This is a genomic window from Novosphingobium sp., from assembly GCF_027531025.1.
GTDB lineage: Bacteria > Pseudomonadota > Alphaproteobacteria > Sphingomonadales > Sphingomonadaceae > Novosphingobium.
Map to the genome: position 1 here is coordinate 222,555 of NZ_JAPZQX010000004.1, position 114,792 is coordinate 337,346.

Genomic DNA, 114,792 nt, shown 5'->3' on the forward strand with positions numbered 1-114,792 from the left:
GAGCGCCGAGAAGCCATAGTGGCCCAGCCAGCGCGCATCGCCATCGAAGAAGGCGCGCAGATCGTCCATTCCGTATTTCAGCATGGCGAGGCGATCGACGCCGACGCCGAAGGCAAAGCCCTGCCACTCGTCGGGATCGAGCCCCCCGGCGGCGATCACCTTGCGATTGACCATGCCGCTGCCCAGCAGCTCCATCCAGCCGTGGCCGGGTTCGTCACCCGAACCGCCGAGGACGCGCTTGCCGTTTACCAGCGCGAAGCCGACGTCGACTTCCACCGAAGGCTCGGTGAAGGGGAAGTAGCTGGGGCGCAGGCGCAGCACGATGTCCTCGCGCTCGAAGAAGGCCTTGAGGAATGTTTCCAGCGTCCACTTGAGGTGGCCGAGCGTAATCCCCTTGTCGATCACCAGCCCTTCGACCTGGTGGAACATCGGGGTGTGGGTGGCGTCGCTGTCAGAGCGATAGACCCGGCCCGGGGCGATGATCCGGATCGGGGCGCCGTGCTGCAGCATCGAGCGGATCTGCACGGGGCTGGTGTGCGTGCGGAGTAACATCTTGCGCCCCGCTGTGTCACAGTCAGGGAAGTAGAAGGTGTCATGCATCGCCCGCGCCGGGTGGCTTTCGGGGATGTTGAGCGCGGTGAAATTGTGCCAGTCGTCCTCGATCTCGGGACCGGTGGCGACAGCGAAGCCAAGGTCGGCGAAGATCTCCGCCAGCTCGTCCAGCACCTGGCTGACCGGGTGGATCGACCCGCGCGGCGCGGCGGGGGCGGGAAGGGTCAGGTCAACCGTTTCGGCGGCGAGGCGGGCATCGAGAACGGCGGATTCCAGCGCTTCCTTGCGTTCGGCCAGGGCGGCGGTCACGCTTTCGCGCAGGGCATGGATCTGCGGGCCGACCGTCTGACGTTCCTCCGGCGACATGCCGCCCAGCGTCTTCAGCAGGCCCGAGATCGAACCCTGCTTGCCCAGGAACTCGACCCGCAGGGCTTCCAGCGCGTCAAGTTCCTGCGCCGCGCCAATCCGCGCCAGCGCCGCTTCCCCGGTTGCTGCATAGTCCACGATTTTCCGCGCCTTTTCCTGTCTTCATGGCAGTCGAACCCGCGCCTTTAGCGGCCTTGCGGGCCGGGTCAAAACCCATTTTGCGCCAGGCGGGTCAGGCCGCGCGCGGTGCTGTGCCGGCGGGGACGTCCAGAGTCTGGGCTGCTGCCCCGTGAACCCGCGCCCGCTCTTGCATGAACAGCTCCAGCACGGGATGCGGCAGGGCCGCGTACTGGCGCGGTGACATGCCCATGAACTCACGGAAATCACGGATAAATTGGGCCTGGTCGTGGTAATGCCCATCGATCGCGCCGATCCATTTCAGCGACCGGTCGAGCATGAACTGGGCCAGGCTGCGCATGAACCGCTGGCGCCGCAGCAGCAGCTTGGGCGGAAAGCCGAAGTCCCGCATGCAGAGCCGCTCAACCGTGCGCTGGCCGATGCCGACGCGTTCGACCAGTTCGCCCACCGATGCCACCAGCGGATCGACCAGGGCGGAATGGATCGCCAGGATCCGCGCCTCCTCCGCCGGGTCGAGTTCGGGCAGGGCGGAGAAGAAGGCCATGATCCGCTCCAGCTCGGCCTGCTCATCGCCATCGGTGGAGAACAGGCTGTCAGCGAGGGCGGTGAAGCGGGCGAAAGCGGGGTGATCGTGGCCATCGGCGATCAGGTTGGCATGCTGATCGGCCGGTAGCCCGACAAATCGCGCCCAGCCCAGCGGGAGCAGGCCGATCCCCCAGAACCGCGACTTGCCCAGCTCGAAATTGGCCGAGCGGTTCGATGGCCCGGTCGCCACGAACCGCGCCCCTTCGATCCGGCAGCCACCCTCGATCCAGGCCTTCGGGCGACTGCCGGTGAAAAAGCGCAGGTTGGCCCATTCCGGCTGCAGCGCATCGCACACCCGCCCCGCTTCGGGCAGGTCGATCTCGGTGATGTAGAACGTGGTGAAATAGCGCTGCAAAGCCGCTGGCGGCGCGTGAAAACGCACTGCAATCTGCAAGTCTCGCGACACCGAAGGATACCCCGCCTTCCCCTGTTGCAACGAGGCTAGGCCGGACCGGTGCCGCTTGGCAAGGCCGGAGGTGTGGCATTTTGTCGCAGGTTCAAGGCTGGTGCCGGGCAGGGGGGTGTCAGTGCAGGCGGCTGTCCCGGGATGATGGCAGCGCGAACCGCGCCCGCTCAAACGGAAAGGGGCGCGGATGGCCAGGCCACCCGCGCCCCTTGCGCTATGCCATGTGGCAACGGGTTCAGGCCGGCAGCGCGGCCTTGGCCTGGGCGATCACGGCGGTGAACACGCCGCCTTCGTTCATCGCCAGGTCGGCCATCGCCTTGCGGTCCAGCTCGATGCCGGCCAGCTTGGCGCCATGGATGAACTGCGAATAGGTCAGGCCTTCGGCGCGGACGGCAGCGTTGATGCGCTGGATCCACAGGGCGCGGAAGGTCCGCTTCTTAACCTTGCGGTCGCGATAGGCGTACTGGCCGGCCTTTTCGACCGCCTGACGGGCAACGCGGATCGTGTTCTTGCGGCGGCCGCGGTAACCCTTGGCCTGATCCAGAATCCGCTTGTGCTTGGCACGGGTGGTAACACCCCGCTTGATACGGCTCATCTTTCAGTACTCCTCAGTTGAGCCCGTAGGGCGCCCACTTCTTGATCGTCTTGGCATCGGCGTCGGAAATGACGTCGGTGCCGCGATTCTGGCGGATGTACTTGCCGTTATGGCTGATCAGGCGGTGGCGCTTGCCGGCAACACCATGCTTCACCTTGCCAGTGGCGGTGAGCTTGAAGCGCTTCTTCACGCCGCTCTTCGTCTTGAGCTTGGGCATTTTCGTCTCCTTGTTCGAGACACGTCCAACCCGCCATGGCAGCCCTTGATAGCCAGGCCGGTCATCGAATCCGTGTCAATGAAGGGCGCGCCCGTAAGCGGGAATCGGCGCGAATGCAAGCCTCAATGCCCGCGCCCGCCGCCGAATTCGGGCAGATTGGCGGCAGCCAGCCAGCGGCGAAAGTCGCCATCCGGGATCGGCCGGGCACCCGGCGGCAGCGGCTGGTTGAAGCAATAGACCTGAACCACTCCGCCCGAAACCAGCGGCAGGCTGCGCCGCAGGTACAGCGAGCGCGTCGGATCGGCCGGATCAAAGTCCTCGTAAGCGTCCATCGTGGCAAGGTCCGCGGGCGCGAAATCCGGCCCGGCGCCATAGACCTCACCATGCACGATCCCCGGCCCACCCAGCAGGGCTGGAAACCAGCCGTCCCGGTCGGGCACGGCGTGTAGTGCCCCGCGCACCTGACCAGGCCCTTCCGCCACCAGCCGGGCGTGGATCCGGCGCGCCACCGGGTTCGGGCTGCCGGCCTGAAGTGTACCGTAAAAGAAGAACCGCATGGCACAGTGTTGGCAAATGCCTGCACATTCGCCAAGAGCGGGGCGCACCTGCAAAGGACCGAGCATGCCCGACCGCCTGATCCTGACCCTGTCCTGCTGCGACCGGCCCGGCATTACCGCGCGGGTTACCGGGCTGCTGTTCGGCCTGGGCGGCAACATCCTCGAGGCGCAGCAATTCAACGACCTGGAAGACGGCCAGTTCTTCATGCGCGTGGCCTTTGCGCCGGGTGCGGCGGAATTGGCGCAGTATCAGGCGGCGCTGGCCGGCTTGGCTGGCGAGCTGGGCATGGCCTGGTCGCTGCGCCGGGCCGATGCCCTCCGCAAGGTGCTGATCCTGGTCAGCAAGTTCGATCACTGCCTGGCCGACCTGATCTATCGCCAGCGGATCGGCGAACTGCCGATGGAGGTGGTGGCGATCGCTGGCAATCATCCGCGCGAGGCATTGAGCGCGGTCCTGCCGGTCGACGCGCCCTATCATCACCTGCCGATCACGGCGGAAACCAAGCCACAGCAGGAAGCGGCACTGCGCGCGCTGATTGCCCAAAGCGGCGCGGAACTGGTGGTCCTGGCGCGCTACATGCAGGTGCTGTCCGATGCCCTGGCGGCGGACCTGGCCGGGCGCTGCATCAATATCCACCATTCGTTCCTGCCGGGCTTCAAGGGGGCCAAGCCCTATCACCAGGCCCATGCCCGCGGGGTGAAGATGATCGGGGCCACCGCGCATTATGTTACCGCCGACCTCGACGAAGGGCCGATCATCCACCAGGATGTCGAACCGATCAGCCATGCCGACAGCCCCGATGACCTGGTCCGCAAGGGCCGCGATATCGAGCGCCGCGTGCTGGCCGAGGCGGTGCGGCTCCACCTTGAAGACCGGGTGCTGCTGAATGGCGGGCGTACGGTCGTGTTCCGCAGCTAGGGAGATTGCACCATGCCGGGAGTCTGGTTTGACGAGTTGACCGTGGGCCAGCGGTTCGAGCACGCGATCCGCCGCACCGTTACCGAAACGGACAATGTCCTGTTCACCACGCTGTCGCACAATCCGGCGCAGCTGCACCTCGATGCCGAATACATGAAGGGCAGCGAATATGGCCAGGTGCTGGTCAATTCGTGCTTCACGCTCAGCCTGATGGTGGGCGTCAGCGTGGGGGACACCACGCTGGGCACGGCCGTGGCGAACCTGGGCTGGGACGAGGTGCGGTTTCCGAGGCCCGTGTTTGTTGGCGATACGCTCAACATCGTCACCGAAGTGCTGGAACTGCGCGAATCGAAGTCGCGGCCCGATGCCGGGATCGTCACCTTCCTGCACCAGGCTTTCAACCAGCGCGGCGAACTGGTTGCCTCGTGCAAGCGTTCGGGGCTGCAGCGCAAGCAGCCGCGCGACTAAAAGCGCCCCGCCGTGGGTGGTGGGCGGCGCAGCAGCAGGGTCAGCGGCACGGCTATCAGCGACAGCCACATCATCAGGTGGAAATCGTTGACATAGGCGATCATCGCCGCCTGCCGGTTGACCTCGGCATCGATCATCCGCAGTGCGGCCTCGCCCGCCTGCTGGAACCGGTCGGCGGTCGATACGTCGATCATGGAGCTGGCCGATGCGGTGACATGGCTGGCCAGGTCGTTGTGGCTGACCTGGATCGACCGGGCAGTCAGCGCCGTCATCACCGCAATCCCGATCGACGAGCCGATCGAACGCGACAGGTTGAGCAGGCTGGCACCATCGGTCCGCAGCGGCGGCGGCAGGGTGGAAAATGCGCTGGCGTTGAGCGGGATGAAGACAAAGCCCAGCCCGATCCCCTGGATCAGGCCGGCCAGCATGATCTGCTGCTGGTCAACTGCCAGCGACCAGGTGGCCATGTCCCACAGCGAAATGGCGGCAATGGTGAAGCCCAGCGCAACCAGGATGCGCGGATCCACTCCGCGCCGCACCAGCACGCCGGACAACTGCATCGAGATCAGCGTGCCGACCCCGCGCGGGACCAGCGCAACGCCCGTATCGATCACGCCATAGCCGAACAGGTGCTGCAGCATTGGCGGCAGCAGGGCCATGGTGGCGAACATCACGACGCCGATCAGGACCATGAAGACGATCGCCACGATGAAGTTGGGATTGGCGAAGAGGCCGCGATCGAACAGCGGCTGCGGCGTTGTGGCGAAATGCACCCCCGCCATCCACCCGGCCGAAAGGGCGAGGCCCAGGTAGATCCAGCTTTCGGCCGCATCGAACCAGTCGACATGGTTGCCCCGATCCAGCAGCATCTGGATCGCGCCCAGGCACAGCGCGAGCAGGGCAAAGCCAATCAGGTCGAACCGTCGGCTGGTGCGCGGGCGGGATGGCAACTCGGCCAGCAGGATCGCCAGCGAGATCGCCCCCAGCGGCACGTTGACATAGAATACCCAGCGCCAGTTCCAGTTCTCGGTTAGCCAGCCACCCAGGAACGGGCCCAGGATCGGCCCGACCATGATCCCCATGCCCCACAGCGCCATCATCTGGGGCTGGCGCGATGGTTTGTTGGTATCGATCATCGCCGCCTGGCTGAGCGGGCCGATGAAGGCCCCGGTTGCCCCTTGCAGCGCCCGGAACAGTACCATCTGTTCCAGATTCTGGGCCATGCCGCACAGCATCGAGGACAGGATGAAGCCCGCGACGGACCAGATGAACAGGTTGCGCGATCCCACCCGGTCGGCCAGCCAGCCGGTCAGCGGCATGGTCACGGCCATGGCCACGATATAGCTGGTCAGCACCCAGCTGATCGTGTCCGGCGTGGCCCCCAGCGCCGCTTGCATGTCCGGGACCGCGACGTTGGCGATGGTCGTGTCGAGGATCTGCAGCAGCGAGGCCAGCATGATCCCCGTGGTCAGCAGCAGCGGGCTGTCGACCGGGAGCATGGCCTTGTCTTCGGCGTCTTCCGTCCCTGCCATTCTGGCCGGGGAATGCGGGGCGGCCCGGCTGGCCATGATCAGCGTTGCTCTGCGGTGTAAACCGTGACCTTGCTGGACAGGCCGGCAATCAGTTCGCGCGGGCTGGGTTCGTCGAGCACGATCCGCACCGGCACCCGCTGGGTGACCTTGACCCAGTTGCCGGTCGCGTTCTGGGCCGGCAGGACCGAGAACTCGCTGCCCGTGCCAGCGCCGATTGCGGCAACATGGCCTTTCAGCCTGACCCCGGGATAGGCATCGAAGCGGACTTCGGCCCGCTGGCCGACCCGCATGTCAGCGAGGTCGGTTTCCTTGAAATTGGCTTCGACATAGCTGCCCTGGCGGGCAACGATGGTCAGCACTGGCAGGCCGGCGATCGCTTCCTGCCCCACCAGCAGGCGGTCGGCCTGGGCGATTGTCCCGCCGATCGGCGCACGCACCTCGGTGCGGCGCAACTGCAGCTCGGCCAGGGCGCGCTGGGCCGTGGCCGCGGCGATCTGCGGGTTGATGCCGGGGACCTGGGCCCCGGTCGCCAGCTTGGCTCCGGCCTCGCGCTGCTTGGCGACTGCCTGGTCAAGCTGGGCCTCGGCGCTGGCGACCTGGTGCTTCGCCGCATCGAGCGCGGCCTTGGTGGTGAAGCCGCGTTCCCACAGCGCCTGCTGCCGGCTCAGGTTGGTGCGGGCGAAGGCAATGTTCTCGCGCGCGGCGGTCAGATCGGCACCGGACAGCGCGCTGGCATTGGCCAGGGCGGAGACATTGGCCTGCGCGGCGGCGATGCTGGCATCGGCCTGGCGCAATTGCAGCGCATAGGGTTCGGGATCGATCCGGAACAGCAGGTCGCCGGGCTTGACCTGCTGGTCCTCGCGCACGGCCACGGCCACGATCTTGCCGCCGATCTCGGAACTGACCGAGACCTTGTCGAGCTTGACATAGGCGTTGTCGGTGCTGGCCTTGCCCTGCAGGCTGTACCAGTAGACCAGCCCGCCCAGCAGCACCAGCAGCGGCACTGCGCCCATCAGGATCAGGCGCTGCCAGTTGCGCTTGTGCGGTTCGCTGGCCACCTGCGCCGCGGTGGGCATCGTCGGATCGGCTTCAGCCATGGGTGGCTACCTCGGGGGTCAGGTCGCGGGTCAGGTTGCTGCGCACCTGTTCGAGCAGGTGTCCGAAGCGTTCGCGCTCGGCCGGGTCCAGCCCGGCCAGCATGGCCTCGACCATCGGGGCGACCCCATCGCGCAATTGCGGCAACAGGGCCTGGCCGGCCTCGGTCAGGTGCACCCGCCAGGCGCGGCGATCGGCCGGATCGCGGCGGCGTTCGATCAGGGCGGCTTCCTCCATGCGATCGAGCATGCGGCACAGGGTGATCGCCTCGACATCCAGCTGCTCGGCATAGAAGCCCTGGTTCTGCCCCTCGTGCAGGCCAAGCACCAGCAGCAGGCGGGCCTGCGGGCCAGTGACGCCCAGGGTGCGCATCCGCGCATCGAAGGCCCGCCGCAGCAGTCGCGCGGAATCGCTCAGCAGATAGGCAACCGAGGGGGTCATGGGCAGCCATATAATAAGCAGGCTTATAACATGCAAGACAATTGCCACACGCGTGAGGTTTGCGACTTTCCCGGTTTGCGATAAGGCCGGTGGCGCAACAGGGAGCTTGGCGCGCAATGGCCGGAACGATCCTCGTCCTCAACGGACCCAACCTCAACCTGCTCGGCACCCGCGAGCCAGACGTCTATGGCAGCGCCACCCTTGCCGATGTCGAGGCCCTGTGCCGCGCCGAAGCCGAGGCCGCCGGGCTGGCGATCGACTTTCGCCAGACGAACGCCGAACACGAGATGGTCGAGTGGATCCAGCAGGGCCGCAGCGGCCTCGCTGGCATCGTGATCAATCCCGCCGCCTTCTCCTATGCGGGCTATCCCGTGCTTGACGCCCTGAAGATGGTCGACTGCCCGGTGGTGGAAGTGCACATCTCCAATATCCACCGCCGCGAGGAAGAGTGGCGCAAGAATTCGCTGATGACCCCAGCGGTGACCGGGGTAATCTCCGGACTGGGGATCGTCGGCTACGGCTTGGCCGTCCGTTATCTGGCCGGTTTCAAATTAGGTTGACTAATTGTTCACGCAGAGCCGTAAATCTTGGCCTCGCAAGTTGGCTGCCACGCGCTGGCCGCGACCAAATTGACATGCATAAACATGTCGATGCGCGCGAGATCTTTCCCTCTCTTAGTCAGCCCTTTGCTAATTTAGAATTGGCAGAAATGGTCAGGAAGCAGGCATGGATCACCCGGAAGTATAAGCCCGAGAAGGTGATCGGCAAGCTGCAGTACTCTAGGCTCTTGCGGGGCAGTACCTGCTGAGGTAGTCGCCGTGCATCGGCATGCGCTCGACGACATAACGGATAGACTTTTCCATTTCGTCGAATTCGCGGCGCGTGGTTGAAGAGTCGAATGTGTCGGCCACAGCGCTGTGGCCGCCCATGACCACACCTTGACCCATCATGACCGCGGCCCAGCTGGTCTCGGTGAACAACTCGTCCTCTTCACGGAAGATCTGGCCGTTCATCCGAAAAAGTTCGGTCTTCTCGGCGAGCGTGTCAGGCACTGTCATCGTCCGGCAGTGATCCCAGAATTCTGAATCCGTTCGGCTGGTGGCATTGTAGTGCAGAATCAGGAAATCCCTAATCCGCGCATATTCCTTGCCCGTAAGCCGGTTGAAGGCGTCTTCTTGTGTTTGGGTGATGCCATCGAGCGAGAGAAGCGCGACTAGCTTGTTGATCCCGGTGTTGATGAGGTGGATCGACGTCGATTCAAGCGGCTCCATGAATCCAGCGGCAAGACCGAGTGCGACTACGTTCTTGTTCCAAAATTTCTTTCGGCGACCGGTGGTGAAGCGCAAAAAGTTGGGATCGGCGCCAGGCTTGCCGGCGATATTGTTGACTAAGATGTCGAGCGCCTCGTCATCATTCATGAAGCTGCTGCAATAGACATGGCCGTTGCCGTTGCGGTGCTGCAGGGGAACTTGCCATTGCCAGCCGGCGGAATGGGCGGTGGCGCGAGTGTAAGGCGGGGCCTGGCTGCCGTCTTCGCGCAGGCAGGGTAAGGCAACCGCGCGGTCGCAGGGCAGGAATTTTGACCAGTCCTCATACCCGGTCTTCAGTGCCTTTTCTATCAGCAGCCCGCGAAAACCCGAGCAGTCGACAAATAGCTCACCTTCCAACTCCTCGCCGCTCTGAAGCTGGACAGATGTGATGAAGCCGCTTTCGGGATCTAGCCGAACATCAGCTATCTGGCCTTCCATTCGCACGACGCCGCGCTTTTCGGCGTATTTACGCAGGAACCGGGCATAGCGCCCAGCATCGAGGTGATAAGCGTAGTTGACCGGGGGAAGGTCATCCCGCGCGTAGTCTTGGGTCCTTGCGAATCGACCAAAGTGGGCGGCCATGGTCTCGACATTGAAAACCTGGATTGGCCGCCGATCGCCCTCATTTCGCAAACGGTGCCAGATCTGGTGGAACGAGATGCCCCCGATTTGATAGCCGTAAGCGCCGAAGGGGTGAATGTAGCTGTCACCCAACTTGCCCCAATTGACGAATTGAATGCCAAGCTTGAAGCTGCCCTGGACAGCGGCGAGCAGCTCACGCTCGTCAATCTCGAGCAGTTGGTTGAACTCTACGAAGGGTGGTATGGTCGCTTCGCCCACCCCAACGGTGCCGATGGCTTCGGACTCGACTAGTGTAATTTCGAGACGGTTATTGACGCGTAAGCGAGACAGCACTGCGGCAGCCATCCAGCCCGCTGTGCCACCACCGACGATCACAATGCGCTTAATCGGTGTTCCGTGCTTCATGTCTTGCCTAATCTCCGTAGGGCGCTCTTACTCGCTTCGATCGGCTAAATGCCATTTTTTGTCAGCTATCGAAAGCCCAAATGTGAACGTTCATTTTTCGCTTGTGAACGCTCACATTTCGAAATATACACCAACGGCAAGAAATCGCGTTCGCGCGAAAAATGTTAGTGGTTGGGGAGGTTGGCTTGTCTCGCTTTGATCATTCCGATTCGCGTCGGTCGCGCCTGCTTACGACGTTGGGTACTGCATCGACTCTGGTGCTCGCGGCGATGATCGCCACGCCAGCACTTGCGCAGGAGATGAAGGGCGCGGAAGCCGACGATCAAAAGTCCGAAGATGCAGTCGACGGCGAGGAAATCATCGTCACTGGCTACCGCGCATCGCTGAAAAGTGCGCAGGATGTGAAGCGCAAGTCTGACACATTCGTCGACGCGATCACTGCTGAAGATATTGGTGCGCTTCCTGATCGCTCAGTTGCTGAATCGTTGCAGCGCGTGCCCGGCGTAAACATTGGTCGGTTCGAGAAGAGTTCGGACCCCGACCGCTTCTCGGTCGAGGGGACCGGAGTGATCATACGCGGCCTTCCTTTTGTCCGTTCCGAGCTCAACGGTCGTGACATTTTCTCTGCTACGGGTGGCCGCGAACTGAGCTTCAACGACGTTTCGCCAGAGCAGCTCGCTCGGGTCGAAGTGTTCAAAAATGTGACCGCCGACATGGTAGATGGCGGCATCGCCGGGACGGTCAATCTAGTCACTCGCAAGCCTCTCGATAATCGAGGTTTGCATCTCTCGGGCACGCTTGAGGGCAATGTAGGCGACCTTGCCAAAGATTGGTCCCCTGGTTTTTCGTTGCTTGGCTCAGCTACCTTCGAAACTGGGATCGGCACCTTCGGTTTCCAGGCGGGCTATGCTCAGTCTGAGCTGGTGAGCCGCACCGATGCTTCGCAGGTCACCGATCCGTGCTTTCGAGACCGCTCACTTACTGGTGGCTGCTTCCGCGTCGTTCCCGTTGGCTCAGGCGGGTTTGGATCGACCCAGAACTTCACGTCGGCGAACTTCCCGCCGCCCAATACGGTGATCGTGCCGAAGGGTGCGGGTGTTCGTACTACCGACCTCGAGCGCGACCGCCGCGCTTACTCAGGAGTGTTTCAGTTCGAAAGTAATGACCGCCGCCTGTTACTCACCGCCGAATATCTCCGTTCGGAGACCGAGTTCTTCACGGACGAATTTGCGATCCTGGCCCTGGTCAATGATGACAACCTGTTCCCGGTCCAGGCGCCTGGCAGCACTTGGCAGTTCGATGGCAACGGGGTCTTTACAGCTGGTCGCCTTACCCAGAGCAATGCAGGCGGGTATGCTAGCCCGTTTGGTGGAATTCCAATGGAGTCGTTGCGTTTTCAGCGGCGTGCTAAGGCCGACACCGAGGACTACTCGATTGATATCGATTTCGAGGCGACTGATCGGTTGCGCTTCAACTTCGAAGGCCAGCACATCAGTTCGAACTTGCGTCGCGATTCGATCATCGGTGTTATGAACACTTGGGCCGATATCGATCTCGACCTTCGTGGAAATACTCCGCAGGTGCAGTTCCTCGCTCCTGCTGGAGCGCCGGCAAACTATTTTTCGAGCGGGTTCTATACCTACTATTGGTTCCTGCTGGACAGTGTCGAGCGTAACGATGGTGAGCTTGATAGCTTACGGTTCGATGCCGAATACGACCTTAGTGATGATGGCTTCTTCAAGGCGGCTCGTTTTGGCGCCCGCTGGTCAGATCGCGATCGAACAACCCGTGACACTGCGTTTAGCACTTGGGGTAACCTATCGGCGCCGTGGGCAGGACGCGCAGGTTGTGCACCTTGGGGCGGCGGGCCGGGCTGTTTTCAGGGTTCGGGCCCGTTCACCCCATCATGGGCTGGATTTACCCCGGGCCGTCTCTATACTGGTCTGCCGGGCCAGGAATTCGCCACTGGCGGTGGCGCGTTCACCGACGAGTTCCCAGGGTTCTCACAGGTTCGCAATCCTTTCGCCTCAGGTTTTCAGCGTGGCAGCGCGCCAATCCCGATCGCTAATGGCGCCGCTTGGTTTTATGGCGGCGACGACTTCATTGGCGAGTATCTTGCGGGCACCACGCTGAGCCAGGCGCAGAAGATCAATACCTTCTCGCAGACGCCTAATCCGTTCTTCGGAGTGAACAACCGAACGGCCAGCGTGCTTGGTCAGTCGACACCGGTACAGTGCGATCCTTTCTGTCCATCTGAAATATCCGTCGTGGGTGAGGTAACCAAGGCAGCCTATGCGCGGATCGATTTCGGCAAGCAGTTCGATGGCGGAGCCAACGTGAAAGGCAATTTCGGCCTGCGCTATGTCAGTACCAAAGTGAAGACCGCCGGACTGCTGGCCTTCCCTAATCCCTTCTTCTTTGACAATTCCCCAGGTGCGAACGGTGACGGCCGGGTACAGGTAGCAGAGATCCAGCAGGCCTGTCTGCTCGCGCCGCCGACGCAACCATTACCTGGCTACTGTTCACTCTCGGCGACTCGCCTTGCAGAGTTCGCTGCGGCGCACACTGGTGAGATTCTGGTCGATGATCGTGACATCATTTTCGATCATTGGCTTCCGAGTTTCAACGTGCGGTTCGACCTTGGCGGTGGCTTGCTCATCCGCGGCGCGGTTTCGAAGAATATTGCACGTCCGGAACTGCAGCTGTTCCGGGCGGGGGGGCAGATTGGTGATAATACCAATGACCTGCGCTCGGAAGGCACCTTGGCAACAGGGCCATTGTTCCAATTGTTTACAGGCAACCGTAATGTGCGTCCTGTGACCTCGTGGAATTATGACCTCTCGGCTGAATGGTACTTCGATGATGTCGGGTCGCTTACGGCTTCGTTCTTCCTCAAAGAAATTAGCGGAATTGTTAGTGGCGGCCAAAATCTAGTCGATTATACGAGTGGGGGTGGAACTACACTCAATGTCGAGGTCAACGGGCCGAGTAACGAACTTGGTGGTACGCTCAAGGGCTTTGAGCTGAGCTACCAGCAAACCTATGATATGTTGCCTGGCTTGTTAAGTGGCTTTGGCTCACAGTTGACCTATACGTATGTTGATGGTGGTCAGTTCACGAATCCCGACCTCGCGAACAACCGGAGCTTGTTTGCCTCACAGCAGCCACTCGCCGGGATTTCAAAGCATACGCTCAACGCGGTGATTTTCTATGAAAAGGGGCCGCTATCGATGCGTGCCGCTTATAATTGGCGGTCGGACTTTCTGATCACTCCGCGTGATGACATCTTCCCGTTCTCGCCGATTTGGCAGGAAAGCGGTGGTCAGCTCGATGCCTCTATCTTCGTGACCGTCAACAAGCAGCTCAAGCTCGGTATCCAGGGAGTGAACCTGCTCGATTCGGTAACCCGCACATCGCAGGTGGTAGACTTCTCTGGCACACGGATCACTCGCTCGGCATTCCGCAACGACCGGCGATTCACGTTCCTCGCGCGCTTCGACTTCTGATCTGGGAGGATTGGGGGCAGGAATGGGCCTCTGCAATTGCAGAGGCCCATTTTTTGTTGTCCGATTGGGAAGATATCATGACTATTCAGAAGTTTTCGACTATTGGTACTGTTCTGGTGGGTTCCTTAGCGGTTGCCGCATCGCCGGCCCAGCAGTCTTCGGAGGATGGCTGGACGATGGTCTGGTCAGACGAGTTCGACGGGTCCAAGATCGACAAGAAGAAGTGGGGCTTCGATGTTGATTGCTGGGGCGGCGGCAATGATGAGCAACAGTGCTATCGCGACGGCAATCGTAATGCCACGATTGAAAACGGTGCACTTGTTATTAGCGCCCGGCGCGAACAGGCAACCGGGGCCGCTTGGCCTATGCACATGTGGGGATCGGTGCAGTGGCCAAACGCTTTGGTAACAAAGCCGTATACTTCGGCTCGCCTATCCACCAAGGGCAAGGCAGCTTGGCGTTATGGCAAGTTCGAGATCCGGGCGAAGTTACCGCAGGGTCAGGGTACCTGGCCGGCGATCTGGATGCTGCCGGAAAAGGACCGCTACGGCTCCTGGGCCGCCTCGGGCGAGATCGATATCTTGGAAGCGGTCAACCTGGGGGTGCCCTGCGCCAAGTGCCCCGGCGGGCGCGAAAACACGATCCTGGGCACGCTGCACTTTGGCGGCAAGTGGCCGAACAACAAGCACAAGGGTGAGGAAGTGCCGTTCCCCGAAGTGCTGGACGGCGGCTTTCACACCTATGCGATCGAGTGGTATCCAGACCGCATGGTCTGGCAGGTCGATGGCCGCACCTTTGCCGAACGCAAGGCCAATGAATGGTCGACCACCGGATCGACCAATCCGGGCGCGCCGTTCGACCAGCCGTTTCACCTGATCCTGAACCTTGCCATCGGCGGCAAGCTGGCCGAAACGCGCGGGGTTGGCGGCGTGCGGCTGGACGGCTATCCCAAGCGGATGGAAGTCGATTGGGTCCGCATCTGGCAAAAGCCTGAGGTCGGTGGGACGGCTTCCGGCAAGTGACGGGGTAAAGGGGGAAAACTACGCATGGCGAGACGCCGCCAGGCGGTGACAATCAAGCACGTGGCGGCCGATGCCGGCGTCTCGTTGCAAACCGTCAGCCGCGTCATCAACAACGAGCCGAACGTCCGCCCGGAAATGAAGGAGCGGGTCCAGGCCTCGATCGACAAGCTGGGCTATGTCCCCTCGATCGCGGCCCAGCGGATGAGCGGATCGCGATCCTACCTGATCCTGGCGATCAACGACCGCGATCGCACGATCGAGGACTGGCGTGCGCGGCAGGGGACCGACTGGGTCGACCAGATGCTGCTGGGCGGCATGCTGAAGTGCGCCGAACATGGCTATCGCCTGATCTTCGAACTGGTCGACACCCATTCCGACCATGTCGAGCGCGAGCTTTCGGGCGCGATTGCCGCGCTCCAGCCCGACGGGATCATCCTGACCCCGCCGCATTCCGACAATCCGCAGATCGTCAGCTTCCTGGCCGACCAGAAGATCCCCTTCGTGCGGATTGGCTCGATCCAGAACGGGGAAGGCATCCCGGTATCGATGGATGACGAGGGTTCGGCGCGCCAGGCTACCGAATACCTGATTGAGCGCGGCCACCGGGCGATCGGCTTCATCGCCGGATCGCGCGAATATGCGCTGAGCGGCTGGCGTGTCGATGGCTGGCGCCAGGCCATGGCTGCCGCAGGCCTCAGCACCGATGGTCTGCTGGCCGAGGGCGATTTCAGCTTTGCCTCTGGGGTAACCGCCGCCGGGGAACTGCTGAACGGCACGGTCCGGCCCACCGCGATCATCGCAAGCAATGACCAGATGGCGCTGGCCACGCTGGAAGTGGCGCGGCTGCTCGATCTCGCAGTGCCGCAGGACCTTTCGCTGATCAGCTTCGACAACACCCCGCTGGTGCATTTCACCCAGCCGCCGCTGACCGCCGTGGACCAGCCCATCGCCGCGACCACTTCGAAAGCGGTCGAACTGCTGATCGCCGCGCAGAAAGGCGAGGCCCCGCCCAAGGCGCTGACCGTGGTCAAGGCGAGCATTTTCGTGCGCGAATCGGTTGCCCCGCCGTCGGGCGCAGTCGGTGGCTGACCGGGCGGCTGACCGCTTCGTCCTGCTCTATGCGCTTGCCTGGGCGGGTGGGACGATTGGCTATGTCCCACTGCTGACGATCCTGTTGCCGGCCCGTGTCGCGACGCTGGCCGGGCAAGCGGCGGGGGTCGACTGGCTGGCCTATATTGCCCTGGCCGGAGCGATCGCCGCGAGCACGGCCGGGATCCTGTTCGGCTATCTCTGCGACATCACCCGCAACCGGCGCGGCTGGATCGGTGCGGGCCTGGTCTTGTCCTGCGTGCTGCTGGTGCTGACCGGCCGGGCGGCAACCCTGCCCGAGCTGATCTTCGCGATTGTCGGCTGGCAACTGGCGCTCAACATGATGCTGGGCCCGCTGGCGGCCTGGGCGGGCGATGTGGTGCCTGATTCGCGCAAGGGGCTGCTCGGCGGGCTGATGGCCTTTGCACCGGGGCTGGGCGCATTGTCCGGTGCGATCGTGACCCAGCCCGGCCTTGCCAACGACGACCAGCGATTGTGGCTGGTGGCGGCAATGGTGGCGCTCTGCGTGTTGCCGGTACTGCTGACCAGGCCCCCGGTGGGCGAAGGCGGGACGGCCGCCTTACCGGCGGAACCATCTTCGCCCGAAGCGACCACTCCCGCGGCCCAGACAGCGCGACTGCCCGGCGGGGTGCTCCGGATGTGGCTGGCGCGGCTGGCAGTCCAGATCGCCGAGGCGACGCTGTTCGCCTATCTGCTGTTCTGGCTGGTCAGCCTCGATCCCACGGTGACGGATAACCAGACCGCGCGGCTGTTCAGCGCGATCATGCTGGTTTCGGCCCCGCTGGCGCTGTTCGTGGGGCGCTGGTCGGACCGGAACGATCGCCCGATCGCGCCCTTGCAGGTCTGCGCGCTGATCTCGGCGCTGGGCCTGCTGGCCATGGCGCTCACCACCGGCCTTGCCGGGGCCATGCTGGCCTATGGCCTGTTTGGCCTGGCCAGCGCCGTATTCCTGGCGCTGCATTCGGCGCAGACGCTGCGGATCCTGCCCCGCCCCGACCGGCGCGGGCGCGACCTGGGCCTATTCAACCTGGCCAATACCGTGCCATCGCTGGTCATGCCCTGGCTGGCCATGGCCCTGGTCCCGATGTTCGGCTTTCCGGCGCTGTTCCTGCTGCTGGCCGTGCTGGCGGCGACGGCGGGCGGGCTGCTGCGCCGGGTGGCGCCGGGCCCCTGACTGCCCGCGCTGATCGCAAACCTGAGCGCACAGGATTACCCCCGGTGGCTTGACTTTCCCCGTCCTCGCTGCGATTAAATGAGAACGTTCACATAAGAAATATGGTTGGGGAAGTAATGCCTTTCAGGAAATCCATTCCGCTGCTGGCGCTGGTCATGGCCGGGTTGGCAGCGCCTGCGGTGCAGGCCGATCCGGCGCCCGGTGCCACAGCCCAGGCCAACCCCGCCAACTGGCCCGCCGCGCGCAGCCCGGCCGCGATCACCGACCTTGCCACCGAAAACGCGATTTCCGCGCTGCTGGCCAGGATGACCGTGGAGCAGAAGGTAGGCCAGGTAATCCAGGGCGATATCAGTTCGGTCACTCCGGCGGACCTCGCCAAGTACCCGCTCGGCTCGATCCTGGCCGGGGGCAATTCCGGCCCCTATGGCAATGAGCGCGCCGATGCCGCGACCTGGGCCAAGATGGTGGGTGAATACCGCGCCGCCTCGAAGCAGGCCGGGGCAGGAATTCCGATCCTGTTCGGGGTCGATGCGGTGCATGGTCATTCGAACCTGCCGGGCGCCACGATCTTTCCGCACAACATCGGCCTTGGCGCGGCGCGCGATGTGGGCCTGATCCGCCGGATCGGGGTGGCCACCGCCGCCGAGATTGCCGGCAGCGGGATCGAATGGACCTTTGCCCCCACGCTGGCCGTCCCGCACGATGTGCGCTGGGGCCGCAGCTATGAAGGCTATGCCGCCGATCCGGCGCTGGTTGCGGCCTATGGCCGGGCCATGACGCTGGGCCTGCAGGGCGAGCTGGCGCCGGGCAAGGTGCTCGGCCCGGTCCAGGTGGCGGCCACGGCAAAGCACTTCCTGGCCGATGGCGGCACGGTGGACGGCCGCGACCAGGGCGATGCCCGCCTGTCCGAGCGTGATCTGGTGGCCGGCCATGCCGCTGGCTATCCGGCGGCGATCGATGCCGGCGCGCTGACCGTGATGGCCAGCTTCTCGAGCTGGAACGGGGTGAAGCACCACGGCAATGTCAGCCTGCTGACCGACGTGCTGAAGCACCGGATGGGCTTTGGCGGCCTCGTGGTGGGGGACTGGAACGGGCATGGCCAGGTGGCTGGCTGTTCTGCCACCGACTGTCCGGCCTCGCTTAACGCCGGGCTGGATCTCTACATGGCGCCGGACAGCTGGAAGGGCCTGTTCGATACGACCGTGGCCGATGTCCGCGCCGGGCGGATTACCCAGGCCCGGCTCGACGATGCTGTGCGCCGGGTGCTGCGGGTCAAGTTCAAGCTCGGCCTGATGGGGCCGACCGAGGTGATGCGCGGCGATCCCGCACTGGTTGGCGCTCCGGCGCACCTGGCTCTGGCACGCGAGGCGGTGGCCAAGTCGCTGGTCCTGCTCAAGAACGATGGCCATGTCCTGCCGATCCGCCCGGGCGCCAAGGTGCTGGTGGCCGGGCCGGGTGCCGATAGCATGGCGATGCAATCCGGCGGCTGGACCATCTCGTGGCAGGGCACCGATACCACCGCCGCCGATTTCCCCAACGGGCAGACCATCGGCGCGGCGATTGCCGCTGCGGTCAAGGATGCCGGCGGGCAGGCGATTGTTTCGCCCAAGGGCGACAGTGTTCAGCGCGCCGACGTAGCCATCGTGGTGACGGGCGAGCCGCCCTATGCCGAATTCCAGGGCGATGTGCCGCACCTGGCCTTTACCCCCCAGCATGGCGAGGAAGCGCTGATCGCGCGGCTGCGTGCCCAGGGGACCAAGGTGGTGCTGGTGTTCCTCTCGGGCCGACCGATGTTCACCGGCAAGCTGATGAACCAGGCCGATGCCTTTGTCGCGGCCTGGCTGCCCGGCACCCAGGGCAATGGCGTGGCCGATGTGCTGGTGGCGCGCCGCGATGGTAAACCGCTGCGCGATTTCACCGGCCGCCTGCCCTTCGCATGGCCGGCCGATGCCCGCGCGCCGATCGCTTCGCCGTTGTTCCGCACCGGCTATGGCCTGACCTATCGCCATCGTGCGCGGCTGGGCCCGGTCAATGCCGATCCCCGGATCGATCTGGCCGCGTTCGACAATTCCGCCACCTTCTTCCGCCGCGGGGTAGTGCCCGCGCCGTGGTACCTGGCCAGCGATGGTGTGGTGGGCGTGCGTGCGGTGGACCTCTCCGCACAGGAAGACGCCCGACAGTTCACCTGGACCGGGCCGGGCAAGTTTTCGGTCGAAGGGCCGCCCGTCGACCTCGCCAAGCGGGCCGAGGCGGGGGCCGTGCTGCTGCTCGACTGGCGGATCGATGCCCGCACCGGGGCACCGGTCCGCCTGGCGCTGGGCGGCGGCACGCTGGACATCGCCGGATCGGTCGGCGCGGCTCCGCTGGGCAAGGCGGGCGAGCTGCGGATCCCGCTACGCTGCTTTGCCGCGGCCGGGGGCAACCTCGCCAGCGTTGGCGGTCCGCTGCGGATCGATGCCACGGCCGGGTTCACCGCCACGATCCGCTCGGCGCGGATTGCCGATGGCAAGGGCGACGAGGCTTGCCCGGCGGCGCGCTGACCGGGCCTGTGAATACGAATACCTTGGCCTTTGCGGCTCCCCATGGCCGCGCGGCTTGCTAGCATCGCACGACAAGATCTGGGGAGAGGAACAAGATGGCTGTCACGACCGGGAATACGCCTGCCGAAGCGCAGGGCGAGTACATCGACGCGCCGCAGTTGCAGCTGTTCGTCATGGGGCTGTTCTTCATCTTCGGCGGGATCACCTCGCTTAACGATGTGATCATCCCCAAGCTGAAGGAGCTGTTCACGCTCAGCTATACCCAGGCGATGCTGGTGCAGTTCTGCTTCTTCACCGCCTACCTGGTGATCGGCATTCCCGGTGCGCGGCTGGTCAAGAAGATCGGCTACATGCGCGGGGCCGTGGCGGGACTGGTGACGATGATGGCGGGCTGCCTGCTGTTCATCCCGGCCAGCCAGACCGCGACCTATGGCCTGTTCCTGTTCGCGCTGTTCGTGCTGGCCAGCGGCGTGGTGATTGTCCAGGTCGTTTCCAACCCGCTGATCTCGCTGCTCGGCAAGCCCGCGACGGTGCACAGCCGGCTCACCTTTGCGCAAGCCTTCAACTCGGTGGGGACCACGGTGTTCCCCTATTTCGGCTCGATCCTGATCCTGGGCAGCCTGGCAACCGTTACGGCTGACCAGCTTTCGGGTGTGGAACTCGATGCCTATCGTACGGCTGAAACCCAGGCCATCGTCCACGGCTATCTGGGCATCGCCGCCGCGCTGGCCGTGGTGGCGGGCGTGGTCTGGCTGTTCCGCAATGCGCTGAAGGGCGAAAAGCATGAGGAAAGCTCAGGCCTAGCCGGGCTCGATCTGCTCAAGCGCACCCGCTTCGGCTTCGGCGCGCTTTGCATCTTCCTCTATGTGGGGGCGGAAGTCGCGATCGGCTCGCTGATCGTCAATTACCTGATGCAGAGCCACGTCATGGGGCTGGAAGAGCAGGCTGCGGGCAAGCTGATCGCCTATTACTGGGGCGGGGCCATGGTCGGCCGGTTCATCGGCTCGGGCGTGCTGCGGGTAGTGAGCCCGGGCAAGGTGCTGGCCTGCGTCGCCGTGGGAGCGATAGCGCTGATCGCGCTGTCCACTCAGACCACCGGTGCCGTTTCGGGCTATAGCCTGCTGGCGATCGGCCTGATGAACGCGATCATGTTCCCGACGATCTTCACCCTGGCTTGCGAAAAGCTGGGCCCGCGCGCAGCGGACGGTTCGGGGATCATCAATGTCGCGATCTTCGGCGGGGCGGTGATCCCGCTGCTGACCGGCGTGATCGCCGATGCCACCGGCAGCCTCGCCATCGCCTTCATCTTGCCGGCGGCCTGTTATGCGGTGATCGCCGGTTTCGGCTGGTACGCCCGCCGCCCGGCCTGAGGGTTCCGGCCCAGCCCGGTCGTCAGTGACCAAGGCCGGGCCAGCTCTTACAGCGAGGCGTAGACTGCCTCGATCAGGGCCATGTTGCGCGGATCGCCCATCAGGTCGGTGCCCATGCGGTTCATGGTATAGGCCATGCCGATGCCGCTGTCCGGATCGGCAAAGGCAAAGGAACCGCCCCAGCCGGAATGGCCAAAGGCTGCGCTGTTCGGGCCATAGACCCCGTTGCTGTTGCGCAGGAACCCGCAGCCCCAGCTGGCCTCGACGCTCAGCACGGCATCGAGGCCGCTGATCTGCTCGGCCGTGGCCCGTGCGATGACGTCCGGCGCGACCAGCCGCTGCCCGTCCAACCGGCCATCGTGCGCCAGCGCGCCATAGAGTCGGGCAAGACCCCGCGCCGTGGCAAAGCCGTTGGCCGAGGGGATCTCCGCCGCGCGCCAGGCCGGGTCATTGGGGGCCAGCGGATCGATCAGCGGGTTGGCCAGCGCCGCGGCCTGGGCCGGGGTAAACTCGCCCGCAAGATTGGAGGAGCTCAGTTCCGGTGGGACGATCATGGTTGCCGCCCCTGCCGCGCGCGCGGTCGGCAGGCCGATATGGATATCGAGGTGGCCCAGTTCATCGCGCAAAAAATCGCGGATGCTGCGGCCTTCGACCCGGCGGAACAGCGCCGTTGCCAGGAAGCCGATGGTGATGGCGTGATAGCCCGATTGGGTGCCGGGCACCCAGAACGGCTCGGCCGCCGCCAGCCGGCTGGCGGCAGCCTCCGCATCGTAGAAGTCTTCCATCCGCGCCGGATCGCGAAATCCGCACAGCCCCGCCTGGTGGGACAGCAGCATGGCTACGGTCACGTCCTGCTTGCCGGCCGCGGCGAATTCCGGCCAGTAGCGAGCGACCGGGGCATCAAGATCGATCCCGCCGCGATCGGCCAGCATGGCAAAGCAGACTGCCGTCACGCCCTTGGTGGTCGACCAGACATTGACCAGGGTATCCCCGGTCCAGGCCCGTCCGCTGTCCGGATCAGCGATCCCGCCGTGCAGATCGACGACGACCTCGCCATCGACTGTCACGGCCACGGCCGCGCCGACATCGCCCCGTTCGGCAAAGTTCGCGGCAAAGGCATCGGCTACCCGTTCAAAGCCGGGGGCGAGCGTGCCCGAGATGGTCGTCATGGCTGTGCTCTCCCTGTTCAGAACGACTTGCTGATGCTGACACCATAGGTCCGGGGCGCACCATAGACCCTGAAGCCAACCCCCAGCACGGTCTGGTTCACCCCTTGCGTGACATAGCGCTTGTTGCCCAGGTTCTTGCCCCAGATCGAGAGGTCCCAATCGCCCTTGCGCAGGATCGAGGCGCGAGCGTTCCACACCCAATAGGCTTCGACCGCCACCACCGGATCATTGAGCGCATCCTTGAAGGCGCTCGACTGATAGCGGCCATCCACCGCCAACTTGGCCGACACCGAACCGGATAGCGCGAACTCATAGGATGCACCCAGGTTCAGGCTGAATTCCGGGGCATCGGGCAGCTGGTTGCCGGCCGGCACTACCCCGCTCGACGAAGCGAAGCTGCCGATCTCGGTATGGAGCAGGCCCAGCCCGGCGTTGAGCGTCAGGCCTTCGAGGGCGGCGGGCGACAGCACGAAATCGGCATCGAGGCCATAGACCTTGGCCGTCTTGACGTTGCCAAGCCGCTGGATCGGCAAGCTGCCAACGACATCGCGGATGAAGGTCTGCACATCGTTGTAATCGTAATAGAAGCCGCTCAACGAATAGCCGAGGCCCAGCGCCGGGGCGCGGCCCTTGATCCCCAGTTCATAGGCGATCAGCTTCTCCGGACGATAGGGCAGCAGCTGCCCCGAACTGGTCGCCACCCCGGCAAAGAAGCCACCGCTCTTAATGCCCTGCGTGGCCGAGGCATAGACCAGCATCTGCGGGCTGGGCTTCCAGTTCAGCCCCAGTTTCCATGACCAGTTGGTATCGCTGATCCGGGCATTGCTGACTGCGATCGGGATCGGGGGCGAACCGAACGGCGCCATGGTCAGGAAACTGGCCGGCGGGCGCGAGACCAGGTCGGTCGTCCCGCCCACATTGGTACGGCTTTCCGAGGTATAGCGCAGGCCCGTGACCAGCGTCAGCGCATCGGCCAGCCGCCATTCGCCATTGGCAAAGACCGCACGCGATTTCGAACGCTGGTCGGAAGAGGTGAAGGACGTGGTGTTGAACAGCGCCGTCAGATCTCCCGAGTATGACGTTTCGACATGGTCGCTGGAATAGAAGCCGCCGACCAGCCAGTTGACCAGGTCACTCTCGCCCGACAGCCGCACTTCCTGCGAGAACTGCTTAACCCGGTCATCAGTGACGAAATCGAGCTGTGGCAGCGGGCCGGCATCGGTATCGGCCGACCACTGCCGGTCGAACTTGATATAGCCGGTTACCGAAGTGAGCGTGGCAAAGCCGAGATCGGCCTGGATCCGCGCAGTCAGGCCCAGCTGATCGAGGTTGTAGTCCGGGCTGACCGACCAGTTGCCGCGGAACGGATCACCGTCGTTGTCGAAGTAGCCAAAGAAGTCCGAGCATTGCGGTGCGCCGGGACAAGCCGCACCGGCGGGCAGGGCGGGGGTGGGGAAGGCGCCGAAGAACTCACCCGAACCCAGTTCCGAGCGGCTGCTCTGACCTTCGACCTTCAGCAGCACTTCGACCCGCTCGGACGGTTCCCAGAGCGCCTGGACGCGGCCCAGGTAAACCTCGCGGCGACCGATGTCCCGGCCCAGCCGCTGGTTGAAATAGTGCCCCTTGTCCTGGAAGATGCCCTTGGCCGCCAGCCGCAGCGCAAGGGTTTCGCTGACCGGCAGGTTGATCATCCCTTCGATGTCCTTGGCCTGGTAATTGCCCCAGGAACCGCCGATCCGGCCTTCCACGCCGGCCAGACTGGGCCGCGCCGTCACGATGTTGAGTGCGCCAGCCGTGGCCGTGCGCCCGTAAAGCGTGCCCTGCGGCCCCTTCAGCACCTCGAGCCGGGCCAGGTCGAAAAAGTCGAAGTTCATCAGCGCCAGCGAGCTGAGCGAAACCTCATCGACATAGACCCCGGCGCTGGGATTGTTGGTGGCGCTGAAATCGTTGAGCCCGACCCCGCGGATCGTGATGACCGGCACCAGGCCCGGCACGTTGTCCTTGACCGATACGTTGGGGGTGAAGCTGACCAGGTCGGTCACGGCCTCGACCCGCTTGGCCGCCAGCACTTCCTCACCGGCTACCGACAGGGTGATCCCGACATCGAGCGAGCTTTGCGCCCGCTTCTGCGCGGTGACGATGATCTCGCCCTCGGGCGCCTCGTCCGCGGCCGCCTGCTGAGCGTGTGCCGGGGCGGTGGCCAGGACCGTGGCGGCAGCCGCCAGCAGGGCGGCACGAACCTGGATCGTTCTGGTGTTCAGCGGCTTCATGCGAATCCTCCCAATCGCTACGCGGTCATTTTTCGACACTTGCGTATGTGAACAGACGCCACAGAAAATGGCGCTTGGCAAGTCGAATTCGACATTTGAGTATGTTTTCACGCCACGATGATAAGAATCTGGCATTCCCGCGCGGTGCCGCTAGATTGTGCCGATGGCCGATCAGAAGGTGCACAAGCGGACCGCGCCACCCCAGGCGAAACGGGCGATCAAGCGGCAGCGGCTGCTTGAGGAAGCGGCGCGCCAGATGAACGCGCGCGGTGCCGGGGCGATCAACCTGAGCGAAATCGCGGAAGCGGCCGGGCTGTCGCGCAATGCGCTGTACTATTACGTCACCGACCGGGCGGATATCGCCTTCCAGTGTTACCTGCGCGCCTGCGAGGCGACGACCGAGAACCTGGCGATCGCCTATGAAGAGGGCGAGGACGCGATCGGGCGCATCGGCATCTATGTCGAGCGGATGCTCGATTTCGACCAGCCCGAGCTGGCTGCGCTCTATGATCCGGATTTCCTGCCCGAACCCCAGCGCAGCACCATCTTCGAATTGAGCCGCCGCAATGTCGAAGCCCTGCAGAACCTGATCGAGGATGGCGTGCGCGAGGGGCGGCTGAAGCCCGCCCATACCGAGATTGCCGCACAGATGCTGCTCGGCATGATCAACTGGACCCTGCTGTCGGTCGGCTGGCTGGGACAGAAGGATGGCAAGCCGCTGCGCCGGCGGGTCACCCAGGCGATCCTCGACCTGTTCCTCCACGGCCTGGCAGCGACCAGTGGCAAGGATTTCACTTGCCGGATTGAGGTCGGTAGCCTGGTGGCGCGTCCGTTCAACGCCTTCGACCGGGTCCAGGCCACCCAGGAAAAGATGGCCCAACTGATCGATGCGGCTTCCCGCATGTTCAACCGGCGCGGCATCGATGGGGCCTCGCTCGATGATATCAGCGCCAGTGTCGGTGCCACCAAGGGCGCGGTCTATCACTACTTCGATGACAAGATGGACCTGATCACCCGCTGCTATGAGCGGGCCTTCGAACTCTATTCCCTGTTCGTCGATGTCGCGCGCGAGCACGGCAGTACAGGGTTCGAGCGGTCGATGACGGTCCTGCATCTCAATTCGCAGGCCCAGGGTGGGGCATCACCGCCCTTGGTGCTGCAACCCGGTCTGCTCTCGGTCCCCGAGTCCCATCGGCTGCGCTTCATCGCGCAATCGCGCGAGATCTGGGAGCGCTGTACCGACATGGTCCGGGAAGGGATCGCCGATGGCAGCTGCCGGCAATGCGATGCCCAGACCGTGGCCCATGTTTCGGCCGGGGCCTTCCTCTGGCTGCACAAGTGGCTGCCCGATGACTATCCGCTTAGCCCGGCCCAGATCGCCGATACTCAGTGCCAGATCTTCACCAACGGGCTGGCGCGCTGAACCGGCGCGCGCCGCCAGTCAGGCCTTCAGTTCGATCTTCAGCACCTTGCCCGAGGCATTGCGGGGCAGGTCGGCAACCGCGACGATGCGGCGCGGCACCTTGTAATTGGCCATGTTTGCCCGGCACCAGGCCAGGACTTCCGCTTCGTCGAGCGGTGCGCCGCTGCGCGGTACGATGAAGGCCACGCCAATCTCGCCCATCCGCTCGTCCGGCGCGCCGACCACGGCAACCATGCCGACTGCCGGATGGGCGGAGAGGATCTTCTCGACCTCGGCCGGGTAGACGTTGAACCCGCCGGAAATGAACATGTCCTTCTTGCGGTCGGTGATCCGGACATAGCTATTGGCGTCCATCGTGCCGACATCGCCGGTATGGAGCCAGCCAGCCGCATCGATTGCCTCGGCCGTCGCGGCCGGATCGTCGAGGTAGCCCAGCATCACCCCGGTGCCGCGTACCAGGATCTCGCCGGTTTCGCCGCGCGGCAGTTCCTCACCGTTCTCCCCGGCGATGATCACCTCGTTGCCGGGAATGGCCGCGCCGCAGGTCTGGGCGATCAGCTCAACCGGATCGCCGGGCCGGCACGAGGTGATGTTAACGCATTCGGTCATGCCATAGGCGGTGATGATGTCCTTCATCCCCAGCTCGCTGCGGATCCGCTCGATCAGCACCGGGGGCACGGTGGCGGCGCCGGTCGTTCCGCCGCGCAGCGACGAGCAGTCGAACGGGCGTTGGTCGCGCTCGGCCAGCAGCATCTGGAAGATCGTCGGCGGGCCGGGCAGGAAGGCGATGCGTTCCTGCTCGATCAGGCGGATCGCCTCGGCCACGTCGAACTGGGGCATCGGCACCATGACCGCTCCGGCCAGCAGGCAGGCAACCCAGCCGACCTTCATCCCGAACGAATGGAAAAAGGGATTGGCGATCAGGTAGCGCTCGCCTTGCGCGAGGCCGGTATTGCCGATCCACACGCCAACCTGCGGCAGGATCCGGCCGTGGGTCATCAGCACGCCCTTGGGCACGCCGGTCGTGCCGCTGGTGAACATGATGTCCGAGACGTGATCGGGTGTGAGCGTGGCGAGGCTGGCGTCGATCCGGGGATCGGCCGCGCCCTTGCCGCTGGCGACGAAGGCCGCGAAATCGCGATCGAGCAGCACGGTTTCCGCCAGGTCGGGCAGGTCCTCCGCCGCCAGCAGCGCCGGATAGTCGATCCCCAGGAAGCCGGCCACGGTGAACAGCATCCGCGCATGGGTGCGGCGCAGGATATCGCCGGCCTCGCGCCCCTTGAGGCGGGTGTTGAGCGGGACGATCGCCGCGCCGCAGGCCTGGGCCGCGACCGCCGCGACCACCCATTCGCGGCAGTTCGGCGCCCAGATCGCAATCCGGTCCCCGTCCTTCACGCCGCGTTCCAGCAGGGCCGAGGCGGCCGCCCGGCATTCCTGCCACAGCTGGGCGAAGGTGCGCGTCTGTGCGCCTTCGATCAGCGCCACTGCATCGGGCCAGCGCCGCGCGGCGGCTTCGGCAGCGTGGGGAATGGTCAGCGGCAGCGCGGTCATTTCGCGATCATGTTGCCGGGGCCGAAATAAGCCTTCATTTCCGTGACCTTGCCCGCCTCGTCGAAAGCGAAGGTATCGATCACGTCGATGGCCATGTCCTTCCCGTCCCAATGCAGCCGCACCTGCATGGCGAAGGCGGCATGGGCGGTGGCGACGCGGACCGGGCCTTGCAGGTGCAGGGTCGCGCCGGTTGCCATCGACTGGACGTAGAACTCAAGGATTGCCGCCTTGCCGACCTTGAGCTCGGTCCCGATCGGATCCTCGATCACCGCATCGTCGGCAAAGATCCCGGCTGCCATTGCCGGATCGCCCTTGGCGAAGGCCTCGACATAGGTGTGGACGGCGGCTTCCATCTGTTCGGGCGTTGGCATGGCAATTACTCCGGGAAATAGCGGCTGATCGTGTCGACCACGCAGGCCGGCTTGTCGCTGCCCTCGATCTCGACCGTGACGCGCACGACCGACTGGATCGCGCCCTTGACCTCCTCGACCAAGACGATCTCGCCCACTCCGCGAATGCGACTGCCGATCTTCACCGGGCTGAGGAACCGCAGGCGGTCGGCCCCGACGTTCACGGCATGGCTGAACCCGCGCACCTCGATCAGGTCGGGCAGGAAGAAGTTGACCAGGCTCATCGTCAGGTAGCCGTGGGCGATCGTGCCACCGAACGGCCCGGCCTTGGCGCGTTCGACATCGACGTGGATCCACTGGTGGTCGCCAGTGACCTCGGCAAAGCCGTTCACCCGGTCCTGCTCGATCGCCAGCCAGTCGGTCGGGCCAAGCTGCGTGCCTTCCTGGCCGATCAGGTCGCGCGGGGATTGGTAGATCTTCGCCATGGTCAGGCCCGCTGGCTGGAGACCGAGACGACTTCGCCGGTCATGTAGGAGGACAGGTCGGAGGCGAGGAAGATCATCACGTTGGCGACTTCCCAGACTTCCGCCGGGCGGCCGAAGGCTTCGCGGCTCGACAGTTCGGCCAGCAGCTCGTCGGTGGTGACCTTGGCGAGGAAGGCATGCATCGCGATCGAGGGCGCCACGGCATTGATCCGCACGCCATGTTCGGCCGCTTCGACCGCCGAGCAGCGGGTGAAGGCCATGACCCCGGCCTTGGCCGCGGCATAGTGCGCCTGTCCCTTCTGCGCGCGCCAGCCCAGGACCGAGGCATTGTTGACGATCACGCCGGACTGGCGGGCATACATCGCGGGCAGGAAGGCGCGGCTCATCCGGAAGACCGAGTTGAGCGTCACGTCGAGCACGCGGAACCACTGCTCGTCGGTCATGTCGACCACGTCGACCTCGCCGCCAAGACCTGCGTTGTTGATCAGCACGTCGACATGGCCCAGCTCAGCCAGGGCCGCGGCGTGGAGCGCATCGACCTGGTCCTGGCTGGTCACGTCACAGACGAAGGTGGCGGGGCGTTGCCCGCATTCGGCAGCGATCCGGTCGGCCGCTTCACCCAGCCGCCGCTCGTGGAAATCGCTCATCAGGACGGTCGCGCCTTCTTCCACTGCGCGCTTGGCGGCGGAAAAGCCGATGCCGGTGCCGGCTGCGGCGGTGACGACCACGGTCTTGCCGGTCAGCAGCCCGCGCGGGGGCGGATAGGTCGGGACGGGGGCCGCCATTACACGTCACCCCGCGGTTCGCGCGGCAGGCCCAGGCCGCGCTCGGCGATCAGGTTGCGCTGAATCTGGTTGGTCCCGCCATAGATCGTGTCGGCGCGGCTGTAGAGGAACAGGTTGGGGAGGGTATCCCACTCGTACTCGCTGCCCTCGGCCACTTCGCCGGCCTGGCCCAGCACGTCCATCGCCAGTTCGCCCAGATTGCGGCGCCAGGTTGCCCACTGGATCTTGTAGGTCAGTGCCGCCCCGTCGATCTTCGAATGGTCGGTGTTCGACAGCATTCGCAGCGCGCCGTACCGCATCAGCCGAAGGCCGATTTCGGCCTTGGCCAAGCGCTGGCGGATCAGCGGGTTGTTTGCCGCGCCGTTGGCCTTCGCTGCGGCGATCAGCTCGTCCAGCTCGTTGCGGAAGGCCATCTGCTGGCCCAGCGTGGAGACCCCGCGTTCGAAGGCCAGCAGGCCCATCGCGATCTTCCAGCCATCGCCCACCGCGCCGATCAGGCTGTCGGCCGGGCAGCGCGCGTCGGTGAAGAAGGTCTCGTTGAATTCGGCATCGCCATTGATCTGCTTGATCCCCCGGATCTCGATCCCCGGCTGGTCGATTTCCATCATCAGGAACGTAAGCCCCTTGGGGCCTTTCGATCCTTCCTCGGTGCGGGTGACGACGAAGATCCAGTCGGAAATGTGCGCCAGGCTGGTCCAGATCTTCTGGCCGTTGACCACCCACTCGCCGTTTTCTAGCCGCCCCTTGGTGCGGACCGAGGCCAGGTCCGATCCCGCGCCAGGTTCGGAAAAGCCCTGGCAGAAGATCGTCTTGCCGGCCGCGATGCCGGGCAGGAAGCGCTGCTTCTGTTCCTCGGTGCCGAAGGCCAGCAGGGTTGGCCCGGCCAGTTCGACACCGATGTGGTTGACCCGGCCCGGCACGCCCGCGCGGGCATATTCCTCGGCAAAGATCACCTGCTGTGCGAGCGTGGCATTGCGCCCGCCCCATTCGACAGGCCAGCCGATGCAGCCCCACTTGGCCTCACCCAGCCGCTGTTCCCATTCCTTGCGGCGTTCGGGGCTGGCGGTCAGCTTGGTGATACCCTTGATGTCCCGGAACTCGCCGGCCATCTCAGCGTTCAGCCAATCGGCGCATTCCTGGCGGAAGGCTTCGTCCGCTGCGGAAAATCCGAGTTTCATGCCGCCTCTCCCAGGATCATCGTGGCCACCTGTTCGCGGTGCCATTCGCCGTTGCCCAGCATCGACTGGATCGCGCGGGCGCGCTTGAAAGAGAGGTGGGCATCGTGTTCCCACGTAAAGCCGATCCCGCCATGCAGCTGGATCATGTTCCCGGCACAGAGGAAGAAAGTGTCGGCGGCAAAGCTCTTCGCGGCATGGACCGCCAGCGCGGCCTCGTCCGAACCCTCGTCCACCGCGCAGGCCGCCCAATAGACGGCCGAGCGGGCCTGCTCGATCTCGATCATCAGGTCGGCCAGGCGGTGCTTGTAGGCCTGGAACGAGCCGATCGGCCGCCCGAACTGGACGCGCTCGCGGGCATAGGCCACCGTGCGGTCAAGCGCGGCCTGGGCCCCGCCCAGCGCCTCGGCAGCCACCGCGACGAACCCGGCGCGGTGCGCGGCGGCAATCGCGGCGGCGGGATCGGCCAGCGGCTCACCCGGCGCGTCAGCCAGGGTGACGCGGGCATAGGGCCGGGTCTGGTCCATGCTAGTCAGCGGCGTGACCGTCACGCCCGGTCCATCGGCCGGAACCAGCCAGGCGCCGGTGTTGCTGGTCACGACGAACAGCTGCGCCGAGCCGCCATGGGCGACAAAGCCCGCGCTGCCGCTCAGGCCGGCGCCATCCGCCGTGATGCCCGCATCGTGGACGTAACCGGCGACGACCTCACCCGAAAGCAATCCGGGCAGACGTGCCGCCTGCTGTTCGGCGCTGCCCCCGGCGGCAATCGCCTGGGCGGACAGCACCAGCGAACCCAGCATCGGCAGCGCAGCCACCTGAGCGCCTGCCGCTTCGGCGATGATCGCCAGCTCGACGAGGCCCAGCCCCGCACCGCCCGCGCTTTCCGGAATGCCGATGCCGGACAGCCCCAGTTCCTGGCAGAAGGCGGTCCACAGATCACGGTCGATCCCGTCTGCGGCCATGGCCTTGCGAGTGCGTTCGCTGGTTGCATTTTCGGCAAAGAAGGCGCGCGCCGTCTCGCCGATCATCGCCTGTTCTTCGGTGAAGACGAATTCCATTACGCAGTCCCCCAGACCTTGCGCGGCGGCATCCGTTCCGCCAGCAGCCGCTCGACCACCGGGCCCACTTCGGCCGTTGCCCACTGCGCGCCCTTGTCCACCACCGGACCTTCGCGCCAGCCATCCTCCAGCATGATCTTGCCGCCTTCGAGTTCGAAGACGCAGCCGGTCACGTCCGCGCTTTCGGCGCTCCCCAGCCAGACCACGGTGGGGGCGATATTCGCCGGGTCCATCACGTCGAAGGCCTGGCCTTCGGTCGCCATCTTGTCGGCAAAGGCCTGCTCGGTCATCCGGGTCCGCGCCGACGGGGCCAGGGCATTGGCCGTGATGCCATAGCGGCCCAGCTCTGCCGCCTGGACCAGCGTCAGCGCGGCGATCCCGCCTTTGGCGGTCGAATAGGCGGCCTGGGCGATCGAGCCCTGCAGCCCTGCACCGGACGAGGTGTTGATGATCCGGGCATCGGGATTGGCCCCGCCTTTCTGCTTTTCGCGCCAGTAGTTCACCGCATGGCGCGACAGGCAGAAATGCCCGCGCAGGTGGACGTGCATGGTCGCGTCCCATTCCTCCAGCGTCGCAGAAACGAACATCCGGTCGCGCACGATCCCGGCATTGTTGACCACCACGTGGAGGTCACCGAAGGCTTCCAGCGCGGCATCGACGATCCGCTTGGCCGCGTCCCAGTCGGTGATGTCCTCGTAATTGGCAATCGCCTGGCCTCCGGCGGCGCGGATTTCCTCCACCACGGCATCGGCGGCAGAGGTGTCGCGCCCTTCGCCGTGCAGCGAGGTGCCGATGTCGTTGACCACCACGTTGGCCCCTTCCGCGCCAAAGGCCAGGGCATAGGCCCGGCCCAGGCCGCGGGCGGCGCCGGTGATGATGACGGTGCGTCCTTCGCAGATACCCATTACAGCCTCTCGATAATCGTGACGTTGGCCTGGCCGCCGCCTTCGCACATGGTTTGCAGGCCATAGCGACCGCCGGTGGCCTCCAGCGCGTTGAGCAGCGTGGTCATCAGCCGCGCGCCGGTGCCGCCCAGCGGATGGCCGAGCGCGATGGCCCCGCCGCGCACGTTGACCTTCTCGTGCGGAATGCCGAGCTCCTTCATCCAGGCCAGCGGGACCGAGGCGAAGGCCTCGTTGCATTCGAACAGGTCGATGTCGGCCACGGTCATCCCGGCCTTCTTCAGCGCGTGCTGCGTCGCCGGGATCGGCGCGGTCAGCATCCAGACGGGATCATCGGCGCGGACGGAGATGTGGTGGATGCGGGCGCGCGGCTTGAGGCCGTGGTCCTTGACCGCCTGCTCGCTGGCGATCAGCAGCGCGGCGGCGCCATCGCAGTTCTGGCTGGCAACCCCGGCGGTTATGACCCCGCCTTCCTGCACGGTCTTGAGGCTGACGAGGCCTTCCAGCGTGGTGCCGGGGCGGATCGTCTCGTCGGCTTCCAGCCCTTCGAGCGGGGCGATTTCGCCCTTGAACAGGCCGCCTTCGCTGGCGGCGTGGGCGCGCTGGTGGCTGGCGAGGGCGAATGCTTCCATCTCTTCGCGGCTGATCTGCCACTTCCGGGCGATCATCTCGGCCGAGTTGATCTGGTTGAGCAGGCCGTCGCCGAACCGCTCGACCCAGCCCTTGCTGGTGTTGAAGGGATTGTCGAAGCCATAGGGCTGGCCGGCATACATCGCCGCAGAAATCGGGATCGCGTTCATCGCCTGGCTGCCGCCCGCGACGACCAGGTCCTGGGTTCCGCTCATCACGCCCTGGGCCGCAAAATGAACGGCTTGCTGGCTTGATCCGCACTGGCGGTCGATGGTGGTGCCGGGCACGTGGAGCGGCAGGCCGGCGACCAGCCAGACAGTGCGGCCAATGTCGCCCGCCTGGGGGCCGATCGTGTCGCAGCAGCCCCAGACCACGTCGTCGACGGCATTGGCGTCGATCCCGGTGCGTTCGACCAGCGCCTTGATCGGGTGAGCGCCAAGGTCGGCCGGGTGGAGGTGGGCCAGGCTGCCCTTCTTGCGCCCGATGGGGGTGCGGACTGCGTCGATGATATAGGCTTCAGCCATGTGTTTTCTCACGCAAAAGTGTGTTCGGGGCCGATCGGCAGGGTGCCTCCGATCACGGCCTGGTCGATCCGTTTGAGGTGGCAGGCGCGGTCGCCCCAGGAACCGGCCAGCGCCCAGGCGCGCTTCATCCAGAAGTGCAGGTCGACCTCGTAGGTATAGCCCATCGCCCCGTGGACCTGGATCGCGGTCTCGGCGGTCTGGATCGCGGCGTCGGTCGCCATCACCTTGGCGTGGCTGACATGCACCGAAGTGTTACTCGACATGCACTCAAGCGTACCTGCGGCGTACCACAAGGCGGGCTTGGCGAACTCCACCGCCACCGCGCAGCTCGCCAGCTGGTGCTTGAGGCCCTGGAAGGCGCCGACCGGCTGGCCGAACTGGGTGCGGACCTTGGCATATTCGGTCGCCTGGTGGAGCATCGCTTCGGCCAGGCCGACGAGCTGCGCGGCGCTCATCAGCGCGCCGAGGTCAAGCAGGTGCGGGTCGGCGCTGCCGCTGGCCGGGAACATCACCAGGTTGCGCAAGGGATCGACGCTCTGGAGCGGCTGGCCGGGGAACTCGTCCGCGCCATCGGCCACCCAGGGGTTGAGCACGTGGGGCAGGGCGACCTTGCGGGTCCCGGCGGCAATGGCGCCAAGCTCTGCCACCTCGCCCCGCCGCACCAGCCAGGGCACGGCGACGAAAGCGGTGTCGACCAGCGGTTCGGCCAGGCAGGCCCGGCCGCATTCGGTGGCGATCAGCGCGGCTTCGACCAGGCCCAGGCCGAGGCCGCTATGTTCTTCGGGTACCAGCAGGCCGGTCAGCCCCATGTCGACCAGGCCCTGCCAGATCGCAGGGTCGCGATTGCCCTCGCTGTCGAGGCGGCGCAGCACTTCCGGGCCATGGGTGCCGGCCAGGTAATCGCGGACAGATTCGGCCAGGGTCAGCTGGTCATCGGTGAAGCGGAAGTCCATCAGCCTGCTCCCGCCCGCGGAAGGCCCAGCAGGCGCTCGGCGATGATGTTGCGCTGCACCTCGTTCGATCCGGCATAAATCGGGCCCGAGAGCGAGAAGATATAGCCTTCGAGCCACTGGTTGATCTGCCCGTTGCCGAACCGCTTGAGCTCGGCATGGGCGCCCAGGATCTGCATGGCGGTGCGGTGCATCGCGCGGTCCAGTTCCGACCAGAAAATCTTGTTCAGGCTCGCTTCGGCCCCGATCTTGCCCCCGGCCATGATCTTGGCGGCAACGGCATAGGTGTTCCAGGCATAGGCCTGGGCCTGCATCCAGGCCTGGACCACTGCCTCGCGCGCGGCGGGCGAGGCTTCGGCCTCATGCGCGCGGTAGAGCTCGACGAGGCGCTTGGCGGTCGCCTGGAACCGGCCGGGCGAGCGCAGCATCAGCCCGCGTTCGAACCCGGCGGTGGCCATGGCCACGTTCCAGCCTTCGCCTTCGCCCGCCAGGCAGTTCTCGACAGGCACCCGCACTTCGTCGAAGAACAGTTCGGCAAAGCCGGTATCGCCATGCAGCTGCCGGATCGGGCGGCGGGTGATGCCGGGGCTGTTCAGGTCGAACAGGATGAAGGTCAGCCCCTTGTGCCGCTTGCTGTCGGGATCGGTGCGGAAGATGCCAAAGCCCCAGTCGGCAAAGGCGGCGCGGCTGGACCAGGTCTTCTGCCCGGTGATCACGTAATGATCGCCGTCCCGCACCGCTTTCGACTGGATCGCCGCCATGTCGCTGCCCGCTCCGGGTTCGGACCAGGCCTGGGCCCAGATCACCTCGCCTCGCGCCATCGGCGGCAGGAAGCGGGCCTTCTGTTCCTCGGTGCCGAATTCCATGATGGTCGGGCCGAGCAGGAAGATCCCGTTCTGGTTGGCCCGGTTGGGGCCACCGGCGCGGAAATACTCTTCCTCGAAGATCAGCCACTGGATCAGGTCCAGCCCGCGCCCGCCGTATGCCTCAGGCCAGGTGACCATGCCCCAGTTGCCGCTGGCCAGGGTCCGTTCCCATTCGACGTGCTGGTCATAGCCTTCGCGGCATTCCAGCGTGACGAGCGGCTCCTTCGGCACGTGGGCTTCCATCCAGGCACGCACTTCGGCCCGGAACGCCTGCTGTTCGGGGGTATATTCCAGATGCATCAGAACTTCGCGGCCTTGCCCGTTTCGACGAAGGCATCGCGGCTCTTCTGGCTGTCTTCGTGCATGTACATTTCGAGCGTGAAGCCCTGTTCCCAGCGATAGCCGCGATCGACATCGCGCGGCTCCAGCCCGTTGAGCGCCTCCTTGGCGATCACCAGTGCCTTGCGGCTCTTGCCCGCGACCACCGCGCAGAAGGCGCGCGCTTCGGCCACCAGATCGGCGCGTGGCACCACCTTTTCGACCGCGCCCAGCCGGTATGCTTCCGCCACCGGAATGTTGCCGCCGGTGAAGAAGGCGGCGCGCACCTTGTGCAGCGGCAGCATGCGCGAGAGGTGGCTGGCCCCGCCCATCGCCCCGCGATCGACTTCGGGCAGGCTGAAGAAGGCATCGTCGGCGGCAATGATCGTGTCGCTCGCCCCGCAGATCCCGATCCCCCCGCCGATCACGAACCGGTGCACGGCCACCATCACCGGCACCTCAGCATCGCGGATCGCCTTGAAGGTCAGGTAATTGCCGCGGTTGAGCACGGTGATCCGTTCGGGATGGGCCTGCATTTCCTTGATATCGACCCCGCCGCAGAAACCGCGCGATTCCTCGGCGGCGCGGATCAGCACGCAGTTGACCTCGGGATTGCTGGCTGCGGCGGAAATGATCGCCGGGAGCGACATCCAGGTCTCGCTGTCAAAGGCGTTGACCGGCGGCACGTCGAAAACGATTTCGGCGATGCGATCCTGGATCGTGGTGGTGATCGGCATGGCGGTTCAGTCCTTCGCGCAGAGCGCCGCGATCCGGTCGCGCGCCTCGGTTTCGATGGTCTTGAGGAGGTCGGCGCAGCTCGGCAGGTCGGCCAGCCGCCCGGCGACCATGCCGGTGGCCATCAGTCCGTGTTCGGCATCGCCCGAGACGACCGCGCGCTGGATCATGATCGGCGCGGCAGCAGCCATCATCGCCGCGCTCAGTGGCATTTCGCCGTGGCTGGTCATGCTGCGCGCCGTGCCCAGCACCTGGCCCCAGCTCATGCCGGTCTGGCGCTTCATTTCGAGCCCCGCCTCGATCGCGCGGAGCCACATGGCCATCCGGCCCGAACCCTCGATCCGGCGGAGCAGCGGGTTGAGGATCAACCGCTGCGGGATGCCATCGACCTTGGTGGAGACGATGATGTCGCCGGTCCCGGCCTTGACATAGGCGGCCTTGGGCGCGGCCGGCACCGGGCTGTCGGCAGTCATCATGAAGCGGGTGCCCATGGCGATCCCGCAGGCGCCCCAGGCCAGCGCGGCGGCGAGGCCGCGCCCGTCGGCAAAGCCCCCGGCAGCGACCACCGGCACATCGACCGCGCTCAGCACCTGCGGCAGCAGGACGGTGGTGGGGACCGAACCGGTATGCCCGCCACCTTCGCCGCCCTGGACAGTGATCATCTCGCAGCCCAACTGGACCATCTTTTCGGCATGCTTCACCGCGCCGACAGTGGGGATGCAAAGGATCCCCTTGTCGCGGAAAGCGCCGATCATCTTCGCGTCCGGACCCCGGCCAAAGCTGACGGCCTTCACCCGGTCCGCATTGGCGAGGATGATTTCCACGATCTCGGCTGCGCCGGGCTGGAACGAATGGAAGTTCACCCCGAAGCCGTGCGGCGTCAGGTCCTTCAACCGGGCAATCGCCTCGCCCAGTTCGGCCGGCTTCATCACGGCACCGGCCAGGAAGCCGAAGGCCCCGGCATTGCTGGTGGCGGCGACCAGCTGCGGCGTCGCGATCCAGCCCATCGCGGTCTGGATCACCGGCAGCCGGCAGCCGAGCCGGTCAGTCAGCGCCGTGGCGAGCGGATCGGCCAAGGTTCAGCCCTCGCCGCCGCGCTGCTTGTTGGCGGCGGCCGCCGACTTGCCCGAAACCCCGGCAATCGAATTGCCATAGACCAGGTCGTTCTGGGCGTGGGCGAAGTGGTGCATGTGGAACACCGCGTCCATCGCGCTGCGCTTGCCGCGCAGTTCCTCGACATGGTTGACCGCCTGCTTGGTCAGCCAGTTGCCAAGGCGCGGGGCGCCAGCCAGCTTGGCGGCCCAGGCGGCGGTCGCCTCGCGCAGTTCCTCGCGCGGGACCACCTTGTTGACCATGCCGAAGTTGTAGGCGCGGCTGGCGCTCATCCGTTCGCCCAGCAGCAGGAATTCCTTGGCCACGCGCGGCGGCAGTTCATAGGCGTGGGCGAAGTATTCCACCCCCGGGATGCCCATCATCGGCACGACCGGATCCTGGAAGAACGCATCCTCGCTGGCCACGATCAGGTCGCAGACCCAGGCCAGCATCAGCCCGCCGGCGATACAGGCGCCCTGAACCATGGCGATGGTCGGCTTGGGAATGTCGCGCCAGCGGCGGCACATGCCCAGGTACTGTTCCTGTTCGCGGGTATAGAGCAGTTCGGCGGCCGGCTTGTTGGTGTGCGGACCGATCATCAGCCGCTTGTCGAATTCGTGGTGCAGATCGCGGCCTGGCGTGCCGATATCGTGCCCGGCGGAGAAGTGCTTGCCTTCGCCCGCCAGCACGATCGCGCCGACGCTGTCATCCTGGACGGCGCGGTTGAAGGCATCGTCCAGCGCATAGGTCATCTGCCCGTTCTGGGCATTGTTGAAGCCGGGCCGGTTCATGGTGATCCAGGCCACGCCATCGATCACTTCATAGCGTACCGGCTCGGCGGTTTCGTATTCTGGCGTTGCGTCCAGCGGTTCGACGAGTTCGCGTCCCTTGGTCATGCTGCGGCCTTTCGGGCTGGGGGATTGTCCTTGATCACGCTGGCGCGGATGTTGTGCGGATCGAGGCTGGCGATGATCGCCAGCGCCTCGGCATCGGGCAGGGCGGTTTCGCCGGCCACCGCGTCAATCAGGGCAAAGCCGGTCGCTTCCTGCACTTCGGCAAAGGTCACGCCGGGATGGAGTGAGATCACGCGGATCGCATGGTCCGGCCCGCCAAAATCCATCACGCACAGGTTGGTGACGATCGTGCGCAGGTCAACGGCGGAATAGTTGCCGCCGGGCACGCGCTTGGCGGGATTGTAGCCCACGCCCGACACCATATCGACCTCGCCCGCCACGAACACGCGCGTGGTGTGGCCGGGGAAGAAGAAGCTGTTGGGGTGGTAGATCGTGTTCCCCGGAAAGCCGCGCACGCCCAGCATCTGGGTCTTGGGCTGGCGGTGCGTGCCGCCCAGCTGCGACAGGTTGATCTGGCCGAAGCGGTCGATCTGGGTGGGGCTGACCATGGCGTGCCGCCGCCCGGTCCAGACCGCGGCATCGAAGAAGCGGCTGAAGGGCAAGTAGCCGGCCGCCTTGCGATCGTCATAACCGCGCGGGCCCAGCGGCACCGGCTGTTCGACCAGATAGGCTTCGCCATCGGTCATCATCAGTTCGGGGCTATGAGTCAGCTTGGCGAGGCCGGCGGCGAGGCGCGGCACCGGGCCAACGCCCGTTGCAATGATCTCGCCATTGTTCCGGAAGGCTTCCGAACAGGCGAAGATGCACAGTTCTGCGAGAGTTACCTGGGTCATCAGAAAATCGGCAACGGCAGAGCCGTCACCGCCTCCTTGCCGCCGAACCCGGCGAGGTAGGCTTCCTCGCTCGCGCCGACGAAACGGTCACGCACCGCGGCCCAGTCACCCGGGTCCTTCGCGGCATCGGCATAGGCCTTGAAGGCCTTCATGTCCCAGCCATAGGCCGGGGGCATCGAACTGGGGTGGGCGCCGCAGGGAATGTGGCTGACCCCGCTGATGAAGGCGCGCTCGACGATATTGGCCTGGGCATCGCCGGGGTAGTGGTCTTCCATCCGGTCGACCAGTTCCTCGCAGCTGACATAGGTTTTCGCGGCGGCGCGGGCGAACCACTCGTCGTAATAGACGTCGGGGCCAAAGGCCTGGATATTGCCGCGCCAGTCGCTGCGGTTAACGTGGAGCAGCGCGGCATCGAGCTTCAGCGCCGGCATGGCGATCAGCGTTTCGCCATCGGCATAGGGCGATTGCACGGTCTTGAGCCCGCCCAGTTCGGCCAGGTCCGTGCCAAGGCCGACGCGAGTGGGCAGGAATGGCAGTCCGAAGGCCGCGGCCTTGAGGCCCCACTGGAACATCCCCTCGTCCAGTTCCAGCACCTGGATCTGCCCGGCCTCGCGGCTTTTGCGGAACCACGGCTCCAGCGGGATCGCATCGAGGCTAACGAAGGCGAAGACCAGCTTCCTGACCTTGCCCGCCGCGCAGAGCATGCCGACATCGGCGCCGCCATAGGCGACCACGGTCAGGTCCTTCAGGTCAGAGCGCAGGATCTCGCGCACCAAGGCCATCGGCTTGCGCCGCGGGCCCCAGCCGCCGATCCCCAGCGTCATCCCGTCGCTGAGTTGTCCGACGATTTCCGCCGGGGTCATGCGTTTGTCCAACATGGTCATTCCGCTGCCGCCTGTTGTTCCTTCATCGCCTTCTGCCAGGCCCATTCGTGGCCCCAGATGCTGATCCCCTTGTGGCGGGTCACTTCCCAACTGGCCGGGTCGATCACCAGGCTGTCGCAGCCGATCTCGAGGTCGAAGCCGCCGGGGGTCTGGACATAGAAGCCGACCGTCTCGTCGTTGTAGTGCTGGCCGAGGCTGGCGCTTTCGGGATAGCCCATGGCCTTCATCCGGTCATAGGCCTTGCCCACCTCGACCAGGCTGGGCAGCTCCAGCATCAGGTGCACGCAGCCCGAGGGCGGGACCGGGCCTTCGCCCAGCGCGATCGAATGGTGGCGGCCATTGTCGGCGTGCATGAAGGCAAAGCCCATGCCCGGATCGTCCGGACCGCCGCCGCCGAAGAAGAAGCGCGGCATGTCGGTTTCGTGGAAGCCGACGACATCGCGGTAGAAGGCGACGCATTCGTTGAAGTTCGGCGCTGAAAAGACCGCGTGGCCCATGCCCATCTCGCCGGTGATGAAATGGGAAATGCCCAGCGGCGAGACGAAGGGCGTCTCGGCCGTGCTGTTACCATAATAGAATTCCAGCCCGTTGCCGGCCGGATCGCTGGTGCGGAAGAACCGCCCGACCCCGCGCAGCGCGGCTTCGACGGCCGAACCGGGGGTGACCGGCTGCCCGGCGGCGGCAATCGCGCTGGCCAGGGCATCGAGCGCCCCGTCGCTGTCCACCTCATAGGCGGCGGCCACGAAGCGGTCCTGCGCGCCCGGTTCGATCCGGAAGCGGAAAGGCCGCTGGTCGATCCGGTAAAGCTGCGCGCCGTCGGCCGCATCGGGGGCACGCATCACGCCCGCCAGTTGGGTCAGAAAGTGGTCCCACCGTTGCGGCTGCGCCGTCTCGATGACCACATAGCCAAGCGCCTTGATGCCCATGGCTGTCAATTTCCTTTCACGAGGTCGAGGAAATAGGGCCGTTCGCCCCCGCCATCGACGTTGATCCTTGCGCCGCTGACCCAGGCGGCCAGTGGCGAGCAGAGCCACAGGACGGCCCCGGCGAGGTCATCGCCCGTGCCCATCCGTTGCAGCGGCATCGAACGGCCGACCGCAGCCTGGGCCTCGGCATCGCCATAGGTCGCTTCGGCGTTTTCGGTCTGCATCAGTCCGGCGATGATTGCGTTGACCCGGATTCCGGCCGGGCCCCATTCCTGCGCCAGGCTCTGGGTCAGGTTCAGCAGCCCGGCCTTGGCCGCGCCATAAACCGCAGTGCCGGGTGAGGGGCGGATGCCCGAAACGCTGGCGATGTTGACGATATTGCCCCCGCCCGCCGCGACCATGTGCGGGTGCGCGGCCTGCGCGAGATAGAGCGGGGCAACCAGATTGAGCTTGAGGATCGCATCGACGAAGCGCGGGCTGGCCGCCTCGATCGCCGTAGCGGGCGATCCGCCGGCATTGTTCACCAGGATATCGATCCGGCCATGGGCGGCGACGATCCCGTCGACCAGCGCGCGCGCCGCATCGGCATCACGGATATCGGCGGGGATGAAGGACACGCCCGCGGGCAGGCTGTCCGGCGCATTGCGGGCGCAGGCCACCACGGTGCAGCCCGCTTCGGCCAGGCGGGCCGAGATCGCCCGGCCCAGCCCGCGCGTGCCGCCGGTGACGAGCGCCACCTTGTCTGCCAGATCGATGTTCAGTGCCTGTGCCAAACCGGCTGTTCTCCCAAACTGCCCACTATCAGTGAATCGCGGGATCAACTGCGTGGTCAAACCGCATTATCGGAAGTCAAACGGCTTTTCAATTGACGATTTGCGTATCAAACGATAGAAAATTTTACGAGGCCCGCTATTCCGCAGGGCTGAGTCGAAGCAAGCAAGAGGAATCCGGGAGAATGGCCACCGCAGCCGTCCAGCCGCAGAGCACGCCCTCCGTGCCGACCAGCGCAGAACTGATCGCCCGCGCGAAGGCGATGATCCCCACCCTGAAGGCCCGGGCGCGCGCCTGCGTGGCCAATCGCGACGTTTCGGTCGAAACCATTGCCGAGATGCAGGAAGCCGGCTTTTTCCGGATCCTCCAGCCCAAGCGCTATGGCGGTTACGAGATGCATCCGAATGTGTTCTTCGAGGTGCAGAAGGCCCTGGCCGAAGGCTGCATGTCGACCGGCTGGATGTACGGCGTGCTGGGCTGCCACCCCTATGAAATGGCGCTGTTCCATGACGAGGCGCAGCAGGAAGTGTGGGGCGACGATCCCTCTATGCTGGTCTCCTCGACCTATCAGCCGGTCGGCAAGGTCACCCATGTCGAGGGTGGTTTCCGCCTCTCGGGCCACTGGGGCTTCTCCACCGGTTCGGTCCACTGCGGCTGGGTGCTGCTGGGCGCGTTCTGTCCGCCCAAGGACGATGGCACCCCGGCCGAAATGCGCACCTTCCTGCTGCCGCGCAGCGATTACACCATCGGCAAGGATGCCTGGCACACCTTCGGCCTGCAGGGCACCGGCAGCCACGACATCATCGTCGACGATGTCTTCGTGCCCGACTACCGCACCCACCGGTCGATCGATGGCTTCCTGTGCCAGAACCCCGGCCAGGACGTGAACACCGGCCCGCTCTATCGCCTGCCCTGGGCGCAGGTCTTTGTTCGCTCGGTCTCGACTGCGGCCTTCGGAGGCGCGCAGGCGGCGATCAATGCCGCCATGCAGATCATGCAGGACCGCGTTTCGACCAATACCGGCAAGGCATCGAAGCAGGACCCGATCCTGCACGCCGCGATCGCCCGCGCGATTGCCGAAAAGGGCGAGATGGAAACCACCCTGCGCCTGACCTTCGAGGACCTGATGGGCTATGCCGAACGCGGCGAGGCCATCCCGATGGAAAAGCGCGCCTTCTATACTTACCAGTCGGCCACGGTGGTGCGGCGCTTGGCCGGGCTGATCGACGATGTGGTCCAGCTGCTGGGCGGCCGGGCGATCTACATGACCAGCGACATCATCCAGCCCTGGCTCGATCTCCATGCGGGCCGCGCCCACGTGGCCAACGATCCCGCCAACCGGACCGGCGATGCGGTTAACGCCATGCTGGGCGAAGCGCCGCTCAATCCGTTCCTGTAACGCGCGATCGAGGGAGAGGGGACATGACCGGGTTGAGGGAAGCGACTTACACGGTTGCGGGCGGCTATCAGATTCACCTGAAGTCGGCCGGGGCCGGCCCGGTGGTGGTCTTCATCCACGGCAGCGGGCCTGGGGCATCGGGGGCTTCGAACTTTCGCCAGAACTGGCCGGAGTTCGTGGCCGCCGGCTACCAGGTGATCCTGCCCGACATGATCGGCTATGGCGCTTCGTCGAAGCCCGAGGGGATCGACTATACCCTGCAGCTGTTCACCGACACGCTCTATGATGCGCTGCGCCAGCACGGGATCGAACGGGCCACGCTGGTCGGCAATTCGCTGGGCGGCGGGGTGGCGATCCAGCTGACGCTCGACCATCCGGAATTCACCGAGCGGCTGATCCTGATGGCACCCGGATGCGTCGAGGAACAGGCCGACTATTTCAAGATGCCGGGGATCACCAAGATGGTATCCAACTTCGGCGGGCCGGATTTCAACCTCGACGAACAGCGCCGCCTGATCGGCAACCTGGTCCACCCCGATTTCGCCCCGAACATTCCCGAGGCGCTGGTGCAGGAACGCTTTGCCGTGGCTCGCACCCAGCCCAAGGACGTGCTGGTGCGGATGCGCACGCCCAACCTTGGCCCGCGGGTGGGCGAGCTCAATGTGCCGATCTTCGTACTGTGGGGGCTGAACGACGAGTTCTGCCCCGAAAGCGGCGCGCGCCACTTCCTCGATCGCTGCGCCGATGCCCGCTGCATGACCTTTACCCGCACCGGCCACTGGGTGCAGGTCGAACGGGCGGAGGAGTTCAACCGCTACAGCCTGGAATTCCTGCGTGGCTGAAGGCTATCCCCTGATCCCGGACGAGCTGCCCGGCCAGTTCCGCGCGGCAATGCGGCGGCTGGCGGCCTCGGTCGCGGTGGTCGCGGCGCGGGGCGAGACCGGGCCGGTCGGCATGGCCGCCACCTCGATCACCTCGCTCACCGTCGATCCGCCCGCCGTGCTGGTCTGCGTCAATCGGTCCACCTTGCTGCACGGCCTGCTGGTGCCGACCGCGCCGCTCTCGGTGAACCTCCTGGCGCGCGACCAGCAGGATGTCTCGGCCGCGTTCGGTGGCGGCGTGCCGCAGGAAGAGCGGTTCCGGATCGGTGACTGGCGCGAAGGCTTCAATGGCCTGCCCGAACTGGCCGGGGCCCAGGCCAACCTCAGCTGCGTGATCGATGCCATGCTGGCCTATGGCACCCATTCGATCGTTATTGCCCGCGTGCTGCGCGCCAGCGTCAGCGATACGGTCGCTCCGCTGATCTACCAGGACGGAGGATATCTGTGAGCCTGCGCGAAGACCTGGCGGCGGAACTTTATGCCGCGTTGCGCGAACGCCGCACCGTGGCCCCGCTGATCGAGCGCCACCCTGATCTGACCATCGACGATGCCTATGCGATCTCGCTCGGCTTCCTGGCCCGCCGCCAGGCCGATGGCGAACGCGTGGTCGGCAAGAAGATCGGCGTGACCAGCAAGGCGGTGCAGGACATGCTCGGCGTCCACCAGCCCGATTTCGGCTTCCTGACCGACTGGATGCAGGTCGGTGCGGAAATCGACATCGATGCCAAGGCGCTGATCGCCCCGCGCGCCGAGGCCGAAATCGCCTTCGTCCTGAAGGACAGCCTCAACGGCCCCGGCGTGACCGCCGCCGACGTGATGGCCGCGACCGCCTACATCGCCCCCTGCTTCGAGATCGTCGACAGCCGGATCCGCGACTGGAAGATCGGCATTGTCGATACCGTGGCCGACAATGCCTCTTGCGGGGTCTTCGTGCTGGGCGCGGCACAGGCCGATCCGCGCGAGCACGATCTGCCCGCGCTCCATGTTACCGTCACCAAGAACGGCGCGCCGCTGTCCGAAGGCTATGGCAGCGCGGTCCAGGGCGATCCGGCCCAGGCCGTGGCCTGGCTGGCCAATACCCTTGGCGCCTATGGCGTCACGCTCGATGCCGGGGACGTGATCCTCTCTGGCAGTCTCGTCCCGCTCGAACCGGCGGTGAAGGGCGATGTGTTCGAAATGACCCTGCACGGTGTCGGCACCTGCACGGCCCGGTTTGTCTAAGGAAACAGCAATGGCACGCGTGAAGGCCGCGATCATCGGTTCGGGCAATATCGGCACCGACCTGATGATGAAGATGATCAAGTATCCCCAGAACATGGAACTGGCGGCGGTCGTGGGGATCGACCCCGCGTCCGAAGGCCTGGCCATGGCCCGCGAACATGGCATCGCCACGACGCACGAAGGGATCGAGGGGCTGAAGCAGCTGCCCTGCTATGCCGAGATCGGCATCGCCTTCGATGCGACCAGCGCCTATGCCCACAAGGCCCATGACGAGGCGCTGCGCGCCGACGGGATCCAGGTGGTTGACCTGACCCCGGCCGCGATCGGGCCGTTCACCGTTCCGCCGGTCAACATGAGCCAGCACCTCGACCAGCCGAACGTCAACATGGTGACCTGCGGCGGACAGGCCACGATCCCGATGGTTGCCGCCGTCGCCCGCGTGACCGACAAGCTGCACTATGCCGAAATCGTCGCCTCGGTCTCCTCGCGCTCGGCTGGCCCCGGCACCCGCGCCAATATCGACGAGTTCACCCGCACCACCGCCCGCGCGATCGAGGTGGTTGGCGGGGCGACCCGCGGCAAGGCGATCATCATCCTCAACCCGGCCGAACCGCCGATGATCATGCGCGACACCGTGTTCACCCTGTCCGAAGGCGGCAGCGAGGACGCGATCCGTCGCTCGGTCGAGGAAATGGTCGCCGAAGTGCAGAAGTATGTCCCCGGCTACCGGCTCAAGCAGGAAGTCCAGTTCGAGCGGTTCGGCGACAACAACAAGCTGAAGATCCCCGGCATGGGCGAATTCACCGGGATCAAGTCGATGATCATGCTCGAGGTCGAAGGGGCGGGCGATTACCTGCCGAGCTATTCCGGCAATCTTGACATCATGACCGCCGCGGCCAAGGCCACTGGCGAACTGCTGGCTGCGCGGAGAATGGCACAATGAGCAAGTTCGATGTGAACGCTGGCGACAAGCTCTATATCCAGGACGTGACCCTGCGCGACGGGATGCACGCCGTCCGCCACATGTACGGGATCGACCATGTCCGCGCGATTGCCCAGGCGATCGAGGCGGCCGGCGTCGATGCGATCGAGGTGGCCCATGGCGATGGCCTGTCCGGCGCCAGCTTCAACTATGGCTTCGGCGCCCATACCGATTGGGAATGGCTGGAAGCCGTGGCCGAAGTGCTCGACAAATGCGTGCTGACCACGCTGATCCTGCCGGGTGTCGGCACGGTCGATGAACTGCGCCGTGCCTATGATATCGGCGTCCGCTCGGTCCGCGTCGCGACGCATTGCACCGAGGCCGACGTATCGAAGCAGCATATTGGCATTGCCCGCGATTTGGGCATGGACGTGTCCGGCTTCCTGATGATGAGCCACATGATCGAGCCCGAGCAGCTGGCCAGCCAGGCCCTGCTGATGGAAAGCTATGGCGCGCACTGCGTCTATGTGACCGACAGCGGCGGCGCGCTCGACATGGACGGAGTGCGCGCCCGGTTCGAAGCCTATGACCGGGTGCTGAAGCCCGAGACCGAGCGCGGGATGCACGCCCACCACAACCTGTCGCTTGGCGTCGCCAACTCGATCGTTGCGGCCCAGTGCGGGGCGGTGCGGATCGATGCCTCGCTCACCGGCATGGGCGCGGGCGCGGGCAATGCCCCGCTCGAAGTCTTCGTGGCCGCGGTGGACCGCAAGGGCTGGAACCACGGCTGCGATGTCAGCCTGCTGATGGATGCGGCCGAAGACCTGGTCCGGCCGCTTCAGGATCGCCCGGTCCGGGTTGATCGCGAAACGCTGAGCCTGGGCTATGCCGGGGTCTATTCCAGCTTCCTGCGCCATGCCGAAAAGGCCAGCGAGACCTATGGGATCGACACGCGCGAGATCCTGCTGGAACTGGGCCGACGCAAGATGGTGGGCGGGCAGGAAGACATGATCGTCGATGTCGCGCTCGACATGCTGAAGGCCAAGGCAGGCTAGAACCATGACGGAAATTTCGCAGCACCGCCCTTATCCCGCCGCCAAGGTGCCGGGCTGGGATTTTGAGACCGACGTGGCCGTGATCGGCTTTGGTGCGACCGGTGCCTGCGCCGCGATCGAGGCGGCGGATGCGGGCGCGCGGGTCATGCTGTTCGAGCGCAATTCGGGCAGTGGCGGGGCTTCGGGCCTGTCCGGCGGAGAGATCTATATCGGCGGGGGCGGCGGCACCGATGCCCAGCGCGCGGCGGGCTTCGAGGATTCGACCGAGGATTTCACCGCCTATCTCAAGCTGGCTGGTGGCCCCTGTGTCGATGAGGCCAAGTGCGAGCTCTATGGCCGCGAGGCGTTGAACCACTATGCCTGGCTGAAGGCGCAGGGCGTGCCCTATCGCGGCAATTACCTGCCCGGCAAGCTGATCGAGCCGACCGATGACAGCACCCTGATCTGGTCGGGCAGTGAGGCGGCGGCGCCGTTCTGCGATCTGGCCAAGCCGGCCCCGCGCGGCCACGTGATCCAGCACATGGGCTGGGGCGGCGGACGTCCGCTGGTCGACGTGCTGGAAGCCAGCGCCCGCGCCAAGGGTGTGGAAGTCGTTACCGATGCCCGCGCCCTGGCGCTGGTGCAGGACGGTGCACGGATCGTCGGCCTGGTGGTGCGGATCGACAACCAGCCGCGCTTCGTGAAGGCGGCAAAGGGCGTGGTTCTGGCCACCGGCGGCTTCGTGTTCAACGCGGACATGCGGCGCAAGCACTGCCCCGATACCTTCAAGCTCAACGATCCGATCGGTGACAAGGACGATGGCCTGGGGATCGAACTGGGCCTGGGTGCGGGCGGCGAGGCGATCCACATGGACCAGTTCTTCACCACCTGCCCGTGGACCATGCCGGAAAGCCACGCCTATGGCGCCTTCGTGAACACCAAGGGGCAGCGGTTCATCAACGAGGACTGCTATCATGGCCGGGTCAGCCGCTGCGCGGTCGACCAGCCGGGCGGCAAGGTCTACCTGCTGCTCGACAATGCGCATTTCGTCCAGCCGATGGACTTTGCCCGGATGCGGATCGCCGGGACCGGCGAGACCTGGGAAGAGGTCGAGGCCGAACTGGAACTGCCGCAGGGCACGCTCGGCGCGACCATGGCGGTCTATAACGAGCACGCGCGGCAGGGCCGCGATCCGCTGTTCGACAAGCGCCCGCCGATCCTCGTGCCGCTGGACCAGGGGCCGTTCATCGCGCTCGAGCTGGACTTCCACGACAGCTATTTCAGCTTCTTCACCCTGGGCGGGCTCAAGACCTCGACCGATGGCGAAGTGCTGGACCGGAGTGGCAGGCCGATCCCCGGCCTGTTCGCGGCCGGGCGCTGCACGTCGGGCCTGCCGGCCTGGGGGCATGGCTATTCATCGGGGATGAGCCTCGCTGACTGCACCTTCTTCGGCCGCCAGGCCGGGCGCAAGGCTGCCGGTGCCTGACCCGATCGCCGAGCGGCTGCGGCTGCTGGAGGACCGCGAGGCGATCCGCGACCTGATTGCCCGCTATGGCCCGCTGGCCGATACCGGCAATGCCGAGGCCGTGGCCGCGCTGTGGAGCGAGGACGGGGTCTATGCCGTGGGCGGCATGGGCGAGGCGCGGGGACGCCCCGCGATTGCCGCGCTCATTTCCGGGCCGGTTCACCAGTCGCTGCTGGCCGATGGCTGCGCCCATGTCCTGACCAGCCCGGCGATCGACCTTGCGGGGGACAGCGCCGTGGCGCGCTGCCACAGCGTTGTGTTCCGTCACGAGGATGGCGAATGGGCGCCGGTGCGCGTGGCAGCCAACCGTTGGGAGCTGCGGCGCGGCGCCGACGGCTGGCAGGTGGTGCGCCGCGACAATGCGCTGCTGGATGGCGGCGCGGCGGCGCAGGCCCTGCTCAGCTGACCAGCTGGCCGCCGTCCACCACCAGCACCGTCCCGGTCGCCTTGCGGGCCTTGTCCGAAGCGAGGAAGGCCACGGCTTCGGCAATGTCCTCCGGATCGCAGCTGCCATCGACCAGCTTGGGCATGCCGCGCATCACCATCGGCCAGTCGATATCACCCTCCGGCGGTGCCTGCTTGGTCATCGGGGTGTTGACGTGGCCAGGGCAGACCGCGTTGATCCGCACGCCCTTGGGCGCATATTCCGCCGCCAGCGCCGTGGTCATGCCGACCACCGCGTGCTTCGAGGCGCAATAGGCGGCGGTATAGATCATGCCGCGCAGGCCCGAGGTCGAAGCAATGTTGACCACGTTGCCTTTGGCCTTGACCAGGTGCGGCAAAGCGGCCTGGCACAGCACGAAGACGCTGGTCGTGTTGATCCGCAGGATCCGCTCGAAATCCTCGACCGCATAGGTCTCGGTCGGCCCCCACTTGAGCAGGCCGGCGACGTTGCACAGCACGTCCAGCCCCCCTTCGGCCGCCGTTGCCACCAGCGCGCGGCACGAGGCGTGATCCTCGGCATTGTAGACCACCGGCGTGGCCGCGGCCCCGATCAGGGCGGCGGTTTCGGCAAGACCTGCTTCGTTGATATCGCCGATGATCACCTGCGCGCCTTCGCGGGCGAACAGCAGCGCGGTGGCCCGGCCGATCCCCGATGCCGCGCCGGTAACCAGCACTCGCTTGCCTGCAAACCGCATTGCCATTCTCCTCAGCCGAAAGTCTCTGGCGCTTGGCCCATCACGGCCACGCCAGGCCGCCCGTCCGCGTCCACGGTATGGATCAGGCAGGACAGCCGCCGCGACCGCGTTTCCGCGATCCACCAGCGCCCGTCCTGCCGGATATAGATGTCATCGTATTCCACGCCCATCTGGGTCAGCGTGCGGCTGGCCAGATTGATGTTGTGGAACAGCAGCGACCATTGGCCGATGGCCCGGTCGGCACCGTCAAAGGCGATCACCCCGTTGGCGCCGTGGTGGATGTCGAAGATCCCCGGCGCGCAGCCCAGCTCGGCATAGACCGCCACGAAAGCCTCGCGATCCGCAAAGGCGGGAAAGCCGTCATAGGCAATGACGGCTCCCTCTGGCAGCAGGCAGTCGCGCACGGCCGCGGGATCCTTGGTATCGCAGGCCCGCAGGTAGCGGGCCTTGAGATCGCGGATCGCGCGGTCATCCTCCAGCCGTTGCAGCCGCTCCTCGAGCGTTGCCATCCCGCTCAGAACTTCATCCCCACGGTCACGCCGAAGGTGCGCGGTTCGGGGAAGTAGCCCAGCAGGATGCCGCCAAAGCCCGGACCGAAATCGATGAAGTTGGTCGGATCGGCTTCCTTGGTCAGGTTTCGGACGAAGGCCGAGATTTCGGCCTTGACCCCACCGATCGGGATATCGGCCACGCTGGCCCGCAGGTTGACGATCGTGCGGCCCTTCGACTCGGTCGTGCCCGCAACCTGGTCAGACCGGGTCGGCATGACCAGCGGATAGGGGAAGGTATAGTACTTCGAGACATAGCTGACATCGCCATAGAAGTTCAGCTTGCCCCAGTCGCCGCTCAGCGCTTCCCAGTCGAAGCCCAGCGACGCGGTGGTCTTGGGCGCGTGCGGGAAGGCGCGGTTGGCGGATACGTCCACTCCGCCATCGATGAAGCGCTTGTACTTGGGGTCGAGGATCGCCAGCGAACCGTTGATGGTCAGGCTGTCGACCGGGCGCAGCACGGTTTCGAACTCCAGACCCTGGATCCGCGCGCCGGCGGCATTGCGGACTACCGAAGCGGCCCCGGTGGTGGCCGTGAAGACCGACAGCTGCATGTCCTTGTGCTCGCTGCGGAAGGCCGCGACGTTGAAGATCACCCGGCCATCGGCCAGCTTGGTCTTCACGCCCACTTCATAGCTGTCGACCTGTTCCGGGCGATAGGGATTGCACAGTTCGGTCGCCCCACTGGGGCAGGCCGCGGTCGGTGCGGTGAAGACGTTGGTTTCGCCATTGAAGCCGCCCGACTTGAAGCCCTGGGCAAAGCGGGCATAGAGATTGATGTTGTCGCTGGCTTCCCAGGCCAGGGTCACGGCCGGCGAGAAGTTGTTGTACTTGGCATCCGGGATCACGCCATAGGGCAGGTTCGCCACCACCAGCGGGGCGAAGATCCCGTTCCCGGCATCGCGATTGACCCGGAAATAGCGGCGCACGTCCTTCTTCTCGTGCGTGTACCGACCGCCCAGCGTAACCTTCAGCGCGTCGGTCAGCTTGTAATCAAGCTGGGCGTAAAGCGCGAAGGCCTCGGTGTTCGAACCATAGTCAGACTGCAGGTCCACCCCGCCGCCGAAATAGGTCTGCGGGTTCAGCGTTTCGGCCTTCTCGTCGAAATAGAACCCGCCCAGCACGTAGTTGAGGCGGCCGTCGGCGAGCTCGCCGGTCAGCTGCAGTTCCTGGCTGAAGGCGTGGTAATCGGTGATGCGCTGGGTAAAGGCCACCGGCAGCGGCGACCCATCCAGATCCAGCCCATCGGCCCAGGCGAGGTCGCGGTAGGCGGTGATCGACTTCAGCGTGGCGGAACCCAGCTCGGCGGTCAGCGTCAGCGCATGGCCATAGGAGCGCGAGCGTTCATAGGCCGGGGCGTCGATGGCCGCGGTCGTGGCGCGGTTCGGGTTGGTATAGAGATTGAGCGGGAAGAAGGCCCCGCCAAAGGGATAACCGGGCGAGGCCGGGTCGAAGATGTCGCGCGGATCGCCATTGCGGTTGACCCGCAGCAGCTGCGAGAACGGCGGATCCTGGCTCGCCTTGCTGTAGTCGAAGGTATAGTCGGCGGTGATGCTGTCCGACAGTTCGGCGCGCAGCTGGACCATGAAGCTGCCGGAATCGATCGAGTCGGTGCGGTCCTTGCCGGTGGGCGAATTGGGCACGAGGTCGACCAAGCCGTCGCGCTTGCGGTACTGGCCCGAGACCTTGACCGAAAACGGCCCGAACTGCGGCAGATCGAGCACGCCGCGGACCCGACGATCGTTGAAGCTGCCATAGGTCAGCTCGATCGACCCGCCGGCTTCGCCACTGGGCTTGCGGGTAATCAGGTTGACCGCACCAGCCAGGGCATTGCGGCCATAAAGCGTACCCTGCGGGCCGCGCAGCAGTTCGACCCGCTCGAGATCGGCGACATCGAAGATCGATCCCTGCGCCTTCGCAATATAGACCCCGTCGAGATAGAGGCCGACCGCCGGTTCCCAGGTGATCGCGGGGTTGATCGTCACCGAGCCGCGGATCGAGATCTGCGAGATGGTCTTGGATGCGGGCGCGCGCTCGATCTTAACGTTCGGAGCAACGGTTCCCAGCTTGTCGATTGAATCGATCCCCCGGCTTTCAAGGAACTGGCTGCCAAGCGCCGAGATCGCGATTGGCACGTCTTGAACATTTTCCGAGCGCTTTTGCGCTGTGACGACAATGTCGCCGATCCCGTCATCCTGGGCCTGTGCGGTTTCCTGCGCAAACACGGGGGTGGTGACTAAGGTCGTCAGGGCGACCAGCGAAACGGTGCTCAACAGGCGCATATCGATCCCTCCCTTGACGCAGCCTCGTCATCGTTGGCGACAAGCTTCTGCGTAGCTTAACATTCATCTTGTTACGCGATTAGAGATTGTGAGGCAATCAGAAAGGCGATATCGTAGTTCAAATAATGCAAATCTACGCGTTTGGAGGGATATGCTGACGATTGCGCTGGCCCTGGCGGCTGCCGGGCTTCCCGATGAGGAGCAATGCCGCGCCCTGTCGCAGGACCCGGAGGCGGCGCTGGCCTATGCGGTCGGCCTGCAAGGCTTCATCTATGGCTATCCCTTGGTCGACCTGCTGAAGCAGCAGCACAACGAGACGCACCGGGTCAGTCCGGAGCAACCGGTCGCCGCGCCGGTCAACGAAATCGCGATCTATCCGCATTTACTGACCCCCGAAACGCAGGGGCAATTGCGCGCGGCCAATGCCGACACGCTCTATCTCAATGCCTGGCTCGACCTGTCGCGCGGGCCGGTGCTGCTTGACGTGCCCGCCTTTGGCGCGCGCTATTACACGCTGGCCTTCATGGACCTTTACGGCAAGCCGCATCACCTGGGCACACGCACCAATGGCGGCGCGGCGCGGCGCTATGCGCTGGTCGGCCCGAGCGGTGGCGCGGTGCCCGAAGGTTACGAGGCCGTTCGCCTGCCCACCGATACGGCCTGGATGCTGGGCCGGGTGCTGGTGACCAGCGCGGCCGACCTGCCCGCCGCGCGGCAGGCTGCGGCGGCGATCCGGATGGCGGGCGCGCCGGGCCAGCCGGTAACCGCAGCCGAACCGCTCAGGCCCTTCGACAGCCTGCGCTACTTCCAGATGTTGAACGCGGCGCTCAAGGCCGTGCCGGCCCGGCCCGGCGAAACGGCGCTGATGGCCATGTTCGACCAGGCGGGCTTTGGCCCCGCGCAGCAGTTCGATCCAGACCGGCTCAAGCCCGGCGAAGCGCTGGGGCTGGGCTGCGCGGTGCGGCTGGGGCCAAGGGTGCTGGCCCAGCGCGGCTTCCGCCCGGCGCGGGTCCAGAACGGCTGGATGTGGTCGGGGGCTATGGCCGATCCGGGCAACGACTTCCTGTTGCGGGCCGAAGTGGCGCGCGGCGGCTATGTCAACGCGCCGGAGGAATCGATCTATCCGGCTGCCATCACCGACAATCGCGGCGAACCGCTGCGCGGTGACCGGCTCTACCGCATTCGCTTCGCCAAGGGGGAGCTGCCGCCGGTTGACGCCTTCTGGTCGCTGACTGCCTATGACCGGGCGACCTCGCAGCTGGTGGCGAACCAGCTGGGGCGCTACAACATCGGCGATCGCACCCCCGGCCTGCGGCGCGACAAGGATGGCGCGCTCTCGCTCTACCTGTCGGCGCAGCGGCCCCGGGCTGGCAGCGCCAACTGGCTGCCCGTGCCGTCGGGTTCCTTCTATCTGGTGATGCGGCTTTACCTGCCGCGCCGGGAGGCGCTGGATGGCCGCTACAGCCTGCCGCCGATCGAACGGATCGAACCGTGACCTTTCCTTTCCGCACCATTCTGCAAAGAGTATGCCCATGACCACGCTTGAAGCCCGGATCGACCGCCTGGAATCGCTCGATGCGATCCGCCAGCTGCCCGCCAAATATGCCCTGGCGCTCGACATGCGCGATATGGACGCGATGGTTTCGCTGTTTCCGGCCGATGTCCGCGTGGGCAAGGATGCCAGCGGCCGCCAGGCGCTGCGGGCCTATATGGACCGCACGCTGCGCTCGCCTTTTACCGGCACCTCGCACCACATCGGCGGGCACGTGATCGAGTTTGACGATCCGGATCATGCCCACGGCGTGGTCTATTCGAAGAACGAGCACGAGACCCCGGTCGAGGGCGGGGCGGACGAATGGGTCATCATGCAGATGATGTATGTCGACGACTATGTCCGCCAGGACGGCCGCTGGTATTTTGCCCGGCGCTTGCCGCTCTACTGGTATGCGACCGACCTCAACAAGCCGCCGGTGGGCGACAACAAGATGCGCTGGCCGGGCACCGAATGGGTGGAGGGCACCTTCCACAAGCTGTTCCCCAGCTATGCCGAGTTCTGGGCGCGCGAGGGGGATCATGGCGGCCCGGTGCAGGAGCCGGCGCCGCTTGAGAAGTTCCTCGAGACCATGCGCCGCGGGGCCGCCGCGCCGAAGGTGAAGGTGCGGGCCGACTAGCCCGCGCGGTTCACCCCGCGTTGCTGCCGGTCAGGTGATTGGCAGCGATATAGCCGAAGGTCAGCGCCGGACCGATCGTGACGCCGGCCCCCGGATAGCTCTCACCCATGGCCGAGGCCGCGCTGTTGCCAATGGCGTAAAGCCCGGCAATCGGCTTGCCCCCGGCATCCAGCACGCGGGCCAGGGCATCGGTCTTGAGCCCGCCATTGGTGCCGATATCGCCGGGGTAGATCGGCATGGCATAGAACGGGCCCTTGGTGAGCGGGCGCAGGCAGGGGTTGGGCGTGACGCGCGGATCGCCGTACATCTTGTCATAGGCCGCTTCGCCGCGGTGGAAATCGGGGTCTTCCCCCTGTTCGGCGTTGGTGTTGAAGCGGGCGATGGTGGCTTCCAGCCGGGCTGGATCGACGCCCATCTGTGCGGCCAGTTCGGCAATGGTCCGGCCCTTCTTCAGGATCGTCTTGACCATGCCGTTCTGCAGCCAGTCTGGCACCAGCGGATAGACCGGGCCGACTGGATAGGAATGGCGATAGGTGTGGTCGAACACGAACCAGCTGGGGCTGGCATCGCCATGCTCGCGCTGGCGGCGCGCCATCTGCTGGCCGACGATGTGATAGGAGGCCGCCTCGTTGAGATAGCGTTCGCCCTGCTGGTTGACCATCATGCAGCCGGGCAGCGCCCGCTCGATCGTGCACAGCCGCCCGCGATCCTCGCCCGGCACGTAGAATACCGGCGCGGCCCAGGTCGATTGCAGGTTCATCGTTTCTGCGCCCAGCGCCTGTCCGGCGCGGATCGCATCGCCGGTGTTGCCCCCGGTCCCGCCCGAATAGAGCGCATTGGGGTAAAGCGGGGCATGGGCATCGCGCATGGCCTGGTTCTTGTCGAAGCCCCCCGCTGCCAGCACCACGCCCTTGCGCGCCCTGATCCGCACGGCCTTGCCATCGCGGCGAATGACTGCGCCGGTGACCTTGCTCTGTTCGGTGACCAGTTCCTCCAGCCCGCTATTGAGCCACAGCGGCACCTTCGCCTCGTTCAGCGCCAGCCGCAGTCCGCCCGCCAGGGCATTGCCCAGGGTCAGGCGGCGATCCTTGCGCGAGGTGAAGCGGAACGGCCAGTCAAGCCAGTACCGCATCAGGCTCTTCGCCAGGTGCAGCCACCAGCCCTTGGCCCGGAACAGCAGGATATAGGTCTCGTCGAAGTGCCAGTTGAGATAGCCGAACAGCGAGGCCGCCGGCGAGGCGAAGCGCAGGGTCCGCACGTCCCTGCCCAGCCGCCGCCCGTCCAGCGGCAGCGGCATGTGGGTGCGATAGCCGGTGAGCGAGCCGCCGGGGTTCTCGGCATGGTAATCGGGATAGGGAAAGGCGTGATATTCGATCTCGGTATTGGCGCCCATCCAGCGCAGCATCTTGGCCGCGTTGGTCACATAGGCGCGGATGTTCTCGTCCGGCACGTTGTCGGCCGACAGCGCGCGGACATATTTGAAGGCATCCTCGACATCGTCGTGAAAACCAGCCGCCGCCGCCTGGTCGCTGGCCGGAATCCAGATCCCCGCGCCCGAGGTGGCCGAGGTGCCACCCCACAGCTGCTCCTTCTCGACGATCAGCACATCGGCATGGTTCTTCGCCGCGACGAGCGCTGACAGCATGCCGCCCGCCCCCGATCCGACCACGAGGACATCGACTTCCTGATCCCACTTACCGGTCATCGTCGCGTTCTCCGGGGCTCAGGAGGGAATGTAGAGCTGGGCCGCCTTGCCGCCATCGACTGGCAGGGCAACCCCGGTGATATAGCTCGCCGCGTCCGACAGCATGAAGACGATCGCCTCGGCCAGTTCCTCGGGTTGCCCGCCGCGCCCCATCGGGATCGCATCGGCAGTCTTGGCGGCGAGTTCCGGCGCCTTGGTCGCAAAGTCCAGCGTGGCGGCGGTGTTGACCTGGCCCGGCACGATCGCGTTGACCCGGATGCCCTGCCGCGCGCCTTCCATCGCCGCGACGGCAGTGAACTGGATCAGCGCCGCCTTGGAAGCGGAATAACTGGAATAGTTCGCCATCGCCCGGATCGCCGTGGTCGAGCTGATGTTGACGATCGAGCCCTTGCCCTTCGCCGCCATCACCTTCATCGCCGCCTTGGTGCCGACAAAGACGGCATCGGCATTGACCGCGAAGTCCTTGCGCCAGTGTTCCAGCTTGAGGCGGCTGATCGGGGCATAGTGGGTCGACATGGCATTGTTGACCAGCATGTCGAGCCGGCCGTGGCGGGCGGCGACATCCTCGATCAGCGCTTCGAAGGCCGGGAAATCGGTCACGTCGAGCTGCACGGCCTCAACCTTGCCGCCGTCGGCCTCGATCTGGGCGCGGGCGCTATCCAGCAGTTCTTGCCGCCGCCCGCAGATCACCACATGCGCGCCGCGCCGGGCCAGCAGGGCGGCGGTGGCAAGGCCGATGCCGTCGCTCCCGCCTGTGACGATGGCGACCGTGCCGGTCAGATCCTGGCTCATACCCTCTCCCGTTCAATTCGCCTGTCGCGCAAGTGTTGCACAGGGATTCTCCAAGAAACGCAATTGACGCAGCCATGCGCTTTCTGTCAACCTAATGCGTAATCAAAACGACTATGAATTACGAATCTTTCGGATGAGGAGCGCGCATGACCGATCTTTCCGGCAAAGTGGCACTGATAACGGGGGCCGGGCAAGGGGTCGGGCAGGGGATTGCCCTGGCCCTGGCGGCGGCGGGCGCGAAAGTCGCGGTCACCGGGCGGACGCTCGCCAAGCTTGAGGGAACCTCGGCGCTGGTGAACGAGCGCGGGGGCGAGGCGCTGGCGATTGCGGGCAACGTCAAGGATGCCGCGAGCCTCGCGGACATGGTCGCCCAGACGGTCGAGCGGTTCGGCGGGCTCGATATCCTGGTCAACAATGCCCAGGAGGTACCGAACGGCAAGCTGCTGGACGTGACTGACGAGGCTTTCCTGGCCGGGTTCGAATCCGGCCCGCTGGCCAGCTTCCGGCTGATGAAGCTGGCCCACCCGCACATGGCGGCGCGCGGCGGCGGGGTGATCGTCAACCTGGCCTCTTCTGCCGGGATCCGCTGGGACATGACCGGATACGGGGCCTATGGTGCAGTCAAGCAGGCGATGCGGGTGCTGACCCGCGCCGCGGCGGCGGAATGGGGGCGGCAGGGGATCCGCGTGCTGACGATCGCGCCGCACGCCGAAAGCCCCGGCCTGAAGTGGTGGATCGCCAACAACCCGGAAGAGGCCGAGGCCTTTTTCCGCACCATCCCGCTCGGCCGGATCGGCAAGCTGGAAGAAGACATCGGCCGGGCCGTGGCGGCGCTCTGCTCCTCCGACCTCGGCTATCTGACCGGCGCGACCATCCCGCTTGATGGCGGGCAGGCCAATTTCGACTGAGCGGCGGCGATGGAAAAGGTGATTTGCCTGCTGTGGGCCGACGAAGGCGCTGACCGGACGGCGTTCAACGCCAGCCTGCTGGACCGGCTGCCCGGTGCCTTGCGTGCGGCGGGAGCGACCGGCATCCGGCTGAATCTTGAAGACGCGATCAGCGCGGGTGGTGCGCACTTGCGCCAGTCGTGCGGGGCCCGCCAGCACGATGCCGTGGTGCAGTTCTGGCTGCCATCGGCCAACCGGCTGCTGCGGGGCGAGGCTGATCGGGCGCTCGATGCCTGCTGCGCGCGTTGGCACGGCTGGGTCGTGGCGGAATCGACGATCATCGCCAACAGTGCCTATCCGGCGCAGGCTGGTCAGCGCACGGCCGGCTGGGCCCAGCTGGCCTTCCTGACCCTGCCGGAGCGGCTGACCCATGCCGAATGGCTGGCGCTCTGGCAGGATCGCCACACGCTGGTCGCGATCGAGACCCAGGCCAATTTCGAATATGTCCAGAACCTGGTGGTTCGCCCGCTCACTGAAGGCGCGCCGCCCTATGTCGCGATTGTCGAAGAGTGCTTTCCCGAGGCGGCGCTGACCGATCCCTTCGTGTTCTTCGATGCGGTTGGTGATCCGGCGCGGTTCAAGGCCAACCTCGACCGGATGATGGAAAGCTGCGACCGGTTCATCGATCGCGGGACCATCGACGTGATCCCGACCGGGCAGTACACCTGTTGACCGGCGCGGATCACGCGAATTCCGGTTCGTGGCGCGGATGCGGCTTGATTTGCGTAATGAAATACTATTTGTAATCCGCAAAACCGCGTTATAAGCGCAATTGAGCGCAGCAATGCGTCGAATCATGGGAGAGGTTGGGATGACGGCAAAGGTAGCACTCGTCACCGGCGCAAGCCGCGGAGCGGGTCGCGGGATCGCGCGCGGCTTCGGTGAGCTGGGCTATACCGTCTATGTTACCGGCCGCACCATTGCCCCCGGCGATGCCAAGGGCTGGGATGGCACGGTCCTGCCCGGCACGGTCGCCGAAACGGCGGCGGAAGTCACGGCGGCGGGCGGCAAGGGCATTGCCGTGATGTGCGACCATGCCGACGATGCCCAGGTCGCCGCGCTGTTCGAACAGATCCAGCGTGAGCAGGGCCGGCTCGACGTGCTGGTCAACAACGCCACCTATATCCACCACCAGCTGATCGAGAAGAAGCCGTTCTGGGAAAAGGACCTGGACGCGGTGAAGATCCTCGATGTCGGCCTGCGCTCGGCCTATGTCGCCAGCTGGCATGCGGCGCGGATGATGGTGAAGCAGGGCTTCGGCACGATCGCCTTCGGATCGTCGTTCGGCGGTTCGTGCTATATGCATGGCCCGGCCTATGGCGCGCAGAAGGCGGGCGTCGACAAGTTTGCCCATGACATGGAGCATGACCTGCGCGGCACCGGGGTGATCGCGGTGTCGATCTGGATGGGGCCGCTGGTCACCGAGCGTTCGCTGATCGCGCAGAAGACCAATCCGGAACAGTACGAAGGCTTCATCGACGCAGCCGAGAACCCGGAATTCACCGCCCAGATCATCGATGCCATCAGCACGGCGCCCAACCGTGACGAGCTTTCCGGCCAGACCCTGATCGGGGCGGAAATCGCCAAGGAACTGGGCGTCACCGATCGCGGCAAGGACAAGCCGAGCTACCGCGAGATGCTGGGCAGCCCACGTCCGAAGAACCCGGCCGCCGTCTACTGACATGGCCAGCCGGTTCCACCTGGCCGACCTGTTCGAAACCGTCGCGCAGACGGTTCCAGAGCGGCTGGCGGTAATCGCCCAGAGCCGGCGGCTGACCTTTGCCGAACTAAACGAGCGCTGCGACCGGCTGGCGGCGGGGCTGGCCGCGCACGGGGTTGGCCGGGGCGCAGCGGTCGGTCTTTATCTTTACAACGGCCCGGCCTATCTCGAAGCCTTCATCGCCGCCTGCAAGCTGGGCGCGGTCCCGTACAACGTGAACTACCGTTATCGCGCGGACGAACTGCGCTATCTCTTCGCCAATGCCGATAGCGTGGCGATCGTCCACGGGGCAGAATTTTCGCCGATCATCCGCGATCTGCGCGGCGATGTGCCGACGCTGAAGCTGACGGTCGCGGTGGAGGACGGTTCGGACGCCGACATTGCCGGTTCGGTACCCTATGCCGAATTGCTGGCGCATGAGCCGGGCGGCCCGTGGGAGCGCAGCGAGGACGACTATCTCCTTTGCTACACCGGTGGGACCACCGGCATGCCCAAGGGCGTGATGTGGCCGCACCGCGCCTTTGTCTTCGCCTGTGCCGGTGGGGCAGGGTACTTCAACCCGTATGGCCCGATCCAGCGGCCCGAAGATATCGCCAGCCGGGCGCGCGATGGCTATCCGCTGAAGATGTTCCCGCTGGCCCCGCTGATGCACATGGCGGCGATGTGGACGGTGTGGAGCGCACTGCTGAATGGCGTGACGATCATCCTTGACGAAAGCCGCGTGTTCGAGCCGGAAAATGTCCTCGACATTGCCGAGCGCGAAGGCGCGAACATGCTCCAGTTCGTCGGCGATGCCATGGCGACGCCGCTGCGCGATTGCCTGCGCGCCAATCCTGGGCGCTGGAACCTGTCGGCCGTGGTCAACCTGGGATCGGGCGGGGCGGTGTTTTCCCAGCATCTCAAGGACGATCTCAAGGCGCTGGTGCCCTCGGCCAGCATCACCGATGGCATGGGCTCGTCCGAAACCGGCATGTCGGGCATGGCCGAGAAATCGGCCGAAGGCGTGATGCGCCTGCCCGCCAACGCGTTCCAGCAGGTGGTCATCGATGGCCGGATCGCCGCCGTTGGCGAGACCGGCTTCGTCGCCCGCACCGGCAACACCCCGATCGGCTATTACAACGATCCGGTGAAGACAGCCGAGACCTTCGTGGCGATCGACGGCACGCTCTGGGCCGTATCCGGCGATGCGGCGCGGCTTGATTCTGATGGCATGATTACGGTCTTCGGGCGCGGTTCCACCTGCATCAACACCGGCGGCGAGAAGGTCTTCCCCGAAGAGGTCGAGGAAGTGCTGCGCGCCCATCCGGCGATCTTCGATGCCGTGGTGGCCGGGCAGCCCGATGCGCGCTGGGGTGAACGGGTGATCGGCGTCGTCTCGCTGCGGTCGGGGCAGGAACAGCCTCCGTTTGATGCGATCAAGGCTTTCGCCAGTGAGCGCCTGGCCGGCTACAAGGTGCCCAAGGCGCTGGTCTGGGTGGATGAGGTCAAGCGATCCCCGGCCGGCAAGCAGGACTATCGCTGGGCCAAGGACATGGCGGCGGAGGTAGCATGAGCCAGGTCGATCCCCTGTTCGCCGCGGTCACCGCGCCGGGCACGCCGTTCGAACTGGTCGAGCGCGATGGCCTGTTGCAGTTCGCCAATGCCGCGCCGGACCTGGCCTTGATGATCGACCATGCCCGGCGGCATGGCGACAAGACCTTCCTGGTCGATTTCTCCTCCGACGGGGCCGAGCGGCGGCTGACCTTCGAGCAGGTCTTTGCCTGGCGCGACCAGCTGGTGCCGCTGCTGCAGATCAAGCGCGGCGACCGGGTGGCGATTTGCATGCGCAACCGGGCCGAATGGATCGTAGCCTTCATGGCGGTGATCAAGGCCGGTGGGATCGCGGCTCTACTCAACAGCCGCGGCTCCCCCGCCGAGCTGGTGGCGATGATCGATGACGTGACCCCGGCGCTGGTCCTGGCCGATGGCCGCCGCGCCGCGCTGATCCGCGAAGGTGGCTACCAGGGCCGGATGCTCGATCTCACCAAGCCCTTCGACGATCGGGAGATCGCGCGCCGCGCGAGTGAAGCCATGCCCGATCCGGGGCTGGCCCAGCAGCTTGACCCGGCGACGATCCTGTTCACCTCCGGCACCACGGGCCGGGTCAAGGGCGCGGTGCTGACCCATCGCAGCCTGATCACCGGGCTGATGCTGATGCAGCTTTCCGGCGTGATGGTGCTGCACAACATGGCGCGCCAGTATCAGACGACACCCGAAGCGCTGATGGCCAACATGCCGCAGCAGGCCGTGCTGCTGGTCTATCCGCTGTTCCATATCTCGGGCCTTGGCGCGGCCTTCCTCTCGCCGCTGTTCGCTGGTTCCAAGGTGGTCATCATGCGCCGGTGGGACGCGCAGGAAGCGGTGCGGCTGATCGAGGCCGAGAAGATCACCATGTTCGCCGCCGTGCCGACCATGCTGTGGGACGTGCTGCACCGGGCGAAAGCGGGCGCTGCGGACCTCACCTCGCTGCGCAACGTTGCCTCGGGCGGGCAGGCGCTGCCGGTCAACCTGCTGGACGAGATCCGCCAGGTCTTTCCCCATGCCGTGCTCGGCACCGGCTATGGCATGACCGAGGCATCGGGCTCGCTGGCCCAGGCCGTGGGCGAGGACTTCATCCGCAACCGCGCTTCGGCCGGACGCGTCCTGCCGCTGGCCCAGGTGCGGATCGTTGCGCCCGATGGCACGGTCATGCCGACCGGCGAGAGCGGGGAAATCCAGCTCAAGGGCGCGATGGTCATGGCCGGGTACTGGAACCGCCCGGAAGAAACCGCCGCCGCCTTTACCGCCGATGGCTGGCTGCGCACCGGCGATGTCGGTTATATCGATGCCGAGGGCTATATCTTCATCGTCGACCGGGTGAAGGACATGGTCATTTCCGGCGGCGAAAACATCTATTGCGCCGAGGTTGAACGCGTGATGGGCGAAATGCCGGGCGTGGGCGAATGCGCTGCCTTCGGCATTCCCGACGAGCGGCTGGGCGAATTGCTGGTTGCCGTGGTGAAGGGCGATGGCCTGACCGAAGCGGCAGTGATCGACTGGGTCGGCGAACGGCTGGCCCGCTACAAGGCGCCCGGACGGGTCGCGATCGTGAGCGAACCCTTGCCGCGCAATGACGTGGGCAAGGTCAACAAGGGGGCGCTGCGCGCTGCCTGGCAAGCATTATCCGGAGAACAATGACATGGGCATGCCCAAGGATATCGGCATCATCGACTGCATGCTCGGCATTCCCGAGGCGGAGGACCGCTCGGACTGGTTCACCGCCTTCCGCCCGCTGATCAAGGACGCGCAGACGCTGCAGCAGTTCTCGATGCCGGCGCAGTACATGTTCAAGGACGTGCCGCAGACCGGCCATGCCGACGATTACGTCAAGTGGACGGTCGAGCAGATGGACAAGCACGGCATTGCCAAGGCGTTGGTCGGCTGGAACGAGAACGAAACCTCGCGCCGCGCCAAGGAGCTTTACGGCGACCGCTTCTTCTTCGATCTGCCCTGCGATCCCAACAAGGGGATGGAGGAAGTGCGCCGGATCAAGCGGATTCACGCCGAGGTCGGCCTGTCCGCGATCAGCGTGTTCCCGGCGGGAACGCTGCCGCAGGTGGCGATCAACCACAAGTACATGTTCCCGCTCTATGCCTGCGCGGTGGAACTGGACATTCCGATCTGCCTCAACGTCGGCATTCCGGGGCCGCGCATCCCGATGGAAACGCAGAAGGTCGAGCATCTCGACGAGGTCTGCTGGTTCTTCCCGGACCTGAAGATCGTGATGCGCCACGGTGCCGAACCGTGGCAGGACCTGGCCGTGAAGCTGATGCTGAAGTGGCCGAACCTCTATTATTCGACCAGCGCCTTTGCCCCCAAGCACTATCCCAAGGCGATCATCGACTATGCCAACACGCGCGGCAGCGAGAAGATCATCTACGCCGGCTATTTCCCGATGGGCCTCAGCCTGGAGCGGATCATGTCCGACATGGAGCACGTGCCCCTGAAGGACGAGGTCTGGCCCAAGTTCCTGCGCGACAATGCGACCCGCGTCTTCAAGCTCTGAACCTTCATACGACCAGCACACCGGTTCCCCGGGGAGAATGACATGACCGACACCGCCACCGATGCCCGTACCGCGCCCGTCGCGGTCTGGCAGGTCCTGGAAAAGATGACCAAGGAAGAGCGCGAGGCCTGGCGCGTGGCGCCGATCGCCAACCGCCCGACGCCGGAACAGCGCAACCTCGACATCGGATTCCCGTTCGGCTGGTATCCCTTCATGCTGGCCAAGGATCTGGCCGTGGGCGAGGTCAAGCCGGCCCGTTATTTCGCACGCGACCTGGCCGTCTGGCGCGGCGAGGACGGTCAGGTGCGGATGGTCGATGCCTATTGCAAGCACCTGGGCGCACACATGGGCCACGGCGGCAAGGTGCATGGCAACCTGCTGGAATGCCCGTTCCATGCCTGGCGTTATGATGGCGAAGAAGGCGTGGTGAAGGAGATTCCCTATGCCAAGGCGATCCCCCCGCAGGTCAAGCGCAAGTGCACCCGCACCTGGCATATCCGCGAAGCCAACCAGTGGCTGTGGGTCTGGTATCACCCCGAAGACGCAGCGCCGCTCTATGACGTGGTCGATCTGCCCGAGGCGAGCGATCCCGACTGGACGCCCTACGACATCGTCGAATGGCGCATCTTTGGTTCGCTCCAGAACATGGCCGAGAATGGCGTTGATTTCGCCCACTTCAAGTACATCCACGGCACGGCTGAACTGCCGAGTTCGGAACTGTCGTGGGGCGAATGGGACCGCTGCGGGATCGTCCGCGCCAAGATGGGCACGCCCAAGGGCATGGTCGATGGCGCGATCACCAGCAATTCGATGGGGCCGGGCCAGGCCTGGGTGCGCTTCACCGGGATCTGCGAGACGCTGCTGGTGGCCTGCATCATCCCGGTCGAGCTGGACGAGCTGCAGGTGATCTATTGCTACACCCAGCCCAAGGAACAGGCCGAAGGGCCGATGGCCGGGCTGGCCCGCGCGATCATCAAGGACGTCAACAAACAGCTCGATCAGGACAAGGTTGTCTGGGACCGGATGCGCTACGAGCCCAATCCGATCATCTGCGACAGCGACGGTCCGATCCCGCATTTCCGCAAGTTCTATTCGCGCTTCTACGCGGCGGGCGACGGCGTGCCGTCCTCGCAGCGCAAAGCCGGCTGAGCGCGTGCCAACCCGGCGCGAGGTGGTCGCAGGCGGCGCGGCGGCACTGGCCGCAACCGCAGCAGGAGGAGCAAAGGCGATGTCCAGCAAGGCCGGTGCCGGGGGGATCGCGGCGCTTCTCTCCAGCCACGATGCGCTGGGCCTGGCGGCGCTGGTGCGCCAGCGCAAGGTTTCGCCCGCAGAACTGCTGGATGCCGCGATTGCCCGTGCCGAGGCGCTCAATCCGCAGCTCAACTTCATGGCCCAGAAGCATTACGACTTCGCCAGGGCCGAGTTGGCGCGGGGCCTGCCCAAGGGGCCGTTCACCGGGGTTCCCTGGTTGCTGAAGGACCTCAATACCTACATCGCGGGCGAACTGACCGAAGGCGGCAGTCGCTTCTACAAGGGCTATCGGGCCACGGTGACGTCGGAGCTTGTCACCCGTATCCAGCGGGCCGGCTTCGTGGTGTTCGGCAAGACCACCAGCCCAGAGCTGGGGCTGACCGGCACCACCGAAGGCAAGCTGACCGGCGCAACCCGCAATCCCTGGGACCCCAGCCGGATCGCTGGTGGCTCGTCGGGCGGGGCGGCGGCGGCGGTGGCAGCGGGCGTGCTGCCTGCGGCCCATGCCACTGACGGCGGCGGATCGATCCGCATTCCTGCCTCGTGCTGCGGACTGTTCGGTCTGAAGCCCAGCCGGGGCCGGGTACCGATGGGGCCGCTGCGGACCGAGGGCTGGGGCGGCCTTTCCACCCACCACGCGGTCAGCCGTTCGGTTCGCGACAGCGCCGCGATCCTCGATGCCACGCATGGTGTCGAGCCGGGCTCGCGCTATGGCGCGCCTGCTCCGGCCGAGGGCTTCCTCGCCCAGGTCGGCAAGCATCCCGGCAAGCTGCGGGTCGCCCTGATGCTGGATTCGCCATCGGGCAGCCCGGTCGATCCGGAATGCCGCGCCGCCGCCGAAGCTGCGGCGCGCTTGTGCGAAAGCCTGGGCCACCATGTCGAGATCGCCCAGCCGAAGTGGGATGTCGGCGCGGTCGGCCTTGCGGCCTTCCAGGTCATGGCGGCGGCCATCGCGGCTGACCTGATCGATCGCGGCAAGGCCACCGGCATCGTCCCCGGCCCCGAAGTGCTGGAACCGATCACGCTGGCCTTCATGGGTTTTGGCCAGACGGTGACGGGAATGGACTATGCCCGGGCCAACAACACCTTGCAGGCGCTGGCGGTTGCGGTCGGGCAGTTCATGGAGCGGTTCGACGTGATCCTCGCGCCCACCCTGGCCGCGCCGCCGCTGGCGCTGGGGCGGATCAACCTGACCCCCGATTGCGATTTCCAGCAGTGGGGCCAGCGCGTCTCGGTGTTTTCGCCCTTCGCGCAGATGGCCAACCTGACCGGCCAGCCCAGCATGTCGGTGCCTTTGGGCCAGTCGCAGGCGGGCTTGCCGATCGGGGTGATGTTTACCGGTCGCTATGGCGATGAAGCACTGCTCTACCGGCTGGCCGGACAGCTGGAACGCGCCGCGCCCTGGGCGGATCGCCGGCCGGTGCTGGCATGAGCGCGCTGGCAACCATCACCGCTACCGCCGCGCCCTTCGCGGGGCTGATCGGTCTCATCGGACTGGCTGGCCTTGCCGGCATCCGCCGTCCGGTCGAGCGTACCAGACCGGGCGGAGCGGTCCGCCTGCTGGGCCTGCTGGGCCTGGCGGGGTTGGCCGGGATCTGGATCGACGGGGCCGGCGCCATCGGCGCGGCCGGTGCGCTGGGCCTGTGGAACCACCAGGATGCCAGGCTGGCGTTCTGGGGTCGGCTTGGCTGGCTGTTTGTGCTTGGCCTGCCGTTTCTGGTCGCACACTTCGCCTAGCGGCTGGCGCTAGCGCTGGCGCGCAACCCGTACCGGTCCGGCAATTCCGGGGATGAACACGTCGCCATCGGGCAGCAATTGCAGCACGCCCCAGGCGCCGTTGAACTGCTGGCTGCGGCCCAGCACCATGCGCGTCTCGGTCCTGCCGCTGTCGAAATCCAGACCGGTCACGTTCCAGCCCTCGCTGTCCCAGCCCATGACATAGGCCTGCCTACTGATCGTGCTGAGCACCGGGATGATCGCAGCGGGTGTACTGATGTCGGCCCGCGCCCAGAGACTGTCCCAACGGTTGCCGGCATGGTCCCAGCGAAACATCTCGACGCCGCGCGGCGGGGTGCGGAAAGGCCCCTGGACCAGCAGGTTGTCGAGGTCCGGCTTGATGTTCTGCGGCGCCATCCCGTTCAGGACGAAGGCATAGGGGCCGGCTACCCCGATCGAGGCTTCGGTCTGGATATAGGGATCGGCAATGCCACCCATTGTCACCGCCATCTGCCCGGCGATCCGGCGCGAGGCGGTGCCCGGCTGGCGGCGGGCATCGCGCGGGATCGCATCGCGCCAGAAGGCCACGATGTTCATCCGCTGCTGACCGTCGGCGATCACCACCAGCCGATCCTCGCCGGGGCCAAAGCCCAGCAACGTGGCGGTGGTACCCGATCCGGTGCCGCCCCCGCGCACCCCCGGCAGCGGGTTCTCGGTCAGGTCATAGGGGGATGACCAGGCGCCATCGCGCGGCCGGTCCGAGAGTTTGCCCCGCCGCCACACGAACTTGTGCATGCGGCGATCGCCCACGGCATAGATGCCGCCGTCCGGATCGACCGACAGCGAATTGGTGAACAGCTCGCCAGGAACGGTGACCACCTGGGGGGCATTGCGAAATTCGCGGTCGATCACCACCACGCTGCCGCCGACCATCGAAAAGACGATATGCCCGTCATAGGTCATGTTGATGCCAAGCGGCATGTCGCGCATCATGCCGATCCCGCGCCGCAGTTCGGCATTTTGGCCTTGCCCGGACCGCTCCAGCCGCGCGAGCAGCAGCGCGCGGGCCGCTTCCTCGCGCTTCAGGGCGGCGGGAATGGTCCACTTGCGCAGCAGCACCACTGCCGAACGGGGATCGCGGTCATCAGCCTGGCCATAGACTAGGATCGCGCTGCGGGTCAGGACATAGAACTGCCCGCGCTCGTCGGTCATCGAATAGATCCCCGCTTCGCGCGCCTGGGTCTCGGCATAGAATGGCAGGGCGCGGGCCAGGTAGCCGCGCAGCTCGGCCTCGCTTGCGGCCCGGTCGAAAGCGGCCAGGTGCGCATTGACTGTCTCGGCAGACAGCAGGGTCATGCCTTCGATCGGCAAGGAGGCCAGCTCCTCCCAGTGACCATTGTCGATCCGGATCTTGGTGACGCGGTTGTTGTTGGTGTTCCAGGTCGCCTGAACGCCGCCCGGATAACGCAGCAGCCCGGCATAGTTGATCGTCAGCAAGCCGGTTGGGATGCGCTTGACCCGCTCCGGCGCAACCGGACCCTGCTCGCGCGGACCCTCGACCGGCATGGCATCCGAAGCGCCGGAATCGTTATGCGTGACTGCCGGTGCGCCCTGTGAAAGAAAGGGATTGGGCGGCGGCAGCGTGATCGCGCTTGCGGCGGCGGCCAGGGCCAGGATGATCATGTGGCGGCTCCGATAGCTTTCCTGGCAAGGCAAGCATTCGATTCCGCAAAAGGCAAGGGTCAATTGGCATTTGACAGTTATTTGCGTATAAAATAGCCGTCTGTATAACGCAAAATGTTTGGGAGTGCGCAATGCGCGGTTTGAATGGCAAGGTCGGGGTGGTTGCGGGCGGCGGCCGCGGGATCGGTGCGGCGACGGCGCGTCGCCTGGCCGAGGAAGGCGCCGCCGTGGTGATCGGCGATATCACCGAGGCATGGGCCAAGGAAACCGCCGAAGCGATCTGCGCCGCCGGTGGCCGGGCAATCGGCGTCTACCTTGATGGCACCAAGGCCGCCTCGCAGGCGGCCATCGTCCAGGCCGCGCTCGACGAGTTTGGCGGCCTCGATTTCTATCACTCGAACCTGGCTGGCGGGACCGAGGGCGATATTGATGCACTCAACTGCCCGGAAGAGGTGCTCGACCGGTCCTTCGCGATCAACACCAAGAGCCACATGTTCGCCACGCAAGCCGCACTGCCGGTGATGCTGGAGCGCGGCGGCGGGGCGATGATCTATACCTCGTCGGGCGCGGCGATCGGTGGCAATGCCTTCCAGGTGGCCTATCCGATGACCAAGAACGCCATCCACGCGCTGGTCCGCCATGTCGCCACCAAATATGGCAAGAAGGGCATCCGTTCCAACGGGATCTGCCCCGGCGTAGTGCTGACCGAGGCGGTCAAGCAGCACCTGACCGATGAATACGTGACCGGCGCGCTCAAGACCGTGCCGCACACCCGCCTTGGCGAACCCGAGGACATTGCCGCTGCCGTGGCCTTCCTGGCCTCGGATGATGGGGCCTGGGTCAATGGACAGGTCTGGCACGTCAACGGCGGCATGATCAAGCGCGACTGATGGACAGCACCGCCCCCCGCTCGAACCCCTGGGTAGTGCTGGCCACCCTGCTGGTCATCTACATCTTCAACTTTGCCGACCGCTATCTGCTGACCGGGCTGATCGGCCCGATCAAGCAGGAATTCGATATTGGCGACGGGATCATCGGCCTGCTGATGGGGCCGGCCTTCGTCGTGCTCTACGTGGTGATGGGCGTGCCTTTCGCGCGGATGGCTGACCGCGGATCCAGGATCCGGATCATCGCCGCGGGCTGCATCATGTGGAGCCTCGCCACCGCCGCAACCGGGCTGGCCACCGGGCCGGTTTCACTCGGGCTGGCACGGATCGGTGTGGGGATCGGCGAGGCGGCCTTTGTCGCTCCGGCCTATTCGCTGCTGACCGACTATTTCAAGCCGGAGCGGCGCGGGCTCGCTTTCGCGATCCTGGGGCTGGCGACCTATTTCGGCCAGATTGCCGGGCAGGCCGGCGGACCGGCGCTGGCGGCCGAGATCGGCTGGCGGGCGACTTTCTTCACGGTTGGCCTGCCAGGCGTGGCGCTGGGCCTGATCGCCCTCGCGCTGGTGCGCGAACCGCCCCGCGTTCTGGCCGCAGGCGCGCAGGCGGTGGCGGAGATTCCGTTCGGGCAATTGATCGGCCTGCTGCTGCGCAGCCCCGGCTATGTGATGATGGCGCTGGGATTCGGCTTCGGCACCCTGTCCGGCGTGACCTTCGGCTTCTGGGGGCCGGAACTGTTCGCTCGCAGTTTCGATCTCGATCCGGTGGCGGCCAAGACCGCCTTCGCGCTGAACTTCGGCCTGGCGGGACTGTGCGGGATGCTGGCCTTCGGCGCCTTGTCCGACAAGCTGTCGCAGCGTGGGCGGGTCTGGCCGGTGCGGCTGTCCGGAATTGCACTGTTCTGCGCGACCACGCTGGTGCTGGTGACCGTCTGGGCACCCAGTTTCGAACTGGCGATGCTGATTGCGATCCCCTGTGGCCTGCTGGGTGGGGGCTGGTCGGTTGGGCTTTATGCCGGGCTGCAGCACATGCTGCCCGCCAGTTACCGCGCCAGCGCCACGGCCCTGTTCATCGCCTTCATCACCTTGCTCGGCTATTTCGTGGGGCCCTGGGCCACTGGCGCGATCAGCCAGGCGCTGGGCGATGATGCGCGCTCGCTGCAACTGGCGATCTCGTTCGTGGTGCCGACCGGTTTCATCGCCGCACTGTTCGCCCTGCTGGCGGCGCAGCGGGTCGAGGCCGACCGGGTCCGGCTGGCCGAGGCGGGCTGAACGGCGATGGGCCAGTCCGCTCCCTTCACCGCGCCGCAGGAACTGCATGACCTGGCCTTTCGCTATGGCCTGGCGGTCGATAGCCGCGATGCGGCCATGCTGGACGGGGTCTTTACCCGCGATGGCGCGATCCGCGGGCACGGCGAAAGCCGGGCGCGCTATGCCGGGGAGGCGGGCTGGCAGGCGATGATCGCCGAGGTTTCGGCCAGCTTCGACCAGACCATGCACAATGTCTTCAATCAGACGTTCGAAGTGGACGCACAGGGTATCGTCACGGGGCTGACCACGGGTATTGCCAGCCACCTGCTGCCCGCCCCACCCGAGGCCACCGAGCGCACCCTGCTCGACTTTGCCATGCGCTATCACAACCGCTATGCGAGCGAGGATGGCGTCTGGAAATTCGCCGAGCGGGCGCTGGAAGTGGTCTGGGTGGAAACGCGTCCGGTCCGGCGGTTCAGCCCAGCCATGCTGGGGCGCGAACTGCGCGGCTTCGCGGCGGTGGATTGATCGGTGCTTTTACGGCGCCCAGTGTTGACCTTGCTCGGAATAGGGGGTTTTCCGGCACCATGAGTGAAGATTTCCCGATCGATGATATCGACCGCGCCATCGTCGGCCAGCTGCGGCTGAACGGGCGGGCGACCAACCAGCAGATCGCCAATGTGCTGGGGCTTACGGCGGCCACCGTTTCGGCCCGGATCCGGCGGATGGAAGAAGCGGACAAGCTGCGCGTCGTCGCCGTGTCCGACTTTTCGGCGCATGGCTATAACGTGCTGATGGAGGTTGCGATCGAGGTCGATGGCCGCCCGGCTTCCGAAGTTGCCGCTGAACTCGCCGAGTTCCCGGAAGTCTTCGCCGCGCACCTCGTGACCGGGCGCTATGATATCGACATGCTGGTCGTGCTGCGCGATTTCGATGACCTGGCCGCCCTGCTGCTGGAGAAATTCTCCAAGGTGCGCGGTATCCGCTCGATGGTGCCGGCGATCGCGGTGGACGTGATCAAGTACAAGTTCGACGTTGCGCCGATCGAGGCGCGGGGGGATCTATGACCGCGCCGCAGCTTGACGACCTTGACCGCCAGCTGATCGAGCTGCTGGCTCGCGATGCCCGCGTTTCCAACCGCAAGATCGCGGTCGATCTGGGCGTGACCGAAGGCACCGTGCGCGGCCGGATCAAGCGGCTGCAGCAGGACGGGCTGATCTCGTTCACCGCGATCACCAGCTTCGGTCTGGCGGATTCGGCGCGGATGGCCTTCATCGGCGTCCAGGCCGAGGTCAGCGACGTGCGCGAGGTGGCCCGCCGGATTGCCGAGCTGGACCAGGTCAATGCCGTGATGCTGACCATGGGCCGGTTCAACATCCTGGCGATCTGCCTGTTCAATTCGCTCGATCACCTGCACGAAGTGGCGTCCGACCGGATTCTCGCGATCCCGGGGGTGCGCCACGTGGAAACCTCGATCGCGGTGAAGACGCTGAAGTACAATGCCCGGGTGGTGCGGATCACCGAGGTACAGGCTGCGAACGGCGATGATGACTGATTTCGCGTAATTGTGATGGTCATTGATTACGCATAGAGCCGTCATCGCCCGATTGAATCTTTGATTTTCGCATAAGACTTGCCTGATCATTGCGTTTTGCGCTATTGTCGAGTCACACTTGAGAGTGGGGAGAGACAATGGCGACGACCGCAGACTACGGGCTGGGCGAATTTACGTATCCGCGCGGCTGGTTCATGGTGGCGAAGTCCGAGGAAATCGGCACGACGCCGGTCGCCGCGCGCTATTTCGGCGAGGAAGTGGTCCTTTATCGCGGCGGGCAAAGCGGCAAGGTCTTCATGCTCGAAGCCTATTGCCCGCATATGGGCACGCACCTGGCGCGCAATACCACGTCCTATGTCGTCAAGGATGGCGAGCATGTCGAGGGCGACAATATCCGCTGCCCCTATCACGGCTGGCGGTTCGGCCCGGATGGCCGGGTCAACCAGATCCCCTATTCCCCCGCGCCGATCCCCAAGTCTGCCTGCATCAAGAGCTGGAAAGTGGTGGAACGCGCCGGCTGCCTGTGGACCTGGTATGATCCCGAAGGCCAGGAGCCGGATTACGAGCTGCCGCCCTTCGAAGGCTATGACGCGCCGCACTGGGTCAACTGGAACGTGCGCGAACTGGGCGTGCTGAACTGCCACCCTCAGGAAGTGGTCGATAATATGGCTGACAAGGCTCACCTCGAGCCCGTCCACGGTTCGATCGACATGGTCTCGTTCGAGAATGCGTTCGAGGATCACGTCTGCCGCCAGATCCTGTCCGCCGGGCACAAGACCCTGGCTGGCGACGGCGGCGAGCCGATGACCAACGATACCTGGTACACCGGTCCGGGTATCCTTCAGTCGGTGATGGTCGGTGCCAACCCGTCGCACATGCTGATTGCCCATACGCCGGTCGACGATGGGGTGATCAAGGTGTGGTACGGCCTGCTGGTGAAGGTAGACAATGCCGAGCCCAGCGCCGACGACATCGCGCTGGCCCATGCCTATGAGGAAGCCGGGGTTGATGCCTTCGCCCAGGATTTCGAGATCTGGTCGAACAAGCGGCCCTGCCTCCACCCGATGATGGTGCGCGGCGATGGTCCGTTCGACAAGGTGCGAATCTGGTACCGCCAGTTCTACAATCCGCGCGCCCAGGCCGAAACCTTCCAGAAGCGCGTCAACGGCCGCTACACGACCAAGGGCACCAAGACCGCCCCGTGGGAAAGCGCCGCCTGATCAATCGAGGTCTCCTGTGAAAAGGCCCGCCCCGGCATGCCGGAGCGGGCCTTTTCTTTTACCCGGTGCTAGGGCGGGGCTCAGATTGCAGTTGCGCCGCCATCGACCACCAGCGGATGGCCGGTAATGAAGCTGGCCTGGTCCGAGCAGAGCCACAGCACTGCCGCCGCAATCTCTTCCGCCTGGCCCATCCGACCCAGCGGGGTCATGCTGTCGAGCACCTTCTTCATTTCGGGATTGGCGGTCAGTGGCGCGGTCATCGGGGTTTCGATCACGCCGGGGCAAACCGCGTTGACGCGAATGCCGGCCTTGGCCCAGCGCAGGGCACCGTGCCGGGTCAGCCCGATCACGCCATGCTTGGTGGCGGTATAGCCCGGCTGGGCCGGGTTGCCGACAAGGCCGTTGATCGACGAGGTGTTGACGATCGCGCCCTTGCCCTGGGCCAGCATGACCTCGGCCTCCTCGCGCATGCAATACATCACGCCGGAGAGGTTGATGGCGATGGCCCGGTCCCATACGGCATCGTCGTATTCATCGGCGCCCATGTTGTTGATGCCGGCGTTGTTGTGCGCGAAATCGAGGCGACCAAAGTGGCTGACGGCGCGAGCTACCAGTGCCTTGACCTCACTTGCCTCGGCCACGTTGCAGCGCTGATATACGGCCTTGCCACCGGCCGCCGCGATCAGGGCGACGGTTTCTTCCCCACCGGCATCGTTGACATCGGAGACCACCACGGCAGCCCCGGAAGCAGCAAAGCCCAGCGCGGTTGCCCGGCCGATCCCGCCACTGGCGCCCGTGACCAGCGCGACCTTGCCGTCAAACCCGTAATTCATCCTGCCTCTCCTTGATATGCGTAGAATTTTGCTTACAGGATAACGCAAACATCGGTCAATTGCCGATTGTGGGAGTTAAATTCGAATGACTGCCAGCCTTTTCTCACCCGTCACGCTTGGCGAGATCGAGCTTAGCAACCGCATCGTCATGGCCCCGATGACCCGCGACCGGGCCGGGCCTGGCGACGTGCCGACCGACCTGATGGTAGCCTACTATGCCCAGCGGGCAAGCGCCGGGCTGATCGTGACCGAGGGGGTTCAGCCCAGTCCCGTCGGCAAGGGTTACTGGCGCACGCCGGGCATTCACAGCGCGGCGCAGGTCGAGGGCTGGCGCAAGGTGGCCGATGCGGTTCATGCGCGCGGCGGGAAGATCGTGATGCAGCTGATGCATTGCGGGCGGGTGGTGGTCCCCGCCAATCGCGGCTTCGATGCCGAGGTAATCGCGCCATCGGCCATTCCCTGCCCCGACAAGGTGCCGGGGCCGGATGGCGTGCCGCAGGACTGCGCCATGCCGCGGGCGATCCTGGCGGCAGAGATTCCGGCGCTGGTCGAGGAATATGCCGAGGCCGCCCGCAATGCCGTGGGAGCCGGGATCGACGGGGTCGAGCTGCACTGCGCCAGTGGCTACCTGATCAACCAGTTCCTCAACCCGGTCAGCAACCAGCGGGACGATGACTATGGCGGATCGATCGAAAACCGCATCCGCTTCCCGATTGCAGTCTTGCAGGCCATGGCCGGGGCGATTGGTCCCGGCCGGGTGGGCTTCCGCATTTCGCCCGGCAATCCGTATAACGGGATGGACTCAGCCGATCCGGCGGCAACCTTCGGCCCCTTCGTCAAGGCGGCTGACGGCCTGGGGCTGGCCTATCTCCATGTCGTGGACATGGGCCTGGCCGAACTCGATACGCTGGCCCTGCTGCGTGCGAACTACAGCGGTCCGATCGTGACCAACAACAACCTCAAGGCCGATAGCGCCGCCGCGCTGCTTGATGCCGGGCGGGCCGAAGCGGTCAGCTTTGGCCGCGCCTTCATCGCCAATCCCGACCTGGTCGAGCGGATCGCCGCCGGGGCGCCGCTGGCCAAGCCCGACTATGCGCGGCTCTATACCGGCGAGGAGCTGGGTTACACCGATTACCCGGTCTGGGTCGGCTGACGCGAAACGGGCCCCGGCGCTTGCCGCCGAGGCCCGCTCTGCTGGCCTTGGGCTGTGGAGAGGATCAGCCCACGGCGCGCAGGTTCGGCTTGCCACCTTCGCCTTCGGGCGCGGAGTAGTAGCGGCTGTACCACTGGCGGAACTGCGGGATCGGGCCATCGCCATCGCAGATGATCGGGTTCGGCTCGTAACGCATCCGGTCCCAGATTACCTTGTCCTGGTCCAGCTGCTTGCAGATGTCGCGGATCAGCGCCCTGGCCAGTCCCGCGCTGGGGCCGGTGGCCTGGGCTTTCGGCTGCATGAAGCCATAGCGGACCCGCAACACGTCCTCCTCGATCGGCACTAGGCTGGCGACCAGCAGGGTTTCGGAAATGCCGCGGAAGCGCACCCAGCTTTGCCCGGCACCCATCGTGTCATAGCTGATCAGGCCATCGACCACCCCGGTGGGCGTGCCCATCTGCGCCTTCACATCGGCGCCGCGGCCCCATTCGCCCCAGCGCAGCTCGGCCTTGGGCACGTCGGCAGTGCCGTGGATGTACTTGAAGTGGGCCACATCGACGCCGTTCTCGGCCATGTTCTGGATCGATCCGTAGACGATCCATTCGTGCATGTCGTACCCGGTCCATTCGGGATCGCCGTATTCGTCGTGGACGACCACGTCCCACAGCGGCGCGACAGTCTGGTCGGGATGGTACCAGACCCAGATCCAGCCATTGGCCTCGGTCACCGGCCAGGTGCGCAGGCACTTGCGCTTGACCTGTGGGGGGATCGCCTTGGCATAGGGGATCTCCTTCACCACGCCTTCCTCGCCATCATAGCGCCAGGCGTGGAACGGGCATTCCAGCAGGTTGCCGTGCACCTTGCCGCCGTGGCCCATATGCGCGCCCAGGTGCTTGCACCAGGCGTCGGTCACACGAACCTGGCCATCCTCGCCCCGCCAGATCGCGAGGTCCTTCGCGAAGTAGCGCAGCGGTTTGACCTGGCCGACCGCGACGAAATCGGCCTGTTCGACCGCGTACCAGCCAAACGGAAAGCCGATGTCGAGTCCGCGCTCGGCCGGGCCGGGGCGATCTGCCAGCGGGGCGACGCGCCAGTCGACCAGGTCCTGCCCGCGCAGCTTTTCGAGGATTTGCCAGACGGCGACCGGGGCGGTGCGGGCGTCGGTTGCGCTTGCTGCAATGCTCATGGGTGCTCCCTCCTTCACGCGGCCTTGGACTTGGCGCCGGGCCGCTTGTCGATGGTGGTGTGGACGCCGTTGACGCGCCGCTGGATGTCCGCTGCCTTGTCGCGGGGATTGTAGAACTGGCGGTACCAGATGCGCTCCTTGTGGAAGGGGCCGTCATCGGGGATTTGCATGATCGAAAGCGCCGGTTCCTTGTGCTGCCAGACCTCGAAATCCTGGGCAAAGGCATCGAGCGAGGTGTCCTGATAGCTGCGCGCCATCGATACCCCGGCCGCATCGGCGCGCTCGTCACCCACCTTGACGAACAGGCCGAACCAGACCCGCACTTCGCCATCCTCGACCGGGGTATGGGCGACCATCATCAGCGAGGGATGCTGCCCTTCCATCCGGCACTGCAGGATGCCGGGGCCGGTGTAATGGGTATCGGTGACCAGCACGTCGCCGCTCTCGCTCACCAGCGTGCGGTGACCGGCGCCAAAGCGCTGGATCGCGATGTGATCGGCGAACTCGTTCTCGAAATAGACGATGTCGCGACTGCCGTGGACGGGGATGAAATGCGCGGCGTCGACGATATTGTCGACGATTTCCTGCGGGTGGATCGGCAGGGTGCCCAGGTGATCGATCCGCCAGCGGACCCAGCCTTGCTCCTCGCTGTCCCATTCGGAAAACTGCGGCAGGTCGAAATCCGGCTGGCCGCCTTCGGCATCGTGCCACATCCAGATGCAGCCCGCGCGTTCCACCACGGGGAAAGTCTTGATGCAGGCGGCCTTGGGCATGCCGTGGGTGGAATAGGGAATGTCGTCGACCTTGCCGTCCGGGCCGAAGCGCCAGCCGTGGCCCGGGCACCGGATCGATTCACTCTGGATCTGTTCGCCATCCTTGACGATGTAGCTGGTGGTGTTGCGGCCGATGTGGATCCGCATGTGCGGGCAATAGGCATCGACCAGATAGACCCGCCCGCTTTCCCCGCGATAGGCCACGAATTCGCGCCCGAAGTAGTGCAGCGGCACCGGCTTGTCGGCGATCTCGGAACTCTCCGCGATCATGAACCAGCCGCGGGGGAAGGTGTGCGGGCCAAGCCCGTATTCGGCAGTCGTGGCCATGGGATCCTCTCCTTGGTGGCGGGTCAGATGAAGGTGTCGGTGTTCGGATTGCCGAGCAGCACCGCGCCCAGATTGCGGCTGACCGAGCCGGGGTTGTTGGCCACGTGGGTGCGGCCCGAATGGATATCGACAAAGGCGCGGACCAGCGGGCTGGAGCGATAGATCCCCAGCGCCCCGCAGGAATAGAACAGCCGCGTGATCAGGTTGGCGCAGCGATCGAGGATCTGGCCTGACTGGAAGCGGAACAGCAGGCGCTGTTCCAGGTCATAGTCGGCCCCGGCTGCGGCCTGGCCCATCAGCACGCCGAAGTTGCGGTTCAGCACCAGTTGCATCTCGTCCACCGCGGCGGCGGTTTCGGCGATCGCGCGCTGGGCGTCAGGATCGTTGGCAGTGCGCGAAAAGTCGTTCGAGCCGACCCGCTCGGACCCATAGGCGCGGAAGGCATCGCACGCGCCCTTCAGCGCCCCGATCGCCGAGGATGACACGGCCCGCACGAAGATCTGGCCGAAGTGCAGCTTGTAAAGCGGCGCATCGTTGATCTTCAGTCCCGGGCTGGTCGTCTGGAACCCGTCCTTGGACCGATGGGTGCGATAGGCCGGGACGAAGGCATCCTTCACCACCACGTCCTGGCTGCCGGTGCCGCGCAGGCCCAGGGTATCCCAGACCCGGTTGACTGCGAAATCGCTGCGCGGAACCAGGAAGGTGCGATAGTCCGGCGGACCACCCTCGGGATCGGGCACCAGCCCGCCGAGGAACGCCCACTGGCAATGATCGACGCCCGATGAAAAGCCCCAGCGCCCGCTGATCCGGTAACCGCCCTCGACCGGCGTCACTTCGGCGCGCGGCATATAGGAGGACGAGATCAGCACGCTGGCATCCTCGCCCCAGACATCGGCCTGGGCCTGGGCATCGAACAGCGCGAGCTGCCAGCTGTGGACTGCCACCACGCCCAGCACCCAGGCCGAGCTCATGCAGGCCTCGGCCAGGGTCATCTGCACGGCATAGAAGCTCTGCGGGTCAAGCTCGTAACCGCCCCAGCGGCGCGGCTGGAGAATCTTGAAGAACCCTGCCTCCTGGAAATCGCGGATCGTCGCATCGGGAACCTTGCAATCGTCCTCGCACTGCTGGGCGCGCTCGCGCAGCGCCGGCCGCATGGCACGGGCCCGTTCGACCAGGGTCTGGGTCAGATCGGTCTTGACGGCATTGGTCTGCATGGTGGTTCTCCCGGAATGGGGGTCAGGCGGCGTCGGCCAGGGCGGCCTGTTCGTCCGCGCCAAAGCCGACGCTGAAATCGTGGCCCCAGAGGCTGACCGAAGTGCTTTCGAAAACAGTGTGGTGATCCCAGTCGACCGTGCGCCCGCCGAACCCGTATTCGATGGCGAAGCCGCCGGGCGACATGAAGTAGAAGCTGGTCATGTGATCATTGGTGTGCTTGCCCAGCGTCGCCATCAGCCGGGTGTCGCTGGCCAGCATCCGGTCATAGGCCCGGCCGACCTCGTCCAGGCTGTCGACCTCGAACATCAGGTGGACGCAACCCGATGGCACCGCCCCTTCGAACAGCGCCAGGCTGTGATGGCGGCTATTGCCGCAATGCATGAAGTCGATCCGCTGCTCGATCCCGGGGGCGGGGCGATGGACCAGTACGTCCGACAGGCCGAAGCCGAGCACGCCGGTCATGAAGGCGCGGGTCTCATCAAAGTGCGGCGCGGGCAGGACCATGTGGCCAAGGCCAAGGTCCCCGGTGATGAAACGCGGCACGCCGACCGGGGAGGCGAACCGGGCGAAGTCGGTCCGATAGCCGTGGAACAATTCGTGCCGGTTGCCCGATGGATCGTCGAACCAGACCATGTCGAAGACATGGCGCAGCGCGCATTCGGCATGGGTGGCCGGGTGGTAGCGGATGCCCCGCGCGGCGAGCTCCTCGCAGGCGGCGGCGAACTGGACCGCGTCGCGCAGTTCCCAGCCCGAGGCCAGGTAGCGATCTTCGGGCCCTTGCTGGATGAACAGGCGCCCGGCCCGCTCGTCCATTTTGAGCGCGAGGCCGCCGGGCACTTCGTGCGCGCTCATCCCGAGCACGTCCTGCCCGAATTGCTGCCAGGCGGCCGGATCGCGCGACTGGACGACGACATATCCCAGAGCTGCAACGTCCACGGCGATCCTCCACCCCCTCGTGATGGCCGCAGGCTAGGGTGCGAGTGCCTCTCGGAACATTGACCGGAATCAAATCTCATCCATCAGATGCGTAATCTATTTGGCCATGAATAACGCAAAACATCACGACAGGCTGTATTTCGGTCAATTAATGCGGATCAACGGTGCTATCGGATAGCGAATCGCATTGACCGAGGGCCATGCCTGCGACAAAGCTTGCGACAGGGATCGAGGAGCTTCGACAGGTCATGGCCAAACCCGCACACTTGCTTTCCGCCGGACGGATCGGCTCGCTGGAGCTGCGCAACCGGATCATCGTTACTGCGATGGGGGTCAGCCTGTCCGAAGCCGATGGCCATGTCGGCGAACGTCTGCTTGCCTATCACGAGGCCCATGCCAGGGGCGGGGCGGGGCTGATCATCACTGGGGTGGCCGGGGTGGCCTGGCCGGTGGGGGCGGTGCAACCCAATCAGACCGCCATTTCCGACGATCGCTTCCTGCCCGGCCTGCAGGCGCTGACCGAGCGGGTCCATCGCCACGGTGCGAAGATTGCGGTGCAGTTGCACCATGGCGGGCTGGTGGCGGGCTATTCGTCCGACGCCTTCGACCAGGAACTGTGGGCGCCGTGCTATCCGCCGCCGATGCAGGGCGATTTCATCGACTATTTCCTGCCCGAGGAAATGGCCGGTTTTTCCGGCAAGATGCCCAAGCTGCGGTTGCTCGACCAGGCCGATATCGACCTGGTGGTCAGCCAGTTCGGCGCGGCCGCCGCGCGGGCCAAGGCTGCCGGGTTCGACGCGATCGAGATCCACGGCGGGCACGGCTACCTGCTGTCCTCGTTCATGTCGCCCAAGACCAATAGCCGGACTGACGAATACGGCGGCCCGCTGGAAAACCGCGCGCGGCTGCTGCTGCGGGTGATCGGCGCGGTGCGCGATGCCGTGGGGGCAGACTTCCCCGTCTGGGTGAAGCTCGATTCGATCGAGGTGGGCAAGGACGGTGGGATCACGCTGGACCTGGCGATCGAGGCGGCCCGGCTGGTCGAGGCGGCCGGGGTCGATGCGATCACGGTTTCGGCCTATCACGATACCGGCAAAGGCAAGCTGCACTCGGCCTCAAACATCCCGCATGAGCCCGAAACCAATGTCCCGGCCGCAGCCGCGATCAAGGCGGCGGTCAAGGTGCCGGTGATCGCCTCGGGCCGGGTCGAGGTCGAGGCCGCGGACGCGCACATTGCGGGCGGTAAGTACGATTTCCTGGCGATGGGCCGCAAGCTGCTGGCCGATCCGGCGCTGCCTGAAAAGCTGGCCGGCAATGCGCCGGAAATGATCCGGCCCTGCATCTACTGCTATACCTGTGTCTCCACCGCCTATGTCCGCCAGCCGCTGCGCTGCGCGGTCAATCCGGAAACCGGGTTCGAGTGCGAACAGGTGGAGCCGAAGGGAACCGGCAAGCACTTTGTCGTGATCGGTGGCGGTCCCGGCGGGATGGAAGCCGCCTGCCGCCTGGCCGATGCCGGCAACCGCGTGACCCTGCTGGAAAAGGGCTCGCGGCTCGGCGGGACGCTGCGGATCGCCTCGCTGGCCTATCCGGCCAACGAACGCCTGCTGGACTGGCTGACCGAACGGGTCACCCGCTCCAGCGTGGCGGTGCGGCTGAATACCGAAGCGAGCGAGGCGCTGCTGCGCAGCCTGGCTCCCGATGCGGTGATCGTCGCCACCGGCGCGCGGCGCGACATGCCCGCCCTACCGGGCAATGACCTGCCTCACGTGTTCAGCGGCGAGGACATGCGCCGGATGTTGCTGGGCGAGAATTCGGACGAGCTCAAGCGCAAGACCGGGCTGATGACGCGATTGGCGACCAGGGTGGGGGCGGCCACGGGTCTCACCGCCAACCTCGATTTCGTGCGCAATGCCACGAAGGCGTGGATGCCGTTGGGGGACAACATCGTCATCGTGGGCGGGGAGCTGGTCGGGATCGAACTGGCCGAATTCCTGCACGAGCGCGGCCGCAAGGTGAGCGTGATCGAGCCAGCCCCACGCCTGGGCAAGGGGTTGCTGCTGGTGCGCCGGATGCGGATCCTGGCCGAGTTGAAGGAGCACGGTGTTGCCCTGCACGGTGGGGCGCAAGACATTGCGATCGGCGCCGATGCCGTCAGCTTCACCGATGCCAAGGGCGAGGCCCATTCGATTGCCGCCGATCACGTGATCGTGGCCATGGGGGCGGAAGCCGACACGGCGTTGGCCGAGCACCTGCGCGCGGCAGGCTTCACGGTTGAGACCGTGGGCGATTGCAACGGCGTCGGCTATATCGAGGGCGCGATCCGCGGCGGGGCGGACGCCGCCCAGCGCCTGCTGGCCTGAATTTCCCTATCCTGATCGAAGGCTGGTGCAGCGCGGTGTGCGCGAGGCGAGCGCTGTGTGCCTGCATGAACCAAAACAGAGTGGGGCTGCCGACCGGTTCTGATTGAACCGGCTGACAGCCCCACTGATTTGGCCCGATCCGAATCCCCCGATCGGCGGGCCGGCGTCAGTTCATCAGAACTTCACGCCAAGCGTCACCCCGTATGTACGCGGATCAGCGAAGTAGCCACCGGCATAGCCCAGCGCGCCGAAATCGATGCCGCGGGCAAATTCGTGCCGGTTGGTCAGGTTCTTGCCCCAGACGAGCAGCTGCGCTTCACCGCCGCCGATCTGGATGCCGTCGATCGAAACCTGGGCATCGATCTGCTTCTTCGGATCCGACTTGAGCTGTTCATTGAACGGCGTCGAGATCGTGTTGCTGAAGCTGTACTTGGGCGATTCATAGGTATAGCCGACCCGCGCGTTGAAGGTCATGCCATTGTCGCTCAGCGGCACGCGCAGGTTGGCGGCGATGTTGCCGGTATAGCGCGAGGTATAGCCTTCACGGGCGATCGAAGCGATGTCTACGATCGGCGCGCCGACCGCACCCGAAGTCGGGACCTTGAACTCCTTGTAGTTCACATCGACGTAGCCAAAGGTGCCGTCGATCGACAGGTAGTCGTTGATCACCGCGCGTGCCTCGACTTCGAAGCCGGTGTAATCGACCTTGCCGACGTTCACGATCCGCGAACCGAACACGCCGGGGGTCGAGGTGACGACCGGGATGTTGGCAGCCAGGTTCTTGAACTTGTTGTGATAGCCCGCAAGGTTCACCCGCAGGCGGCGGTCAAGCAGTTCGGCCTTGATCCCAGCCTCGTACGAAACGATCGTTTCCGATTCGAAGGGCAGGAGCGTGCTGGTGCCGGCCTGGGTGGTGTCCGGCGCGTTGAACCCGCCCGAACGATAGCCGCTGGCCGCACGCAGGTACATCGACACCTCGTCGGTGAACTCGTAGCGCGCCATGGCGTTCCAGGTGAGGCGGCCGAAGCTGGCCCGACCCTGGTCCGGCGTGGCCGGAGCCGTCGCACCTGACTGCTGGCGGATGATGAACTTGTTGTCCCAGGTATAGCGCAGGCCGCCAGTCAGGCTGAGCTGGCCATCGCGCCCGCCAACGTAATAGGTCGCCTGGCCATAAAGCGCGGTCGACTCAGAGCTGGTGGTGTAGCGCAGCAGGCCGTTGGTCACGACCAGGCGATAACGTGCCGGGTTGGCCGCCACGAACGAGGGACCGAGACCGCCGAAGTTGGCCAGGAAGATCTGGTTGGTATCCAGCACGAAGCCCGAGTTCTGCGGGTTGTTCTCGCTGCCCTTTTCCCAGAAGTAGAAGCCGCCGACGACCCAATCGAGCACTTCGCTGTCACCGGAAACTTCGATTTCCTGGCTGAACTGCTGGTGATTGCGGACGTTGTTGGTGTCGAACAGGCCCTGGGTAGTGGTGGGCACCGGCGAGGCCGCGATGAACGGCCTGGCCGCCGAAGGGATAGTCGGGATAAAGGCCAGCAGGGCGGCAGGCATGCCGTTGAACAGTGTCGCATTGCTGAACAGCGAGCCGCGGAAGGTGCCCAGGCCATCCAGGTCCGAGCTCAGCGAAGTGCTGTCCCACTTGCGATAGCCGGCGGTCATCTTGACCTGGAAGCCGCCGAAATCGTTCTGCAGCTGCAGGTTGTGACCCTGGATTTCGTCAATCGCGTCCTTGTCCTGATCAAGGCAGATGGTGTCACGATAGACCCGCGTCGGGGCGGCCAGAGCGGCGCAGCGCGCGTCGAGGAAAGTTGCACCAGCCAGGTACTGCTGCACCGGGGCCTGCTGGGTCTGGGTGATGCCGGGCTGACCATTGACCACCAGCGGCGGGCGGGCCGTGCCATCGGCCACGTTGGTCAGCTGGAAGGCGACATTGCGGCCCGTGGTCTTCGACCAGTCGAAGATGTAGCGGATGCTGCCGGTTTCGCCGAGGTCGAGCTTCAGCGCGGCGCGCAGGGCATCGGTGCGGCGGGCGCCCGGATCCTTGGAATTGTCGGGCTGGAGAATGTTGTCGACCGTGCCGTTGCGGCGGCTGTGCGAGTAGGACAGGGTGGCCTTCAGTCCGCCCAGGACTTCACCCGTGTCAAGCGAGACGCGGCCATTCCAGGCACCATAGTTGCCGAACCCGCCGCGCGCCGAAACCTTCAGCTCGTCGCTCGGATCGCGCGAGATGAAGGCGATCGCGCCGCCGGTGGAGTTACGGCCGAACAGGGTACCCTGAGGGCCGCGCAGCACTTCCACCCGCTCGATGTCCATCACGTCAAGCGCGCTGGCGCCCGAACGGCCGATGTAGATGCCATCGACGTAGAGCGCGTTGGCCTGGTCGAGGCCGAACGATTCGCTGGCCGGCGAGGTGATCCCGCGGATCGAGATGACCGCGGCCGAATTGCTGGTGGTGCCCTGGACGATGGTGACGTTCGGGGCGAGGCCGCTGAGGTCGCGGGTGTCGCGAACGTTCAGGCGCTCAAGCTTTTCCGAACCGATCGCCGAGATCGCGATTGGCACGTCCTGCAGGTTCTGCTCGCGCTTTTGCGCGGTGACGACGATTTCGCCGAGCCCGGTGTCTTCTTCGGCCTCCTGCGCGAAAACGGGGCTGGCAACGGCCAGCAGACTCGCGCCGAGCAGCAGGCGCACGGCAAAACGCGGGCTTTGAGAAACTTGCATGAATCCTCCCCTCAACCTTGGATTATCGGTTTGAGACCGGAATTGGAATGCCAATTTGCGTAACAAATGTCAATTGCATTTACGCAATAAGCCAATGATCCCGTTGCGAGCTGGATAAATGTGTGGAATTCGTCGGCCCCACTGCATGAAATGCGTGGGCTGGGAAGGGGCGGGGAGGCCTTGCGCGGGTGATGTCAACTGCGGTGAATCCGCGAGGCGGGATGTCAATCGGGTTCGATCGCTGCGAACGTTGCTTCCATCTCGCTGAGATAGCGCACCGAGCTGGCGGTCAGGCCGCGCAATTCATCGTTGGCCTGGTCGGTTGCGGTCACGAAACGGCGCGGATCGCGCTGGACCCAGCCCTTGGCGATCAGCTGTTCGATCTTGCGCCGCACGGTTTCGCGCGGGATGCCGCTGTAGTCGGCGATCGATTGCAGATTGATCGCGATCGGCTCGACCGCCCCGACCGACCCTTCGAGGAATTCCTGGCGGGTCATCGAGTCGGGCGCGTGCTGCGGATTGAAGGTGCGCTCGCCAATGATCGCCAGGACCAGAAACAGGTCGAGATCACCATCGCAGGCGCGGCGGCATTCGACGAGATGGCGCACGAACGCCGCGCTGTGCCGGGCGTGCACCTTGCCGAAGTTCCGCTCCAGCCGCTCACTTGCCAAGACCAGCCTCCAGCCACGACCGGCCAGCCCGGTCCGCGGGCCAAGACTAGACCGGACTGCCGACTGCGACAACCGGGCGGGTGAGGGATCTGCGGTTCAGGGCTCCACGATTGCGAAGTCTAGCCGTGGCTGCTCGAGCATCGGCAGCAGCTTCCGGATCGCTGCCGGATCGCCTTCTACCCTGGCCTGTCCGGCCGCCAGCATGGCATCGAGCGGCACCTGTCCGAACAGGATGCCCAGCAGGACAGGCTTGGGCGCGGTGAGGGTCGGGGCGCCGGGCAGGGCCTGGTTCTCTTCGCTCACCAGCACCGCGTTCCCCAGGGTGATGGCAAAGCGATCACCGGAAATGCTGTCGACCAGATTGAAGGCCAGCCGCTGATCGCCCGCCCGTTCCGGCACGACCGTCGTAGCGAGGAGATCAAGGAACTTGTCTAGCGGGGTTGCGGCCATCAGGTAGCTCGGCCCCAGTCGCCCAAACCCGTCCGGCCGCCCCTGGCGTAGCTCCCGGGCGCCCGTGAGATAGATGTTGCGCCAGATCGCGCTTTCCGCCTGGTAGCCCAGCTGCTCATAGCTGTCGGCCAGGATCGTGCGGGCCGTGCGGTCCTGTGGATCGGCAAAGACGCCATAGTTTGCCAGTTCGGCCGACCAGCGATAATCGCCGCTGGCGAAGGCGGCCTGGGCCTGCTTGTGCAAACCCTTGGCTCCGCCCATCGCCTTGACCATGCGCCGGGCCTTTTCAACCGGCGGGTGGGGATTGAGATTGGCGGGCACCCCGTCGTACCAGCCCATGTAGCGATCATAGACCGCCTTGGCATTGTGGCTGACCGTTCCGTAGAATTCCCGGACCGACCAGTCCTTGCGCAGGGCTGCAGGCAGCTTCAGATCCTCGGCGATCTCGGTCGGGGTCTGGCCCTGGTTCATCCGCCGCACGGCCTGATCGTGGATGAACTTGTAGGTATCGCGCTGGTTGGACAGATACCCGCGGATCACGCCATTGCCGAAGCGCGGCCAGTGGTGCGACGCGAAGCTGATCTCGGCCTCGCCCCCCCACATCCGCAGCGCCTCGGTCAGATAGTCGGCCCAGGCCTTGGCATCGCGCACCTTGGCCCCGCGCAGGGTCTGGACGTTGTGCAGGGTGGAAGTCGCCGTCTCGGCCAGGCACAGCGCCTTGAGCGATGGGATCCAGATGTTGAACTCGGTCGGCGCCTCGGCTCCCGGGGTCATCTGGAAGACCAGTTCGATGCCATCGATTGTCAGGCTCTGGCCCGTGCGTTCGATTTCCAGCGTGGGCGGGATGAAGCCCTGTTTGCCGGCCGCGATGGCCGGACCCAGGCCCATCCCGATATGCCCCTTGGGATCGCGCGGCAGGAAGTAGCCGAACTGGTAGAAGGCGCGGCGGCCCATGGCGGTGCCCGCCATCATCCATTCGCTGACCACCTCTTCCACGAAGCCCTTTGGCGCGATTATCTGGATCCGGCCAGCCGCGACATCGCGCGGATCGATGATCCCGGTTGCGCCGGCAAAGTGATCGGTGTGGCTGTGCGTATAGATGACGGCGAGGATCGGTTTGTCCGCCACGTGCTTCTTGAGCAGGTCGAAGGCAGCGCGGGCCACTTCCTCCACGGTCAGCGGATCGATCACGATCCAGCCGCGCGGGGTTTCGATGAAGGATACGCTGCTGTTGTCGAAATTGCGCACCTGGTAAAGCCCCGGGGCAAGCCGGAACAGGCCCTCGGCCCGCATCACCTTGTTCTGCCGCCACAGCGCGGGGTTGACCGTTGAGGGAACCGCACCCTCGACAAAATCGTTGCCGGCAAGATTGAACGAGGGCTGGCCATTGGCCTGCCGGATCACGCTGTCCGGCCAGGTCGCGATGAAACCGCGCTGGGCGAACTCGAAATCCTGCCCGTCTTCCGGCGGCAGGTTCCGGGCTGCTTCGGCCAGCACGGCGCGGGTCGCCGGGGTGGCATCGCGGGAAACCGGCGCAGTGCTGGTTGCAGGCGGCGCGGCGGTGGCGCTGCCGGCTGCAAGCATGAGCAGGCCGGGGGCAAAGGCGCGGCTCAAAATGGGCATCGTGGTCCTCTCCAGGCTGGTTTGTGCCGGTTATAGTCCTGCTCTCTACGCCTCGGAACGCGCTTGCCGCCCATTCCGGGCGAGCGAAGTGGGGGTTGAAGCATGGCACAACTGACAGCCGATTACGTGATCGTCGGAGCGGGATCGGCGGGCTGTGTGCTAGCCAACCGCCTGTCGGAGGATTCGGCCAACCGGGTGATCCTGATCGAGGCGGGCGGATCGGGGCAGAGCCTGTTTGTCTCGATGCCGACCGGCTATGGCAAGACCACGGCGGAATTCGGCCATTCCTGGCACTATTCCAGCGCGCCCGAGGCCAGCATCAACGGGCGCCGGATGCTGCTGCCGCGCGGGCGCGGGCTGGGTGGGTCCTCGAACATCAACGGCCTGCTCTATGTCAGGGGGCAGGCGGCCGACTATGACAGCTGGAGCAACCTTGGCGCGATCGGCTGGGGCTGGGCGGATGTCCTGCCCTACTTCGAACGTGCCGAAACCTACGCCGGCGGCGGAGACCGCATCCGCGGCGCGGCCGGGCGGCTGCGGGTCGAGGAATTGCGCCACCGCGATCCGACCAACGATGCGGTGCTCGCCGCCTTTGGCGAACTCGGCGTTCCGCTCAACCCGGACTACAACGGACCGGACCAGCTTGGCGCCTTTTATTACCAGACGACGATGGCGGACGGACGGCGCTGTTCGGCCGCCGATGCTTTCCTGCGGCCCGTCATGGCCCGCCCCAACCTGACCGTGCTGACCGGCGCCCAGTGCCGCCGGGTGCTGTTCAGCGGCCGGCGCGCCAGCGGGGTGGAGATCGAACGCGGCGGAAAGGTCGAGGCGATCGCCGCGCAGGCCGAGGTGATCCTGGCGGCGGGGGCCTATCACAGCCCGAAGCTGCTGATGCTGTCGGGGATCGGGCCGGGCGCGCATCTGGCGGGGCTTGGCATTCCCGTGCTGCATGACAGCCCCGGCGTCGGGGCCGACCTGCAGGATCACTATATCCTGACCATGAGCTGGGAACTGGCCCCCGGCACCTTCAGCTATAACCGCGAGCTGGCTGGTGGGCGGCTGGTCTGGAACGTGCTGCGCTATCTTGCCACCCGGCAAGGGGCAATGACGATCCCCGCCGCGCAGACCGGGGCCTTCGTGAAGTCCGACCCGGTGCTGGACCGCCCCGATATCCAGTTCCATTGCCTGCCGGTCAGCGGCGAGCTGGAAGCAGGCGGGTCTGATGCCAAGCCCAGCCTTTCCCCTTATCCCGGCCTGACTCTGGCGCCGACCGTCCTGCGCCCGGAATCGCGGGGCTGGGTGCGCCTGGCCAGCCCCGATCCGCTGGCCGTACCCGAGATCGTCCATAACTACCTTGAAGCGGAGGCCGACCAGCGCCTGTCGGTCAAGGCCATGCGCATGGCGCGCGAACTGGCCGCCGCCCCGTCACTGGCGCAGCTGATCCGGCGCGAATCCTACCCCGGCTCCGAGCGCAACGACGATGCTGCCCTGCTCGATTATGCCCGCCAGATCGGCAATACCGGCTATCACCCGGTCGGCACCTGCCGCATGGGCCTTGATGACCGGGCCGTGACCGATCCGCAGCTGCGGGTGAGGGGCGTGGAAGGGCTGCGGGTGATCGACGCCTCGGTCATGCCGCGCCTGATCTCGGGCAATACCAATGCGGCCGCCATCATGATCGGCGACAAGGGCGGCGACCTGGTGCTGGGTCGCAGCTGATCCCTGGCTCAGGTCCGGGCGCTGTTATCCGGCGCGGGAATCTGGTCGAGAATGTCGCGTAGCAGCTGTTGCAGGACCTCGACCGTCTTTTCCCTGGTTAGGCCCTCGTCCTGGCGAAACAGGCGCCAACTGTCGAAGCTGACTGCCAGCAGGATCGCACGGGCGCGATGCTCATCCTGCAGGATGGGTTCGGGCAGGATCCGGTTCAGGTTCTCGCGCTCTTTCCTGAGCAGGAATCGATAGGTTTCCATCAGCGCTGGCGAGGAGTAGCGCTGCAAGCTGCTGGCAATGCGAAAGGGCGCGATTTCCTCGTACATCCTCGCCCGGCGCGCGATCAGTTCGAGCAGCTTCGCCTGCCAGGTTTCCGACTGGAAGGGGGCTTCGAAGGCTGGCCCATAGGCCTGCCAGAGAAGTTCGTCGATTTCGCGGTAGATCGAATCCTTGTCGTCGAAATGGCGAAAGACCGTGCGCAGGCCGACCCCGGCCTGCTCGGCAACCTTGGCGGCGCTGGGATTGACATCGCCTGCCGCGATCAGGTCCATCATGGCTTCGATGATCCTGCGGCGGCTCGAGCGGCTGCGCTCGCGTCGCCCGTCCGGATGCCGTCCGCCCCCTCCGATCGCATCGTGCAATGCCGCCTTCTGCCTGCCCATCATGATCCCATCTGTATTTGCGCGCGAGCCAGGCGCTTAGCCCGCCACGCGACAAAGTCCTTGTGCGGTGGCCGCCATGCCCGACAATCGCCCACCTGGCATCCCCCAAAGCCAAGCGCCTTCGTCGCTTCAGTCCGAACCGGGCTGGAGAGAGGATCAGCCAGCGGGGGGATTGTTCGCCCTCCGGGCTTGTAAGCGATCGATTGCAGCCAGCCCAGCCCAGGCCAGCACAAGCAGCGCCAGCCCGACCAGCAGGCGTATGTGTACAAAGGTGAGCGTCGGCCGCGTGATGAAGACTTCGGTGTGGGCCAGTGCGGCAAACTTGTGCTTGCCGGCCGCGGGCATGGCCGGGTCAACGGCCATTTCCAGCAGATCGCGCAAGGAACGATATCGCACCACTGCCACGCGATCGATGCCCCGGCCGTATTCTCCCAGCATCAGGCCCACCCGCTCGCTCACGAAGACGGGATGGCCGCCGCGCGACAGCAGGATTGGCAGGAGGGCTTCGGAATACTGCGCCTCGGCCGCCAGCGCCGCCTGGCCTTGCTTGCGGGTTTCGAGATTGACGGCATAGAATTCCCGGCCATCGTCTTGCCGGACCATCTCGGCAAGATTGCGGATCAGGCTGCCCGGAGGCGCCGTGGCACGATTGACCCCATAAGTCTGCTCTAGCCGGGCCAGCAGGCGCTCGCTCTCCGCGTCGGTCAGCCGGTCGCCATTACCGCCATACCAGCTCCAGAACCCGGCGTAGAGCAGGGCAAGAATCCCCAGCCAGGCCCATTTCGTCTTCGTCATGCCGCAGCTCCTGCCGATCAGTTGGGCCAGTAGATGAACTCGTCACCCGGCGCGAAGCGCTCGGCCAGGGTCTTGTCGACCATGATCGCGCTGTCGGTGGTGCTAGGATAGAGCGGCGGCTTGCGGCCCCGGTGGTGCGCATCGATCAGCGCCTGCAATTCGGCGCGCTTCTCGGGGCGTCGGTCGGCCAGGTTGACCCGCTCGGTCGGATCGCTTGCCAGGTCGAACAGCCAGGTCTTGCCCTGCTTCTCGTTCACCTGGAGCTTCCAGTTTCCGGCGCGCACCGCCTTGTAGTAGCCGCTGTTCCAGAACAGCGGCGCATTGGCCCGGGCAACCGGACCGCTGCCGGTGGCAGCCGGAAGCAGGTTGCGCCCGTCGATTGTCACGCCTTGCGGCAAGCTGGCGCCACCCGCGGCGGCCAGCGTCGGCATCAGGTCGACATGTCCGACCGGCAGGCCAACCGCGGTGCCGGGCCGGATCCGTGCCGGCCAGCGGGCGAACAGCGGCACCCGGATGCCGCCTTCGAAGAAGTTGATCTTGAAGCCGCGATAAGGGGCGTTCACTTCGGGCAGGCCGATATAGCCGGCACCGCCGTTGTCGCTGGAGATGACGATCAGCGTGTTGTCATCAAGCCCCTGTTCTTTCAGCTTGGCCATGATCCGGCCGACACTGCGGTCAAGCGAGCGGACCATGGCGGCGTGGACCCGGCGGCGATGCGGCGTGATACTGCCAACCGCCTCGTAATCCTCGCGCGTTGCCTGAAGCGGGGTGTGGACGCCCCAATGCGCCAGGTAGAGGAAGAAGGGCCGGTTGCGGTTGGCCTCGATCACCTTGAGCGATTCATCCGTCCAGTAATCCGCCAGGTAGCCGCCCGGTGCGAACCACGCACCCCGGTTGTAGGAAGTGGCAAACCGCATCGAGGCCCAGAGGAAGCGGTCGATCGGATCGAAATCGACCCTGGCATTGACCACGCGCGGATCGTCCTCGGGCAGGTGCAGCCCGCTTTCCATCATCAGGCTTTCGTCAAAGCCCTGGTCATTGGGGTGGAACCCCTTGCCGTTGCCAAGGTGCCACTTGCCGATGTGGACGGTGTGATAGCCGCGCGTCTTGAGCACCTCGGCAATCGTGACTTCCGATCCCGGCAGGCCCTGCTCGGCAAAGGGTGGAGCGGACTTTTTCATGTCCGCGTCATAGCGGCCCGGCGGCAGGTCCCCCCGGATCTGGCCCGCTGCCATGTTGACCAGGCGGCCGAACCCGGTGGGAGTTGGGGTGTATTCGAAGCCGGTGCGGGTTGAATAGCGGCCAGTCATCAGCTGCGCGCGCGACGGGGCGCAGGTGGCATTGCCGGCATAGGCCTGGGAAAAGATCGCGCCTTCGGCTGCTAGCTTGTCAATATTGGGCGTGGGTACCCGCCCGCCGGCAGCGCCGCCGCCGAAGGTCGAAAGGTCGTTGATGCCAAGGTCGTCGAACAGGATGAAGACGATGTTCGGCGGCGGCGCTCCCGCAGCCGGGACGGCCTGCTCGGCCGGGCCGCTCTGCCACGGTATCGGCCGGTTAGGACCGACCTCCGCCTGCCCTGACCGGTATTGGACATAGGCCAGTGCCAGTGAGGTCCGGTTGGCATAGGCCAACCCGCCCAGCGCGATTGCCGCGGCCACCGGGGCAAGAACGAGTTTCTGCCAGCGCCGCATCGCAAACCCTCACCGCTGCTGTGCCATCCGGCTGGACGCCGTAAGCTTGCAATATATTGGCATATATAGTGCCATATTAGTTGTCAACGGAGTTGCGTGGTCGATATTGTGGCACTATGCATGTCATAATATTGACCGCTTCGATGGAGTCTATCACGTGACCTACTCCCTGTATGGCATGGCCGGCTCGCTCTATACCGCCCGGGTGCGCTCCTACATGCGCACGAACGCGGTTCCCTTTGTCGAACTGAAGGCTGGCAGCGAAGAGTTTGTCCAGCGGATGGTCCCACAGATCGGACGATGGATCATTCCGGTTATCCAGACCCCATCCGGCAAGATCATCCAGGATGGGGCCGACATCATCGATCATCTTGAAGCTGCCGGATACAGCAAATGGCCGATCTATCGCCAGGCTCCGCCGCTGCGGGTTATCGCGCACCTGTTCGAACTGTTTGGCTCGCATGGGCTGCTGCGGCCGGCAATGCATTACCGTTGGAACTTCGACGCCGTTAACCTGCCGTTCCTGCGTCATGCCTTTCGCGATGTGCTGCCGTCCGGGCTGCCGCGCGAGGCCGAGGACATGGTGTTCGAGCAGGCCAGCGGGCGCATGCGCCAGGCGGCGGTCGCCTTCGGGGTAAATCCCGATACCTTCGCCTTGGTTGAGGAGCAGTACAGGGCCTTCCTGCAACTGTTCGAAGAACACCTGCGCGACTCTCCGTTCATCCTCGGTGGCCACCCCACGATCGCGGACTATGGCATGATCGGGGCGATGCACGCCCATCTTGGCCGCGATCCTGCACCGCTGCATCTGATGCAGACCACGGCTCCCAGCGTCTTTCGCTGGGTCGAGCGGATGACCATGCCGGAGACCTTCATTGATGAAAGCTATGCCAAGGCGGATGAGTTACTCTTTAGCCCGGATGCACTTCCCGCCAGCCTGCTGGCGCTGATGCGCTTCATCGCGGCGGATTACCTGCCCGAAATCACGGCGCATGTCGGGCACGCGAATGCCTGGATCGCAACCCAGCCAGCGGCCGAACTGGACGCCGCATACGCGGACAAGGCTCAGGCGAAGAATATGGGGCTGGCACCTTTCGCCTGGCATGGCGCGCAGATCGCCACGGTGGTTCTGCCCTATCGGTTCTACCTGCTGCAGCGGTTGCAGGATGCCTTTGACGCACTTGAGGCGACCGACCGGGAGGCCGTGACGGTACTTTTTACGGAAACCGGCCTTGGCAGCCTGTTCGAGCTGCGCTGTACCCGTCGCCTGGAGCGCCTCGACAACCGCGAAGTTTGGGGCATGGCGTCCTCCGCGGCTTGAGCCGCGATCCCGGCTAAGCCGCTTGCCCCCCGGCAGGGCGGCCAGCGCCATTTTCCATCATGAAGTCCAGCAGCAACCTGTTCACTGCCTCGGGCGCGTCACGCTGCAGCCAGTGACCCCCGCCGTGGATCAGTTCGAAGCGGAATGGTCCGTTCACGAAGCGGCCGGTCTCGCGCATCGGCTGGGCGGTGATATAGGGATCGTTGTCCGATGCGATCCCCATGACCGGAATACCCTTGCAGTTCGGCACGTTCCGTTCGCGAAACATCCGCAGGTTAGCGCGGTAATAGTTGATCCCGGCCGTGAGGCGGCCGGGACGCGACAGCCGCGCCACGGCTTGATCCGCCTCCTCGGCTGATGCCGCCATTGCCCGGACCATCCGCCAGTCGCGCCCGCGCAGCAGCCACTCGCCCAGTCCCCGGATCTGGAACAGGAAGATGTAATAGCTCTTCAGCATCTGCCGCAGCCCGCCGGTGCCCAGCGCTGCCGGATGGCCAACCGAAAGCGCGGCATAACGGGCAATCCGCTCCGGATGGGCCAACACCAGTCGCCAGCCGATCAGCGCCCCCCAGTCGTGCGCGACCAGCGTGACCTGCTCGATCGAGAAGTGATCGAGCACGGCGATCATGTCAGCAACCAGCAGTTCGATGCGATAGTCGGCTATGGATGTCGGAATGGCGGACTGACCGCAGCCCCGCGTATCGGGCGCGATCACCCGATAACCGGCCGATACCAGCGCCGGGATCTGCTTCGACCAGACCGAATGATCGTCAGGAAAGCCATGCAACAGCAGCACGGGTGGACCCTCACCAGCGACATGGACGGCAAGTTCGACTTCGCCGGACTGGACGCGGTGGGTTTGCAGGTTGGTCATCGCTTGCCCTTCAGTCATGTCGTGCCGGACAATTGAGGCTGATCGGAACCGGTTCACTGGAATGTATTGGCAGTATAAGTGCCAATATACTTCGCGTCAAACGGAATGGGCGATTGGCACGGCTTGGGCCACATGTCATCGGATGGCGGCAGAAGGCTCTCACGGTTGCGATCCATGCTCCGCAGTTTCAGGCCCGATCCTCGCTGCGGCTTGATCCCAGCGTGGTGAACCGCCAGTGTCGCCGCAAGGCATGAGGGGATATGCGGAATGGCAAGGAAACTGGTATCCGTGGCGGCGCTGCTGGCGGCATTGATGGCAATGCCCGCAACCGCCGCGCCCAGTCCCCTGGCCATGAGCGAGACCGAGGCGGCAGCCCCGGCGCTGCCACCCGTCCTACCCGCGCGCGACCGGGCGGCGATCGAGAACCGCATCCTGGCGGCACGGCTCGATACCCTGATACCGGCGATCATGCGCGAACAGGGCATCGATCTGTGGCTGCTGGTGGCGCGGGAGTATTTCGAGGAACCGGTGGTCGCCTCGATGCTCAATGCGGAGAATTTCCATGCCCGCCGTCGCACGATCCTGATCTTTCATGACCCGGGCGAGGGCAAGCCGGTCGAGCGGCTGACGGTCAGTCGCTATGGCCTTGGCGGCCTGTTCGAGCCGGCCTGGGATCCCGCCAAGCAGCCTGACCAATGGCAGGCCGTCGCCGAAATCATCGCGACGCGCAATCCCGCCCGGATCGCAATCAACACCTCCGATCTCTACCAGTTCGCCGATGGCATGACGGTCAGCCAGTACGACAAGTTCACCGCGGCCCTGCCGCCAGAGTTGCGCGCGCGGCTGGTCAGCGGGGAGGGGCTGGCGATCCGTTGGCTGGAGACGCGCACCGCTGCCGAGATGGAGCTTTACCCCACGGTCGTGCGCACGGCCCATGCGATCATTGCCGAGGCATTCTCGCGCAGGGTCATCACCCCCGGCGTAACGACGGCCGAACAGGTGCAGTGGTGGTATCGCGACCTGCTGCTGCAGCTTGGCCTCGATCCGTGGTTCCACCCTTCGGTGGCGATCCAGCGCCAGGGCGCGAAGGGCATGCTCGACGGGGCCGAAGTGATACGGCCCGGCGATCTGCTCTGGACCGATTTCGGGATCACCTACCTGCGGCTCAGCACCGATACCCAGCATCTGGCCTATGTCCTGAAGCCGGGCGAGACCGATGCGCCGGCAGGCCTCAGGCAGGGGCTGGCGAACAGCAACCGGGTGCAGGATATCCTCACCCGCCATTTCGCGGTCGGCCGCAGCGGCAACGCGGTGCTGGCCCTGGCGCGAGCCGAGGCCATTGCCGCGGGGCTCGATCCATCGATCTATTCGCACCCGATCGGTTTGCATGGCCACGGTGCCGGACCGGCGATCGGCTTCTGGGACAACCAGAACGCCGATCCGCGCGGGGCCGGGGCGATCAATGCCAATACCGCCTGGTCGATCGAACTGACCACCTATGCGGCGGTCCCCGAATGGGGCGGTCAGCGGGTCGATTTCCGGACCGAGGAGAATGCCTTCTTTGATGGTGCGCGGGTGCGCTACATCGATGGACGCCAGACCAAGCTCACCCTGATTCCGTCAGCGCCCTGATCGCGGTCCAACGTGGGTCGACGACGACAAGAAGCCGGCAACACAACGGTGTTCAGTTGATCCTGCGGACCACGAAATCGATGCCGTTGATGAAGCCGCCATCGGGCTTGGCCGCGATGCTGGCATCCCGGTCCACGCTCAGGCCGAGCCGGGTCAACTGATCGGGCGCAATGCGCAGGACGTAACGGCCCGGTCGGATGCTCGAGATGGTGTAGAAGCCATCGCTGGCCGTTCTGGTGGTGGCCACGGTCACCCCGGCGTCATCGATCAATTCCACCTGGGCATTGCCGATCCCGCGCTGAAGCCCCTGTTCCTCCAGCCGAACGGTGCCGTCGATTTCCGAGGTAAGGACAACCGGGAGATCAAGCCGCACCGGCTTGCCGGGGTGGGCCAGGATGCGGTAGCCTTCGAACGCAGGCTGCCACTGAACATCCTCGAGCGATGCCGGATTGATCCCGACATTGGCATAGGCGCGGGCGCCGAACCGCTTCATCAGGGCCACACCCGAAGCATCGGTCTCGACGTCGGAGCGACTGTTGCCGTTGACCAGCAAACTGGCACCAGGGACCGGGGCCTCGCCCGGATCACGACGATTATTGCCGTTCTCATCCACGAAGACATTGGCCGAAACCAGTCCGCTGCCGGCCATTGGCTGCCAGTCGCGCAGGACGCGCCCGCTGGTGGGATCGCGTCCGAAGGCGGTGAACAACGTCAGGCCCGCGCCAAAGTTGCGCCGGTTTGCGTACATGGCACTAAGCCCAAGCGCAAAGTTCCCGAACCGGTGGCTGATCCCGCCGACAATTGTCGTACTGGTAGAGGCGAAATCATGGATCAGGCCAAGATTCAGCCGGTTTGAGTTGCCGAGTGTCTTGTCCAAGTTGACCGCCATGTTCGTCAATTGCGCGCCGGGGACCAGTCGATAAGCGAGCTGTCCCCCAAGCCCGATCCCTGCGACGCGGCGGCTGGCCTGCAGCACCCCGTCGACCGTATCGACCGAGCCCTGATGGAACCAGTTGACCGTATTGGTCAGATTGGTCCGCCAGATGTTGGCTGAAAGGCGTTGTTGGACATTGTAGCTCTCTACCCCGGATCTGCGCACATCGCGTCTCACCGCCAGATCGAAGGGCAGCACCAGGGTCTCGCCCAACTTGATGCGCCCATTGAGGCCAAACGCATCCTGGGTCTTGATCCCGTCCGTCGTGATTGCCTCTAGTTCGGAACTGAAATCGTTGATCCACAGGCGTGAGGCATCAAGCGACATGCCCAGCAGATAGGTTCGCACACCCAGTTCGATAATGTCCCCGCCATTGAGGTCGCGGGTGTAATCGGCGTTGAACAGGGCGCCACCTGATGACACCCGCAGGCCGCCGGTTAGGTATTTGCGGACGCCAGCAACAGCGCCATCGGCGCGATCAAGCAGGACGAAGCTGCCGGTGGCAGCGACGTTGCGCATGATGCCAAGATCGATCTGGCCCACCTGGCGCAGGGTTCCATCGCCCTCGCGCTTGCCCGCAACAGTATAAAACAGCTGGCCGGGTGCAACGAGCGACTGGTCGAGCAGGAACGACCGCCGTTCTACGCGGCTCTGACCCAAGGGGCCGTTGAAGACCAGTCGGAACTCGGTTCGCCCGAAATAGAGGTCAAGGTCCTTGAATTCGTACTGACCATCTGGCCGTGAGGTCTGGAAACCGACCAGCGCATCGTTGACATAGAGGCTCACGTCCCAGCCCGACGGGAGACTGCCGCGCAGCGTTTGCACACCATAGCTGCTGCCCAGATCGAACGGTCGATTGCTGATCAGATAGCCATTGCCGCCACCGCCGCCACCAATCACGCGGCTGACCGCGGGTAGCGAAACGTCTCCGAATTCGACGCTGCGTGCGCCGAGCGGGCCAAGCAGACCACCATCGGGATCGTGGCGCGCCAGAGTGATGCGCCCCTGCGGCTTGCCATCGGTCTTGCTGATCGAGAAGAATCCGGATGCCTCCATCCCGATCAGGTCGCCGGTCAGATAGCCGGAGTAGGTGGCGTTGAAGACCAGCTCGCCCCCAGACTTGCGGAGTTCCGTCGCCACCGTGCTATCGATGAACGGCAGGCTGACGATATCGTAGTCGGGCGGCAGATTTGGCAGGTCGGGATCACTCTGGCGGCCTTCGCTGCGGAGCAGCTTGCCCCCTTTGCGCTCACGCTCCATCTTCAACTGGATCGGCAGTTTTTCGCGCGGTGTGGCGGTGAGGCGGAGACTTGACAGGTCCATCGCGAAATCGACCGGCCACACGGCCTGCAGCACGCTTTTGGCAACGTAGAGATCGCCATCGATCCATTGTGCCTGCCAATCTTCGAACTTTACGGTTCGTCCGCGCAAGGTGATCGTGCGGGTTGCGGGATCGAGCCGGAACGGCTGGTCCTCGGTCGCGACGAAGCCGGTTGCAATCCGCGTCGCGGGATCCACCGTCACGCCGATCGTGAGCAGACGGGCTAGCTCGTCGATCGGCAGGAGGAAGTCGTTGCGCACTTCATACACGTTGATGACGTCGGAAAGTTGCTGCTTTTCGAGCATCAGTTCGACCAGCAGCAGGTTCGCTTCCGGCCCGCTATTGGCGGTTGCGGCCCATGCGGTCGATCCGGCACCGTGCGGCGCCAGGGCAGTCGCAACAGTACCCAGGAGCAGCGCAATTGTCAGTCGTTTGACCAATCGGCGCGGGTTCATGGCATTTCCGCAAGGAGTTGCAGTTGAATTGGACCGCCAGAGATCGCCCCGTACCCATTGGTCAGTGCGCTGGCCGCTGTCAGGGAACCGCTACGCGGCTTTCTGCCATTACCGTGCCCCCTTCGGAGACGCCAAGGCTGTAACGCAGAACAATCGATCCTCCCTTCAGCACCACGCCTGATGGCAGGGTAAGTGGCAGGCGCGCCCGCCGGACCGGGTTGGGAACATAGACTGCCACGCCGCTGACATTGCCCAGCTCAACCGCTTTCCCGGTCGGCGGTCCATAGGTCGCAGAGATATCACCATAGACTGATCGGTTGCCCTGGCGGGTTATCTCGAAGGTCAGTGACGGGCCTGCTTCGGTGCCAGCAGGTACAAACGTCAGGTTGTCGAGCGTAACCTTGGCATCGGTCTGGCCCTGACGGATGATCACCGGGATGGAGGCGCCTACCAGGGCAGTCAGCCGGATCGAGGCGGTGGTGCTTTCTCTCGCAGTCGCTGCCACCTCGATGTTGGAAGCCTCTTCGATGTCAGGCAGCCGATCGAACTGGAGATGCGAACGGTATTCGCCCGGCGCCAGGCTTGCTGGACGGCGCACCATGACCCGCACGATCTGGCTTTCACCCGGCTTCAGGGTGACCAACCGGGGGGTAAAGTAAAGCATCCCGTCGGCCGCCTGTTCGCCGGCTGGCGGCTTGGCGGCTTCAACCAGCTCGCCCGTTTCGGTCATCCGACGATAAATGATGTTGATGCGGTATGACGCAGTCTTCGTATCGCGATTGACCAGTTCAACCTGCGCGCTGCGTTCCGCATTGTCGAGCACGACACGGGTCGGGAAGATCATCAGTTCGGCCCGCGCCGGCGCGGTCCAGGCGATAGTTGGCAAGATCAGAGCGAGTATTCGCAGGGCTCGGTGCACCGCAGCGCGGAGCGAGATGTTACAGGTCATGCATGCCTCTCTGTCGCAAACCTTGAAAAGCGAATGTTCATGGGAATGCAACCGTGACTGCAAAGGTTCCCGCATAGTTGCCCACAGCCTGGGCGCTGTTGACGTTGAGTGTCGCGCCAACGAGGATCTGCGCCGTCCCGGCTGTGAGCGTGCCAAATCCCTTATTGCCAGTGCCCTGCCCAGGGATTGGATTGCTGGTGAACGCATTCACGGTCATCGTCCCGCCTCCCCCTGTTCGCGCTAAGGTGGCACTTGCCGGAAGGGTTACGGTGAAGGTTTTCGCCCGTGGGGCATTGTTGACCACAGAGAATGTCGCCGCGGCAGGGGCGGGGAACTGAGTGTTGGTGAGCAGCACCACGCCGCCTGTAGCCGAACGCGCACCGGCGGTAGAAACGACGATCGTCCCTCCACTGGTTGGGATAAAGGCCCCGAAGGCCAGGTTCTGCGTGGTCGTGATCGACTGTGCCTGAGCCGCAATGTGCCCGAGCATCGCCCCCATGATCACGACTGACCCTGAAAGTATTCGGAGCGAGCTTCGAGGCGCATTCATAAGCAGACACCTAATTGAACGGCACGATTGCCCTGAGGTAACCGCTGCCATCAGCTAACCTTACGACCTCCACGACAATGAGTTGGAAGCCGTTCGGATCGATCGATCCGCTGACAGACTTGCTTCGCACTAACTCCGCCTCGAATCGACTGTTACTGTCCTCGATGCCCAGTTGACTAATGAGTTGTTCGAGCACCGTCGCATTCTGACCCGTGGCCGAGATCTCGAAGCCTTGGGCGATTGGCTTTACGTTATTGAATGAAAACATTGCAGTACTGTTGCCATTACTGAGCCCGGGGATCGCGATGGTCATTACGCCAGTCGACTGGTTGAGCAGTACCCTGGTTGCGGTTTCAGACGAGATCGACTGCGATGGCACGACCGTGGCAGTCGCATCGACCCTGATCGGTTCGTCGCGGGCGGCAGCCGGAGTGATTGTCATCACCCCGGCCTGTATTGCAAGGCAGGCGAGCCGAAAGCGTCTTGTCCGGGCCATGCCTTGCCGCACCAGGTCAGTTATAGCTGACCGTTACCTGGATGGGGTTGCCGCCAGTGTGGTTGGTCGAATACTCACCCACGGGCAGGTCCGCAGAAGCACCGACGTTCAGCCGCCCGCCAATGTAAAGTGCGGCGGCGCCGCTCGCCAGCGCACCCGCGATGCTCGAAGTCTGCTCGGTTTCGGTATTGTCGGTGCTGACCCGAACCTTGAAGGTATCCACCGTCATCGACTTCGCGTCATCATCCGACTTGGTCAGCTTGACGGGGTTGCCGCCCACACCGCCGATGGCGACCGAAAAGGTGGCCGCGCCTGCGCCCGAAAGATTGACCACGCCCGAGCGCACGGTCGTGCCGTTGCTTGCGAGGGTCACGCCGCTGGCCGTGCGTGTGTCATTCGTGTCGACCGTCACTGAGCCAGCCGTTGCGCCCGGCACGATATCGCCGAAGGAAAGGCTCAGGACCGAACCGATGGTCAGCGGGTTGACCACCGCGACCGACGCGTCAACGCTGCTTTGGGCGTAAGCCGGCTGGGCCACTGCCAGCGCTGCTCCGGAAAGAGCCAGCGCACTAATCTTGTTGATCTTGCTCATTTTTACCTGCTCCAGTTGATCGAAATGTCTGTTTGCTTCACTCAATTGTATGCGACAGTTACGGTCACCGGCGTGCCGCCGGCATTGTCCGTGGTGTAGGTTCCGTTTGGGGTTGTCGTGGAAGTGCCGACCGCCAGCGTTGCTCCAACCGCAAAGGTTTGACTGCCACCGGCCGATAGCGTGCCCGTGTATGCAGACACTTGGTCCACACCACCGCTCATCTTCACGACGTAACTGGACAGCGCCATCGTGCGGCCCGCCCCATCGGATAGAACGCCCCCGGCAATGCTGAGCGAGAAAGTGGCGCTATTCTGCCCGGTTACGGTGAACTGCGCGGCGCTGGTCGAACCGGCGTTACCCAGAATGACCCCCCCGGTAGCCGTGCGTGTGCCTGACGTTGACAGCACGATCGTGCCAGCGGTTGCCCCGGCCACCAGGTTTCCGAAATTGAAATCGTTGTTCTTGGCGACAGATAGGGCCGCTGCAACGACAGCCGTGCCCGATGCCGAAGCCGACTGGGCGATCGCGACCTGGGGTGCGCCAAGGGCAACCACCGCGATAGCAAGACGCCACAGGCCAAAGAGCTGCCCAATAGTATTAATCGCAGAAGAATTGCTCATAAAGCGACTGCCTTCCGGGTCCTTCCTTGACAAAAAAGGCAATACTTTCAGAATCATCATGTACTTACTGACCGCATACTGTTGCGGTCAGATTTACCTCCTAAGATGTATGCTATCATTGTGAGACAAATCTATTGAAAAATAAGGGATTTTCAATAGGTAGGGATACGGACTTTATATCCATTTGTAGAGTAATATTATTGCTTTCCGGAGGGTATAATACCTAGAAAGCAAAGCGATTGAGCTGATATGCTTCTAACAATTGTTTGGTCAGGTATGGGAATCGGAGAGGAGTTTGGGCTCGTGTGCGGCCCTCGGGATGGCTGACAAGTATCTGAAACAAGATTGGTTAACTGCGATCGAGGAGCGTCGCAGTGCGGTGCCGCGGCTCTGATGATGCGCTCAGTGCAAAGGGCAACGCTGGAGTATGGTTCGGCCAGGGAAATGGTAAGGCCGACTCCCGGACCTGCACTCTATCGGCATTTCCTGCTGATAAAGCGACCGTCCCTCAGTCTGCACCAAGGCCAGCCCGGGCGCGCGACCGCGGGTAGGATGGCCGATCTGCTCAAGGCATTACAGGCAGCCGAGGTCGAAAGGCCTTGCCAGATGGAAGCGTGATGGCCGCCTTAAACGGGCTGCTCCCTCAACTAGTGCAGACTGGATTTCGGTTGGCCAAAGGCACCGCACAGCTGGTCGGCAAGCAACGGAATCTGGTCCGCCGGTTGACCCCGGCTCACGAAATAGCCCTGGATCGCGTCGCAGCCAATCTCGCGCAGGAGATCGAGTTGCTGGCTGGATTCAACGCCCTCGGCAATGACCTGCTTGCCCAGGAAATGCGAAAGACTGATTATGTGTTCGACCACGCCGCGGTCCACCTCATCGTCAACGATGCTCCGGATGAAGCTCTGATCGATCTTGACTGCGGAGATCGGCATATCCCGCAGGTGCCGCAGCGAAGCATATCCCGTGCCGAAATCGTCAAACAGCAGCTTGACCCCGGCATGGTGCAGACGGCTCATTTCCGCCCGCAAACAATGGGCTCCATCGCTGATCAGGACATCCTCGGTAATCTCCACACAGATGTCAGCCGAGGAGATCACCCCCTTGCTGATCGCGCCGAGGATTTCGTCGACAAACAGCGGTGTCCGGAAATCGGCAATAGTCGTGTTGACCGAGATCGCCGCAAAGGGAACCTGCGCGGCCCGCCAGGCAGCGATCTGCGCAATCACTTCTCCGATCACGAAGCGTCCGACCTGGCCAGCCAGTGATTCTTCCGAGAAGATCTCCTGGAAATCCGAGGCGGGCAGCAAGCCGCCCTGTGGATGGTGCCAGCGGAACAGGGCCTCGAAATGCGGCAGGCTATGGCCGTGCAGGCCGACGATCGGTTCATAGAAGATGGTGAACTCGCCCCGATTGAGGCCGACGTTGAAATTGTCGCGGAGCCAGGCGCGGCGCTCGACCTTTTCCAACATCGGCCGCGCACAGAGCTCGACCCGGTTGCGGCCGTTTTCCTTGGCCGCATAGAGCGCAATGTCGGCATAGCGCAGAAGATCGAGGCTTTCCGTTGCTGGGCCGGTTACTCTGACCAGGCCGATGCTGGCTGTCACCTTGATATCACCGGACGGCAGCGCAATCGGATCACGCAACCGCGACTGGAGGCGTTCGACGCATTCCTGCCAGTCGGTCTCGCGACGCCCCACCCTCAGGATGAATGCGAATTCGTCGCCACCCAAGCGCGCGAGTGTATCACCTGCAGCAATCGTCTCGTTCAACCGTCGGCTAACTTCGATCAGCACTTGATCGCCGGCGGTATGTCCGAGCGAATCATTGATATGCTTGAAGTTGTCGAGATCAAGCACACCGAGGAAGATGTTGCCCGGCTCCGATGAATGCCGCGCAATCGTGTGGTCGAGTTCCTTGAAGAAGGAAACCCGATTGGGAAGGCGGGTCAGGTAGTCGAACTTTACGAAGTAGTCAGGATCAAGGGGATCCTGCTTCTGATCCGTGATATCGAAATGGATGTAAGTGTAGGAGGTGATTTCGCCGTGCCGGTTCTTGTTCGGCACGATCGTTGTCTCAACCCAGTATGGCTCGCCGTTCTTGGTCCGGTTGCAATGCTCGCCTTCCCAGATCCCGCCGCTGACCAGGCATTTCAGCTTCTCGCCAAGCTGGGCCGGGGGCAGATCGACCGATTGCAGGTCGCGATATCGGCGCCCCAGCAATTCGCTTTCGCTGTAGCCCGAGATTTCGCAGAACCGGGCATTGACCGAGATGATCTTGCCCGCGACATCGGTAAGGACAACCATGGCTGCACGCCGTTCGGCCTCGAGCGCGATTGCCTCTGGCCCTGCTCCAACCGTGGCTGACGTTGGCTGTTTTTCATCCGGTTGATGAGCCGGCGCCGTCGCGGCTTGGTAGCCGGAAAGCCAGTGCATCAGCAGATCGAGCGGCACGCGATGGGAGAACGCCACGCCTGCGCGCGATCCTCGCCGCCAGCGGATCACGCCGGGCAGATCCTGCAGCGAGGGTACATAGAGCACGACGGCATCGCCAACCTTGGCTGGGCCTTGCAGATCGAGACAGGCACCGCCGACCGAGATGTCGAGGATGTCGACATCGATCAGTCGGTCGCCTGCCTCCAGTTTCGCGCTGTGATTAACCTGGATCCGGGGTAGCCGGGTAACCAGGCCATCGCTGCTTGTCGACGATTTGGCGAGGACGCGGTCGACATCGATTGGGGCGGCAAAGTAGAGGCCGAGTGTGGCCTTCTTGCGCCAACGCACCTTGCCAATCTGTATATGCCCATCGCCCAGATCGACGCCCACCTCGTCATCAAGGTCGAAGTTCGGATGGACTTCCAGCATCATGCCATGGCGGGAGATGTTCCGGATGATTGCCAGGGTTTCGCCAGTCCGGGAGGTTATCCGCGTGATCCGCATGACAGTGACCATGCGCTCGTCCCGGCGCTGTTCGCGCTCCAACTCGGAGATAGCTGTCGAGTTGAAGGGACCACTGCGCCCCGAAGGTTGCAGCACATTCGTCTTAACCTTGGACATCCAACCATCCTCCGGCGCTGGAACCCACCCAGTCGAGACCAGAGCGCCTAGGATGCCGTATCGCATCAAAAGCCAAAAGTTAGAAGTTACATACAGTTACAGGGCTGAATTGGTAAAAATCCGCCGAAAAAGGTTATATCTTTCAGGATTTGGGCCTTAACGGCAAACACCGTAATGTCCGGCATTTTCATGGTTCATGTAACAGCCAGAGCCTGTGGTATTTCTTCGAATGATTCGGCCTCCGACTGCCCGTATGGATCAAAAGCTTCTTATTAATTGTGACCGATTCATAATCCTAATCGCTTAGTGAAATCTGCTTCGGAATCGTCGAACTTTGACCCAGGAACTGGGGTCAGTTCTGACCCTTGGCCGCAACCATTTCCAAGAATCCGATCTGAACAAGGCTTCGCCAGCGCTTGATTGGGATCCGGCTTTTTTGGGAATCCGGCGTATCTGAGGATTGGACCGATAAGGTAAACGAGGTTCGCCAACCCCCCGATTGTTGGCCTGGCGAAGGGAGCGCAGGCTGGAAAGGCGGGGTCGGGTTCGGTCTGTACCGGCTCCAAGAAGCCTACGATCGGTGCGTTCTGTACCAACTCGCCGTTCTCCGCCTCGGCTCCGGCGTTTGCGGGCCAATTGCGGCTCCCTCGGTCCGGTTTGCTGGTAAAGGGTCGGCTTCGCCAAGAGCGGATTTGCGATCGCTCGCGGGCTGTGTTCGGTCTGGCGGAGCGGTCATTCTGGGGCGAACAGGTCTCTTGCCAGATCGAGCGGCTTAGAGCGTCTTGATGATCCCCGAGAAGTCGACGCCGCCGTTCCCGGCTGCGGCGAAGGCTTCGTAAAGCTCCTCGGCGCGGGTGCCCATTGGGACGTTTGCACCAACGCTCTGCGCCGCTTCAAGCGCGAGCTTGAGATCCTTCAGCATCAGCGCCGCAGCGAACCCGCCCTGGAAGCCGTTATCGGCCGGACTGGCCGGACCGACACCGGGAACCGGGCAGTATGAGGTCATCGACCACGATTGGCCCGAAGCCTTGGACGAGATGTCGTAGAAGGTCTGGAGGTCCAGGCCCAGCTTGTCGGCCAGGGCAAAGGCCTCGCAAGTCGCGATCATCGTCGCGCCCAGGATCATGTTGTTGCAGATCTTGGCAGCCTGGCCCGCGCCGCTGGCACCGGCGTGGATCACGGCCTTGCCCATTGCGGCAAGGATTGGTTCGGCGCGGGCAAAGGCTTCGGCCGTACCGCCGACCATGAAGGTCAGCGTCCCGCCATTGGCCGCCGCGATCCCGCCCGAGACGGGCGCATCGACCATGGCATAACCACCGGCTTCGGCCGCAGCGGCAACCTTGCGCGCGGTATCGACATCAATCGTCGAGCAATCGAGCAGCAGCGCGCCGGCCGGAGCCTGGCCAATCACGTCAGCGGGGTAGACGCTTTCGACGATCTTGCCGTTGGGAAGCATCGAGACGATGGCATCGACGCCCTGCACGGCTTCGCGCACGGTCGGGAAGACCGCGCAGCCATTGCCGGTAGCACGCTCGGTCGCTTCGGTTGAAAGGTCGAAGGCGTGGACCGTGTGCCCGGCCTTGACCAGGTTCGCGGCCATGCCGCCGCCCATATTGCCGAGGCCGATGAAGGCGATTTTCATCTTACTTGCCCTTCCACACGCCGGGCCGCTTCTCGATGAAGGCGGCCATGCCTTCGGCCTTGTCCTCGGTGGCGGTGAGGACCTGGAAGATCCGGCGTTCCATCAGTAGGCCCTGGTCGAGCGTGGTTTCGAAGGCGGCGTTGACCATTTCCTTGTTGGCGATGGCGGCCAGCGGCGGCATCGCGGCGATCTCGGCGGCGAGCTTGACCGCTTCGTCGACCAACGAGGCAAGCGGCACCACGCGCGAGACCAGGCCTGAACGCTCGGCTTCCTCGGCACCCATCATCCGGCCGGTCAGGCACATTTCCATCGCCTTGGACTTGCCGATCGCCCGCGTCAGGCGCTGGCTGCCGCCCATGCCGGGGCCGACGCCCAGCTTGATTTCAGGCTGGCCCAACCTGGCGTTCTCGCTCGCGATAATGATGTCGGCCATCATCGCTAGTTCGCAGCCACCACCCAGAGCAAAGCCGTTGACCGCCGCGATCCACGGCTTGCGCGTGGTCTTGACCAGGTGGCTGGTCCAGCGGCTGAAGAAGTCCTGGCCATAGAACTCGGCGGCGGGCTTTTCGGCCATTTCCTTGATGTCAGCCCCGGCGGCAAAGGCCTTTTCGCCGGAGCCGGTGAGCACCGCACAGCCCTGCGAGGGATCGGCCTCGAACTTCGCAAAGGCCTCGATCAGCTCCTCGAGCACCGAGGAATTGAGCGCGTTCAATGCCTGCGGCCGGTTGAGCGTGATCAGCGTAACCGCGCCGCGCTGTTCAACCAGGATCGTTTCATAGCTCATAGGGGCTTCCATTCCTCATCGGCCGGCAGGGCGGCGAAAATGCTGTCGATCAGTTCGTCCGACACACCCTCTGGGGTAGCCGGGTTCCATTGGGGGGCGTTATCCTTGTCGACGATCACCGCGCGCACGCCCTCGGCAAAGTCCGGGCGGGTCAGCACGCGGCTGGCGATCCGGTATTCCATCGCCATGTTGGCGGCGAAATCGGCGCAAGCCAGGCTGTCGTGCAGCTGGCGCAACGCGACCTTGCAGGTCTGCGGCGACTTGGTGTGCAGGGTCGCGAGTTCCTTGGCGGCCCATTCGCTGCTGTCAGCCTCAAGGCTGGCGAGGATGTCCTCATAGCGATCGGAGGCGAAGTGCTTCGCGATCGCGGCCGCGTTGGCCTCGATCCGCGCGGGCGGCGGGGTGACGGCGAGGGCTGCCAGCACCTGCGCCGGCTCGTGCCCGTGGGCGATCCGTTCCTTGGCCTCGGCCAGGACATCGTGCGGCAGGTAATGGGTGGCAAGGCCCGCCCACTTGCACTCTGCTCCATCAAGCCGCGCGCCGGTCAGCGCCAGGAACTGCCCGATCCGCCCCGGCAAGCGCGACAGGTACCAGCCGCCGCCGACATCGGGGAACAGGCCGATCCCGGTTTCGGGCATGGCATAGCGGGTATTCTCGGTCGCGACGTGGAACCGCGCGGGCTGCGAAATGCCGACGCCGCCGCCCATGGTGATCCCGTCCATGAAGGCCACCACCGGCTTCTCGTATGTGAAGATCAGGTGGTTGAGCTGGTACTCGTCATGGAAGAACCTGCGGCCCGAGGTGCCGCCATCGTTCAGCGCCGAATTGCGCAGGAAGGCGATATCCCCGCCCGAACAGAAGCCCCGGCCTTCGGCATGATCGATGATCACGGCCTTGACCTCGGGATCGTCACGCCATTCCAGAAGTGCCCTGGTCATGGCATGAACCATCGGCAGGGTCAGCGCATGAATCGCCTGCGGGCGGTTGAGCGAGAGGAACCCGGCGGCCCCTTCGCGGCGGATGAGCACTTCGTCGGTCCCAGTGGTCATAGTCATTGCCGCAGCAGATCCCTTCCCACGATCATCCGCATCACCTGGTTGGTCCCTTCGAGGATCGAATGGACCCGCAGATCGCGCCAGAAGCGTTCGATCGGATAGTCCTTGAGGTAGCCATAGCCACCGAACAGTTGCAGCGCGTCGTTGACGATCTTGCTGCCGTTATCGGTCGCGAGGCGCTTGGCCATGGCCGAAAAGCGGCTCTTGTCGGGTGCATTGGCGTTGACCTTGGCGGCGGCAAGGTAAAGCAGCGCGCGCGAAGCCTCGAGGTCGGTCGCCATGTCGGCCAGCATGAACTGGGTGTTCTGGAAATCGGCCACCGGCTGGCCGAACTGCTGGCGTTCCTTGGTATACTTGATCGCCTCGTCGAGGCAGCGCTGCGCCCCGCCCAGCGAGCAGGCCCCGATGTTGAGGCGGCCACCATCGAGGCCGGCCATGGCAAAGCGGAAACCTTCGCCCTCGGCCCCGACGCGGTTGGCGACGGGCACGCGGCAATCCTCGAAGATCACCTGCGCGGTGGGGGAAGCGTTCCAGCCCAGCTTCTTTTCCGGCGCGCCGAACGAAAGACCGGGCGTGTCCTTTTCGACCACCAGGCAGGTGATGCCCTTGGCGCGGTCATCGCTGGTGCGGACCATGCAGACGTAGATGTCATTCACCCCGCCGCCCGAAATGAACTGCTTGGTGCCGTTGAGGACGTAATGGTCGCCGTCGAGCCGGGCCGAGGTCTTGAGCGCCGCCGCATCGGAGCCCGAACCCGGTTCGGTCAGGCAATAGGAGGCAATCTTCTCCATCGAAACCAGCTCAGGCAGATAGCGCGCTTTCAGTTCAGCAGAACCGAAGCAGTCGATCATCCAGGCGGCCATGTTGTGGATCGAGATATAGGCCGAGGTCGCCGGGCAGCCATAAGCCATGGCTTCCATGATCAGCGCCGCTTCCAGTCGCCCGAGGCCAATCCCGCCGCTCTCTTCCGAGACATAGATCGCGCCAAAACCGAGCTCCCCGGCAGCCTTCCACACGTCGACCGGATAGTGGTGCTCCTCGTCCCATTGCGCGGCGAAGGGCGTGATCCGGTCGGCAGTGAACTTCCGCGCCATGTCCTGGATGGCGAGCTGGTCTTCGGTAAGGGCAAACTGGTCTGTCATGGCTTGTCCGCGTAGTCTTCCGCCCCAAGGAAGTGAAGCGAGACGTAGGGCTCGTCTCCCACCACCCAGCTATCATGGCCAGGCGGAACGTAGAATACGTCGCCGGCCCGCATTTCGATGACCGTGCCATCATCCATCGCTGCGGTGGCGCAGCCGGACACGACCATCCCGACGTGCTCGACGTGGCACGAGTTCGCACCCATGGCCGCGCCGACATCGGCCGACCAGCGCCAGCCTGGCTGATAGGTCGCTCGGCCAATGGTCATGCCGCCAAGGCTGACCAGCTCGAACCGGCCCTTGTCGAACTCGCGGACCTCGTCCGGTTGGTCAAACCGTTTGATGACCACATCGAGATTCATTCGATCAACCCATGGTAGGAATGACGAAGGCATTGCCGCCATCAGGCGAGCCATCGGGCCAGCGGGCGGTGACGGTCTTGACCTTGGTCCAGAACTTCATGCCTTCCATGCCGTGCTGGTTGGTATCGCCAAAGGCGCTGCGCTTCCACCCGCCAAAGGTGTGGTAGGCGACCGGCACCGGGATCGGCACGTTGATGCCGACCATGCCGACGTTCACGCGCGCCGCAAATTCGCGCGCGGCGTGGCCGTTGCGGGTGAAGATGGCGACGCCGTTGCCATACTGGTGCTTGCTCGGCAGGCTCAGCGCTTCCTCGAAGTCCTTGGCGCGAACCATCTGGAGCACGGGGCCGAAGATCTCGTTGTGATAGCTGCTCATCCCCGGCGTGACGCGGTCGAACAGCGTCGGGCCGACGAAGAAGCCGTTTTCGTGCCCTTGCAGCGTAAAGCCGCGGCCATCGACCACCAGTTCACCGCCCTCATCAATGCAGGTCTGGATCCAGCGCTCGATATTGGCCTTGTGCTGGGCGGTGACGACCGGGCCGTAATGCGCCTCGGCATCGGTCGAAATGCCGATCTTCAGCGCCTCGATCGCCGGGATCAGCTTGGCCTTGAGGCGTTCGGCAGTGTCATCGCCCACCGGCACCACGACCGGCAGCGCCATGCAGCGCTCGCCCGCCGAACCGAAGGCCGCCCCCGCCAGGTCATTGACCACCTGGTCCAGGTCCGCATCGGGCATGACGATGCCGTGGTTCTTGGCCCCGCCCATCGCCTGGACGCGCTTACCGGCGGCAACGCCGCGATTGTAGACATAGTGGGCGATGTCGGACGAACCGACAAAGCTGACGGCGCTGATCGCCGGGTGATCGAGGATCGCGTCGACCATTTCCTTGTCGCCGTGGACAACCTGGAAGATGCCCTCGGGCAGGCCCGCTTCCAGCCACAGTTCGGCCAGGCGACAGGGAACCGAGGGATCGCGCTCGCTGGGCTTGAGGATGAAGGCATTGCCGGTCGCCATGGCGACCGCGCCCATCCACAGCGGGATCATCGCCGGGAAGTTGAACGGGGTGATCCCGGCGCCGATGCCCAGCGGCTGGCGCATCGAATAGACGTCGATGCCCGGCCCGGCGCCCTGGGTATATTCACCCTTCAGCACGTGCGGGATGCCGCAGCAGAATTCCACCACTTCAAGCCCGCGCTGGATATCGCCCTTGCTGTCAGCAATCACCTTGCCATGCTCGGCGCTGAGCATGTGGGCCAGCTCGTCCATGTGGGCTTCGACCAGCGCCTTGAAATTGAACATCACGCGGGCGCGGCGCTGCGGGTTGGTGGCGGCCCAGGCGGGCTGCGCAGCCTGCGCGGCGGCAACGGCGCGATCGAGCGCATCCTGCCCGCCCAGCACGACTTCGGCCTGAACCTCGCCATTGTTGGGATCATAGACCGGGGCCTTGCGCGCCGCGGCCAGGCCGCTGGTCCCACCGGCGATGAAATGATCGATCTGGCGCATGGTCTGGAATCCTTTCGTACTTGCCCATTCCTCATGGCTGCTGATAATTTCGCAGACAACATATAAAAATGCCACTAGGAACTGCAAAAATGCAGGGAATGAACTGGAGCGATCTGCAAGTATTCCTCGCCATCGCCCGGTCTGGGCAGATGGCCCGGGCCGCTTCGGCCCTTGGCATGGATCCCACGACGGCAAGCCGCCGCCTGCGGCGACTGGAAGTGCAACTCGGGGCGACCTTGTTCGAGCAGACGCGCGAAGGCCAGGTCCTGACCGAAGCAGGCGAAGCATTGCTGGCCAAGGTGGAAGCCATGGCCCAGGCGGCACAGACCATCGATGAGCCGGGCCTTCGTCGCAGTGGCGAGCAGCTTACCGGCGTTCTCAGGATCAGCGCATCGGAAGGTTTCGGGAGCTGGTTTCTCGCGGCCCATGTCCCGGAATTTGTGCGCGCGCACCCGGCGCTGTCGCTGGATCTGGTGGCCAACAGCGGATTTCTGAGTCTGTCAAAGCGCGAGGCCGACATCGCCGTCATGCTCTCGCGCCCGAAGGCAGGCCCGCTGATCGCGCGCAAGCTCAGCGACTATGCCCTGCGCCTCTATGCCCAGCGCAGCTATCTGCAGGCTGCGGGCGACCCCCGGTCGCCGTCGGATCTGCTCCGTGGGCATCGCCTCGTAGGGTACATTCCGGATCTGCTCTATGCGCCGGAGCTGCGCTATCTTGACGAGATCCAGCCCCAGCTGGCCCCAAGCCTCAGGTCTTCGAGCATCAATGCGCAGCATCATCTGATCGCGGCCGGGGCCGGAATCGGTGTCCTGCCCTGCTTCATGGGGGATGCAGACCCGAATCTTGTCCCGGTCATGCCCGAACGCCGGATCATTCGCTCGTTCTGGCTGGCTACCCACCGGGATACGCACCAGTTGGCCAGGATCAGGGCGGGACGGGATTGGATCCTTGCTACTGTCCAACTGCATCGTCAGACCTTGATGCCGGACTGATCAATGTAGTGGATGCCCGCGCGGCGCCATGATCACGTGACCGCCTGCGTACCATACCGACAGCCCTCCAGTCAGCTTGGGAACTGCCTGGTCGATGCGTGCTCAGACCACGAAGCCCATGTTTTCAATCGTGATCGTACCGCTGCAGACGCTGCAGGAAGGGCGCATGGCCAGGGCGTGGTCACAGGGCTTGTGATGCAGCAGGAGCGGTGGGCCTTTGCTGTCGGCATACCAGGTGTCGCCCCAGTGCAGCAGACCGAGCAGCACCGGATAGAGATCGCGACCCTTTCGGGTCAGGCGGTACTCGAAGCGGTCCTGATGGGCGGAATAGGGCACGGTCTTGATGATCCCCTGGGCCAGCAGCCGCTCCAGCCGGTCTGACAGGATGTTGCTGGCCATCCCGGCATCGCGCTGGATCTCGTCAAAGCGGTGGATCCCGGTGAAGCAGGCGCGCACCACCAGTGTCGCCCAACGATCGCCAAACAGTTCGATTACGGAGTCGACCATGGTCCAGTTGCCGCGTTTGGCGCTGGCTGCAGCAGTCTGCTTGCGGCGGCGGGCATAGACCGGGGTGACCTGGCTGAGGCCTGGACCGGGCGCCCAGCCGACCTCGCGCGGATCAATCGGCTGGTCGCAATGCGCACAGGCCGGGATCGGCTCAATCTCGGCGCCGCAATCGCGGTGGACCAGCCGCACGCGAAAGCCGCGCTCATCGGCTTCCCAGATGTGCTGCCAGCGCAGGATCATCAGGGCGACCGGGAACAGGCCCTTGCCCTTCGCGGTCAGGCGATAGCCCCCGCGACGCTCAATCGATTTTTCCAGCACGCCGGCATCAACCAGCCGCTCCAGCCGCTGGTTGATGACCGACCGTGCAATACCTGTCTCGGTCACGAAATCCTGGAAGCGCCGCCGGCCCAGGAACGCCTGTTCCAGAATCAGCAGGGTCGGCACGTCGCCCACCACTTCCAGTGCGCGCCAGATCGAGCAGGCCCTGATCGTTTCGTGTTTCATCGCAGCGCCCCTTTGCCCGCCTCAGCGGCGGACGGCAAACACCTGCGGCGGCAAGGGATAGGGCCGATAGCGCACTTCGGAAACGGGCAGGCTCGTCCCCTGCCGGGGCGATGGCCGTGCAACGATCTGCTGAGGAGCCTGGCCGCGTTCGACCCAGTCGGCAATCGCGGTCATCGGATCGAAGTCTTCGGGCGCGGAGGCGGACGGCGCTTCCCAGCAATGGCCAAGGCCTGGGGCCATGAACAAGCGGAAGAACCGCTGCACACGGGTTGCGCCGCCCATCTGCTTCAGCACCTGGCGATAATAGTCGGTCGATTGCGTCGGAACGACCAGCGGGTCGGCCATGCCATGCCACATGATCAGCTTGCCCCCCGCTGCGCGGAACGCGGAAAGATCGGGGTTGTCGGCATTGAGCATGCCGAAATCCTGCCGCAGCCGGGCCGGATCGCGATCGAAATCGAAGTTGCTGGCGGAGAATTCCGGATAGCGCGGATCGAACACGATCTGGCGGGTGAAGCCATCGGCCAGCTGGGTGCCGACCGCCTTGGCTGGGTCCTGCAGGTACCAGATTCGCCAGTACTGCTCGCCCCCGATCGGCATCCCGCCAAACAGACGGCGCCCCTTGCTATCGACCGGCCCCTGATGCCAGAGCCCGATGACGAGCCGTTCCTCCGCGGTGAAGCAGCGATCGGAATCGGCCGGGGTCACACCCAATGCGCATTTCGGCAGGCGGTCCGGATCGAACCGGCAAGCCTCGGGCCGGGCGATCAGGCCATCCGCCGCGCCATCAAGACCATCGCACTGCGCCTTTACCGCTTCGATCAGCAGGGGCAGCTTGCGATTGAACGCCGGACCCAGCACGGGCTGCTGGGCATCGCGGTTGGTCTTGAGCTTCCAGGCGCCAAAGGCCCCGCCAGAATTGGTCAGATCAACCGCCGGGCAGCCGCTGATGATCCCGTGGAACAGCTTGGGGTACCGCTGGGCCGCGATCAGCGCCATCCGGCCGCCGTTGGAGCAGCCG

Annotated in this window: 102 protein-coding genes (2 of these 102 running past the window's edge); 41 read left to right on the forward strand and 61 right to left on the reverse strand. The window is 64.9% G+C overall.

Going from position 1 to position 114,792, the window contains the following annotated elements:
- The 5 genes from pheS to O9281_RS07705 all read right to left on the reverse strand — a co-directional run.
- Positions 1-1,056, reverse strand: the 5' portion of a protein-coding gene (pheS, locus tag O9281_RS07685) for a phenylalanine--tRNA ligase subunit alpha (RefSeq protein ID WP_298184305.1). The gene continues 42 nt to the left of window position 1, outside the view; only the first 1,056 of its 1,098 coding nucleotides appear in the window; the start codon lies at positions 1,054-1,056; its stop codon lies beyond the left edge, outside the window.
- A gap of 94 nt (positions 1,057-1,150) precedes the next feature.
- Positions 1,151-1,996, reverse strand: coding sequence for an AraC family transcriptional regulator (locus O9281_RS07690; RefSeq protein ID WP_298184307.1), 846 nt, complete (start codon positions 1,994-1,996; stop codon positions 1,151-1,153).
- Positions 1,997-2,282: 286 nt separating this feature from the next.
- Positions 2,283-2,642, reverse strand: a complete 360-nt coding sequence (gene rplT / locus O9281_RS07695; protein WP_225205578.1) for a 50S ribosomal protein L20 — start codon at positions 2,640-2,642, stop codon at positions 2,283-2,285.
- Positions 2,643-2,655: 13 nt separating this feature from the next.
- Positions 2,656-2,859: a 50S ribosomal protein L35 gene (gene rpmI / locus O9281_RS07700; RefSeq protein ID WP_067536462.1), complete on the reverse strand. Its 204-nt coding sequence runs from the start codon at positions 2,857-2,859 to the stop codon at positions 2,656-2,658.
- A gap of 122 nt (positions 2,860-2,981) precedes the next feature.
- A complete protein-coding gene (locus tag O9281_RS07705) occupies positions 2,982-3,416 on the reverse strand; it encodes a gamma-glutamylcyclotransferase (RefSeq protein WP_298184315.1) in 435 nt (144 codons plus the stop codon).
- A gap of 64 nt (positions 3,417-3,480) precedes the next feature.
- Between O9281_RS07705 and purU the strand changes: the two genes are divergently transcribed.
- Both purU and O9281_RS07715 read left to right on the forward strand, forming a co-directional pair.
- Positions 3,481-4,335 (forward strand): formyltetrahydrofolate deformylase, encoded by an 855-nt coding sequence (gene purU / locus O9281_RS07710; protein ID WP_298184317.1) that lies wholly within the window; start codon positions 3,481-3,483, stop codon positions 4,333-4,335.
- 12 nt (positions 4,336-4,347) lie between these two features.
- A complete protein-coding gene (locus O9281_RS07715; RefSeq protein WP_298184319.1) occupies positions 4,348-4,803 on the forward strand; it encodes a MaoC family dehydratase in 456 nt (151 codons plus the stop codon).
- On the opposite strand, the gene O9281_RS07720 is transcribed toward O9281_RS07715, so the two are convergent.
- The 3 genes from O9281_RS07720 to O9281_RS07730 are packed head-to-tail and all read right to left on the reverse strand — an operon-like array spanning position 4,800 to position 7,871.
- On the reverse strand, positions 4,800-6,335 hold the full coding sequence (locus O9281_RS07720; RefSeq protein WP_298184321.1) for an MDR family MFS transporter: 1,536 nt from the start codon (positions 6,333-6,335) through the stop codon (positions 4,800-4,802). The genes O9281_RS07715 and O9281_RS07720 overlap by 4 nt on opposite strands.
- Positions 6,336-6,373: 38 nt before the next feature.
- Positions 6,374-7,432, reverse strand: coding sequence for an HlyD family secretion protein (locus O9281_RS07725; RefSeq protein ID WP_298184323.1), 1,059 nt, complete (start codon positions 7,430-7,432; stop codon positions 6,374-6,376).
- Positions 7,425-7,871: a MarR family transcriptional regulator gene (locus O9281_RS07730; protein ID WP_298184325.1), complete on the reverse strand. Its 447-nt coding sequence runs from the start codon at positions 7,869-7,871 to the stop codon at positions 7,425-7,427. Before O9281_RS07730 ends, O9281_RS07725 begins: the two co-directional genes overlap by 8 nt.
- A 116-nt stretch (positions 7,872-7,987) precedes the next feature.
- Here O9281_RS07730 and O9281_RS07735 point away from each other — a divergent pair, with 116 nt between their 5' ends.
- Positions 7,988-8,431, forward strand: coding sequence for a type II 3-dehydroquinate dehydratase (locus O9281_RS07735; protein WP_298184327.1), 444 nt, complete (start codon positions 7,988-7,990; stop codon positions 8,429-8,431).
- A 219-nt stretch (positions 8,432-8,650) separates the two neighbouring features.
- Here the strand turns inward: O9281_RS07735 and O9281_RS07740 are convergent, their stop codons facing one another.
- The gene (locus O9281_RS07740; RefSeq protein WP_298184329.1) at positions 8,651-10,168 is read right to left on the reverse strand and encodes a tryptophan halogenase family protein; all 1,518 of its coding nucleotides are present in this window, start codon (positions 10,166-10,168) and stop codon (positions 8,651-8,653) included.
- Positions 10,169-10,404: 236 nt separating this feature from the next.
- Here O9281_RS07740 and O9281_RS07745 point away from each other — a divergent pair, with 236 nt between their 5' ends.
- From O9281_RS07745 to O9281_RS07770, 6 genes are all read left to right on the forward strand, one after another.
- On the forward strand, positions 10,405-13,674 hold the full coding sequence (locus O9281_RS07745) for a TonB-dependent receptor (protein ID WP_298184330.1): 3,270 nt from the start codon (positions 10,405-10,407) through the stop codon (positions 13,672-13,674).
- Between the two features lie 77 nt (positions 13,675-13,751).
- A complete protein-coding gene (locus O9281_RS07750; RefSeq protein WP_298184332.1) occupies positions 13,752-14,696 on the forward strand; it encodes a glycoside hydrolase family 16 protein in 945 nt (314 codons plus the stop codon).
- A gap of 24 nt (positions 14,697-14,720) precedes the next feature.
- Entirely contained in the window at positions 14,721-15,785 is a 1,065-nt protein-coding gene (locus tag O9281_RS07755) for a LacI family DNA-binding transcriptional regulator (protein ID WP_298184334.1), read from the forward strand.
- Positions 15,778-16,980: an MFS transporter gene (locus O9281_RS07760; protein ID WP_298184335.1), complete on the forward strand. Its 1,203-nt coding sequence runs from the start codon at positions 15,778-15,780 to the stop codon at positions 16,978-16,980. The genes O9281_RS07755 and O9281_RS07760 overlap by 8 nt, the downstream gene beginning before the upstream one ends.
- Before the next feature lie 116 nt (positions 16,981-17,096).
- The gene (locus tag O9281_RS07765; protein ID WP_298184336.1) at positions 17,097-19,520 is read left to right on the forward strand and encodes a glycoside hydrolase family 3 protein; all 2,424 of its coding nucleotides are present in this window, start codon (positions 17,097-17,099) and stop codon (positions 19,518-19,520) included.
- Positions 19,521-19,615: 95 nt separating this feature from the next.
- The gene (locus O9281_RS07770; RefSeq protein WP_298184337.1) at positions 19,616-20,890 is read left to right on the forward strand and encodes a sugar MFS transporter; all 1,275 of its coding nucleotides are present in this window, start codon (positions 19,616-19,618) and stop codon (positions 20,888-20,890) included.
- 47 nt (positions 20,891-20,937) lie between these two features.
- Here O9281_RS07770 and O9281_RS07775 read toward each other — a convergent pair whose 3' ends face one another.
- Both O9281_RS07775 and O9281_RS07780 read right to left on the reverse strand, forming a co-directional pair.
- Positions 20,938-22,059: a serine hydrolase domain-containing protein gene (locus O9281_RS07775; RefSeq protein WP_298184339.1), complete on the reverse strand. Its 1,122-nt coding sequence runs from the start codon at positions 22,057-22,059 to the stop codon at positions 20,938-20,940.
- Positions 22,060-22,076: 17 nt separating this feature from the next.
- On the reverse strand, positions 22,077-24,329 hold the full coding sequence (locus tag O9281_RS07780) for a TonB-dependent receptor (RefSeq protein WP_298184341.1): 2,253 nt from the start codon (positions 24,327-24,329) through the stop codon (positions 22,077-22,079).
- 163 nt (positions 24,330-24,492) lie between these two features.
- Here O9281_RS07780 and O9281_RS07785 point away from each other — a divergent pair, with 163 nt between their 5' ends.
- Complete coding sequence (locus O9281_RS07785; RefSeq protein WP_298184343.1) at positions 24,493-25,752, forward strand: TetR/AcrR family transcriptional regulator; 1,260 nt, start codon at positions 24,493-24,495, stop codon at positions 25,750-25,752.
- An 18-nt stretch (positions 25,753-25,770) separates the two neighbouring features.
- Here the strand turns inward: O9281_RS07785 and O9281_RS07790 are convergent, their stop codons facing one another.
- From O9281_RS07790 to O9281_RS07870, 17 genes are read right to left on the reverse strand one after another with little or no spacing between them, the layout of a single operon-like run.
- Positions 25,771-27,303, reverse strand: coding sequence for a FadD3 family acyl-CoA ligase (locus tag O9281_RS07790; protein ID WP_298184345.1), 1,533 nt, complete (start codon positions 27,301-27,303; stop codon positions 25,771-25,773).
- On the reverse strand, positions 27,300-27,674 hold the full coding sequence (locus O9281_RS07795; protein WP_298184347.1) for a nuclear transport factor 2 family protein: 375 nt from the start codon (positions 27,672-27,674) through the stop codon (positions 27,300-27,302). The genes O9281_RS07790 and O9281_RS07795 overlap by 4 nt, the downstream gene beginning before the upstream one ends.
- Before the next feature lie 5 nt (positions 27,675-27,679).
- On the reverse strand, positions 27,680-28,138 hold the full coding sequence (locus O9281_RS07800; protein ID WP_298184349.1) for a MaoC family dehydratase: 459 nt from the start codon (positions 28,136-28,138) through the stop codon (positions 27,680-27,682).
- Between the two features lie 2 nt (positions 28,139-28,140).
- Positions 28,141-28,923: an SDR family oxidoreductase gene (locus O9281_RS07805; RefSeq protein WP_298184350.1), complete on the reverse strand. Its 783-nt coding sequence runs from the start codon at positions 28,921-28,923 to the stop codon at positions 28,141-28,143.
- Positions 28,923-30,101, reverse strand: a complete 1,179-nt coding sequence (locus O9281_RS07810) for an acyl-CoA dehydrogenase family protein (protein WP_298184352.1) — start codon at positions 30,099-30,101, stop codon at positions 28,923-28,925. Before O9281_RS07810 ends, O9281_RS07805 begins: the two co-directional genes overlap by 1 nt.
- Positions 30,098-31,156 carry an acyl-CoA dehydrogenase family protein gene (locus O9281_RS07815; RefSeq protein WP_298184354.1) on the reverse strand — a complete coding sequence of 353 codons (1,059 nt, stop codon included), beginning with the start codon at positions 31,154-31,156 and terminating at the stop codon, positions 30,098-30,100. The genes O9281_RS07810 and O9281_RS07815 overlap by 4 nt, the downstream gene beginning before the upstream one ends.
- Positions 31,156-32,061, reverse strand: coding sequence for an SDR family oxidoreductase (locus O9281_RS07820; RefSeq protein ID WP_298184356.1), 906 nt, complete (start codon positions 32,059-32,061; stop codon positions 31,156-31,158). Before O9281_RS07820 ends, O9281_RS07815 begins: the two co-directional genes overlap by 1 nt.
- On the reverse strand, positions 32,061-33,212 hold the full coding sequence (locus O9281_RS07825; RefSeq protein WP_298184358.1) for an acetyl-CoA C-acetyltransferase: 1,152 nt from the start codon (positions 33,210-33,212) through the stop codon (positions 32,061-32,063). Before O9281_RS07825 ends, O9281_RS07820 begins: the two co-directional genes overlap by 1 nt.
- A gap of 8 nt (positions 33,213-33,220) precedes the next feature.
- Positions 33,221-34,165, reverse strand: a complete 945-nt coding sequence (locus O9281_RS07830) for an acyl-CoA dehydrogenase family protein (RefSeq protein WP_298184360.1) — start codon at positions 34,163-34,165, stop codon at positions 33,221-33,223.
- The gene (locus tag O9281_RS07835) at positions 34,165-35,328 is read right to left on the reverse strand and encodes an acyl-CoA dehydrogenase family protein (RefSeq protein ID WP_298184362.1); all 1,164 of its coding nucleotides are present in this window, start codon (positions 35,326-35,328) and stop codon (positions 34,165-34,167) included. The genes O9281_RS07830 and O9281_RS07835 overlap by 1 nt, the downstream gene beginning before the upstream one ends.
- Positions 35,328-36,083, reverse strand: coding sequence for an enoyl-CoA hydratase family protein (locus tag O9281_RS07840; RefSeq protein WP_298184365.1), 756 nt, complete (start codon positions 36,081-36,083; stop codon positions 35,328-35,330). The genes O9281_RS07835 and O9281_RS07840 overlap by 1 nt, the downstream gene beginning before the upstream one ends.
- A 6-nt stretch (positions 36,084-36,089) precedes the next feature.
- Entirely contained in the window at positions 36,090-37,157 is a 1,068-nt protein-coding gene (locus O9281_RS07845; protein WP_298184367.1) for a nitronate monooxygenase, read from the reverse strand.
- Positions 37,158-37,160: 3 nt separating this feature from the next.
- A complete protein-coding gene (locus O9281_RS07850) occupies positions 37,161-38,069 on the reverse strand; it encodes an enoyl-CoA hydratase (protein WP_298184368.1) in 909 nt (302 codons plus the stop codon).
- Positions 38,066-38,860, reverse strand: a complete 795-nt coding sequence (locus O9281_RS07855) for a ketoacid CoA transferase (RefSeq protein WP_298184370.1) — start codon at positions 38,858-38,860, stop codon at positions 38,066-38,068. Before O9281_RS07855 ends, O9281_RS07850 begins: the two co-directional genes overlap by 4 nt.
- Positions 38,860-39,744, reverse strand: a complete 885-nt coding sequence (locus tag O9281_RS07860; protein ID WP_298184372.1) for a CoA transferase subunit A — start codon at positions 39,742-39,744, stop codon at positions 38,860-38,862. Before O9281_RS07860 ends, O9281_RS07855 begins: the two co-directional genes overlap by 1 nt.
- On the reverse strand, positions 39,741-40,670 hold the full coding sequence (locus tag O9281_RS07865) for a VOC family protein (protein WP_298184374.1): 930 nt from the start codon (positions 40,668-40,670) through the stop codon (positions 39,741-39,743). Before O9281_RS07865 ends, O9281_RS07860 begins: the two co-directional genes overlap by 4 nt.
- Positions 40,671-40,675: 5 nt before the next feature.
- Positions 40,676-41,443, reverse strand: coding sequence for an SDR family oxidoreductase (locus O9281_RS07870; protein WP_298184377.1), 768 nt, complete (start codon positions 41,441-41,443; stop codon positions 40,676-40,678).
- A 182-nt stretch (positions 41,444-41,625) separates the two neighbouring features.
- Here O9281_RS07870 and O9281_RS07875 point away from each other — a divergent pair, with 182 nt between their 5' ends.
- Genes O9281_RS07875 through O9281_RS07910 form a run of 8 tightly spaced genes read left to right on the forward strand, consistent with a single transcriptional unit; the run spans position 41,626 to position 48,829 of the window.
- A complete protein-coding gene (locus O9281_RS07875; protein ID WP_298184379.1) occupies positions 41,626-42,840 on the forward strand; it encodes an acyl-CoA dehydrogenase family protein in 1,215 nt (404 codons plus the stop codon).
- A 23-nt stretch (positions 42,841-42,863) separates the two neighbouring features.
- Complete coding sequence (locus O9281_RS07880) at positions 42,864-43,682, forward strand: alpha/beta hydrolase (protein WP_298184382.1); 819 nt, start codon at positions 42,864-42,866, stop codon at positions 43,680-43,682.
- The gene (locus O9281_RS07885; RefSeq protein WP_298184384.1) at positions 43,675-44,169 is read left to right on the forward strand and encodes a flavin reductase family protein; all 495 of its coding nucleotides are present in this window, start codon (positions 43,675-43,677) and stop codon (positions 44,167-44,169) included. The genes O9281_RS07880 and O9281_RS07885 overlap by 8 nt, the downstream gene beginning before the upstream one ends.
- The gene (locus O9281_RS07890) at positions 44,166-44,942 is read left to right on the forward strand and encodes a fumarylacetoacetate hydrolase family protein (RefSeq protein WP_298184386.1); all 777 of its coding nucleotides are present in this window, start codon (positions 44,166-44,168) and stop codon (positions 44,940-44,942) included. Before O9281_RS07885 ends, O9281_RS07890 begins: the two co-directional genes overlap by 4 nt.
- A 10-nt stretch (positions 44,943-44,952) precedes the next feature.
- On the forward strand, positions 44,953-45,885 hold the full coding sequence (locus O9281_RS07895; RefSeq protein ID WP_298184388.1) for an acetaldehyde dehydrogenase (acetylating): 933 nt from the start codon (positions 44,953-44,955) through the stop codon (positions 45,883-45,885).
- Positions 45,882-46,919, forward strand: coding sequence for a 4-hydroxy-2-oxovalerate aldolase (dmpG, locus tag O9281_RS07900; RefSeq protein ID WP_298184390.1), 1,038 nt, complete (start codon positions 45,882-45,884; stop codon positions 46,917-46,919). Before O9281_RS07895 ends, dmpG begins: the two co-directional genes overlap by 4 nt.
- A 4-nt stretch (positions 46,920-46,923) precedes the next feature.
- A complete protein-coding gene (locus O9281_RS07905; RefSeq protein ID WP_298184392.1) occupies positions 46,924-48,384 on the forward strand; it encodes an FAD-dependent oxidoreductase in 1,461 nt (486 codons plus the stop codon).
- A complete protein-coding gene (locus O9281_RS07910; protein WP_298184394.1) occupies positions 48,377-48,829 on the forward strand; it encodes a nuclear transport factor 2 family protein in 453 nt (150 codons plus the stop codon). The genes O9281_RS07905 and O9281_RS07910 overlap by 8 nt, the downstream gene beginning before the upstream one ends.
- Here the strand turns inward: O9281_RS07910 and O9281_RS07915 are convergent.
- Genes O9281_RS07915 through O9281_RS07925 form a run of 3 tightly spaced genes read right to left on the reverse strand, consistent with a single transcriptional unit; the run spans position 48,822 to position 52,392 of the window.
- Positions 48,822-49,562, reverse strand: coding sequence for an SDR family NAD(P)-dependent oxidoreductase (locus O9281_RS07915; RefSeq protein ID WP_298184396.1), 741 nt, complete (start codon positions 49,560-49,562; stop codon positions 48,822-48,824). The genes O9281_RS07910 and O9281_RS07915 overlap by 8 nt on opposite strands.
- A gap of 11 nt (positions 49,563-49,573) precedes the next feature.
- Entirely contained in the window at positions 49,574-50,071 is a 498-nt protein-coding gene (locus O9281_RS07920) for a nuclear transport factor 2 family protein (RefSeq protein ID WP_298184398.1), read from the reverse strand.
- A 5-nt stretch (positions 50,072-50,076) separates the two neighbouring features.
- The gene (locus tag O9281_RS07925) at positions 50,077-52,392 is read right to left on the reverse strand and encodes a TonB-dependent receptor (protein ID WP_298184400.1); all 2,316 of its coding nucleotides are present in this window, start codon (positions 52,390-52,392) and stop codon (positions 50,077-50,079) included.
- Between the two features lie 151 nt (positions 52,393-52,543).
- Here O9281_RS07925 and O9281_RS07930 point away from each other — a divergent pair, with 151 nt between their 5' ends.
- On the forward strand, positions 52,544-53,887 hold the full coding sequence (locus O9281_RS07930) for a DUF1254 domain-containing protein (RefSeq protein ID WP_298184402.1): 1,344 nt from the start codon (positions 52,544-52,546) through the stop codon (positions 53,885-53,887).
- 37 nt (positions 53,888-53,924) lie between these two features.
- Complete coding sequence (locus O9281_RS07935) at positions 53,925-54,563, forward strand: nuclear transport factor 2 family protein (RefSeq protein ID WP_298184403.1); 639 nt, start codon at positions 53,925-53,927, stop codon at positions 54,561-54,563.
- Positions 54,564-54,573: 10 nt separating this feature from the next.
- Here O9281_RS07935 and O9281_RS07940 read toward each other — a convergent pair whose 3' ends face one another.
- The gene (locus tag O9281_RS07940) at positions 54,574-56,268 is read right to left on the reverse strand and encodes an FAD-dependent oxidoreductase (protein WP_298184405.1); all 1,695 of its coding nucleotides are present in this window, start codon (positions 56,266-56,268) and stop codon (positions 54,574-54,576) included.
- Positions 56,269-56,286: 18 nt separating this feature from the next.
- On the reverse strand, positions 56,287-57,060 hold the full coding sequence (locus O9281_RS07945; protein ID WP_298184407.1) for an SDR family NAD(P)-dependent oxidoreductase: 774 nt from the start codon (positions 57,058-57,060) through the stop codon (positions 56,287-56,289).
- 146 nt (positions 57,061-57,206) lie between these two features.
- On the opposite strand from O9281_RS07945, the gene O9281_RS07950 reads away from it, so the two are divergent.
- The 9 genes from O9281_RS07950 to O9281_RS07990 all read left to right on the forward strand — a co-directional run bounded on the left by O9281_RS07950 (position 57,207) and on the right by O9281_RS07990 (position 66,799).
- Entirely contained in the window at positions 57,207-57,968 is a 762-nt protein-coding gene (locus O9281_RS07950) for an SDR family oxidoreductase (protein WP_298184409.1), read from the forward strand.
- 9 nt (positions 57,969-57,977) lie between these two features.
- Entirely contained in the window at positions 57,978-58,679 is a 702-nt protein-coding gene (locus O9281_RS07955) for an EthD domain-containing protein (RefSeq protein WP_298184411.1), read from the forward strand.
- Between the two features lie 139 nt (positions 58,680-58,818).
- Positions 58,819-59,688, forward strand: a complete 870-nt coding sequence (locus tag O9281_RS07960) for an SDR family NAD(P)-dependent oxidoreductase (protein ID WP_298184413.1) — start codon at positions 58,819-58,821, stop codon at positions 59,686-59,688.
- Position 59,689: 1 nt separating this feature from the next.
- Positions 59,690-61,279, forward strand: coding sequence for an AMP-binding protein (locus O9281_RS07965; protein ID WP_298184414.1), 1,590 nt, complete (start codon positions 59,690-59,692; stop codon positions 61,277-61,279).
- Entirely contained in the window at positions 61,276-62,943 is a 1,668-nt protein-coding gene (locus O9281_RS07970; RefSeq protein WP_298184415.1) for a class I adenylate-forming enzyme family protein, read from the forward strand. Before O9281_RS07965 ends, O9281_RS07970 begins: the two co-directional genes overlap by 4 nt.
- A 1-nt stretch (position 62,944) precedes the next feature.
- Positions 62,945-63,811, forward strand: coding sequence for an amidohydrolase family protein (locus tag O9281_RS07975; RefSeq protein ID WP_298184416.1), 867 nt, complete (start codon positions 62,945-62,947; stop codon positions 63,809-63,811).
- A 42-nt stretch (positions 63,812-63,853) separates the two neighbouring features.
- On the forward strand, positions 63,854-64,960 hold the full coding sequence (locus O9281_RS07980; RefSeq protein WP_298184418.1) for a Rieske 2Fe-2S domain-containing protein: 1,107 nt from the start codon (positions 63,854-63,856) through the stop codon (positions 64,958-64,960).
- Positions 64,961-65,039: 79 nt separating this feature from the next.
- Positions 65,040-66,494: an amidase gene (locus O9281_RS07985; RefSeq protein WP_298184420.1), complete on the forward strand. Its 1,455-nt coding sequence runs from the start codon at positions 65,040-65,042 to the stop codon at positions 66,492-66,494.
- Positions 66,491-66,799, forward strand: a complete 309-nt coding sequence (locus O9281_RS07990) for a hypothetical protein (protein ID WP_298184422.1) — start codon at positions 66,491-66,493, stop codon at positions 66,797-66,799. The genes O9281_RS07985 and O9281_RS07990 overlap by 4 nt, the downstream gene beginning before the upstream one ends.
- A 9-nt stretch (positions 66,800-66,808) precedes the next feature.
- On the opposite strand, the gene O9281_RS07995 is transcribed toward O9281_RS07990, so the two are convergent.
- Positions 66,809-68,461, reverse strand: a complete 1,653-nt coding sequence (locus O9281_RS07995) for a hypothetical protein (RefSeq protein ID WP_298184424.1) — start codon at positions 68,459-68,461, stop codon at positions 66,809-66,811.
- Positions 68,462-68,592: 131 nt separating this feature from the next.
- On the opposite strand from O9281_RS07995, the gene O9281_RS08000 reads away from it, so the two are divergent.
- The 6 genes from O9281_RS08000 to O9281_RS08025 all read left to right on the forward strand — a co-directional run bounded on the left by O9281_RS08000 (position 68,593) and on the right by O9281_RS08025 (position 73,370).
- A complete protein-coding gene (locus O9281_RS08000; protein ID WP_298184427.1) occupies positions 68,593-69,351 on the forward strand; it encodes an SDR family NAD(P)-dependent oxidoreductase in 759 nt (252 codons plus the stop codon).
- Complete coding sequence (locus tag O9281_RS08005; protein ID WP_298184428.1) at positions 69,351-70,616, forward strand: MFS transporter; 1,266 nt, start codon at positions 69,351-69,353, stop codon at positions 70,614-70,616. The genes O9281_RS08000 and O9281_RS08005 overlap by 1 nt, the downstream gene beginning before the upstream one ends.
- 6 nt (positions 70,617-70,622) lie before the next feature.
- Entirely contained in the window at positions 70,623-71,123 is a 501-nt protein-coding gene (locus O9281_RS08010) for a nuclear transport factor 2 family protein (protein WP_298184430.1), read from the forward strand.
- A 59-nt stretch (positions 71,124-71,182) separates the two neighbouring features.
- Positions 71,183-71,662 carry an Lrp/AsnC family transcriptional regulator gene (locus O9281_RS08015; RefSeq protein WP_298184432.1) on the forward strand — a complete coding sequence of 160 codons (480 nt, stop codon included), beginning with the start codon at positions 71,183-71,185 and terminating at the stop codon, positions 71,660-71,662.
- On the forward strand, positions 71,659-72,150 hold the full coding sequence (locus tag O9281_RS08020) for an Lrp/AsnC family transcriptional regulator (RefSeq protein ID WP_298184434.1): 492 nt from the start codon (positions 71,659-71,661) through the stop codon (positions 72,148-72,150). The genes O9281_RS08015 and O9281_RS08020 overlap by 4 nt, the downstream gene beginning before the upstream one ends.
- 137 nt (positions 72,151-72,287) lie before the next feature.
- Positions 72,288-73,370 carry a Rieske 2Fe-2S domain-containing protein gene (locus tag O9281_RS08025; RefSeq protein ID WP_298184436.1) on the forward strand — a complete coding sequence of 361 codons (1,083 nt, stop codon included), beginning with the start codon at positions 72,288-72,290 and terminating at the stop codon, positions 73,368-73,370.
- A gap of 80 nt (positions 73,371-73,450) precedes the next feature.
- Here the strand turns inward: O9281_RS08025 and O9281_RS08030 are convergent, their stop codons facing one another.
- Positions 73,451-74,203 carry an SDR family oxidoreductase gene (locus O9281_RS08030; RefSeq protein WP_298184437.1) on the reverse strand — a complete coding sequence of 251 codons (753 nt, stop codon included), beginning with the start codon at positions 74,201-74,203 and terminating at the stop codon, positions 73,451-73,453.
- Positions 74,204-74,288: 85 nt separating this feature from the next.
- Here O9281_RS08030 and O9281_RS08035 point away from each other — a divergent pair, with 85 nt between their 5' ends.
- Positions 74,289-75,356, forward strand: a complete 1,068-nt coding sequence (locus O9281_RS08035; RefSeq protein WP_298184439.1) for an alkene reductase — start codon at positions 74,289-74,291, stop codon at positions 75,354-75,356.
- 64 nt (positions 75,357-75,420) lie between these two features.
- Here the strand turns inward: O9281_RS08035 and O9281_RS08040 are convergent, their stop codons facing one another.
- From O9281_RS08040 to O9281_RS08055, 4 genes are read right to left on the reverse strand one after another with little or no spacing between them, the layout of a single operon-like run.
- A complete protein-coding gene (locus tag O9281_RS08040; protein WP_298184441.1) occupies positions 75,421-76,542 on the reverse strand; it encodes a Rieske 2Fe-2S domain-containing protein in 1,122 nt (373 codons plus the stop codon).
- Positions 76,543-76,556: 14 nt separating this feature from the next.
- On the reverse strand, positions 76,557-77,642 hold the full coding sequence (locus tag O9281_RS08045; RefSeq protein WP_298184443.1) for a Rieske 2Fe-2S domain-containing protein: 1,086 nt from the start codon (positions 77,640-77,642) through the stop codon (positions 76,557-76,559).
- Between the two features lie 23 nt (positions 77,643-77,665).
- A complete protein-coding gene (locus tag O9281_RS08050; protein ID WP_298184444.1) occupies positions 77,666-78,856 on the reverse strand; it encodes a flavin-dependent monooxygenase in 1,191 nt (396 codons plus the stop codon).
- Positions 78,857-78,878: 22 nt separating this feature from the next.
- On the reverse strand, positions 78,879-79,793 hold the full coding sequence (locus O9281_RS08055; protein WP_298184445.1) for a VOC family protein: 915 nt from the start codon (positions 79,791-79,793) through the stop codon (positions 78,879-78,881).
- A 248-nt stretch (positions 79,794-80,041) separates the two neighbouring features.
- Here O9281_RS08055 and O9281_RS08060 point away from each other — a divergent pair, with 248 nt between their 5' ends.
- Entirely contained in the window at positions 80,042-82,156 is a 2,115-nt protein-coding gene (locus O9281_RS08060) for an FAD-dependent oxidoreductase (RefSeq protein WP_298184446.1), read from the forward strand.
- A 174-nt stretch (positions 82,157-82,330) separates the two neighbouring features.
- Here O9281_RS08060 and O9281_RS08065 read toward each other — a convergent pair whose 3' ends face one another.
- The 3 genes from O9281_RS08065 to O9281_RS08075 all read right to left on the reverse strand — a co-directional run bounded on the left by O9281_RS08065 (position 82,331) and on the right by O9281_RS08075 (position 87,624).
- Positions 82,331-84,880: a TonB-dependent receptor gene (locus O9281_RS08065; RefSeq protein WP_298184447.1), complete on the reverse strand. Its 2,550-nt coding sequence runs from the start codon at positions 84,878-84,880 to the stop codon at positions 82,331-82,333.
- Positions 84,881-85,104: 224 nt separating this feature from the next.
- Positions 85,105-85,551, reverse strand: a complete 447-nt coding sequence (locus O9281_RS08070; RefSeq protein ID WP_298184448.1) for a hypothetical protein — start codon at positions 85,549-85,551, stop codon at positions 85,105-85,107.
- Positions 85,552-85,647: 96 nt separating this feature from the next.
- Positions 85,648-87,624, reverse strand: coding sequence for an alkyl sulfatase dimerization domain-containing protein (locus O9281_RS08075; RefSeq protein WP_298184449.1), 1,977 nt, complete (start codon positions 87,622-87,624; stop codon positions 85,648-85,650).
- A 102-nt stretch (positions 87,625-87,726) separates the two neighbouring features.
- On the opposite strand from O9281_RS08075, the gene O9281_RS08080 reads away from it, so the two are divergent.
- The gene (locus O9281_RS08080) at positions 87,727-89,343 is read left to right on the forward strand and encodes a GMC family oxidoreductase (RefSeq protein WP_298184450.1); all 1,617 of its coding nucleotides are present in this window, start codon (positions 87,727-87,729) and stop codon (positions 89,341-89,343) included.
- An 8-nt stretch (positions 89,344-89,351) separates the two neighbouring features.
- Here O9281_RS08080 and O9281_RS08085 read toward each other — a convergent pair whose 3' ends face one another.
- The 3 genes from O9281_RS08085 to O9281_RS08095 form a co-directional block, all read right to left on the reverse strand.
- Complete coding sequence (locus O9281_RS08085; RefSeq protein ID WP_298184451.1) at positions 89,352-89,999, reverse strand: TetR/AcrR family transcriptional regulator; 648 nt, start codon at positions 89,997-89,999, stop codon at positions 89,352-89,354.
- A 153-nt stretch (positions 90,000-90,152) separates the two neighbouring features.
- The gene (locus O9281_RS08090; RefSeq protein WP_298184452.1) at positions 90,153-90,791 is read right to left on the reverse strand and encodes a hypothetical protein; all 639 of its coding nucleotides are present in this window, start codon (positions 90,789-90,791) and stop codon (positions 90,153-90,155) included.
- Positions 90,792-90,808: 17 nt separating this feature from the next.
- Complete coding sequence (locus tag O9281_RS08095) at positions 90,809-92,449, reverse strand: sulfatase-like hydrolase/transferase (RefSeq protein WP_298184453.1); 1,641 nt, start codon at positions 92,447-92,449, stop codon at positions 90,809-90,811.
- Between the two features lie 211 nt (positions 92,450-92,660).
- On the opposite strand from O9281_RS08095, the gene O9281_RS08100 reads away from it, so the two are divergent.
- Entirely contained in the window at positions 92,661-93,803 is a 1,143-nt protein-coding gene (locus tag O9281_RS08100; protein ID WP_298184454.1) for a glutathione S-transferase C-terminal domain-containing protein, read from the forward strand.
- Positions 93,804-93,816: 13 nt separating this feature from the next.
- Here the strand turns inward: O9281_RS08100 and O9281_RS08105 are convergent, their stop codons facing one another.
- On the reverse strand, positions 93,817-94,695 hold the full coding sequence (locus O9281_RS08105; protein WP_298184455.1) for an alpha/beta fold hydrolase: 879 nt from the start codon (positions 94,693-94,695) through the stop codon (positions 93,817-93,819).
- Between the two features lie 249 nt (positions 94,696-94,944).
- Between O9281_RS08105 and O9281_RS08110 the strand changes: the two genes are divergently transcribed.
- Positions 94,945-96,309 carry a M24 family metallopeptidase gene (locus O9281_RS08110; RefSeq protein ID WP_298184457.1) on the forward strand — a complete coding sequence of 455 codons (1,365 nt, stop codon included), beginning with the start codon at positions 94,945-94,947 and terminating at the stop codon, positions 96,307-96,309.
- Between the two features lie 52 nt (positions 96,310-96,361).
- On the opposite strand, the gene O9281_RS08115 is transcribed toward O9281_RS08110, so the two are convergent.
- The 13 genes from O9281_RS08115 to O9281_RS08175 form a co-directional block, all read right to left on the reverse strand.
- The gene (locus tag O9281_RS08115) at positions 96,362-99,019 is read right to left on the reverse strand and encodes a carboxypeptidase-like regulatory domain-containing protein (protein WP_298184459.1); all 2,658 of its coding nucleotides are present in this window, start codon (positions 99,017-99,019) and stop codon (positions 96,362-96,364) included.
- Between the two features lie 79 nt (positions 99,020-99,098).
- Positions 99,099-99,905, reverse strand: a complete 807-nt coding sequence (locus O9281_RS08120) for a molecular chaperone (RefSeq protein ID WP_298184460.1) — start codon at positions 99,903-99,905, stop codon at positions 99,099-99,101.
- Positions 99,906-100,005: 100 nt separating this feature from the next.
- Complete coding sequence (locus O9281_RS08125; RefSeq protein ID WP_298184648.1) at positions 100,006-100,467, reverse strand: DUF4402 domain-containing protein; 462 nt, start codon at positions 100,465-100,467, stop codon at positions 100,006-100,008.
- Positions 100,468-100,528: 61 nt separating this feature from the next.
- Positions 100,529-100,960, reverse strand: a complete 432-nt coding sequence (locus O9281_RS08130; RefSeq protein ID WP_298184461.1) for a hypothetical protein — start codon at positions 100,958-100,960, stop codon at positions 100,529-100,531.
- A gap of 70 nt (positions 100,961-101,030) precedes the next feature.
- Positions 101,031-101,606, reverse strand: coding sequence for a DUF4402 domain-containing protein (locus O9281_RS08135; protein ID WP_298184462.1), 576 nt, complete (start codon positions 101,604-101,606; stop codon positions 101,031-101,033).
- Positions 101,607-101,647: 41 nt separating this feature from the next.
- Positions 101,648-102,286 (reverse strand): DUF4402 domain-containing protein, encoded by a 639-nt coding sequence (locus O9281_RS08140; RefSeq protein ID WP_298184463.1) that lies wholly within the window; start codon positions 102,284-102,286, stop codon positions 101,648-101,650.
- A 587-nt stretch (positions 102,287-102,873) separates the two neighbouring features.
- Positions 102,874-105,282, reverse strand: a complete 2,409-nt coding sequence (locus tag O9281_RS08145; protein WP_298184465.1) for an EAL domain-containing protein — start codon at positions 105,280-105,282, stop codon at positions 102,874-102,876.
- Positions 105,283-106,054: 772 nt separating this feature from the next.
- On the reverse strand, positions 106,055-106,924 hold the full coding sequence (gene mmsB, locus O9281_RS08150) for a 3-hydroxyisobutyrate dehydrogenase (protein WP_298184467.1): 870 nt from the start codon (positions 106,922-106,924) through the stop codon (positions 106,055-106,057).
- A gap of 1 nt (position 106,925) precedes the next feature.
- Positions 106,926-107,708, reverse strand: coding sequence for an enoyl-CoA hydratase-related protein (locus O9281_RS08155; RefSeq protein WP_298184469.1), 783 nt, complete (start codon positions 107,706-107,708; stop codon positions 106,926-106,928).
- Positions 107,705-108,757: an enoyl-CoA hydratase/isomerase family protein gene (locus O9281_RS08160; protein WP_298184650.1), complete on the reverse strand. Its 1,053-nt coding sequence runs from the start codon at positions 108,755-108,757 to the stop codon at positions 107,705-107,707. The genes O9281_RS08155 and O9281_RS08160 overlap by 4 nt, the downstream gene beginning before the upstream one ends.
- 2 nt (positions 108,758-108,759) lie before the next feature.
- Positions 108,760-109,905, reverse strand: a complete 1,146-nt coding sequence (locus O9281_RS08165; protein ID WP_298184471.1) for an acyl-CoA dehydrogenase family protein — start codon at positions 109,903-109,905, stop codon at positions 108,760-108,762.
- A complete protein-coding gene (locus tag O9281_RS08170; RefSeq protein WP_298184473.1) occupies positions 109,902-110,264 on the reverse strand; it encodes a cupin domain-containing protein in 363 nt (120 codons plus the stop codon). The genes O9281_RS08165 and O9281_RS08170 overlap by 4 nt, the downstream gene beginning before the upstream one ends.
- Before the next feature lie 4 nt (positions 110,265-110,268).
- The gene (locus tag O9281_RS08175; protein WP_298184475.1) at positions 110,269-111,768 is read right to left on the reverse strand and encodes a CoA-acylating methylmalonate-semialdehyde dehydrogenase; all 1,500 of its coding nucleotides are present in this window, start codon (positions 111,766-111,768) and stop codon (positions 110,269-110,271) included.
- Between the two features lie 89 nt (positions 111,769-111,857).
- Between O9281_RS08175 and O9281_RS08180 the strand changes: the two genes are divergently transcribed.
- Positions 111,858-112,760: a LysR family transcriptional regulator gene (locus tag O9281_RS08180; protein WP_298184477.1), complete on the forward strand. Its 903-nt coding sequence runs from the start codon at positions 111,858-111,860 to the stop codon at positions 112,758-112,760.
- Between the two features lie 102 nt (positions 112,761-112,862).
- Here the strand turns inward: O9281_RS08180 and O9281_RS08185 are convergent, their stop codons facing one another.
- Positions 112,863-113,771: a helix-turn-helix domain-containing protein gene (locus O9281_RS08185; RefSeq protein ID WP_298184479.1), complete on the reverse strand. Its 909-nt coding sequence runs from the start codon at positions 113,769-113,771 to the stop codon at positions 112,863-112,865.
- Positions 113,772-113,792: 21 nt separating this feature from the next.
- Positions 113,793-114,792: the 3' portion of a tannase/feruloyl esterase family alpha/beta hydrolase gene (locus O9281_RS08190; protein ID WP_298184481.1), read on the reverse strand. 515 nt of this gene lie beyond the right edge of the window; the window shows 1,000 of its 1,515 coding nt (coding positions 516-1,515); its start codon lies beyond the right edge, outside the window — the gene reads right to left on this strand; the stop codon is at positions 113,793-113,795.

Excerpts from the sequence above, each read along its gene's own strand:
- O9281_RS07755 (WP_298184334.1), top strand. The coding sequence starts at position 14,721 with ATGGCGAGACGCCGCCAGGCGGTGACAATCAAGCACGTGGCGGCCGAT.
- O9281_RS07985 (WP_298184420.1), top strand. The coding sequence starts at position 65,040 with ATGTCCAGCAAGGCCGGTGCCGGGGGGATCGCGGCGCTTCTCTCCAGC.
- O9281_RS07945 (WP_298184407.1), bottom strand. The coding sequence starts at position 57,060 with ATGAGCCAGGATCTGACCGGCACGGTCGCCATCGTCACAGGCGGGAGC.
- mmsB (WP_298184467.1), bottom strand. The coding sequence starts at position 106,924 with ATGAAAATCGCCTTCATCGGCCTCGGCAATATGGGCGGCGGCATGGCC.
- O9281_RS07750 (WP_298184332.1), top strand. The coding sequence starts at position 13,752 with ATGACTATTCAGAAGTTTTCGACTATTGGTACTGTTCTGGTGGGTTCC.
- O9281_RS07965 (WP_298184414.1), top strand. The coding sequence starts at position 59,690 with ATGGCCAGCCGGTTCCACCTGGCCGACCTGTTCGAAACCGTCGCGCAG.
- O9281_RS08130 (WP_298184461.1), bottom strand. The coding sequence starts at position 100,960 with ATGACAATCACTCCGGCTGCCGCCCGCGACGAACCGATCAGGGTCGAT.
- O9281_RS07765 (WP_298184336.1), top strand. The coding sequence starts at position 17,097 with ATGCCTTTCAGGAAATCCATTCCGCTGCTGGCGCTGGTCATGGCCGGG.
- O9281_RS07915 (WP_298184396.1), bottom strand. The coding sequence starts at position 49,562 with ATGCGGTTTGCAGGCAAGCGAGTGCTGGTTACCGGCGCGGCATCGGGG.
- O9281_RS08105 (WP_298184455.1), bottom strand. The coding sequence starts at position 94,695 with ATGACTGAAGGGCAAGCGATGACCAACCTGCAAACCCACCGCGTCCAG.
- O9281_RS08140 (WP_298184463.1), bottom strand. The coding sequence starts at position 102,286 with ATGATGATTCTGAAAGTATTGCCTTTTTTGTCAAGGAAGGACCCGGAA.
- O9281_RS07800 (WP_298184349.1), bottom strand. The coding sequence starts at position 28,138 with ATGGCGAAGATCTACCAATCCCCGCGCGACCTGATCGGCCAGGAAGGC.
- O9281_RS07850 (WP_298184368.1), bottom strand. The coding sequence starts at position 38,069 with ATGACCAAGGGACGCGAACTCGTCGAACCGCTGGACGCAACGCCAGAA.
- O9281_RS07975 (WP_298184416.1), top strand. The coding sequence starts at position 62,945 with ATGGGCATGCCCAAGGATATCGGCATCATCGACTGCATGCTCGGCATT.
- O9281_RS07950 (WP_298184409.1), top strand. The coding sequence starts at position 57,207 with ATGACCGATCTTTCCGGCAAAGTGGCACTGATAACGGGGGCCGGGCAA.
- O9281_RS07835 (WP_298184362.1), bottom strand. The coding sequence starts at position 35,328 with ATGCATCTGGAATATACCCCCGAACAGCAGGCGTTCCGGGCCGAAGTG.
- O9281_RS07770 (WP_298184337.1), top strand. The coding sequence starts at position 19,616 with ATGGCTGTCACGACCGGGAATACGCCTGCCGAAGCGCAGGGCGAGTAC.
- O9281_RS08135 (WP_298184462.1), bottom strand. The coding sequence starts at position 101,606 with ATGAGCAAGATCAACAAGATTAGTGCGCTGGCTCTTTCCGGAGCAGCG.
- O9281_RS08060 (WP_298184446.1), top strand. The coding sequence starts at position 80,042 with ATGGCCAAACCCGCACACTTGCTTTCCGCCGGACGGATCGGCTCGCTG.
- O9281_RS07935 (WP_298184403.1), top strand. The coding sequence starts at position 53,925 with ATGACCACGCTTGAAGCCCGGATCGACCGCCTGGAATCGCTCGATGCG.
- O9281_RS07895 (WP_298184388.1), top strand. The coding sequence starts at position 44,953 with ATGGCACGCGTGAAGGCCGCGATCATCGGTTCGGGCAATATCGGCACC.
- O9281_RS07990 (WP_298184422.1), top strand. The coding sequence starts at position 66,491 with ATGAGCGCGCTGGCAACCATCACCGCTACCGCCGCGCCCTTCGCGGGG.
- O9281_RS07930 (WP_298184402.1), top strand. The coding sequence starts at position 52,544 with ATGCTGACGATTGCGCTGGCCCTGGCGGCTGCCGGGCTTCCCGATGAG.
- O9281_RS07780 (WP_298184341.1), bottom strand. The coding sequence starts at position 24,329 with ATGAAGCCGCTGAACACCAGAACGATCCAGGTTCGTGCCGCCCTGCTG.
- dmpG (WP_298184390.1), top strand. The coding sequence starts at position 45,882 with ATGAGCAAGTTCGATGTGAACGCTGGCGACAAGCTCTATATCCAGGAC.
- rplT (WP_225205578.1), bottom strand. The coding sequence starts at position 2,642 with ATGAGCCGTATCAAGCGGGGTGTTACCACCCGTGCCAAGCACAAGCGG.
- O9281_RS08050 (WP_298184444.1), bottom strand. The coding sequence starts at position 78,856 with ATGCAGACCAATGCCGTCAAGACCGATCTGACCCAGACCCTGGTCGAA.
- O9281_RS07730 (WP_298184325.1), bottom strand. The coding sequence starts at position 7,871 with ATGACCCCCTCGGTTGCCTATCTGCTGAGCGATTCCGCGCGACTGCTG.
- O9281_RS08085 (WP_298184451.1), bottom strand. The coding sequence starts at position 89,999 with ATGATGGGCAGGCAGAAGGCGGCATTGCACGATGCGATCGGAGGGGGC.
- O9281_RS08030 (WP_298184437.1), bottom strand. The coding sequence starts at position 74,203 with ATGAATTACGGGTTTGACGGCAAGGTCGCGCTGGTCACGGGCGCCAGT.
- O9281_RS08080 (WP_298184450.1), top strand. The coding sequence starts at position 87,727 with ATGGCACAACTGACAGCCGATTACGTGATCGTCGGAGCGGGATCGGCG.
- O9281_RS07715 (WP_298184319.1), top strand. The coding sequence starts at position 4,348 with ATGCCGGGAGTCTGGTTTGACGAGTTGACCGTGGGCCAGCGGTTCGAG.
- O9281_RS07830 (WP_298184360.1), bottom strand. The coding sequence starts at position 34,165 with ATGGACTTCCGCTTCACCGATGACCAGCTGACCCTGGCCGAATCTGTC.
- O9281_RS07720 (WP_298184321.1), bottom strand. The coding sequence starts at position 6,335 with ATGGCAGGGACGGAAGACGCCGAAGACAAGGCCATGCTCCCGGTCGAC.
- O9281_RS08125 (WP_298184648.1), bottom strand. The coding sequence starts at position 100,467 with ATGGGGGCGATGCTCGGGCACATTGCGGCTCAGGCACAGTCGATCACG.
- O9281_RS07785 (WP_298184343.1), top strand. The coding sequence starts at position 24,493 with ATGGCCGATCAGAAGGTGCACAAGCGGACCGCGCCACCCCAGGCGAAA.
- O9281_RS08115 (WP_298184459.1), bottom strand. The coding sequence starts at position 99,019 with ATGAACCCGCGCCGATTGGTCAAACGACTGACAATTGCGCTGCTCCTG.
- O9281_RS08180 (WP_298184477.1), top strand. The coding sequence starts at position 111,858 with ATGCAGGGAATGAACTGGAGCGATCTGCAAGTATTCCTCGCCATCGCC.
- O9281_RS07920 (WP_298184398.1), bottom strand. The coding sequence starts at position 50,071 with ATGGCAACGCTCGAGGAGCGGCTGCAACGGCTGGAGGATGACCGCGCG.
- O9281_RS08090 (WP_298184452.1), bottom strand. The coding sequence starts at position 90,791 with ATGACGAAGACGAAATGGGCCTGGCTGGGGATTCTTGCCCTGCTCTAC.
- O9281_RS08020 (WP_298184434.1), top strand. The coding sequence starts at position 71,659 with ATGACCGCGCCGCAGCTTGACGACCTTGACCGCCAGCTGATCGAGCTG.
- O9281_RS07860 (WP_298184372.1), bottom strand. The coding sequence starts at position 39,744 with ATGACCATGTTGGACAAACGCATGACCCCGGCGGAAATCGTCGGACAA.
- O9281_RS08015 (WP_298184432.1), top strand. The coding sequence starts at position 71,183 with ATGAGTGAAGATTTCCCGATCGATGATATCGACCGCGCCATCGTCGGC.
- O9281_RS07795 (WP_298184347.1), bottom strand. The coding sequence starts at position 27,674 with ATGCCAACGCCCGAACAGATGGAAGCCGCCGTCCACACCTATGTCGAG.
- O9281_RS08170 (WP_298184473.1), bottom strand. The coding sequence starts at position 110,264 with ATGAATCTCGATGTGGTCATCAAACGGTTTGACCAACCGGACGAGGTC.
- O9281_RS08035 (WP_298184439.1), top strand. The coding sequence starts at position 74,289 with ATGACTGCCAGCCTTTTCTCACCCGTCACGCTTGGCGAGATCGAGCTT.
- rpmI (WP_067536462.1), bottom strand. The coding sequence starts at position 2,859 with ATGCCCAAGCTCAAGACGAAGAGCGGCGTGAAGAAGCGCTTCAAGCTC.
- O9281_RS08185 (WP_298184479.1), bottom strand. The coding sequence starts at position 113,771 with ATGAAACACGAAACGATCAGGGCCTGCTCGATCTGGCGCGCACTGGAA.
- O9281_RS07790 (WP_298184345.1), bottom strand. The coding sequence starts at position 27,303 with ATGACCGCGCTGCCGCTGACCATTCCCCACGCTGCCGAAGCCGCCGCG.
- O9281_RS07980 (WP_298184418.1), top strand. The coding sequence starts at position 63,854 with ATGACCGACACCGCCACCGATGCCCGTACCGCGCCCGTCGCGGTCTGG.
- O9281_RS07970 (WP_298184415.1), top strand. The coding sequence starts at position 61,276 with ATGAGCCAGGTCGATCCCCTGTTCGCCGCGGTCACCGCGCCGGGCACG.
- O9281_RS08145 (WP_298184465.1), bottom strand. The coding sequence starts at position 105,282 with ATGTCCAAGGTTAAGACGAATGTGCTGCAACCTTCGGGGCGCAGTGGT.
- O9281_RS08045 (WP_298184443.1), bottom strand. The coding sequence starts at position 77,642 with ATGGCCACGACTGCCGAATACGGGCTTGGCCCGCACACCTTCCCCCGC.
- O9281_RS07995 (WP_298184424.1), bottom strand. The coding sequence starts at position 68,461 with ATGATCATCCTGGCCCTGGCCGCCGCCGCAAGCGCGATCACGCTGCCG.
- O9281_RS07940 (WP_298184405.1), bottom strand. The coding sequence starts at position 56,268 with ATGACCGGTAAGTGGGATCAGGAAGTCGATGTCCTCGTGGTCGGATCG.
- O9281_RS08005 (WP_298184428.1), top strand. The coding sequence starts at position 69,351 with ATGGACAGCACCGCCCCCCGCTCGAACCCCTGGGTAGTGCTGGCCACC.
- O9281_RS08155 (WP_298184469.1), bottom strand. The coding sequence starts at position 107,708 with ATGAGCTATGAAACGATCCTGGTTGAACAGCGCGGCGCGGTTACGCTG.
- O9281_RS08065 (WP_298184447.1), bottom strand. The coding sequence starts at position 84,880 with ATGCAAGTTTCTCAAAGCCCGCGTTTTGCCGTGCGCCTGCTGCTCGGC.
- O9281_RS07810 (WP_298184352.1), bottom strand. The coding sequence starts at position 30,101 with ATGAAACTCGGATTTTCCGCAGCGGACGAAGCCTTCCGCCAGGAATGC.
- O9281_RS07955 (WP_298184411.1), top strand. The coding sequence starts at position 57,978 with ATGGAAAAGGTGATTTGCCTGCTGTGGGCCGACGAAGGCGCTGACCGG.
- O9281_RS08110 (WP_298184457.1), top strand. The coding sequence starts at position 94,945 with ATGGCAAGGAAACTGGTATCCGTGGCGGCGCTGCTGGCGGCATTGATG.
- O9281_RS07705 (WP_298184315.1), bottom strand. The coding sequence starts at position 3,416 with ATGCGGTTCTTCTTTTACGGTACACTTCAGGCCGGCAGCCCGAACCCG.
- O9281_RS08175 (WP_298184475.1), bottom strand. The coding sequence starts at position 111,768 with ATGCGCCAGATCGATCATTTCATCGCCGGTGGGACCAGCGGCCTGGCC.
- O9281_RS07865 (WP_298184374.1), bottom strand. The coding sequence starts at position 40,670 with ATGGGCATCAAGGCGCTTGGCTATGTGGTCATCGAGACGGCGCAGCCG.
- O9281_RS08010 (WP_298184430.1), top strand. The coding sequence starts at position 70,623 with ATGGGCCAGTCCGCTCCCTTCACCGCGCCGCAGGAACTGCATGACCTG.
- O9281_RS07820 (WP_298184356.1), bottom strand. The coding sequence starts at position 32,061 with ATGGGTATCTGCGAAGGACGCACCGTCATCATCACCGGCGCCGCCCGC.
- O9281_RS08100 (WP_298184454.1), top strand. The coding sequence starts at position 92,661 with ATGGCCGGCTCGCTCTATACCGCCCGGGTGCGCTCCTACATGCGCACG.
- O9281_RS07880 (WP_298184382.1), top strand. The coding sequence starts at position 42,864 with ATGACCGGGTTGAGGGAAGCGACTTACACGGTTGCGGGCGGCTATCAG.
- purU (WP_298184317.1), top strand. The coding sequence starts at position 3,481 with ATGCCCGACCGCCTGATCCTGACCCTGTCCTGCTGCGACCGGCCCGGC.
- O9281_RS07960 (WP_298184413.1), top strand. The coding sequence starts at position 58,819 with ATGACGGCAAAGGTAGCACTCGTCACCGGCGCAAGCCGCGGAGCGGGT.
- O9281_RS08025 (WP_298184436.1), top strand. The coding sequence starts at position 72,288 with ATGGCGACGACCGCAGACTACGGGCTGGGCGAATTTACGTATCCGCGC.
- O9281_RS08040 (WP_298184441.1), bottom strand. The coding sequence starts at position 76,542 with ATGAGCATTGCAGCAAGCGCAACCGACGCCCGCACCGCCCCGGTCGCC.
- O9281_RS07725 (WP_298184323.1), bottom strand. The coding sequence starts at position 7,432 with ATGGCTGAAGCCGATCCGACGATGCCCACCGCGGCGCAGGTGGCCAGC.
- O9281_RS08000 (WP_298184427.1), top strand. The coding sequence starts at position 68,593 with ATGCGCGGTTTGAATGGCAAGGTCGGGGTGGTTGCGGGCGGCGGCCGC.
- O9281_RS07905 (WP_298184392.1), top strand. The coding sequence starts at position 46,924 with ATGACGGAAATTTCGCAGCACCGCCCTTATCCCGCCGCCAAGGTGCCG.
- O9281_RS07855 (WP_298184370.1), bottom strand. The coding sequence starts at position 38,860 with ATGACCCAGGTAACTCTCGCAGAACTGTGCATCTTCGCCTGTTCGGAA.
- O9281_RS07925 (WP_298184400.1), bottom strand. The coding sequence starts at position 52,392 with ATGCGCCTGTTGAGCACCGTTTCGCTGGTCGCCCTGACGACCTTAGTC.
- O9281_RS07815 (WP_298184354.1), bottom strand. The coding sequence starts at position 31,156 with ATGGAATTCGTCTTCACCGAAGAACAGGCGATGATCGGCGAGACGGCG.
- O9281_RS07805 (WP_298184350.1), bottom strand. The coding sequence starts at position 28,923 with ATGGCGGCCCCCGTCCCGACCTATCCGCCCCCGCGCGGGCTGCTGACC.
- O9281_RS07775 (WP_298184339.1), bottom strand. The coding sequence starts at position 22,059 with ATGACGACCATCTCGGGCACGCTCGCCCCCGGCTTTGAACGGGTAGCC.
- O9281_RS08075 (WP_298184449.1), bottom strand. The coding sequence starts at position 87,624 with ATGCCCATTTTGAGCCGCGCCTTTGCCCCCGGCCTGCTCATGCTTGCA.
- O9281_RS08160 (WP_298184650.1), bottom strand. The coding sequence starts at position 108,757 with ATGACCACTGGGACCGACGAAGTGCTCATCCGCCGCGAAGGGGCCGCC.
- O9281_RS07825 (WP_298184358.1), bottom strand. The coding sequence starts at position 33,212 with ATGGCTGAAGCCTATATCATCGACGCAGTCCGCACCCCCATCGGGCGC.
- O9281_RS08165 (WP_298184471.1), bottom strand. The coding sequence starts at position 109,905 with ATGACAGACCAGTTTGCCCTTACCGAAGACCAGCTCGCCATCCAGGAC.
- O9281_RS07840 (WP_298184365.1), bottom strand. The coding sequence starts at position 36,083 with ATGCCGATCACCACCACGATCCAGGATCGCATCGCCGAAATCGTTTTC.
- O9281_RS07740 (WP_298184329.1), bottom strand. The coding sequence starts at position 10,168 with ATGAAGCACGGAACACCGATTAAGCGCATTGTGATCGTCGGTGGTGGC.
- O9281_RS07735 (WP_298184327.1), top strand. The coding sequence starts at position 7,988 with ATGGCCGGAACGATCCTCGTCCTCAACGGACCCAACCTCAACCTGCTC.
- O9281_RS07875 (WP_298184379.1), top strand. The coding sequence starts at position 41,626 with ATGGCCACCGCAGCCGTCCAGCCGCAGAGCACGCCCTCCGTGCCGACC.